The sequence below is a fragment of the Psychrobacter sp. Pi2-52 genome, assembly GCF_904846705.1.
Taxonomy (GTDB): domain Bacteria; phylum Pseudomonadota; class Gammaproteobacteria; order Pseudomonadales; family Moraxellaceae; genus Psychrobacter.
Window position 1 is genome coordinate 1 of record NZ_CAJHBS010000015.1, and the last position, 84018, is coordinate 84018.

General features: G+C 43.7%; 65 protein-coding genes. 37 read left to right on the forward strand and 28 right to left on the reverse strand.

The window, feature by feature from the left end; genetic code table 11:
* Positions 1-98: 98 nt before the first annotated feature.
* Complete coding sequence (locus tag JMY00_RS08960; protein WP_201579920.1) at positions 99-1028, reverse strand: branched-chain amino acid transaminase; 930 nt, start codon at positions 1026-1028, stop codon at positions 99-101.
* A gap of 376 nt (positions 1029-1404) precedes the next feature.
* Complete coding sequence (gene glnE, locus JMY00_RS08965; protein WP_201579921.1) at positions 1405-4269, reverse strand: bifunctional [glutamate--ammonia ligase]-adenylyl-L-tyrosine phosphorylase/[glutamate--ammonia-ligase] adenylyltransferase; 2865 nt, start codon at positions 4267-4269, stop codon at positions 1405-1407.
* Between the two features lie 408 nt (positions 4270-4677).
* On the opposite strand from glnE, the gene tusD reads away from it, so the two are divergent.
* From tusD to JMY00_RS08985, 4 genes are all read left to right on the forward strand, one after another.
* Positions 4678-5145, forward strand: coding sequence for a sulfurtransferase complex subunit TusD (tusD, locus tag JMY00_RS08970; protein WP_201579922.1), 468 nt, complete (start codon positions 4678-4680; stop codon positions 5143-5145).
* Positions 5146-5212: 67 nt separating this feature from the next.
* Positions 5213-5536, forward strand: coding sequence for a hypothetical protein (locus JMY00_RS08975; RefSeq protein WP_101204423.1), 324 nt, complete (start codon positions 5213-5215; stop codon positions 5534-5536).
* 54 nt (positions 5537-5590) lie between these two features.
* Positions 5591-5920 (forward strand): hypothetical protein, encoded by a 330-nt coding sequence (locus tag JMY00_RS08980; protein WP_201579923.1) that lies wholly within the window; start codon positions 5591-5593, stop codon positions 5918-5920.
* Positions 5921-5928: 8 nt separating this feature from the next.
* Positions 5929-6273 (forward strand): TusE/DsrC/DsvC family sulfur relay protein, encoded by a 345-nt coding sequence (locus tag JMY00_RS08985; RefSeq protein ID WP_238053025.1) that lies wholly within the window; start codon positions 5929-5931, stop codon positions 6271-6273.
* Positions 6274-6408: 135 nt separating this feature from the next.
* Here the strand turns inward: JMY00_RS08985 and JMY00_RS08990 are convergent, their stop codons facing one another.
* Positions 6409-6969, reverse strand: coding sequence for a tRNA (cytidine(34)-2'-O)-methyltransferase (locus JMY00_RS08990; RefSeq protein WP_201579924.1), 561 nt, complete (start codon positions 6967-6969; stop codon positions 6409-6411).
* A gap of 257 nt (positions 6970-7226) precedes the next feature.
* Between JMY00_RS08990 and JMY00_RS08995 the strand changes: the two genes are divergently transcribed.
* On the forward strand, positions 7227-7367 hold the full coding sequence (locus tag JMY00_RS08995) for an entericidin A/B family lipoprotein (protein ID WP_201579925.1): 141 nt from the start codon (positions 7227-7229) through the stop codon (positions 7365-7367).
* A gap of 101 nt (positions 7368-7468) precedes the next feature.
* On the opposite strand, the gene hemW is transcribed toward JMY00_RS08995, so the two are convergent.
* Positions 7469-8779, reverse strand: a complete 1311-nt coding sequence (gene hemW / locus JMY00_RS09000) for a radical SAM family heme chaperone HemW (RefSeq protein ID WP_201579961.1) — start codon at positions 8777-8779, stop codon at positions 7469-7471.
* Between the two features lie 316 nt (positions 8780-9095).
* Between hemW and JMY00_RS09005 the strand changes: the two genes are divergently transcribed.
* The 4 genes from JMY00_RS09005 (at position 9096) to accC (ending at position 13499) form a co-directional block, all read left to right on the forward strand.
* On the forward strand, positions 9096-9575 hold the full coding sequence (locus JMY00_RS09005; protein WP_201579926.1) for an EVE domain-containing protein: 480 nt from the start codon (positions 9096-9098) through the stop codon (positions 9573-9575).
* 397 nt (positions 9576-9972) lie between these two features.
* On the forward strand, positions 9973-11340 hold the full coding sequence (locus JMY00_RS09010) for an MATE family efflux transporter (protein ID WP_201579962.1): 1368 nt from the start codon (positions 9973-9975) through the stop codon (positions 11338-11340).
* Positions 11341-11580: 240 nt separating this feature from the next.
* The gene (gene accB, locus JMY00_RS09015) at positions 11581-12012 is read left to right on the forward strand and encodes an acetyl-CoA carboxylase biotin carboxyl carrier protein (RefSeq protein WP_102092842.1); all 432 of its coding nucleotides are present in this window, start codon (positions 11581-11583) and stop codon (positions 12010-12012) included.
* A gap of 125 nt (positions 12013-12137) precedes the next feature.
* Positions 12138-13499 (forward strand): acetyl-CoA carboxylase biotin carboxylase subunit, encoded by a 1362-nt coding sequence (gene accC, locus JMY00_RS09020; protein ID WP_201579927.1) that lies wholly within the window; start codon positions 12138-12140, stop codon positions 13497-13499.
* Positions 13500-13648: 149 nt separating this feature from the next.
* Here the strand turns inward: accC and JMY00_RS09025 are convergent, their stop codons facing one another.
* A complete protein-coding gene (locus JMY00_RS09025) occupies positions 13649-14284 on the reverse strand; it encodes a hypothetical protein (RefSeq protein WP_201579928.1) in 636 nt (211 codons plus the stop codon).
* Positions 14285-14501: 217 nt separating this feature from the next.
* The gene (gene leuA / locus JMY00_RS09030) at positions 14502-16286 is read right to left on the reverse strand and encodes a 2-isopropylmalate synthase (protein WP_201579929.1); all 1785 of its coding nucleotides are present in this window, start codon (positions 16284-16286) and stop codon (positions 14502-14504) included.
* Positions 16287-16507: 221 nt separating this feature from the next.
* Here leuA and JMY00_RS09035 point away from each other — a divergent pair, with 221 nt between their 5' ends.
* Positions 16508-16996, forward strand: coding sequence for an Lrp/AsnC family transcriptional regulator (locus tag JMY00_RS09035; protein WP_134292182.1), 489 nt, complete (start codon positions 16508-16510; stop codon positions 16994-16996).
* 5 nt (positions 16997-17001) lie between these two features.
* On the opposite strand, the gene JMY00_RS09040 is transcribed toward JMY00_RS09035, so the two are convergent.
* The 5 genes from JMY00_RS09040 to JMY00_RS09060 all read right to left on the reverse strand — a co-directional run bounded on the left by JMY00_RS09040 (position 17002) and on the right by JMY00_RS09060 (position 23591).
* Positions 17002-18258 (reverse strand): YbfB/YjiJ family MFS transporter, encoded by a 1257-nt coding sequence (locus tag JMY00_RS09040; RefSeq protein ID WP_201579930.1) that lies wholly within the window; start codon positions 18256-18258, stop codon positions 17002-17004.
* 128 nt (positions 18259-18386) lie between these two features.
* Positions 18387-19730, reverse strand: coding sequence for an AarF/ABC1/UbiB kinase family protein (locus JMY00_RS09045; protein WP_201579931.1), 1344 nt, complete (start codon positions 19728-19730; stop codon positions 18387-18389).
* A gap of 170 nt (positions 19731-19900) precedes the next feature.
* The gene (locus JMY00_RS09050; RefSeq protein WP_201579932.1) at positions 19901-20710 is read right to left on the reverse strand and encodes a HesA/MoeB/ThiF family protein; all 810 of its coding nucleotides are present in this window, start codon (positions 20708-20710) and stop codon (positions 19901-19903) included.
* A 41-nt stretch (positions 20711-20751) separates the two neighbouring features.
* Positions 20752-21624 (reverse strand): peptide chain release factor N(5)-glutamine methyltransferase, encoded by an 873-nt coding sequence (prmC, locus tag JMY00_RS09055; protein WP_201579933.1) that lies wholly within the window; start codon positions 21622-21624, stop codon positions 20752-20754.
* A gap of 50 nt (positions 21625-21674) precedes the next feature.
* Positions 21675-23591: an MFS transporter gene (locus JMY00_RS09060; RefSeq protein WP_201579934.1), complete on the reverse strand. Its 1917-nt coding sequence runs from the start codon at positions 23589-23591 to the stop codon at positions 21675-21677.
* 780 nt (positions 23592-24371) lie between these two features.
* On the opposite strand from JMY00_RS09060, the gene katG reads away from it, so the two are divergent.
* From katG to JMY00_RS09085, 5 genes are all read left to right on the forward strand, one after another.
* The gene (gene katG / locus JMY00_RS09065; RefSeq protein WP_201579963.1) at positions 24372-26555 is read left to right on the forward strand and encodes a catalase/peroxidase HPI; all 2184 of its coding nucleotides are present in this window, start codon (positions 24372-24374) and stop codon (positions 26553-26555) included.
* Between the two features lie 365 nt (positions 26556-26920).
* Positions 26921-27850 (forward strand): LysR substrate-binding domain-containing protein, encoded by a 930-nt coding sequence (locus JMY00_RS09070; RefSeq protein ID WP_057759664.1) that lies wholly within the window; start codon positions 26921-26923, stop codon positions 27848-27850.
* A gap of 204 nt (positions 27851-28054) precedes the next feature.
* Positions 28055-30538, forward strand: a complete 2484-nt coding sequence (locus JMY00_RS09075) for a membrane-bound PQQ-dependent dehydrogenase, glucose/quinate/shikimate family (RefSeq protein ID WP_201579935.1) — start codon at positions 28055-28057, stop codon at positions 30536-30538.
* Between the two features lie 339 nt (positions 30539-30877).
* Positions 30878-31879: an LLM class flavin-dependent oxidoreductase gene (locus JMY00_RS09080; RefSeq protein WP_102092171.1), complete on the forward strand. Its 1002-nt coding sequence runs from the start codon at positions 30878-30880 to the stop codon at positions 31877-31879.
* Between the two features lie 48 nt (positions 31880-31927).
* Positions 31928-32092 carry a hypothetical protein gene (locus tag JMY00_RS09085; protein ID WP_160021934.1) on the forward strand — a complete coding sequence of 55 codons (165 nt, stop codon included), beginning with the start codon at positions 31928-31930 and terminating at the stop codon, positions 32090-32092.
* A 109-nt stretch (positions 32093-32201) separates the two neighbouring features.
* Here JMY00_RS09085 and JMY00_RS09090 read toward each other — a convergent pair whose 3' ends face one another.
* From JMY00_RS09090 to ispF, 5 genes are all read right to left on the reverse strand, one after another.
* Complete coding sequence (locus JMY00_RS09090) at positions 32202-33161, reverse strand: AEC family transporter (protein ID WP_101204815.1); 960 nt, start codon at positions 33159-33161, stop codon at positions 32202-32204.
* Positions 33162-33399: 238 nt separating this feature from the next.
* Entirely contained in the window at positions 33400-35295 is a 1896-nt protein-coding gene (gene mnmG, locus JMY00_RS09095) for a tRNA uridine-5-carboxymethylaminomethyl(34) synthesis enzyme MnmG (protein ID WP_201579936.1), read from the reverse strand.
* Positions 35296-35597: 302 nt separating this feature from the next.
* Positions 35598-36137 carry a hypothetical protein gene (locus JMY00_RS09100; protein ID WP_201579937.1) on the reverse strand — a complete coding sequence of 180 codons (540 nt, stop codon included), beginning with the start codon at positions 36135-36137 and terminating at the stop codon, positions 35598-35600.
* Between the two features lie 265 nt (positions 36138-36402).
* On the reverse strand, positions 36403-36753 hold the full coding sequence (grxD, locus tag JMY00_RS09105) for a Grx4 family monothiol glutaredoxin (protein WP_193012410.1): 351 nt from the start codon (positions 36751-36753) through the stop codon (positions 36403-36405).
* 185 nt (positions 36754-36938) lie between these two features.
* On the reverse strand, positions 36939-37439 hold the full coding sequence (ispF, locus tag JMY00_RS09110; RefSeq protein WP_201579938.1) for a 2-C-methyl-D-erythritol 2,4-cyclodiphosphate synthase: 501 nt from the start codon (positions 37437-37439) through the stop codon (positions 36939-36941).
* Between the two features lie 259 nt (positions 37440-37698).
* On the opposite strand from ispF, the gene mnmA reads away from it, so the two are divergent.
* The gene (gene mnmA / locus JMY00_RS09115) at positions 37699-38925 is read left to right on the forward strand and encodes a tRNA 2-thiouridine(34) synthase MnmA (RefSeq protein WP_201579939.1); all 1227 of its coding nucleotides are present in this window, start codon (positions 37699-37701) and stop codon (positions 38923-38925) included.
* A 213-nt stretch (positions 38926-39138) separates the two neighbouring features.
* A complete protein-coding gene (purB, locus tag JMY00_RS09120) occupies positions 39139-40530 on the forward strand; it encodes an adenylosuccinate lyase (RefSeq protein WP_201579940.1) in 1392 nt (463 codons plus the stop codon).
* 228 nt (positions 40531-40758) lie between these two features.
* Here purB and JMY00_RS09125 read toward each other — a convergent pair whose 3' ends face one another.
* Positions 40759-40944: an NF038104 family lipoprotein gene (locus JMY00_RS09125; protein WP_179797309.1), complete on the reverse strand. Its 186-nt coding sequence runs from the start codon at positions 40942-40944 to the stop codon at positions 40759-40761.
* 190 nt (positions 40945-41134) lie between these two features.
* Here JMY00_RS09125 and JMY00_RS09130 point away from each other — a divergent pair, with 190 nt between their 5' ends.
* Positions 41135-42307, forward strand: coding sequence for a cupin domain-containing protein (locus JMY00_RS09130; RefSeq protein ID WP_201579941.1), 1173 nt, complete (start codon positions 41135-41137; stop codon positions 42305-42307).
* A gap of 191 nt (positions 42308-42498) precedes the next feature.
* On the opposite strand, the gene JMY00_RS09135 is transcribed toward JMY00_RS09130, so the two are convergent.
* The 3 genes from JMY00_RS09135 to JMY00_RS09145 all read right to left on the reverse strand — a co-directional run bounded on the left by JMY00_RS09135 (position 42499) and on the right by JMY00_RS09145 (position 48500).
* Positions 42499-43191 carry a 1-pyrroline-5-carboxylate dehydrogenase gene (locus tag JMY00_RS09135; RefSeq protein WP_201579942.1) on the reverse strand — a complete coding sequence of 231 codons (693 nt, stop codon included), beginning with the start codon at positions 43189-43191 and terminating at the stop codon, positions 42499-42501.
* 11 nt (positions 43192-43202) lie between these two features.
* Entirely contained in the window at positions 43203-46466 is a 3264-nt protein-coding gene (putA, locus tag JMY00_RS09140) for a bifunctional proline dehydrogenase/L-glutamate gamma-semialdehyde dehydrogenase PutA (protein WP_201579943.1), read from the reverse strand.
* A 738-nt stretch (positions 46467-47204) separates the two neighbouring features.
* Positions 47205-48500, reverse strand: a complete 1296-nt coding sequence (locus JMY00_RS09145) for an NCS2 family permease (protein WP_101204806.1) — start codon at positions 48498-48500, stop codon at positions 47205-47207.
* Positions 48501-49128: 628 nt separating this feature from the next.
* Between JMY00_RS09145 and tolQ the strand changes: the two genes are divergently transcribed.
* The 5 genes from tolQ to JMY00_RS09170 all read left to right on the forward strand — a co-directional run bounded on the left by tolQ (position 49129) and on the right by JMY00_RS09170 (position 54739).
* Positions 49129-49851 carry a protein TolQ gene (tolQ, locus tag JMY00_RS09150; RefSeq protein ID WP_057759620.1) on the forward strand — a complete coding sequence of 241 codons (723 nt, stop codon included), beginning with the start codon at positions 49129-49131 and terminating at the stop codon, positions 49849-49851.
* Positions 49848-50306 (forward strand): protein TolR, encoded by a 459-nt coding sequence (gene tolR / locus JMY00_RS09155; protein WP_179797319.1) that lies wholly within the window; start codon positions 49848-49850, stop codon positions 50304-50306. The genes tolQ and tolR overlap by 4 nt, the downstream gene beginning before the upstream one ends.
* A 73-nt stretch (positions 50307-50379) precedes the next feature.
* Entirely contained in the window at positions 50380-51402 is a 1023-nt protein-coding gene (locus tag JMY00_RS09160) for a cell envelope integrity protein TolA (RefSeq protein WP_240990713.1), read from the forward strand.
* A 136-nt stretch (positions 51403-51538) separates the two neighbouring features.
* On the forward strand, positions 51539-52831 hold the full coding sequence (locus JMY00_RS09165; protein ID WP_201579944.1) for a PD40 domain-containing protein: 1293 nt from the start codon (positions 51539-51541) through the stop codon (positions 52829-52831).
* Between the two features lie 501 nt (positions 52832-53332).
* Positions 53333-54739: a nucleobase:cation symporter-2 family protein gene (locus JMY00_RS09170; RefSeq protein WP_201579945.1), complete on the forward strand. Its 1407-nt coding sequence runs from the start codon at positions 53333-53335 to the stop codon at positions 54737-54739.
* Between the two features lie 142 nt (positions 54740-54881).
* On the opposite strand, the gene JMY00_RS09175 is transcribed toward JMY00_RS09170, so the two are convergent.
* Positions 54882-55547 (reverse strand): TetR family transcriptional regulator C-terminal domain-containing protein, encoded by a 666-nt coding sequence (locus tag JMY00_RS09175; RefSeq protein ID WP_201579946.1) that lies wholly within the window; start codon positions 55545-55547, stop codon positions 54882-54884.
* A 523-nt stretch (positions 55548-56070) separates the two neighbouring features.
* Between JMY00_RS09175 and uraD the strand changes: the two genes are divergently transcribed.
* The 6 genes from uraD to JMY00_RS09205 all read left to right on the forward strand — a co-directional run bounded on the left by uraD (position 56071) and on the right by JMY00_RS09205 (position 61336).
* Entirely contained in the window at positions 56071-56592 is a 522-nt protein-coding gene (uraD, locus tag JMY00_RS09180; protein WP_201579947.1) for a 2-oxo-4-hydroxy-4-carboxy-5-ureidoimidazoline decarboxylase, read from the forward strand.
* 77 nt (positions 56593-56669) lie between these two features.
* Positions 56670-57038 carry a hydroxyisourate hydrolase gene (uraH, locus tag JMY00_RS09185; RefSeq protein ID WP_201579948.1) on the forward strand — a complete coding sequence of 123 codons (369 nt, stop codon included), beginning with the start codon at positions 56670-56672 and terminating at the stop codon, positions 57036-57038.
* Between the two features lie 111 nt (positions 57039-57149).
* A complete protein-coding gene (locus JMY00_RS09190) occupies positions 57150-58493 on the forward strand; it encodes a urate hydroxylase PuuD (protein WP_201579949.1) in 1344 nt (447 codons plus the stop codon).
* A gap of 81 nt (positions 58494-58574) precedes the next feature.
* On the forward strand, positions 58575-59555 hold the full coding sequence (gene puuE, locus JMY00_RS09195) for an allantoinase PuuE (protein WP_201579950.1): 981 nt from the start codon (positions 58575-58577) through the stop codon (positions 59553-59555).
* Between the two features lie 153 nt (positions 59556-59708).
* Positions 59709-60806: an allantoicase gene (gene alc, locus JMY00_RS09200; protein ID WP_240990716.1), complete on the forward strand. Its 1098-nt coding sequence runs from the start codon at positions 59709-59711 to the stop codon at positions 60804-60806.
* Positions 60806-61336 carry an ureidoglycolate lyase gene (locus JMY00_RS09205; protein WP_201579952.1) on the forward strand — a complete coding sequence of 177 codons (531 nt, stop codon included), beginning with the start codon at positions 60806-60808 and terminating at the stop codon, positions 61334-61336. The genes alc and JMY00_RS09205 overlap by 1 nt, the downstream gene beginning before the upstream one ends.
* A gap of 92 nt (positions 61337-61428) precedes the next feature.
* Here the strand turns inward: JMY00_RS09205 and guaD are convergent, their stop codons facing one another.
* The 5 genes from guaD to JMY00_RS09230 all read right to left on the reverse strand — a co-directional run bounded on the left by guaD (position 61429) and on the right by JMY00_RS09230 (position 69778).
* On the reverse strand, positions 61429-62826 hold the full coding sequence (gene guaD / locus JMY00_RS09210) for a guanine deaminase (protein ID WP_201579953.1): 1398 nt from the start codon (positions 62824-62826) through the stop codon (positions 61429-61431).
* Between the two features lie 82 nt (positions 62827-62908).
* Positions 62909-63880, reverse strand: coding sequence for an XdhC family protein (locus JMY00_RS09215; protein WP_201579954.1), 972 nt, complete (start codon positions 63878-63880; stop codon positions 62909-62911).
* On the reverse strand, positions 63873-66446 hold the full coding sequence (gene xdhB, locus JMY00_RS09220; protein ID WP_201579955.1) for a xanthine dehydrogenase molybdopterin binding subunit: 2574 nt from the start codon (positions 66444-66446) through the stop codon (positions 63873-63875). The genes JMY00_RS09215 and xdhB overlap by 8 nt, the downstream gene beginning before the upstream one ends.
* 95 nt (positions 66447-66541) lie before the next feature.
* Positions 66542-68245: an FAD binding domain-containing protein gene (locus tag JMY00_RS09225; RefSeq protein ID WP_201579956.1), complete on the reverse strand. Its 1704-nt coding sequence runs from the start codon at positions 68243-68245 to the stop codon at positions 66542-66544.
* Positions 68246-69160: 915 nt separating this feature from the next.
* Positions 69161-69778, reverse strand: coding sequence for a flavodoxin family protein (locus JMY00_RS09230; RefSeq protein ID WP_102092149.1), 618 nt, complete (start codon positions 69776-69778; stop codon positions 69161-69163).
* Between the two features lie 731 nt (positions 69779-70509).
* On the opposite strand from JMY00_RS09230, the gene JMY00_RS09235 reads away from it, so the two are divergent.
* Positions 70510-71763 carry a YeeE/YedE family protein gene (locus tag JMY00_RS09235; RefSeq protein ID WP_101204789.1) on the forward strand — a complete coding sequence of 418 codons (1254 nt, stop codon included), beginning with the start codon at positions 70510-70512 and terminating at the stop codon, positions 71761-71763.
* A gap of 234 nt (positions 71764-71997) precedes the next feature.
* Here the strand turns inward: JMY00_RS09235 and JMY00_RS09240 are convergent, their stop codons facing one another.
* A complete protein-coding gene (locus JMY00_RS09240) occupies positions 71998-72876 on the reverse strand; it encodes a polyphenol oxidase family protein (protein WP_101204787.1) in 879 nt (292 codons plus the stop codon).
* A gap of 40 nt (positions 72877-72916) precedes the next feature.
* Entirely contained in the window at positions 72917-74152 is a 1236-nt protein-coding gene (locus tag JMY00_RS09245; RefSeq protein WP_240990714.1) for an RluA family pseudouridine synthase, read from the reverse strand.
* A 758-nt stretch (positions 74153-74910) separates the two neighbouring features.
* On the opposite strand from JMY00_RS09245, the gene JMY00_RS09250 reads away from it, so the two are divergent.
* The 7 genes from JMY00_RS09250 to JMY00_RS09280 all read left to right on the forward strand — a co-directional run bounded on the left by JMY00_RS09250 (position 74911) and on the right by JMY00_RS09280 (position 83931).
* Positions 74911-76092 carry an outer membrane protein assembly factor BamD gene (locus JMY00_RS09250; protein WP_201547341.1) on the forward strand — a complete coding sequence of 394 codons (1182 nt, stop codon included), beginning with the start codon at positions 74911-74913 and terminating at the stop codon, positions 76090-76092.
* A gap of 147 nt (positions 76093-76239) precedes the next feature.
* Positions 76240-78459, forward strand: a complete 2220-nt coding sequence (locus JMY00_RS09255) for a CHC2 zinc finger domain-containing protein (protein WP_201579957.1) — start codon at positions 76240-76242, stop codon at positions 78457-78459.
* Positions 78460-78976: 517 nt separating this feature from the next.
* Entirely contained in the window at positions 78977-80899 is a 1923-nt protein-coding gene (gene rpoD / locus JMY00_RS09260) for an RNA polymerase sigma factor RpoD (RefSeq protein WP_191115137.1), read from the forward strand.
* A 368-nt stretch (positions 80900-81267) separates the two neighbouring features.
* A complete protein-coding gene (locus JMY00_RS09265) occupies positions 81268-81711 on the forward strand; it encodes a winged helix DNA-binding protein (RefSeq protein ID WP_201579958.1) in 444 nt (147 codons plus the stop codon).
* Positions 81712-81727: 16 nt separating this feature from the next.
* Positions 81728-82522: a siderophore-interacting protein gene (locus JMY00_RS09270; RefSeq protein WP_102090439.1), complete on the forward strand. Its 795-nt coding sequence runs from the start codon at positions 81728-81730 to the stop codon at positions 82520-82522.
* A 30-nt stretch (positions 82523-82552) separates the two neighbouring features.
* A complete protein-coding gene (locus tag JMY00_RS09275) occupies positions 82553-83068 on the forward strand; it encodes a DUF2798 domain-containing protein (protein WP_201579959.1) in 516 nt (171 codons plus the stop codon).
* A 542-nt stretch (positions 83069-83610) separates the two neighbouring features.
* Complete coding sequence (locus tag JMY00_RS09280) at positions 83611-83931, forward strand: metalloregulator ArsR/SmtB family transcription factor (protein WP_201579960.1); 321 nt, start codon at positions 83611-83613, stop codon at positions 83929-83931.
* Positions 83932-84018: the final 87 nt, after the last annotated feature.

Sequence of the window (84018 nt, forward strand, 5' to 3'; positions counted from 1 at the left end):
TAAGTATTGGCTAATAACACCTTGTAACCTGCCCACTATAAAAAAGCTAAGACTATTGAAGTCTTAGCTTTTTTATTTCTACACAAAAATCTAAAAGATTAATCAATAAAGCTTAACCAATCCATATATTGCTCGTTACGACCATGAACCACATCAAAGTATAGGGTTTGGAGTTTCTCAGTCAATGGTCCTCGGCCGCCATTGCCGATAGTACGATCATCGTATTCGCGGATAGGTGTCACTTCAGCAGCGGTACCTGTCATAAATATCTCGTCTGCTAAGTAGAACTCATCACGAGTGATACGGCGTTCAACGACTTTGATGTCTAGATCAGCCGCGAACTGAAGGATAGTACGACGAGTGATACCATCAAGTGCACCGCCCGCTAAATCTGGCGTATGTAGCACGCCATCTTTTACCAAGAATAAGTTCTCGCCAGCACCTTGACACACATACCCTTGCGGATCCATCAAGATAGCTTCGTCATAACCATTACGAGTGACTTCTTGGTTGGCCATGATAGACACAGGATAGTTGCTTGAAGCTTTTGCCTTACACATAGTGACATTTGGCATATGATGCGTAAATGAAGAGGTTTTTACACGGATACCATTTTTGATACCTTCCTCACCAAGATATGCACCCCAGTGCCATGCAGCAACCATAGCATTGATGCTATTGTCACGTGAAGATAAGCCAAGCTTTTCTGCACCTACCCAAATGAGCGGACGAATATAAGCTTCTGCCAAGTTGTTTTGCTTGACCACATCCTTGTGTGCTTGCTCTAAAGTGGCAGCATCAAAAGGTACGTCCATTTGGAAGATTTTAGCTGAACCAAGGAGACGCTCAGTGTGTTCTTTTAAGCGGAAAATAGCGGTACGATTACCCGCTGTTTGGTAAGCGCGTACGCCTTCAAACACAGCCATACCGTAATGCAAGCTATGTGTAAGCACATGAACTTTAGCATCTGGCTGTTCGATCATCGTGCCGTTCATCCAAAGCTTACCATCTTGTGTTGCCATATTCATTTTATTGTCCTTATGCTAGCACTGACGTCTAACTTTTTTTAGGTAGGTTTTATTTAACAGTATTGATCAACATCGTATGATAACACCGCAGCGTCAATTTTTATTGCCTAAACAACAGCTTCATTATGACAAACGACTGACAGTATTATGATGATGTGTGACCGATTATATCACTGGCCGTCTTGGCAAATGAAATCTTTTGGTTTGGCACTATATGGTTTTTAATTATATCGTTCCTAGCTACCGATTCTATCCATAGTTTTCGTTTATAGCTTTTATTGAAAGTTTTTGTTCATAGCTTCTATTTATCGTAACGCATGACAGTTTAAGCGTCTCTTGGACTATCGGCAAGGCCTTAATCATACAAGTTTCGATATTACTCGTCGTCTGTCTCTACGCCCATGAGATGCTTCCACTGTGACTGTACTAACGCTCGCGTCTCCTGCCAGAGCGATTCATCGACCAATAATGACTGCTCTGATAGTGCTAACTGATGCGTGGCAGCACGTATTCTTAGATAGGCATCGGTCAAATCCTGACAGACTTGGTCATCCCAAATACCAAGCAAGGCAACTTCTGCAAAAATTCGCACATTATCGCTCCATTTGGTCAAACTCGGATATTCATGCGAGTAAGCCAATACGGCAAACTGTGCTAAGAACTCAATATCTACAATACCGCCTGCATCTTGCTTAAGATGAAATTTACCCGCTTCCTGCTGCCATTGGCTCGTGCCTAGATGCTTTTGCATTTTGATACGCATGCTAGTAACTTCACTACGTACTTGATCCAGTGTCCGTGGCAACGACAATACGTCGCGGCGAATATCACAAAAGCGTGCAGTGACTCGTCTGTCCCCGCAAATCGCACGAGCACGTACCAACGCTTGATGCTCCCATGACCATGCTTTATCCATTTGATAGGTTTCAAAGGCATGACAAGACACCACCATCATGCCAGCATTTCCCGAAGGCCGCAGACGCATATCAATCTCATAAGCACGGCCATCACGTGTTTGAGTATTGAGATAATTCATCAGTTTTTGTACAAGACGCGCGGCAAACTTCATACCACTGACTGATTTTTCACCAGTGGTCATGCCTTGTTCTTTTATCTTGTGTAAGAATACCAAGTCCAAATCTGAAGAATACGATAGCTCTAAGCCACCAAGCTTGCCATAACCGATAATTGCAAAGCCGCAGTCCGCTTCAGTGACTGGATCGCCATCTTGGCCAATAGGATACCCATAACGATTAACAATCTCTGCAAAAGCGCGCTCTAATGCTGCTTCTAGTACGACTTCAGCGATATAAGTCAATGAATCCGATACTTTCATTATCGGACGCTCAGCCAATACATCACTAGCAGCAACCGCCAATACTTGATTCTTCTTGAATAGACGTAGGACGCTCAATAGCTCTTCTTCATCGTTTGGCTCGACGCGTAGCAACTGTTGACGCAAGATATCACGCAGCTCACGCTTATCTGGCAGATGACGATAACGCTGCTGCAAAAAAGTATCCAATAGTACAGGGTACTGAGCCAACTCTTTTGCGATCCACGGGCTGGCAGACAACATTGGAATCAGCTCAATCGTTGCATTAGGGTTTTCAGCAATCATGACCAAGTAGATAGAACGGCGACAAATCGCTTCAAGCAGTGAGATCAATCTTGGTAAAGCAGTATTGGCAAGTTGCTGCTGTTCTTGATGGGCTAACAATGCATGGACAATGACAGGATACGCATCGTCTAAGCGCTCTCTGGCCTCATCACTTAAGTTAGCCACCATTTTTGATTGCCAAAAGCTCTGTAATAACTCGCGATTTTCTTCTGTTAGCACTTCATTTAAACGGGCAATTTGCTCATCTAAGTGCTCTGGTTCTAGATCAGTATCTTCGTTGTCAGGTACTTGACGCTCAGTGACCATACGCTCAAACGGCACATTGACACTCTCGCGATGACGATTAAGCTGGTCTAATAAGTCATGCCAGTTTTCAAAATTCAGCGTCACAGCTAGATTATGCTGCCATTGCTCATCGTGTGGTAAGCGCTGGGTCTGTTGGTCATTAATCGCTTGAATAGCATGCTCAAGCCGGCGTAAAAACCGATACGCGGCTTGTAGCTGCTCGTAAGTTGAATGCTCCAAGTAGCCAAGCTCACACAATACTTGCATCGCTTGCAAGCAAGGTTTTATTTGCAGCTGTGGATGCCGACCACCATAGATAAGCTGAAAGGCCTGTACAATAAACTCAATATCTCTAATGCCGCCCGCACCAAGCTTGATATTGTCCAAGTCTTCACGCTGTGCAACTTGATTTTGAATAAGAGACTTCATCTCTCTCAATGCCGAAAACGCACTGTAGTCCACATAATAACGAAAGACAAATGGCTTAATCAGCGCTTGTATCTCTTCATAAAATGGCTGGTCTATTTGTCCGACTACGCGCGCTTTTAACCAAGCAAAACGCTCCCATGCACGCCCATGCATTGTAAAGTACTTTTGCAATGCAGACAGATGAATGGCCAAATCACTTCCATCACCCCATGGACGTAAGCGCATATCTACTCGAAAGACAAAACCGTCAGCGGTCTTGTTATCAAGCAGTTTAATAATGCCTTGACCCAATCTGGTCATAAAGCGTTTGTTATCTATGCTACGTGTGCCTTTTGCCTTATTGCCATTGGTCTCGCCGCGTGCTTGATGCACAAATATTAGGTCAATATCACTTGATAAATTCAGCTCTTGCGCACCAAGTTTACCCATGGCCATGATTGCCATATCATCGATTTGTATATTGCCTTGTTCATTGATAAAGGTCGGCTCACCATACTTAGCAACCAAGTGCTGATAGGTATAATCCTTAGCAAAAGAGATACAGCCATCTGCAAACTCAGACAACTCATCGGTCAGCTGCTCCAGACTGATCGTCTGCAAGGCATCTTGCCAAATCCAGCGCATCATTAGTAGCGTGCGCAAGTGACGCAGACCACTCATGACCTTGATTTCATCAGCGAGTTGATAGTTCTCATCTAGCGTATAATCTTGTATCAGATCATCGATTTGCTGACGGGTCAGCGTACTATTCAATGGATAGCTACGCAAAAACGTCTGACACGAAACGGTCCGACTTTCCCAAATCTGATAAGCAAATTCGCTCGCTGTCTGCAGGACTTGCAGTTGTTCTACGGTAGGCTGATAATCTGTACCATTATTCACACGTGAGGGCATAGCAGGTAACATAGTGACAAAAACTCCTTACATAGAATGGTAAGACTACGTGAACCTAGCTCATAAGTTTATTGTTTTTTCTTACGAGGCAGTCACAGCACCAAATAATAATATTCAGTGTGCCTACACTTGAGATAAAACCACGTTAAATAACAGTGACTCTATTTGGTTTGCGGCGCTTTATGGTAGCATAAACATCTTTGATAGAGACGACGCACTTCTCTTTTATGACATAACGATATTTGACGTGACAGTATGATCCGCTGTATGTCTCATTATCAGTATAAATTCTGTTTTCTGTCACGCAAATTTGCACACAAGCACTATAATAATAACGACCAAATGACTTTATACAAAGCATTTATAGCAACTCGGCCATAATTTTTAAACTCTTATTTACAATATGTGATACTGCGCCTTATGACGACCACTCCCCCGTTACTACTGATTACTGCTGACCCTAGTCACCCATTGGCACACTTGGCGTTACGCTATGCACGCGCTTACCTGAAGAACGCAGCGAATAGTCATGATATTGATAACAATGACACTAATAGTACAGGTACAGGCAGCAGCGATAATGCTACCTCTGAACAACCCCTGCTCAATGTCTTCTTTTATGGCGACTCGGCTCACATAGCCAATCGCTTGCGTTGGCAGTCAGCCGATCAATTAGACTTGACCAAAGAATGGCAGTCTTTGGCTGAGCAGTATCAATTACCCCTGCCTGTTTGTGTCAGTACAGCCCTTAGCCGCGGTGTGAGTGATGTAGACAACAGCTCACGTCATCAGCTTGACGGTGCCAATCTTGCGACAGGGTTTACCTTAGTGGGACTCAGTGAGCTTGCCATGATGATGCAAGACGACTGTCGTTTGATACAATTTTGATAGTGTGTCGTTTGATAACTTGTCTATTGAGATCACTGGTAGCGGTAAATATTTTTAGGAATACATAATGAGATTATTAATTCAGCTGCACACGCCCACTGAAGCAGCAAGCTACGAAGGTTGTGCACTTGCACTAACTCTAGCAACATTTGGTCATGAGGTGCAATTGTTCTTAGATGCGCCGGTCTTCGGCTTATTGATGCAATCTGACTCGCGGCTGCATGGCATGATTCAGTCACTTGAGCTTTACGATATGCCCGCAGCTTGGCTACCTGATGATGTCTTTAGTGGCTGGGTCACTGGTATGTTGCCGACAGATCTGGCATCACAGCTCACACTCGTGCCTGAGGTCATCAACTCGCAAGACTTTGAGCAGATACTTACCTTTTAAGACGCTGTATAACTTAGATTTATAAAATAATAAAGCACGTAATCGGACACTTTTATGGCAACTTTATATCAATTGCATAGTACGATGGATACCCTTAGACGCAGTACTGAAGAGATGTCTCGCACTTGGCGCACGGGCGATAGTATTATTTTACTCGGCAGCACTCCTGCTTTTATCGACTGGCTCAATGCTTATTTAAATGATAGCGATATCGAGGATATTGCTGGTATTTACGCATTAGCAGACGACATCGAACAGCTAACAGCAAATACAACTGGCAAGCTTAATTTAGAGACTAAATTGACTGCTATTTTAACCGACGCAGAATGGGTCAATCTGACTCAAAGCAGTCAGTTTGACAAAGTGGTGACGATTGCCTTATGAGTAATGACATGACCACTCACAACGCTGCATTATCAGCGGCTGATATCGAATTAGATCAAGACGGCCATCTATGTGACCATACGATTTGGACGCCTGCTATCGCGCAGCAATTGGCAGACACGTTAGAGGTTAATCTGAGCGATGAGCATTTAGAAGTTTTGCAACAAGTGCGCGCGTTTTTTGACAAATTTAATCACGCGCCAGCAACCCGTCCATTAATTAAATGGCTACAAAAGACTTTGCCAGAACTTGATATTAGCAATCAAAAGCTACAGCAATTGTTTAATACAGGTTTGGTTGCGCGTCATGTCAATCGCTTAGCAGGACTACCAAAACCACCAAACTGTTTATAAGTTCTTTATAAGCGATCAGATACAATCAATGTCGCACTAGAAACTCATCATATGTACATGAGCAGTATCTAATATTTTACTGCTCATTAAGTACGCAAATACTTTTAAGTCTATAGTTATTGCTTTGTAGAATCACTATTTTGGGTCGTAGACTGTCAATGTCTCATAACCAACGCTACGACCTTCATCACCTGTAAACCCTTGCTGTCGCCATATCTCGTACAAACAAATGGCTACGCTATTTGATAAGTTTAAACTACGAGAGTCAGCTAGCATAGGCAGTCTTAGCCAGTTATCAGCACCGATATCTTCACGTATATCATCTGCCAGACCTGCCGTCTCAGAACCAAATACTAGCGCAATATTGGGCATAGCAGCCTTATCAGATGCTTCAGAGTCCGAGTGCTTACCAAAGTCATAATCGTAGAACGGTTTGCTCAGTTTAGTTGTCAATGCGGTAACGACATTGCAGTCAGCGGCTTGTAGCGCTTGTCTCGCAGCCGTCCAATCATCATGCACTTGCAAATGAGCATATTCATGATAATCAAGGCCTGCGCGGCGTAGCTTTTTATCATCAAGCCCAAACCCTAATGGTCTAACTAAATGTAGCTGTGCCCCGCTATTGGCACACAGTCGAATAATATTGCCAGTGTTACTCGGCATTTTTGGTGCTACTAGCACAATATGGATGGTCATTCTTACTCCAAAAATATTCAGCACTCTATTATTTAAGTTTATGGACGGTAGGTAATTGAAAGTTACAGTTTACTGCCAATAATTACATTTTGATACTGTGCAGCGTTTTTAACTTTCATTATGATGTCTGTAATGGATAACGCGATAGCATTTATGTATGACTGTCTCATCCAATACCTCTTCAGTGAATCTTGAGCACGATGCTTAGCATCACTGTTGTTACTTATAACCACTCATTTATTTTTGGGGATACTATTATGAAAAAAGTAATCATCGCATCTTTAACTGCTATGTTCGTTTTAACTGGTTGCAACACGTTTAAAGGCCTTGGCCAAGACGTATCAAGCGCTGGTGATGCTGTAACTGGCGGCGCACAAGACGTACAAGATAAAATCTAAGGTTTGATTTTTTTAGATTTTATAAAGGGCTTATCATTTATTTGATAAGCCTTTTTTATGTTAGTACCTCGCTGCTATTAAACAATCATCTAAGTGCCGTTTTATAAAAAAGCGCGTAATATTTGATTGAGATAACGCTGACCTAATACAGTCGGTTGCAACTGCGTATCACTATCTACCAACAACCCTTGTTTGACAAGACTGTTCACTTGTTCAGTAATACTATTAAGCGTTAATCCAGTTCTCTTTTCAAACAGTGACCAAGCGACACCGCCATGTAAGCGTAATGCATTTAGCATAAACTCGCTCACCAATTCTTCTTGATCAATCGCTTGCCAGCCAACCATTTTTGGTGTGATTTGGCGTATATCAGACACCTCTGTGGTATCTGGATTTATTACCACATAATCTTTTGGCAAACGTGATTTACTAAAGCGATAGATACCTGACGCTACTAACAAGTCATCTTCCATTTTATCTTTTACGTCTGATGAATTATCACCATTGCTATCGTTACAACCAATCGTCACTTTACCATGTGCTCCTGCGCCGATTGCTAAATAGTCGCCAAACTGCCAATAGTTGATATTATGACGACATGGTTTGTCTGACTCACCTGCCCACGCAGATACCTCATAGTTGTTATAGCCTAATTGCTGCAATAACGACTGACCTGCTTGTTCGATATCTGCCAAATTGTCTTCATCGGGTAAAATAGGCTGACTGCGGTAAAATACGGTATTTGGCTCAATAGTCAGTTGATACCAAGAGATATGCGTTGCACCAGCATCATGCGCCATTTGGATATCTTCTAGCGCTTCATTCATGGTTTGCTGCGGTAGACCGTGCATCAGGTCGACGTTGACCCGTGCAAATCCAGCCGCTTTGGCAGCTCGAATTGCTGATAACGCCTGTACAGGATCATGGATACGTCCTAGTACCTTCAGCTTGTCAGCAGCGAAGCTCTGTACGCCGATAGACAGACGATTGATACCAACTTCTAAATACTGAGCAAATGGTGCATGCTCAAGCGTGCCGGGATTGGCCTCCATCGTGACTTCGATGTCTTCTGCAAATTCAAAACATGTACGTAAACCAGTAAACAGTCGCTGATACTGAGCAATAGGTAACAAAGACGGCGTGCCGCCACCAATAAATATCGAACCAATTTTTCGGCCCTGAGCTAAAGGTTGCTGCATCGCGGCGTCTAACAGTAATGCATCGACGTATTCCTCATACATGGATAGCTCACTGTCTATCGGTAGCTCATGCGAATTAAAATCACAATAAGGACACTTCTTCACACACCACGGGATGTGAATGTAAAGAGACAATGGAATGTCTGTCACATTGACCTCGATAGTATCCGTCGTTGGTTCAGTAAGGCTTAACGTATTCAGGTCATTTGGCATGCTGTCTGTATTTACTTTGGGCATAAATAAACTTATTTTGTAGTGATCAATAATGATCGGTCTTGAAAGTAACGCTAGGATAGCGACTAGATGAGATAAAGAAAAGCCTATCTCTCATAAAACTATTAACAAAAACACGTAGAAGCGCCCTATTCACCATCGCAACTTATGGGCAGTATATAGAGGGTCCGTTAAAAAAAGCTTCTACTAAAAACAGAAACTGTTTAAAACATGTTTGAGGGTGAGTCAATAGAAACTAACCCTAATAATTTTAAGAACGAATTGAAGAATAAATAAAAAATAAAAGGACAGATATATGGCATATTGGTTAATGAAATCCAACCCTAAATTTTTTGGTATTGAAGATTTGCAGCGTTTGGACACCGACGGATGGGACGGCGTTCGCAACTATCGTGCACGTAATTTTATGCGTGATGATATGAAAGTTGGTGACAAAGTGTTCTTTTATCACTCTAGCGCCAAGCCGTCTGGAGTCGCTGGTATTATGACAGTTACTACAGCAGGGTATCCTGATCCTACTCAATTTCACCCTGAGCATCGTCATTATGATCCTATTGCGACTGAAGAGGCACCTCGCTGGTATATGGTCGATCTCACCTTTGAGCAAGCTTTTACAGAGGTGTTACCACTATCAGAGCTAAAGTTTTTGCCAGCTTTGGAAGACTCGTTATTATTGAGGAAAGGCTGTCAGCAATTAACAGTGATTCCATTAGAGCCCAAACATTGGCGAGCAATTATGGATATGGCGGAGACGCTTGAGTTGTTGCCGGAGTAAACTTATTAAATCATCTCTGAGCTATTGGCTATTGGCTATTGGCTATTGGCTATTGGCTATGAAATAGAGTACAAAAAACCTAAGATTAATGCCTGTATAGCGGCGCTAAAGCGTTGACATCATAGTGTGGCTTCTTTACCATCTTATTATGTATATGACCTGTCAATCCACTACTTGGATCGACGGGTTATTTTTATTTTAGTGTCTTTACTTTTATTTTCATACTCTGCCTATCTACTTATGCAACATTATAAGCTTGCTCATATTATTTATCGGAGTATTATCGTCGGCACTACTCTCCTTGCTGCGTCAATCTTAGTCGATTGATAGCAGTGTTTGTTTATTAATAATAACTACCTTAATAACAATTACCGTAAAGAATAAAAAGTTGCTTACCATGGTTTTTCCATTGTCTTTCAAAGATTTTAAAAGCTACAGCTTACGTCTAGGCGTACTCGCCCTCCCTATCTTGATCACTCAGTTTTGCCAAGCCGCACTTGGCGTGGTCGATGCCATCATGGCAGGTCAAGTTTCGGCGCTTGATTTGGCTGCGGTAGCAGTTGGCTCTGGTATTTGGCTACCATTGTTTTTATTGGCCACAGGTGTGCTTATCGCAACCACACCTCTGATTGGTGAAGCGATTGGTCAAGACCAGCACGGCCAAGTGCCGCATATCACGCAGCAGTCCTTATGGACCGCAGGTGTCATTGGCATTATCGGTTTTATCATTGTCAATTTAGCTCCCAATGTTCTTGGCATTATGGGTGTCCCAGAAAACATTCAGCCGATAGCGACGCAGTATTTACATGGTGTCTCATTTGGTTTCCCAGCGCTCGCTGTATATGCCGTCCTGCGCAGTTATTGTGAGGCATTGGGTCGTCCTGAGCCTGTAACTGTCATTAGTATCATTGGCCTGCTCGCAGATATCCCTTTGAACTATATTTTTATTCATGGGTTATTTGGCATGCCAGAAATGGGCGGTGCAGGTTGCGGGGTGGCAACAGCATTGGTGTTATGGATAAATGTCCTATTGCTTGCAGCCTATACTAGCTTCACGAAACGTCGCGAATTTGTGAGCACGCGATTCTTTTATGGCTTCTCTAGCCCTAATCGTACACAGATTAAAAAACTGTTAAAACTTGGTATTCCTATTGGTATCTCTATCTTCTTTGAAGCCAGTTTATTTAGCTTAGGCGCACTCGTTATCAGTCCATTGGGTGAGCTAGCAACAGCATCGCATCAAGTGGCGCTGTCAGTGACCTCACAGCTATTTATGATACCGATATCGGTCGCCATGGCGCTCACTATCATGGTCTCCAATCGATTTGGTCAAAAAAACCTATTGGCACTGCGCCAAGTGCAAGCTACTGGACTGGTATGGACCGTATTGATCGCTTTAACCTGTATGGTTGGGATATGGCTATTCAGACCAGAACTAGCAGCAGCATTCACGGATAACCCAGAGGTCAGAGCCCAGTCTATGCATTTGCTTATCTTTGCACTCGCCTATCAGTTATTTGATGGCTGGCAGGTTAACGTCGCTGGTATATTGCGCGGCATGCAAGATACCACCATACCGATGTGGGTAACGCTCTTCTGCTATTGGTTAGTTGCCCTACCACTTGGCGTCTATCTAGTGCGTTTTACTGACGTTGGTGCACAAGGGTTTTGGATGGCGTTGATTACAGGTTTGTTCTTATCATCTATTTTACTTACTTTGCGTCTACGCTATCAGCAAAAACGCTTAACTATGCTATGGGGTTAAGCCAATTGCTTATTGATTGAATTTTATAGTCATTGTTAGCGTCATTTGATCATACAGAATATGAAAAATCGTAGATATTTTCTTGCTAAAAAGATGGCTTACGTCAAAATATGTAAAAATTCTCAGTTAACAACTGTACATTGATTGCTCATTGCCCTGAATCTAGGTATCATTAGCAATTAATTAGACAATATTTAGTTACACTATTTCTCGAATTTAGTACAAGGCCAGATAAAAACTATGGATATTGAAAAAATACGCACCCTCATCGCCCTTATGGAAGAAAGTGAACTGGTTAATTTAGAAATCAGTTCTGACGACGAGCATATTAGCTTAACTCGTCACTATGATGCCCCTGCGCCAACTATGATGGCTGCCCCTGCTGCGAGCGCTGCTCCTGCTGCCGCTGTCGAAGGCAAACCTGCAGAAAAAGCGGGTAGCGTTGAATCTTCACCAATGGTTGGTGTTTTCTATTCAGCACCAAGCCCTAATGACCCACCATTTGTGAAAGTTGGTCAAAAGGTTCAGGCAGGTGATACTTTAGGTATCATCGAAGCTATGAAAATCATGAACCCGCTTGAAGCGACTCAAAGTGGTATCGTTGACGAAATCTTGGTAGATAACTCTGAAGTCGTACAGTTCGGTCAACCTGTCATACGCTATAAAGCGTAACGATATTTGCCATACTTTATTTCATTATGGCTGACTTTTGGTATATATACCGCGTCAATGCTAAATAACATGATGCTATGTATCGAAACTCAGTCAATGACTGACGCTTCGACAAGGATGAACCCATGATAAAAAAATTGCTCATTGCCAACAGAGGTGAAATTGCCCTGCGCATCGTCCGCGCCTGTAAAGCGCTAGGTATCGAAACGGTAGGTGTCTACTCTACTGCTGATGCCAACTTGATGCACTTGCGCTTTGTTGATGAGGCAATTTGTATTGGCAAGCCTAATGCTAACCAAAGCTACCTTGATATCAATACCATCTTAACTGCTGCTGAAATCACTGGTGCAGATGCTATCCATCCCGGTTACGGCTTTTTGTCTGAGAATGCTGAATTTGCTGAACAAGTAGAAGAAGCAGGATTGACCTTCGTTGGTCCTAATGCTGATCATATTCGCCTTATGGGCAACAAAGTTTCTGCCATCAACGCTATGAAAAAAGCTGGCGTACCAACCGTACCTGGTTCAGTTGGCGCTGTGACCCTGCATAATGCTGAAGAGCAAGCACGCAATATCGGCTTCCCACTATTGATTAAAGCGGCTTCTGGCGGCGGTGGACGCGGTATGCGTGTGGTTGAACGCTTTGACGAACTAATTGGTCAAGTACAAGCGGCCAAACAAGAAGCTGAGCTCTGGTTCGGTGACGACACTGTCTATATGGAGCGCTATCTACAAAACCCGCGCCACGTAGAAGTACAGGTACTAGGTGATGGTAATGGTAATGCTATCCATCTATATGACCGTGATTGCTCATTGCAGCGTCGCCATCAAAAAGTCCTAGAAGAAGCACCTGCACCTGACATCCCAGATGATGTACGTGAGCCAATCTTAAAAGCTTGCGTAAAAGCGTGTGAGCTTGTTAAGTATCGCGGTGCTGGTACGTTTGAATTCTTGTTTGAAAATAACGAGTTTTTCTTTATTGAAATGAACACTCGTGTACAGGTTGAGCATCCAGTGACTGAGATGATTACTGGTATTGATGTTGTCGTCGAGCAGCTCAAAATTGCTGCCGGTTATGGTTTGTCTTATCGTCAAAGTGAGATTGAGATCCAAGGTCATGCGATCGAATGTCGTATTAACGCCGAAGATGCAGCGACTTTCGTACCTTGCCCAGGTACTATCAGTCAATTGTTCACGCCAAGTGGTTCTGGTATCCGTTTTGACTCTCATCTATACCCTGGCTATGAGATACCGACCTATTACGATTCATTGATTGGTAAGCTTATATGTCACGGTCAAACTCGTCAGCAAGCTATTGCTAAGACAGTACATGCCCTTGATGAGCTGATTATCGAAGGTATCAAAACCAATATACCTTTGCATCGTGATGTGATTTTGGCGGATGAGAACTTTACTCGTGAAGCGCAAAATATTCACTATCTCGAAAGAGAGCTGCTGACTGCAAATAAAACTAAAAAAGACTCATAGGCTGAAATACTTGTAGAGTCTACTAAGCTTAATAAGTTCTCTGCAATTATCATTTTAAAAACATATAAAAAAACCGCTATTAATATAGCGGTTTTTTTATGTCATCAATAAGCTGTCAATTATACGTAAAGTACAATGGACAATCCTGATTACGGTAACACTCTATTGAAGTTCATAAAGCATTCGTTACCATCAGGATCAGCGCACCATTGCATCTGATTACCATCATGATTAATAAATGCAATTAACGCTTCATCAGTTTGATCGATCTGATTGCCTGAGCAGTCTACTTCATTATTATCATAAACAGTCTTGATCGCAATCACTGGCAGACCTTCTTCACGATGGGTGACTAGATAGCGGCCGTATGTCCACTCTTTGCCGCTGACAGACCACATCTCATTATCCGCACTAAAGTTATATAGCTCGCGGCACTGGTTAGACTTACTAACTGATGCAAGTAAGTTCTTACTAGTAGTTGGTTTAATGTTTAGAACCCGCTCTTCACTTTGAGTCAGTACGCCGCCGTCCATGCCCGTCATCACCTTAGGCTCTACACTGCTAGGCTTTTGCGCACTATCTGACGCCGACTGATTAGCTTCCGCTTCCTTAGTCATCATGGCGTGAGTAGAATGAGCGCTGCTATCTAAGTCTATTTCCCACTGTCCGGCAATGGCTGGACTAATGTGAGTGGTGATGGTCGGCTTGGTAATAGCCTCACCGTTCGCAGGCAATGAAGCCAAAATAGATGCTAGCGTGAATGAAGCAAATGAGATAGGTTCCATAATTAACCTTATATTTATAATATTTTAATATATACATTAGCGTAAGTCTTAGACACCAAAAACACAAGTAACATTATGCTATTGCTCATAAACCTATAGTCGGAACTTCATAGGTATTTATAGAAAAAAATAACGCCATCGCTTTACTTGCTAGAGACAAGAAGCGATGGCGTTATTAGCATACAGAATTCTTCGTGATATCAATGACTACTTAACACTAAGCAGCTTCTGTATTTAGCGCTTGAGCAAAAGCTGATAACGCCCCTTTTAGCATGGCTGACACCGTACTGCTGCAAGTACCGATGCCAGAGTATACCTCGCCATCAACATTTAACTGAATGTAAGCGGCAGCGTTGGCATTGGTTTTGTTATCACTATTGGTATCATCATCGATACCATTACCACTGTTATGATGCGGGTTAATCGCATGCTCTGCATAGTTAATAATATGCAAGGATTTGCCAGTATGCTGTGCAAGTCCATCAATAAACGATGATAATGGGCCGTTACCCGTGCCATCAATATCAATAGTATCGCTATTCATTTGTACTTGACCACTAAAGTAAACCGCACCGCCTTTATTGTTGACGCTATAGTCTAGCAGCTCAAACTTGCCTTGCTGCAAGTAAGTATCCTCAAAGGTCTGCAAGATTTCATCATTCTGCAGCTCACGTGCCGCTGCTTCAGCTTGCTTTTGTACCACACGGCTAAAGTCAATCTGCATCCAACGTGGTAAGTTGAAACCGTAGTTTCGCTGCAAGATATATGCGACGCCGCCTTTGCCCGACTGGCTATTGATACGTACCACATCTTGGTAGCTACGGCCAATATGCGCAGGATCAATGGGTAGATAAGCCACATCCCAGACATTGTCTGTTTCCCTCTGATTACTTTCATTGTAATCAAGAGATTTTTTGATAGCATCTTGATGTGAGCCACTAAATGCCGTGAAGACCAACTCGCCTACATAAGGATGGCGCGGGTGCAATGGTAAGTTATTGCATTCGCTCACAACCTGTACGATTTCACTCATGTTGCTAAAATCAAGCTCAGGATCGATACCTTGGCTAAATAAGTTCATGGCCATGACCATGATGTCCATGTTACCTGTACGCTCACCGTTACCAAGCAATGTGCCTTCGATACGATCCGCGCCCGCAAGCACGCCCAATTCGGCGGCAGCTACCGCACAGCCACGGTCATTATGAGTATGCAAGCTCACAATCACATGCTCGCGCTGGGCCAGATTGCGGCAGAAGTACTCTACTTGATCAGCAAAGACATTAGGCATAGAGGCCTCAACAGTCGCTGGTAAGTTAAAAATAACTTCCTGACCCTGCTGTGGTTGCCACACGTCACACACTGCATCGCAAACCTCTACAGCATATTCAGTCTCTGTCTGGCTAAAGCTCTCTGGCGAGTACTGAAACACCCAATCTGTCTCAGGGTACTTTGCTGCATATTCTTGCAATAGCTTAGCACCTGCAATAGCAATCTCTTTGATTTCAGCTTTATCTTTGCCATAGACTTTTTCACGTTGTACACGGCTGGTTGAGTTATAGACATGGACAACCGCACGTTTAGCACCTTTTAATGATTCAAAAGTACGGGCAATCAAATGCTCGCGCGCTTGTACCAATACTTGTAGCGTTACATCTTCAGGTACGTGGTTTTCTTCGATAAGCTTACGAGCAAAGTCAAATTCTACCTGCGCCGCTGATGGAAAACCAATCTCAATCTCTTTAAAACCAACATCTACTAAAGTCTTAAAGAAGCGCATTTTTTGTTCAATGGTCATCGGATCAATCAGTGCTTGGTTACCATCACGCAGATCCACACTTGCCCATATCGGTGACTTCTCAATCGTTTTACTTGGCCAAGTACGATCTGGCAGCGATGGCGCAAATGCAAATGGACGGTATTTACGGAAGTCAAAAGCAGCACTTTTTGGTGTGATCTTTGCAGTCCCTGTGGCTGCAGTGTGCGTGGCTTGGTCAGACATAATCAATCCTTAGATGACTTGGTTATTTATATATTTAGCTAGGCGATTAGCTGTTGATTAGATCAGTATTTATCATACGAGATAACTAGTGTTCATACCATAATAATATCAAAGTTTAACAGAGAGAAACCTGCTTTCTTTTACTTTATTTTCTGTTATTTTAGTGGAAAAACACAATTTAGACATTATAATCGAATAAATTCACTATTAAGGCTTGAGAAATGCCAGACAATTATATTGATAGTACAGGAACTGCAGATATAGACGAGATAGATAAACAGTTGCTACGCTTACTGCAAACGCAGGCGCGCATGAGTATTACTGAACTTGCTGAACGCGTCCACCTGTCTGCCACCCCTTGCGCACGTCGTATCAAACGCTTAGAGGATGCGAACATTATCACTGGCTACCACACCAAAACAGATGCACAAAAACTTGGCTATCCGCTAGCCGTGTTTATCGCTATTAGCATGGATCGACATACAGCAGAACGTTTTGAGCAGTTTGAACGCAAAGTTCAGAGCTTTGAGGAAGTCATTAGCTGTAGTATTGTTACAGGCCGCACCGAAGACTATCTGATTAAGGTCAGGGTACGTGATATGACACATTACGAAGAGTTTTTATTGCATCGCCTCAATCGTATCGAAGGCGTGGCCCAAGTTCATACCAGTTTTGAACTACGAGAAGTATTTAGCCGTAGCGTGGTTTAGACGATCTAAACGGTCGTTGATGACTGTCGACGAAACCATACTAATAGTACAAATCCGATCATTAATCCGATAGCAGCAACAAGCAACCCTGCATTGAAATTGCCATCTTTCCCTGCCAGTGCCACTGTCACCAAAGGTCCCAAAAACTGCCCCAATGCATAAGCCAACGTTGCCAAAGCAATCAGTAAATTAGAATAGGCAGGATTGATGTTTTTAAATAAAGTCAGTGTCATCGATACCATACCGACGAAGGTCAATCCCAAAATCGCAGCATTGCCATATAATCCAAATGCACCATCAAACCATATCGGCAAGCACATCCCAAATGCTTGCAATACCGTCAGCCCCATTAAGGTTTTTATCTCACCGATACGTTTGGCAAGCGCGCCCCATAGGGGGTTTGACAACATCGCAAAAATACCAACGACCAACCAAATCATGAGTCCAGCATACGTCTGTGTTGTTAGACGTTGTGCTGCCATAACGGGTAAAAAAGTTGCTGAGCTGATATAACCAAACCCTGCCAGTACGTAGCTGAAAAAAAGTAAAGTAAGCGCTTTATGATGTCCAGAAATTGCCTCATATAAGGAGCGTTTAAAGTTTACATAGGTCTGGTGCACTGACACGTGTTGTTTGGCATCAATCTGCTGTGAATCAACAGCTTGTACTTGTCTTGGCTTTATCGCATAAAGTAGCCACACAAGCGGTAAACTGGTGACGCCTGCGACTAGCCAAATTACATCGAAGTGATAGCCTAATTTTAATAGCCACCACGTTACGATGGCAGAGGCGCTGATGCCGACACCAATACCTGCATAGTGGACTGCTGACAATACAGAACGGCGCTCAGGGCTGAGGGTTTGAATCACAAACGACGAGCTTAGAATCATCGCCACGCCACTTGCAATGCCTGCAATTAAGCGAATGATATACCATAGCGTGAGCGACATATTTGGTATGACGAGTAACATCGTGGTGACAACACTGATAATCGCCCACAGCGTCATCGCCTGCCATGTCGAGCGCTGAGGCACAAACATAGCGATAAGAGCGCCAATAAAGTAACCGATATAATTGATTGATGCCAACCAGCCTGCAATCGTCGTTGATAACGACAATTGCACCATAATATCAGGTAAGGTGGCGGTAAAAAGAAAGCGGCCATAACCCATGACGACTGCCATGCAGTACATACCGATACAGGCAATGGCAGCTTCGTTGGTAATCATCGGGATCATACGGCTTTTAAAAGCAGTCATCATGACAGAGCCATTTTTGTGGCAATTAGCACACAATCCTTTGTGTTAGACAGTCAAAAGCAGTAATAAATAAACGCAGAAATAGAGAAGTTATTAGATATATTAGGCCAGCATAAAGTTATTAGCGAAAACTATGATACGTCTAACGCTGGTGTCTCTACTGTATCCTGCCCTAGCATTTGCACCCGCTGATCGCTAAACATATCCATATCTGGAGCTAGCGTACGCATAAACCGATCAAAATACAACATCTGTTTGGTTAATAGAGCAAAATCGCGTGGAAAGTGAATACCATGACGTTTGCCAACTTCAACAATCTCAAGCATCATTTTATTAAGCTCATCGGCTTGTTCTTTACTATTGAAAGGTACACCACTGGTAAAGGTTTTATCTTCTGCCATGATGGTTGTCATCATACGCTGTAAGTCATTCCCCAGTGTAGCCACATCGACTTTATTGCCACCATGCGTCATTTCCATATCAATCATATGCCGAGCCATGGCTTGATAGTCACTGTCTTGCATGGCTTGCATCATGCCCATACATGCACGCCAGCTCTCAGCTTTGAGCTTACCGACGATACCAAAATCTAAAAATCCAATACGGCCATCGGTCAATAGCATCAAATTACCAGCATGCAAATCAGCATGGAAACTATTGCACAGCATCAGACTAGCAAACCATGTGTTCAACGTATCTGCCATGACTTGTGCAGGATCAGCACAGTACTGACGCATGAGCGACTCATCGACCATAGAGACGCCATATAGTCGGCTCATCGTCAGTACACGCTTGGTGGTCAAATCCTCATATACAGTTGGTGCAACGACGCGAGTATTGCCTGATACCGCTAAGAACTGCTGAAAATCGCGGATGTTCTGGGCTTCAGCGATAAAGTCCGTCTCGGCAAGCATACGCAGGCGAATCTCATCAATAATCGGTGCAATACTCGCAAACTTCATCGATGGCATCAGGATCTCAATTAGCTTAGTTACGCCATGCAATACACCCAAATCAGTCTGCATGATGGTCTCGACGCCAGGCTTTTGTACCTTTAGCACCACTTCATCACCATTGTGCAATCGTGCTGCATGCACTTGAGCGATCGAAGCTGAGGCTAATGGCTCTGAGTCAATATGCGCAAACGTATCATCAAGGGTCATGCCATCAGTCGCTAGTTCTTCTTTTAGCACTTGCTCAATATAAGCATAAGACAATGGCGTGGTTTGATCCAAGCAGCTCTGGAATGCCTTTACATAATCACGTGGAAACAATGACGGTGTACTGGCGATAAATTGACCGATTTTGATATAAGTCGTACCTAACTGCTCAAAGGTTTCTTTGAGTAGCATCGCGTCAGGTTTCTCACCTTTTGCCACTCTTAGCGCAGACAGACCTGCCACACTCGCTGTTTGGCGAACACGGTTCATGACATTAAAAGTATGCTTTAATAAATGCGGACGATGAATTTTCATAAAAAACAACTATGGTAATAAGAAGGAGGTTTGAAGATAGGCAATACACTATAAAAATGCGTTAAAATCAGATTACTCAGTTATAGCCGGTTCAATATAATTTGGATACAAGGAAGGCGAGTGAAAGTACTACAACTCGTAGACTAAGCAAGCTTAACACCGTATCCAATTTATAGAGGATTGACTATAGGACTGCTACAGACAGGACACTGTGAGTCTTTTCGATAGCCCATCAGCCGCTGCTGCATCTGACTACCATCCCATATGAGCAGCTTGTTTGTCAGTAGATTTTTGGTTAATCCTAAATATTGCAGTGCAGTATTGGCTTGTAGATTACCCATGACGGCAGTGGTACTGGCCAGCACACCAGAGTTGGCACACGTACGTTCGTCAGCGGCTTCGTCAAGCACCACTGAGCCAAACACGCAATGATAGCAACCAGTATCGAGCTGAGGTTCGAACAGTGCTAACTGCCCTTGCATCGCAATCGCTGAGGCTGATAACAGCGGAATCTGGTAGCGTACACTAATGCGATTAATAATATCGCGCGTGGCAAAATTATCCGTACAGTCTAAGAGTAAGTCAGGCTTGCCTGCTGCTATATCGAGCAATTCATAAGCGTTCTCTTCATCTAACCTTGCCACTGTTCCGCGAGCTTTTATCAAAGGATTGATGCGCGCTAACATGGCTGCTGCGGTCAGTGCTTTAGACTGACCGATATCTTCTGGCAAAAACAGCGTTTGCCGTTGTAGATTGCTCGCCTCAATCTCGTCATCATCAATCAGATGGACATAACCTACCCCTGCACGTACCAATGTCTCAGACGCAGGGCAACCTAGCCCGCCTGCCCCTATTATGACCACACGTGCTGTCTTTAATCGCAGCTGAGCGTCCATATCCCAACCGTCTAATAATACTTGCCGAGCATAACGGAGCAGCTCATCATCCGATAGCTGTACCATCTCTTCTACCATATTCATCTACAACCTATAATCAAAGAAATCTACTATCGAAAAACCATCTACTGGACTTGCCCTAGCGTAACGCGATCATTATCACCGTAGTCTTTTACGGTATGTACTGATTCAAAACCACTATTCAAAAACAACTTGCGAACAGCATCCCCTTGATCATAGCCATGTTCAATGGCCAATAACCCACCTGTACAGAGATATGTCGTTGCTTGCTGGACGATATGCTCGATATCAGCCAAACCCTGATGGGATGCACTGAGCGCACTAATCGGTTCAGCTGTTAGACCTGCCAAATGCTCGTCTGTCTCGTCAATATACGGAGGGTTGGAGACGATGATATCAAACTGCGGCTCATCATTAGTAGGTAGCGCTTGATACCAACTGCTTTGGACAAACTCAACATTGGCAACATTATTGCTCATAGCATTGTGCTGAGCCACTTTAAGCGCTTCTAGTGATAAATCAACCGCCACGATTTGCCAGTTAGCTTGCTTAAGTTCATGAGCGAGACTGATAGCGATACAACCTGACCCTGTGCCCAAATCTAACAATCGCTTATTATTGAGTTGCACTGGCCGAGCGTTTATCCAGTTCAATACCTGTTCAACCAATACCTCGGTATCAGGCCTAGGAATCAAAGTATGCTCGTTTACCTTAAAGTTAAGCGACCAAAACTCTTGCTGTCCAGTCAAGTACGCAAGCGGTATGCCTTTCTGCATTTTTATCACACCGTCATTGAACCGTGCGACCTCACTATCAGTGAGCTGATAATCTTCATCAGTCATCAATGCTATCGCAGGCTTATCAATGACATACAACAACCAATCCGTTAGCCAAAACGACGGTAGCCGATTATTTGACTCACCATTCGTCAGTTGTTGAATCTGCTGCTTGATTTGACGAATGGTCGATATGGTCATAGATAGCTCTTAAAAAACAGTGGATGGATAAAGGTAAAATGCTGCTTAGCCTACTCTGTCGCGCGTGGCGGCTCTTTGGTATCGGTCAGGTTAGGATTGGTTTTGCTTAGTTTATCACCTATCCCATTGCCGCCGCTGCTATCATTATTGTCATCGCCGTAAATATCATCGTTATCGCCAATGACAATATGTCTATCGACAAAGTAAATCAGTGCCAGAATTGGAATACCGATAGCAAAGGTAAAGATAAAGAAAAATGGATAACCCATATTATCGACGATAGCACCAGAATAGCCACCCATCACTTTTGGTATCAGGGTCATCAATGAGGAAAAAATCGCATACTGTACAGCAGTAAAGCGAATCGAGGTCAGTGCTGATAAGAAAGCGATAAATACAGCGCTCGCAAGGCCCGCAGCCAAGTTATCAAATATCACTGCCATATACATGATTGGCAGGCTACCTGGGTTGTATGTCAATACCACAAACAACAGGTTAGTTGCACACGCTAAAATCGCGCCAATCATCATGGCATGCATGATACGGAAACGCTGAGCCAAAATACCGCCCAAGAAACCGCCTGCAATTGCCATAATCACGCCGACCAGTTTTACGGCATTGGCGATATCTGTTTTGCTAAAGCCCATGTCTTGATAAAAGACATTAGAGATCACGCCTGCGACGATATCTGAGATACGGTATAGACCAATCAAGGCCAATAGCAGCAGGGCTTTTTTGCCATAACGTCGGAAAAAATCTAAGACAGGCTCGATCCATGTTGCCATGGCCACTTCTTTTTTCACCAGTCCTACTTGTACTAGTGCATAACCTGCTGCCATTGCCGCGCCTAAACTTACTAATAAGTGCAAGGTTTCTACAAAGAAACTAGAAAAGGCGCCTTCAAACTCTGGCAGGACTTGCCCCATCAATATATAAGCAGCGATAAAGGCAATTACTGAAAACACAAACAACGCTACCAGTCTGACGTAGTCTTCACGAGTTTCAGCGACTAAAGGGGCTTTGTTAATGATTTTTGGTTGATTGATAATAAAGTACAGTAATAATAATGGCGCGAACGCGACCAATGCTAAAAAGTAAAATTTAATTGCTGGCATTACCATTAGTGGTATCAAGGCCACTGTGCTATCAAATACTGTATTGATCAAAATATTAATCAGGTAAATAACACCAAACAGTAGACCTGGGATAAGTAGTAACGCAGAATAAATTAGGAATACTTTTAAGTTACCCTTCTGCTTTTTACTTTGCAGGGTCTCAGCGGTTGGCTCATAACTGGCAAACGTCGTTAATACCCCTAAGGTCATGACTCCTGCCATGATGTAATAGGTGTTGCGCCACGCTTCATAACTATAAAACGTCTCATTTGAGCCGAAATAATCAGCCAAATATAACGCGCCTGCCCCAGCGACAATCATACCGATACGGTAGCCTGACACATAGATAGAAGACAGAATAGACTGCATAGACGGCGGTGCAAGCTCAATACGGTACGCATCAATCACGATATCTTGTGTCGCAGAAGAGAACCCAAGCAACACGGCCGCGCCTGCCATATAAACCAAGACATCTTCGCTAACAGGATTTACCCTTGCCATTAAAAAGATTGCCAACACAATAAGCAGCTGTGATACCACCATCCAACTACGACGACGCCCTAACCACTTGGTCAAAAACGGCACAGGGAGCGCATCAATCAATGGCGCCCAAATAAATTTGAACGAATACCCCAATGCTGCCCAGCTGAACATAGTGACGACACTACGATCAATGCCTGCTTCTCTCAGCCATAGCGATAGACTTGAGAAAATCAGCAGAATGGGTATACCCGCTGAAAACCCCAAAAACAGCATAATAATGACACGAGGATCGAGATAAGCTTTTGTGGCCTCGCCCCATGATTTTTTGGCAATTGGTTGATTGGGCGGTACAGATTTGACAGCAGACATAATAACTCACCAACAATTCAGACAAAGAACACAACCGCGCACAATTTTTATCAATCTTTAGAATCAGTTATCGACAAAAGGATCGATAAAAATTGCTCTACGTTGCACCAATATTATCATTACAACAAAATCCAGTTATGGTACTTGAGAACCTTTATCTTGACTAGATATTTTTGCATTAACTTAGCGATTGCAGGCCATGTGCAATCGCTTATATTTCTTAATAGTAACGCAAAAAACCGCAGTGTTTTACCAAGGTTATCTTAGCTCTCTTTTTTATTGCTCATTTCTGTTTTGAAAGATGTCTGACAATGACATTATTTATAGGTAATATAAAGGTAGTAGTAAAATTGACGCAGGCTTCATTGGTTGGGTGCACTCTATTGGTTTACTCTTAACTGGCAACGATAAGCATAGGCGTTAATGAAGATTTAGATAAACAAAACATCAAGACTTTTATGATTAGTAATTTAAAACTTATAATTCTTATATATTGGTTTTATAAATCTATTCAGCTTAGTTATGCTTTGTACATAAACAACGACTACCAAGATTCACGGTTTGTTATTTCTATTATCATAGCCTAGGAGTTATACCATGTCCGACTCAACCAATAACACCACTGACAAAAACACTGCTCCAGATGCTGCTCGTTGTCCTGTAGATCACGAAAGCAATAATAATGCGCCTACTAACACAACCTATGATCAGGGTGATGGTCAAGGCCCAACGATCCATAGCGAAAACGTTGATAACACGCATGAGCCTGAGCGTCCGAGCATGGGTGGCTGCCCTGTTATGCATCAGGCACATACTACCACTGCATCTGCTGCGACAGATTGGTGGCCAAACGCACTGAACTTAGACATATTGCATCAGCAAGACAAAAAAACTGATCCAATGGGTGAAGACTTTGATTATGCTGAAGCTTTTAAGCAGCTAGACTTAGAAGCAGTCAAAACTGACCTAAAAAACCTAATGACTGAGTCGCAAGAATGGTGGCCAGCTGATTGGGGTCATTATGGCGGTTTGATGATTCGTATGGCTTGGCATTCAGCTGGTACGTATCGCGGTGCTGATGGTCGCGGCGGCTCTAATACTGGTAACCAACGCTTTGCACCATTAAACAGCTGGCCTGACAACGTCAACCTTGATAAAGCCCGTCGTCTATTATGGCCAATCAAGAAAAAATACGGCAATAAATTGTCTTGGGCCGATTTGATGATTTTGGCAGGTAACATGGCTTATGAGTCTATGGGTTTCAAAACCCTAGGATTTGCTGGTGGCCGAGCTGATATTTGGCATCCAGAAAAAGACATCTATTGGGGTTCTGAGCGTGAATGGTTAGCTGAAACTAAAAACCGTTATGACAGCGATGAAGACCGCGCGTCACTAGAAAACCCACTAGCAGCAGTACAAATGGGCTTGATTTATGTTAACCCTGAAGGTGTGGATGGTAACCCTGACCCACTAAAGACCGCTCAAGATATGCGTACTACTTTTGCTCGTATGTCAATGAATGATGAAGAGACGGTCGCTCTAACCGCTGGTGGGCACACCGTTGGTAAATGTCACGGTAATGGTGATGCAACGATACTAGAAGACGAGCCAGAAGCCGCTGATATCAAAGAGCAAGGTCTAGGCTGGCGCAATCCTAAGGGTCGTGGTAATGCAGGCGATACTGTTTCAAGTGGTATCGAAGGCGCATGGACCACCAACCCTACACAGTGGGATCACGGTTATTTCGAGCTACTATTGAACCATGAATGGGCACTAACCAAGAGTCCAGCCGGTGCGTGGCAGTGGGAACCAACTGACATCAAAGAAGAAGATCGTCCACTAGATGCTCATGATCCAAGTGTCCGTCGTAACCCAATCATGACTGATGCAGATATGGCATTGAGCAAAGATCCTATCTATCGTGAGATTTCAGAGAAGTTCCATAACAACCCAGAGTACTTTGATAAAGTATTCGCTAGAGCGTGGTTCAAACTGACTCACCGCGATTTGGGACCGAAATCTCGTTACTTAGGTGCTGATGTACCGAGCGAAGACTTTGTATGGCAAGACCCTATTCCTACAGGTAATGCGGACTTAACTGCTGATGATATTGCAACGCTAAAATCGCAAATATTAGACAGTGACCTTAGTCGTCGTGAGTTAATCATTACAGCATGGGACAGTGCTCGCACGTTCCGCGCTTCGGACTATCGCGGCGGTGCAAATGGTGCACGCATCCGTTTAGCCCCACAAAAAGACTGGGCAGGCAATGAGCCAGAACAATTACAACGTGTTCTTGATACATTGACCAGCATTCAGTCTGGCTTTGATAAAGACGTTAGCTTAGCAGACCTTATTGTATTGGCTGGTAATGCTGCTATTGAGCAAGCAGCAAACGATGCAGGCGTAGATATTACTATACCGTTTAATCCAGGTCGCGGTGATGCTGACGCTGAAATGACTGACGCTGAATCTTTTGCTGATTTAGAGCCGCTACATGATGGTTATCGTAACTGGATTCAGGGCGACTATGCGGTATCACCAGAAGAGATGCTACTTGATCGCACGCAGCTAATGGGATTGACAGCGCCTGAGATGGTCGTATTGCTTGGTGGTATGCGAGTGCTTGATACCAACCATGGTCAGAGCCAATATGGCGTCTTTACTGAACGTGCTGGCGTGCTTACCAACGACTTCTTTGTCAATTTAACAGACATGAACTACACATGGCACCCTGTAAAAGCAGCAGACAACACTGCCAATAGCTACGAAGTACGTGAGCGTGGTACAGGAAACGTCAAATGGCAAGCAAGCCGTGTAGATTTGGTATTTGGCTCTAACTCTATATTACGTGCTTATGCTGAGCTATACGCGCAGGATGATAACTTAGAGAAATTCGTTCGTGACTTCGTCCGTGCTTGGAACAAGGTTATGAATGCAGATCGATTCGATATTGCCAAATAGGCTGAGTTTGAAATTGGTCAATACCGACTAATTAATAGTAATAAATAACTTTATAACTAACGAACAGCTATCTTTTAGAAGGTAGCTGTTTTTTTATGCTTAATAGTGACCGCTCTTTATAAATTGTTAGGTCAAGTTACCTCAATGGCTAAAAAGTACTTACTGACTATGCAGCATTTACTGAACAAATAATTTTTTAGCATTGCAAAATACAAATTCTATATTCATAATTATCATAAATTGATAGCTATTTATTATATACAAGAATAATAGCTTTGTTTTACACTACTTTATTACTGTATGTTCAGACATTTTTACTTTCATATACAGACGAGGTTTGTATATTTATACAATAGGATTAAGTTATGGCAATCGACGTAGTGGTCAACCAACGGCATTTACAGATTCAGCTCAAACAGCTAGAAACAGTATGGCATACGGTGATTAACGGTTATAACTTAAGCCAAGCGGCGACCGTGCTACATACCAGTCAATCAAGCTTATCAAAGCATATTGCTGCGTTAGAAAACCAGTTAAAGACGGAAGTATTCGTGCGCCAAGGCAAACGCCTGACGGGACTGACCACTATGGGCACAGCGCTCATGCCGCATATCGAGTCTATCTTTGCTGAAATTCGTACCATTGAAAACCTAAGTTTAGACTTTAATAATCCTAATATCGGTACGCTGACGATTGCCACCACTCACACTCAAGCGCGTTATGTATTGCCGCAAGTGGTTAAAGAGTTCAAAGATCGTTTCCCTAAGGTAAATTTGATTTTGCAACAGGCAGATCCTGAGACCATCGCTCAGATGGTCATCCGTGGTCAAGCCGATATCGGTATCGCTACTGAGTCCCTTCTGCATAACAACTATTTAAGATGCTATCGTTACTATGACTGGACGCATCGCGTTATCGTACCAAGTGATCACGAACTGGCTAGTCAAGAGTCTATTGATCTGCCCACACTTGCCAGCTACCCGATTGTGACTTATCACGGTGGTTTTACAGGACGCGGCGCGATTGACAAGACGTTTGATGAAGCAGGACTGGAGCCAGATATCGTACTAGCGGCGCTCGATGCCGATGTAATTAGCACCTATGTTGGTCTGGGCCTAGGTATTGGTATCATCGCAGAAATGGCCTTTGAGCCAAGCCATTATCAAAACCTGACTGCCATACCCGTCGATCATTTTGGGCGCTTTACCAGTTGGATGGCAGTACGCGATGACGCAGAAATCCGTCAATATGGTCGCGCTTTCATGGAGCTATGCCAAAAGCAATTTGCAAATTAATGAGCATTTGTTAAATAAAGTATCTCAGACTTGCTCACCCTTACTAGACTGAGCTGTGGATGATAAAATAGATTCTAGAACGTTATTCAATGTTTCTTTTATATATTATTCACACTTGTATTGATATTTGGTCGAATGAAATTGATTAGCGACTAAATATCAATACATATTAACTTGCTCTTTTGTAAACAGGTGATACCGCTCATGGAAAAATTCGTAGCGATCATTATGGCAATTTTTGCCGCCCCTCTACTCATTGGCGGCGCTTATTTATTGTCCTTAGGCGGTAGTCCTTACTACCTTATTGCTGGCGTTATCATACTAACGACAGCTTTTTTATTGTTCAAAAAACACTGGAGTGCTTACGGGTTATATGCGCTATTTATCGTAGCAACCATGGCTTGGGCGCTTTGGGAATCTGGGTTCTATTGGTGGGCACTAGCACCTCGAGTTGGCTTCCCGCTTATATTTGGTTTGCTCATGCTACTGCCATGGGTATCCAACAAAATGCGTGGGCCTAAAACTCAAGTAAACGCAAATGCTGCAGCTAATGCATCAACCACAAATACTGCTAAGAAAAGCCCTCTGTATTATTGGGGATTGCTCGTAAGCGTAATCGTAGGTGCACTACTCTCTTTTGGTAGTTTAGCTAACAATGCCACTGACAAACTCGGTGAGCTAGACTTGACTGCTGCAAATGATGACGAGCAAAACGTCAGCTCAGATGAGACCTCAGCCAACCTCGGTGATCCGTTATCAAACGGTCAACAAACGCCAGATGGTGAGTGGAGTGCGTATGGTCGTACTGATTATGGTCAGCGCTACTCGCCTCTAGATAAAATCAATACCGATAACGTCAAAGATTTAGAACTGGCATGGCAAATCCAAACAGGTGATGTCAAAGGTCCTAACGATGTCGGCGAGACCACTTATCAGGCAACGCCATTAAAAATCGGTAACGGCTTATACCTATGTACCCCGCATAACTGGGTACTAGCGCTAGATGCCGACTCTGGTGAGACGCTATGGAAGTTTGATCCTCAAGTAGAGGAAAACTTACAACGCCAGCACCAAACCTGTCGCGGCGTATCTTATTATGCTGGTCAAGCAACCAGTCCTGTGCAAGTACAGAAAATTGCTGGCAATACCTTTGAAAACGCGTCTAAGCAATGTGATGCCAAGATATTTATCCCAACCTCTGATGCGAAACTATATGCACTCGATCCAAATACTGGGCAACGCTGCCAAGACTTTGGGGATGATGGTGCATTAGATTTGATGCACAACATGCCGTTCAATCAAGCAGGTTACTATTACTCGACGTCACCACCAGTCATCGCGGGTGATACCATCATCGTAGCTGGTGCCGTCAATGATAACTATGACGTCAACTCGCCTTCTGGTGTGATCCGTGCGTATGATGTCAATACCGGTGAGCTTCTTTGGAACTGGGACTCAGGCGATCCTGATAATACAGCGCCTTTCGATGTCAATGATCCAACCCAAACTTATAAGACCAGCTCACCAAATTCATGGTCAGTCGCTACTGCCGATGAAGAGCTTGGATTGGCATACTTCCCTATGGGTAACCGTACGCCAGATCAGCTAGGTAGCTACCGAAATGCCGCTGAAGAAAAGTATGCAACATCTGTTGTCGCCCTAGATATCGAGACTGGTGAAGCACGCTGGGTTCAGCAGTTTGTGCATCATGACCTTTGGGATATGGACACGCCTGCTCAGCCAACCTTACTTGATCTAGATACGGCCGATGGTGTACAGCCTGCGCTGGTTGTACCAACCAAACAAGGCGATGTATATGTATTGAACCGCGCAACGGGTGAGCCTATTGTACCTATCAAGGAGCGTCCTGCACCGCAAGGCTATCTGATAGCGGGAGAGCACGCAGCGCCAACTCAGCCTTATTCTGGCTTGAGCTTTGAGCCTGAACCACTGACTGAAAAAGACATGTGGGGTGCCAGTCTCGTTGATCAAATGATGTGCCGTATTGAGTTCAATCAGCTCAACTATGATGGTCGCTATACCCCACCATCAACCAATGGTAGCTTGGTCTATCCTGGTAACTTTGGTACCTTTAACTGGGGCGGTATCGCAGTCGATCCTGAGAATGGCGTGATGTTCGGTATGCCAACATATTTGGCATTTACCTCAAAACTCATTCCTAGAGACACGTTAGGCGATGCAGAGACCAATAAAGGCGAGCAAGGCGTCAATGCCAATGAAGGGGCAGATTATGCAGTAGAATTAGGTCCCTTCTTGTCACCATTAGGCGTGCCATGTCAGCAGCCACCATGGGGCACAATCGCTGGTGCTGACCTAGCCACAGGTGATATTGCTTATCAACGCAAAAATGGTACGGTACAAGACTTGTCTCCTATTCCTATCAAACTGGAATTGGGCGTACCTGGTATCGGTGGACCTATCATCACCAAAGGCGGCGTCGCGTTCTTGTCAGCGGCGACAGAAAACAACTTCCGAGCTTATGACTTAAAAAATGGCGACGTGCTATGGAATGTCCGTATTCCAGCAGGTGGTCAAGCCACGCCAATGACTTACTTAAACTCTAAAGGTGAGCAAATGGTCGTATTGGTTGCAGGTGGTCATGGTTCAGTTGGAACAACCATCGGTGATTATGTCTTAGCTTACAAACTTAGCGACCAAGATAAATAATGTTGCATTTGGTTCTTAAGATAATGATTATTTAATTTATCATCATCTTATAATTAGAGAAGCAGGTAACTTAGGTTGCCTGCTTTTTTTAATGCCATCTTTTTTTAATGCCATAGTATAATGCTGCTAAATCCTTTTATTACCTTACTTATGGTTTATTTATCGCTTATTTTGACAAACGACAACCTTTATAAATACACCTTAATAATTGTTAAGCGAGCTTAAAAACAGAGTTAACTGACTTTGTTATGATTCATTAACAGTGACTAGCGGCACTTGAAACTACCACTGTCTATAAGCATATCAGTAGAAAATAATTTACACACTACTGGAACATTTATGAGTAATAAAATCCCTTTATCTTTTTTAGATCTTGCGCCTGTACCTCAAGGCAAAACCATCGCTGAAGGCATCGCCCAAACAGTGGAAACCGCGCAGCAAGCAGAAAAATCAGGCTTAAACCGCTACTGGATGGCAGAGCATCACAATATGCCGGGCATCGCCAGTGCAGCCACCTCAGTACTACTATCGCATATCGGTAGTAAAACCGACCGTATCCGTATTGGTGCTGGCGGCGTTATGCTACCGAACCATGCCCCTCTCGTGATTGCTGAGCAGTTTGGTACTTTGCAGGCATTATATGGTGACCGTGTGGACCTAGGCCTAGGCCGTGCACCTGGTACTGATGGTGCGACGTTTCAGGCACTTCGTCGACAAATGAAAGATGCCGAACGCTTTCCACAAGATGTGCAAGAGCTGATGTATTTCTTAGGTAATGATACAGATGGCAGCCCTGTACAGGCATTCCCTGGCGCAAAATCAGGCATACCGATTTGGATATTAGGCTCTTCTCTATTTGGTGCGACTTTGGCTGCACATTTAGGACTACCTTATGTGTTTGCCTCTCACTTCGCCCCGCAAATGCTTGGGCAAGCAATTGAGGCTTACCGTGAACAGTTTAAACCGTCTGTCTATCTAGATAAGCCTTATGTGATGCTAGCTGCAAACTTATTGCTGGCTGATGATGATGCGACCGCCGAGTATCATTTTACTTCAGCACAGCAGAGTTTTGTACGTCTGCGTCGTGGCGAAACAGGTCAAATGCCTAAGCCTACCCACGATATGGACAGTATCTGGAGTCAAGCAGAGAAAATGATGGTAGACAATGCATTGTCAGTATCATTCATTGGCTCTGTTGACACGGTCAAACCAAGACTCGCTGCATTTTTGGCAACCTATCAGCCAGATGAGCTAATTGTGACGGCCAATATCTATGACCAAGCCGCCCGTATCCGTTCACTTGAACTTACACCGGAGCTAAACTTATTTACTTTACAATGAAATGAGACACTTGCATAATTATTGATGAACCTTAACTGGATTTTTGACATGGAAGCAACTCCCATTATCGGTGCATCGCTCATGATTGGCTCATCAATATTTATGTATATCATCGCCTTTCTTGCAGTTATGGCTATCGGTGGTTATTTGACCTATCGTACTAGCCCAAAGCGTAAGCAGCGCCGTGAAGACAAGCGTAATAGTGAACGCTAGATTAATAAAAAAGCCCTCTTTCCTTATTTGAAAAGAGGGCTTTTTTAATGCTGTCAAAATTAGATAAGGCGAAAGTACTTGCTTATTTAAAGATAGTATAAAATCTGTATTACATTAATCCAAGGGCACGTAACGTCGCTGCCCCAATCGCCATACCAAACATACCGACGACGGTAGTAAATGCCAAAATATTAGCCGCTAATACGTCATTGCCACCCATTGCTTTTGCCATGACATAGCTGGCTGCAGCTGTGGGCGATGCGACCATCAAGAATAACACACCCATATGCACGCCTGATAGTCCAAATCCGAGCCCAACAGCGATCGCAATCAATGGTGCAATGACAATTCGCCCAATACTCGCCTGCATGGATAAGCCCGAAGGATGCAACATAGACTTTAGGTTAATACTAGCACCCGCACAGATCAGTGCTAACGGCAGAGCCACCGCTGCTAATAAGTCGCCAGTCGTATGAATCACCCCAGTAAGCGGTGGTAACGGCAATGCTTTGTAGACGAATGCGCCAACCAATGCCAAAATTAGAGGATTGGTCAGTAACTTTTTCACAATCATTGTACCGCGACTAATCCATGTGTCATCCACGCTTTTGGATACGCGGCTCAAGGTAATAACCGCTAAGATATTAAATAGTATCGTCACCACGCCCATATAGACAGCACCGATACTTAATCCTTGTGCGCCGTAAGCGTTGGCCACGGTTGCAAGGCCAATGATGGCCATGTTGCTACGGAATACGCCTTGTACAAACACACCTTGGTCCTCAGGACGCTTGACGAAGCGTTTGGCATAAAACTCTGCGCCAATAAATAATATAAACGTCACCAAGATACCAACCAGGATAAGCGTAATTTGCTTACCATAATCGACGTCGCTATCGACCACGCTAAAAAACAATAAACACGGCAAGCAATAATTAAAGACAAAACTTGATGCCTGATCGATAAAAGTTTGGCTTGCCTCACCGCGTCGTTGCATAAAAAAACCCAACCACATTAAGGCAAGGTTGGGTAAGACAATGGTAATAGCAAAAACAATAGCATCAATCATAAGTAGACTCAGTTCGGTGACAAGCCCATCAATATATGGACATCAGCGATACAAATTAACAAGTAGTAAGAAAATTTACTGACCTAGTATAGAGACAAAGTAGCAAGTAGGACAAGGTTACATGTGACTTTCTTTTAAAATCGAACGTTTTTTTGACAAACAAAAGCCCGTAACGAAATGTCATTACGGGCTTTTATACTATAAGTGCTTTATTATAAAAGGCTTTATTGCATAGCTGTTATGAGTCCAATGCCGCTTTTGCTTTTTTATGCTTTTTAACCGTCATCGCCAACAACTGAATAGCAGCAGGGGTTACACCGCTTACGCGTCCCGCTTGAGCTAGCGTCGCAGGACGAACTTGCGTAAGTTTCTGTACTATCTCATTCGATAGACCTGACACGATACTATAATCAAAGTCTAACGGTAGCGCTGTGTTTTCTAGTCGCTTCATTTGGTCGATATCTTCTTGTTGACGGTCGATATAGCCAGCATATTTGACAGAAATCTCTATCTGCTCACCCACTTGTGCATCAACGGTTGAGTCAGTGATAGCCGCGATATCAGCAAAATGTATTTGCGGACGCTTTAGCAAATCGAAGGCAGTAGACTCTTTAGACAGCACTTCACCTGTTTGCTCGGTCACTTGCTTACCTAATGCATTAGCAGGCGTGGCCCACATATCTTTTAGGCGTGAAGTTTCTGTGGCGATGGCTTCCATTTTTTCTTGATAGGCTTGCCAGCGTACATCGTCTACCAGACCTAGCTTACGACCAGTCTCAGTCAAACGCTGATCTGCATTGTCTTCACGCAGCAATAAACGATATTCTGCACGGCTTGTAAACATGCGATACGGCTCGGTAGTACCGTGGGTAATCAAGTCATCGACAAGCACCCCAAGATACGCTTCATCGCGGCGCGGTGTCCATATGTCAAACTCACTGTTATTGGTCGTCACCAATGCCGCATTGGTTCCTGCTAGCAAACCTTGTACGCCTGCTTCTTCATAGCCTGTCGTACCATTAATCTGACCTGCAAAGTACAGACGATCGATAGACTTAGTTTCTAGCGTTGGCTTGAGGTTTTGTGGATCAAAGTAATCATACTCAATCGCATAACCTGGACGAGTAATATGCGCGTTTTCTAAGCCTTTCATACTATGAATAAAGTCTAACTGCACATCAAATGGCAAACTGGTTGAGATACCATTTGGATACAACTCATGTGTGGTCAGACCTTCTGGCTCGATGAAAATCTGATGGCTGTCTTTATCCGCAAAGCGATGGATTTTATCTTCGATAGATGGGCAATAACGTGGACCCACACCTTCGATTTTGCCAGAGAACATCGGCGAACGATCTAAATTTTCACGGATGATGTCATGTGTACGCGCATTGGTATGCGTTATATAACAATTTACTTGCTCAGGATGCATAGAGACGTCACCCATGTAGCTCATAACTGGCAGCGGCGTATCACCAGGCTGTACGGTCATCACACTGAAGTCAACACTACGTGCATCAATACGCGCTGGCGTGCCTGTTTTTAGACGACCCACTGGTAATTTTAACTCACGCAGACGATCAGCAAGCTTGATAGAAGGCTGATCCCCTGCACGGCCGCCATTTGAGTTTTCTAGACCGATATGAATGACCCCACCTAGAAAAGTCCCTGAGGTCAATACAACGGTTTCAGTCTTGAAAACAATACCTGTAGAAGTAACAACAGCTGTCGCACGTCCATTCTCTACCAAGATATCATCAGCGGCTTGCTGGAATAAATCTAGGTTTGGCTGGTTTTCTAGCGTATGGCGAATAGCCGCTTTATACAGGATACGATCTGCTTGTGCACGAGTGGCACGAACGGCAGCCCCTTTACGGCTGTTCAATACGCGGAACTGGATACCAGCTTTGTCTGTCGCCAGCGCCATTGCACCGCCTAACGCATCAATCTCACGTACAAGATGTGATTTACCGATACCACCAATTGCTGGATTACAGCTCATCTGCCCGAGTGTCTCAATGTTATGCGTCAACAATAAGGTCTGTGCGCCCATACGTGCAGCAGCCAGCGCAGCTTCTGTGCCAGCATGACCACCGCCGATCACTATCACGTCGTAATGTTTTGGGTATTGCATGTTTGCCTCACTTGACTCATAACGCTGCCGGGTACCACATTTCATTGAATAATATGGTAGTCGGCAAATAAACGTCAGTCGTATTTATAAAAAAGATAACGACTCAGATAAGTCGTTCATAATTGGTTAGATAACCTGTCATTATAACAATTTTTTGACGCTTAAAAAACGCTAGAACAAAAACTATTATAATTAAGCGCAAAGATATTTATGCCAGTAATGACGATGTTGACAGTAACACCGTCATTACTAATGCAGCCACCATCACTTTAGTGGTTAGCTTTTTAGTTTATGATGATATCTTAGCCATTACCGTTACCACGGCTTAGCGGTACTATTTGATCCGATTGACCACTAGACAGCATATGGTGGCTACCATACCCTTCTGGGTTGATCTGCAAATAGGCATTCATTTGTCCAATGGCATCGCCGTCATCACTTGCTAAGATCTGCTCTTTGATGAGCTCGACTGGCGGTAATGGTAAATTCTTGAGCAATGCCAAGCGCTGGTCGTTATCACCCTTATTAACCACCAACTCGATCAGCTGACGCGCATCAATAGGTAGATCAGGGGTATTTTGAGCCAATAATGCCAAATGATAGGCACCTGCAGTATCTTGATCTGCAACGACGCGCTGCTCGATAGCGATATAAGTCGCTTCTGTCGCACCGCCTGCCACACTCAGCTGATGAATACACTTGAGTGCTGAATTTGACTCATTACTAGCAATCTCGATGATACGCGTAGATTCGTTTTTTAGACGCTCACGACGCTTTCCAATGGCCGCCTGCTCAGCCGCTTCTCTTTGCTCGTTTAACTGTTCGCTGGTTTGGTTATTCATAAAGCTCTCTTACTCATCTAGTAATTATTATTTATATCGCTGATATCTTGGTCACTATATGGGGGTAAATCCTATAAAAACAACGAAGCCTAATGATATAGGCACGTGGAAATACTATGGGAACAATAATAAATACGGTACTAACAATATTAATAGCGAAAATAAAAAAACCCAAATAGCCATTAATGACTATCTGGGTTTGCTATGCTCATGTCTTACAAAGGCTAATTGGACATCAAAGATATCCAACTAACACTCTCAAGTATTAAGCAGCAGGGCTGTTTGCTTCAACCAATGGCTTTAGCTCGCCTGACTGATACATTTGCAAAATAATGTCAGATCCACCCATCAACTCACCATCGATCCATAACTGTGGGAACGTTGGCCAGTTAGCAACTTTCGGCAATGTTGCACGGATTTCTGGGTTTTCTAAAATGTTTACGAACGCAAATGGACGACCAATCTGAGTCAACACTTCAATAGAGCGCGCAGAAAAACCACACTGCGGAAATTGCGGCGTGCCTTTCATGTAGATAATGACTTTATTGTCACGAATTTGATCACGGATCAATTGTTCAACATCGTTTGCAGCAGTGTTTGGGGTTTGCTCACTCATAAAAGCTCCTATTGATAAAGCGGTTTATTAAAATGATTATTTATATAAAAATAATTATGTGAAGATATGGCTGATACATGGGGTGACTGCTTATAGATTACAAGCGCCCTTTTATATTGTTTTAGCCAGTTGTTGTTTACTAAACCCAAAAGCTCTAGATTCAACAGCTCCTAGATTCGATAACGTTATGGACCAACCGCATTAGGCACCAATAATACCACGGCGTTGGCCATGATGCCTTCTTGTCGACCGGTAAATCCCAATTTTTCCGTCGTAGTGGCTTTCACACTGATATTGCTGATATCCGTTTGCAAGTCGCTCGCAATATTAGCGCGCATCGCTTGGTTGTGCGGTGCCAGCTTAGGACGCTCACACATTACCGTGATATCAGCATTGCCTAGGCTATAACCTGCCTCTTGCACTTTGCTATAAACGTAGCGTAGCAAAATACGTGAATCTAAGCCTGCATGGGCAGCATCTGTATCAGGGAAATGCTGACCAATATCACCAAGTGCTAAAGCACCAAGTAGCGCGTCTGCCAAGGCATGCAAGACCACATCGCCATCAGAATGTGCCAGCAAACTGTGCGAATGCTCAATGGGCACCCCTGCTAATACGACGTATTGTTGCTGCTGACCGTTGTTATGAAACGCGTGAACATCAATACCTTGACCGATTTTTATCATTGTTGTTCCAAGATGAGTTAGACGTGATTAAAATAATTCAAAATGACTATCTGAATTTTCAAAGCGGTTTTCCCAATAGCTAGATAGCATCGGTCGCCACCAGTTTCAATTAACTGGTATAATATGACGTTTATTTTATCATAATACCAGATCCAAAAGACAAGCTGACACTGGTATGCTCAGACTACCTATTGTGGTTAAGGCATATCTATTGGCGTAATGTCTCATTTGGATAGTGTACAAATAGTTGAGCCGTTCTATGTCAGCCATACAAAACACCTCAAGCGCAGTCATTTCTGAGTCTTTCAATGCTCATCGCCCGTTGACCCTTGCCGACGTCGAAAACCCTAGCACCAAACATGTGATTGTCGGTATGTCAGGTGGGGTTGATTCTTCTGTGTCAGCCGTATTACTTCAGCAAGCAGGCTTTAAGGTCGAAGGTCTGTTTATGAAAAACTGGGAAGAAGACGATGGCACTGAATACTGTACGGCAATGGACGACCTAGCAGACGCGCAAGCCGTATGTGACAAAATCGGTATGAAGCTACACACTGCCAACTTTGCTATGGAATATTGGGACCGTGTTTTTGAGCATTTTTTGGCAGAATACAAGGCTGGACGCACCCCTAACCCCGATATCTTGTGCAACAAGGAAATCAAGTTTAAGGCGTTTTTGGACTACGCGTTGACCCTTGGTGCAGATTATATCGCTACAGGTCACTATACGCGCCGCAGTGTGAATTACAAAAATGCCGAGGGTGACGAGGTTGCTCAGCTCTTACGCGGTCTTGATAATAATAAAGACCAAAGCTACTTCTTACATGCGGTTGGCGGTGACAAAATTGCTAAAACGCTATTCCCAGTTGGTGAGCTTGAAAAGCCAGTGGTACGTCAGATCGCTGAAGAGCATGACTTAGCGACGGCTAAAAAGAAAGACTCTACAGGTATTTGCTTTATTGGTGAACGCCGCTTTAAAGACTTCTTACAGCAATATCTGCCTGCTCAAAAAGGCGAGATACTTACTGATGATAATAAAGTCATCGGTACTCATGATGGCCTCATGTATTACACACTGGGTCAACGCGGCGGCATCGGCATTGGCGGTGTTAAAGACCGTGTAGAGGCACCGTGGTTTGTATTGGCAAAAGATTTAGAGAAAAACCGTTTAATCGTTGGTCAAGGGCACGAGCACCCGATGCTAATGAGCAACGAGCTAAAAGCCTATAAGCTCGATTGGATTGATGGTCTACCACCTGCGGATGTGTTTAGCGACGAAGGTCTAGCCTGTATGGAAAAGTCTCGCTATCGCCAGCCAGATCAAGCGTGTCGCGTATTTGCGACCAATGCTGATGGCAGCGAAGTGCGCGTGGTATTTGATGAGCCACAGCGCGCCGTCACCCCTGGTCAGTCAGCAGTATTTTATATCGATGAAGTATGTCTGGGCGGCGGCGTGATTGAATCTATTGATGCACCTTGCGGATTTTAATTACTTCTTAAGACTACAACCTAAAGCACAGATGTTGACGCAGTGAATAGATTTATTTTAACGATCGTCAACATCGCTTTATTTGCATAGACCGCTTTTTTAATATCATATTTCTGCTATATTACGCGCAACGATTTCGACGTCGTTTTTTATATGGTAATTTTTTATCTAGACTCTTGCAGTTTTTTATTTCATAACTACTGAGGCATAACCATGACCCCACTTACCGCTCTCTCTCCAATTGATGGTCGTTACGCATCAAAGGCTGACAGCTTACGTCCTTATTTATCTGAATTTGGTCTAATCAAAGCCCGCGTTACGGTAGAGATTCGCTGGTTGCAGTCTTTGGCTGACAACAGCGCAATTGGTGAATTAGCAGCATTTGATGACCAGACCAACGCTTTTTTGAATGCAATCGTTGATGATTTTAGCGAAGCAGATGCTCAAGCTATCAAAGACATCGAAGCGACGACCAATCATGATGTAAAAGCGGTTGAGTACTTTATCAAAGACAAGTTCCGTGGTCAGGATGCCTTGATTGACTCACTTGAGTTCATTCACTTTGCTTGTACAAGTGAAGATATCAATAACCTATCGTATGCATTGATGCTCAAAGACAGCCGCGAGCTAGTCGTTGCCAAAATGCAGCAAGTGACTGACAGTATCGTTGATTTATCTATTGCTCACGCTGATCAGCCAATGCTATCACGTACACATGGTCAGACAGCCAGTCCAACGACGCTTGGTAAGGAGATGGCAAACGTAGCCTATCGCCTAGCCCGTCAAATCAAGCAAATCAATCAAGTAGAGCTATTAGGTAAAATCAACGGCGCAGTCGGTAACTATAATGCGCATTTTTCAGCGTATCCTGATGTCGACTGGCAGAGCCATGCTGAAGCGTTTATCAATCAGCGTCTAGAGCTAACGTTTAACCCTTATACGACTCAAATTGAGCCACACGACTATATCGCTGAATTGTTTGATGCCGTTAAACGCTTCAATACAATATTGATCGATTTCAACCGTGATATCTGGCAATATATTAGCTTAGGCTATTTTAAACAACGCCTAAAAGACGGTGAAGTTGGTTCTTCTACTATGCCGCATAAAGTCAACCCAATTGACTTTGAAAACTCTGAAGGTAACTTAGGCGTTGCCAACGCTATGCTAGCCCATTTGGGTGAGAAGTTACCAATTTCACGTATGCAGCGTGACCTATCGGACTCAACGGTGTTGCGTAACATCGGTGTTGGCCTAGCACAGAGCATGATTGCGTTTGATGCTTGCCTAAAAGGTGTGGGTAAACTTGAGCTAAATGCACAGCGTTTAAATGATGACTTGAATCAAGCGCAAGAAGTGTTGGCAGAACCAATTCAAACAGTCATGCGTCGCTATCGTGTTGAAAATCCGTACGAGAAACTAAAAGCTTTGACTCGTGGTAATGCCATGACTCGTGAAGCCATGCTAACGTTTGTCGAAAGCGATGAGCTATCGGCAGTTAGTGATGCGGATAAAGAAAGCCTACGTGCATTGACGCCTGCTACTTATATCGGTAATGCCGCTGAGCAAGCACGCGCTATTAAAGAATGGATTGCCAAGCTTTAATAACTGATAAGAGCATACTGATAATAAGATCGGACTAGAAAGGTAGGAGCGCATAGTATTGTTTACTCGCTCCTATCTTTCTAGCACTTTTATCTTATTCAATTGTTATCTTAATAGTTGTTATCTTAATAGCTATTATCTGAATAAATAATAACCTTACTTTGAACGCTATGATTGGTTTTGATTCGATTGCTTTTGATTCAAAACTCATAGTCGATAAGTAAGGTTTTATTTTTTATCATCATCGTCATCACTGTCGCCTGGTATGATGGCTTTGCCTACAGCGACGGTTCCTTTGACCACGCCTTTGGTAGTTTTATAAGCGATTTTAGCGGGTACTGTGACGATTTTATGGACACAGGCTTGTAGCAAAAACACGCTAGCGATGATGACAACAAAATGCAGGTTTTTCATAACGTTCCTACGATTGAGTGGATGCTCTGATGACAGCTATTATTTTGATAATCGTTATTGCTTATATGTACTATATAAACGTTACCAAAATAATAGACATCAAATAGATGACAATCTTAAACTATTAAAACCTTCCTATAAAGCATCCCTTATTATTAATCTTGTACACCGCCAAAATATGGATTTATCAATGACTTCTATTCCTCTTTGTTTACCCGACTCTATCACGCCTGAGCAATTCCTAACTGAATACTGGCAAAAGAAGCCACTACTTATCAAGCAAGGGTTGCCGCAGCTGATTGACATGTTTGAACCAGATGACATGATTGGTCTTGCGCTTGAAGAAGATGCTAGCGCAAGATTGCTGACTCAAGCAGCCAGTAAAAAAGAAGGTCGGGCACAGTGGCAACTCAAAAAAAGCCCACTGAATGAAACGGATTTTGAAAACCTACCAGAGCAATGGACCGTATTGGTACAGAATCTTGAGCAATGGTCGCCAGAGCTTGGTCAGTTGTGGCAAGCGTTTGACTTTATTCCGCAATGGCAGCGCGATGACATCATGGTCTCTTATGCGCCAGCAGGTGGTTCGGTCGGTAAACATTATGACGACTACGATGTGTTTTTGGCACAAGGCTATGGCTCTAGACGTTGGCAACTAGGCAAATTCTGTGATGACCAGACAGAGTTTGTTGCTGATGAGCCGCTGCGTTTATTTGACGACATGGGCGAACTGATCTTTGATGAGATACTAGAAGCGGGTGATGTCCTTTATGTACCGCCTAAATTATCACATTTCGGTGTGGCACAAGATGACTGTCTGACTTTCTCGTTTGGTTGCCGCCGTCCAAACCTGATGCAAATCATCGATAGTGTGGCCGATATTGCGACTAACGACAGCAAGCTATTTATCCCGATGCTACTACCGCAAGCACTACAAGCGTCAGGTGAATTGCAAGCAGATAGCATTGCCGCTATCAAGGCGCAATTGCTAGAAATGCTACAATCTGATCGCGGTGATGATATGATTCGCCAAGCAGTCTCTGAGGTGGTGAGTAAGCGCCAATACGATGCGCTGATGCCAGAGGAAACACTGGACACCGATGAGCTTGTACAAGCCTTGTCTGAAGGTGCGCTATTGCAGGCGGACTATAGCAACCGCCTACTCTATAGCCAGACCACTGATGGCACCGTGCTGTATGCCAATGGTCAACGCATCGATGGGCTTGATGAATCGGCGATAGCAGTACTAGTACGCTTGGCCAATGGTGAAGCATTACAGCATAGCGACGTCACCGATGTTGATGCAGATGATTTGAGCGAATGGCTAGAAAACGGTTGGGTATGGGTTGATATTGCTAAATAACATCCTGTCATCAGGCTTCAGTTAAACAGCATAAATAAAAAAACCGCTATCTGATAATTACTCAGATAGCGGTTTTTTCTTATACATCTTATGCAATCACTGGTTTGGTAGTTATAGCGCTACCAAACACCGCTTAGCCTTTATAAAAGTTGATATAAAAACTAAGCGGATTCGTAATTACTGCATTGACTCTACTCTGTACCAAGCTCAAGCAAGCTCGCGTTACCACCGATTGCTGTGGTATTGATAGTCTTGACTCGCTCAGTGACAAAGCGATGCAGATAATCAGGCGTTAGCATTTCTGACAAGCCTTCCATATCAGTGACACTGATAACCTGTGTCAAAATACCGTCAGTATTGGCAAGCTCTTGACTGATGACTTGCACTTCGCTGCGGCTACCAGAGACAGCCACTTGTGCTAGACGATCGATGTATAAAAGCGTGACTGTTTGCGAATCGTTAGCCACACTCAATACATCTTCGCTGATACCTGTGTCGTGCAGTATCTTAGCAGCTTCATTACACATCTCATCTTGGCTTGGGCAATGCAATATAACTTCATTACCTGTTAGGAGTGCCGCGATGAGCTGACCTAATACTGCCATGGCTCTAGCAGTTTCGCCACCGATGACCATCGTCTTACCACGACCAGTCACATACAAGTCATTGGACTCGCCTGTTGCCCCTGTCATACGATGCATCTCATCCAAGCTAGGCGCAGCGCTCAACAAATGGTTGAATAAACGCTTTGCTTTATTGGCATCACCAGTGAGCAATGCCAGTTTTGGAACGGCTGCTTGTAGATACGTTGCGCGATTCACTGCGCCGAGTAATCGCCAAGATTCACAAACCTGGGCATGATTTTTTTTGAATTCAGTCGCCATGTTGCTACTCCTTATGCGAGTTCTGTTTGAGTGGTAGTTTGGGTTTCGGTCGCTGTCATATGAGCAGCTGACTGTTCAGCGTTAACTGATTCTGAGCTAAGTTGCATCAGACGCGCGACATAGTGCGGGCCACCAGCTTTAGGACCAGTACCTGATAGACCACAACCACCGAATGGTTGGACGTTTACGACCGCGCCGATTTGGTTACGGTTGATGTAAGTGTTACCAACAAAGGCACGGCGCTCAATGTGCTCAACAGTATTTTCGATACGGCTATGGATACCTAACGTCAAACCAAAGCCTGTGTTGTTAATGGCATCAATCAGCTTATTCAAATCACGTGCTTGATAACGAAGTACGTGTAGAATTGGGCCAAAGTGCTCACCACCGATCACATCGATGCTCTTCACTTCGATTGCGGTTGGCAATACAAAGGTAGACTTCTCTTGACTAACAACTGAGCTTGAGCTCATGGGCGTCTGTGCCAAGATAGTAGCAGTCGGCTCAGCACTCATACGTTCGATGTGCGCCTCTAAACCATGCTTAGCATCAGCATCAATCACTGGACCTACATCTGTCGCAGCATATAGAGGATTACCTACAGACAGCTCAGCCATATTACCTTGCAATAGCTCGATTAAATCATCTGCCATCTCTTCTTGCACACACAATATGCGACAAGCTGAACAACGCTGACCTGCTGAACCAAATGCTGATAGTACCGCATCTCTAACGACTTGCTCTGGCAGTGCTGTTGAGTCAACGATCATCGCATTTTGACCGCCAGTCTCAGCGATAAAGACAGGCAATTCGCCACTGGTTTGTGCATGGTCATTTAAGCTTTGGTTGATACGTTGGGCTGTTTGAGTAGAGCCTGTAAATATCACACCTGCAATGTTGTCAGCAGCCGTCAAAGCACCACCTACGTCGCCTGCGCCAATGACTAATTGCAATGCTTCTGCGGGTATACCCGCTTGATACATCAACTGTGCACCAAAGTGAGCTACCAAACTGGTTTGTTCAGCAGGTTTCGCTACTACCGTGTTACCTGCAGCAAGTGCAGCTACAATCTGTCCCGTATAGATAGCCAATGGGAAGTTCCATGGACTGATACAAACGAAAGTACCGCGTGCTTTATACACTTGACGAGACTGCTTGCCAGCCAAGTCTGTGAACTCATGTACGACGTCATCTAGACGCTCTGCTTCGTCAGCATAGAAACGACAGAAATCAACGGCTTCTTTGATTTCATCAATACCGTCTTGCATGGTTTTACCCGCTTCAACTTGGCATAGTGCCATTAGTTCAGCGTAGTTTTCTTCGTATAGCTCAGCAATCTTACGTAATATCTCAGCACGCTTAGCAGCTGGTACATTTTTCCATACATCTTGACCAGCAACAGCAACGTCAATCGCTTGGCGAGCCACTTCAGCGTTGGCATAAGTTACTTTACCAGCACTAACTTCGTGGTTCCAAGGCGCAAGTACAGTCTGCGTATCAAGCTGATTCGTTTGACCATCTACTTCGTAGGTATCAACAGCTTTACCATTGATGATAGAGGTTGCTGACCATGTCTTATGCAGATGGCTATCAATAGCTGATTTGAACGGCAGCCATTGTGACTCTACAAAGATATTAGGGCCAAAACTTGCACGGCGTTCACCGTAAATCTCTAACGGTAACGGGATGTCTGGATTGTGCAATGTTGCATTACCAAGTAGCTTGTCGTATGGATGCACCGTTAGCTTTTCAATTGGGTAAGATTTGTCTAGCAACTGATGAACAAACGAGCTGTTGGCACCGTTCTCAAGCAAGCGGCGTACCAAGTACGGTAGCAAGTCTTTATGCGCACCTACTGGCGCATAGATACGTACAGGAATCTCATAAGCTTGCAAAATATGATCATAAAGCGCATCGCCCATGCCGTGCAGACGTTGGAATTCAAAATCTCTATGTGCAGTCATGGTCATGATTGAAGACAGTGTATGCGCATTATGCGTGGCAAACTGTGGCCAGATTAGCCCGCGCAGATGGTCTGACAATAAGAAGCGCGCACAAGCAAGATATGCAGTATCCGTACCTTCTTTACGTGTCCAAACTGGATAGCCTGATAGACCTTTTTGCTGAGCAAGTTTGATCTCAGTATCCCAGTAAGCGCCTTTTACTAGACGTACTGGAATACGATCACCGACTTCAGTAGACAAACGAGCAAGCCATGCTAATACAGCGATTGCGCGTTTAGAGTACCCTTGTACAACGATACCTAAACCATCCCAGTCCGCCGTTAAATTATCACGGTACAAAGACTCAAACAGTTTTAGAGAAATCTCAAGACGATCTGCTTCTTCAGCATCAATACTGATATCGACATTGACTTCACGTGCCGCTTCAATCAATAGTAGGCAGCGCTGACGCAATAACCCCATTACTTGCGCTTCTTGCGTGGCTTCATAGCGAGGATGCAGTGCTGATAATTTGATAGACACTGACGGCTTTGGCATGCCTTCTTTGACTTTTACGTTGGCCGTAGCTCTGATCGCATGTAGATAGTCGTTGAAGTATTTTTCCGCATCTTTATGCGTGATGGCCGCTTCGCCTAACATATCAAATGAATAGGTATAGCCTCTGTTACGATATGGTTGGCTGTTTTTATTGGCGTCTTCGATGGTCTCGCCCAATACAAACTGATGGCCCATGATACGCATGGCTTTTTGCATCGCACTGCGAATGACAGGCTCACCCATCTTCTTAGTCATGCGATCCAAGAAACCTGATGCAGTGGTGCTGCTATCAATACTGACAACGCGACCAGTCATCATCATGCCCCAAGTAGAGGCATTGACCATAAAGCCATTGTCATTTTTAATGTGCTTTTTCCAGTCGGCCACACTCATTTTGTCATGAATCAACGCATCAGCTGTATAGTTGTCTGGCACACGAATCAAGGCTTCTGCCAAGCTCATTAGCAAGATACCTTCTTGAGTATCAAGGCTATACTCCAGCAATAATGAGTCAACCATCTTGACGGCTTTACCATCATTACGCACGTGCTCGACCAGTTTGCGCGTTTGCTCAGCAGCAGCATCGCGTTCTTCTATACTGGGTTTAGCAAGTGGCAATAACTCAGACAACCAACGTTCTTCATCGGCGCTATATAGCGGCGAAATACGCTTATTTAGCGCTTCTGCTGACTGGGCGAGATACTCAGGCGACAGCATATCAACAGGATTAAACAAGATCGGCTCTTGCGGGGTAAACTGGTCTACTGGGTTCATAATAACTCCATAACTATCGTTTAAAAACCATAATAAATGGTGCTTTAGGAAGTCTGATCGTCCTGTATAACTGCTCATAACCGCTATCAAAAAATAGGGGTTATTGACGGATATTCACAGCAATAATCAAAAGACCAAACGGCGCCATCACAAAACTAAAAATCCAGCATAGGCTGGAGACGGTTAAGTAGGTCGTTCGACTGTTAAACGGGCTACGTTAACAATACAAAGGCAACAACGAAAAGCTAAGCGGCATTAGTGCCTTCTTCTTGTTAGTAGTGAAAGGAGTGTGATGACCAAATATCGCCTTATTGAACCGAAAAATCGCTCTAATAATTACAAATCCGTCATCTTTGATGATGCTAATTCACTGTAAGAAAAACCTCTACGGCGTTGATTGAGGTGATGCGCTTAACTCGGCTATAATATCACGAAAGTTTTTTTCAAACTAACGAAATTTATTATTTTCATAAATTAATATATATCTAAATAACAATAACTTACAAGCATTTTATTGGCCATGACGCTTTGGTTACGTTTTTTTGTTTACTATTGCCCATAGTTTGGCATCACCCTACTTAATACTGGTATCAGAAATACTAAACATTAACCATAAGAATATCGGGATTAAATTAAGACGATAGTCTTATAATGCTGACAAAAAAAACCCTCCTTATCATCAGCTGATAAGGAGGGTTTCTTGTTTAAGACACTATTAATGTCTTACTACACTTTGCATTATAGGAAGATAATCTTGAACAACAATATAGCAGTCAAAATCCAGACAGCGATACTGATATCTGCAAACTTGCCTGCAATTGCTTTTACAGCTGTAAAGGTAATAAAACCAAGTGCGATACCGTCAGCGATAGAGTATGTAAGCGGTGTGAATAGCAATACCACGACCACTGGTGCCGCTTCTGTTAAGTCGCTCCAGTTAATGTCCTTTAGGGTACCCATCATAAGTACGGCTACATAAAAGATAGCGCCAGCCGTTGCATAAGCTGGAATCATACCTGCTAGTGGCGAGAAGAAGATACTGAACAGGAATAACACACCTACCGTAACAGCCATCAAGCCTGTACGGCCACCTGAGGCGATACCAGAGATACTCTCAATATAACTGGTCGTCGATGAAGTACCCAGTAAAGAACCTGCTACTGTCGCTGTTGAATCAGCAAGTAGTGCTTTGCCCATGTTCGGGATATTGCCATCTTTGTCCGTTAGTTTTGCTTGGCTAGTGGTGGCAATCAAAGTGCCAGCAGTATCAAATAAATCGACAAATAAGAAGGCAAAGATCACACTGATCATGCCCACATCAAATGCACCAGCAATATCTAACTGCATAAGCGTCGGTGCAATAGAAGGCGGTGAAGAGATGATACCTGTGAACTGTGTATAGCCCATTAATAAGCTAATCAGTGCAACCAATAAAATACCAATGGTTACCGCACCTGGGACTCTTTTATAAGACAGGCCAATGATAACAACAAAACCTAGTGAAGCCATGACAGGACCAAACGATGTCATGTCACCAAGGCCAACTAAGGTTGCATCATGATTGACGATGATGCCTGCGCTTTGCAATGCGATAAACGCCAAGAACGCACCAATACCAGCGACTACGCCATTTTTGAGAGACGTTGGAATGGCATTAATGATTGCTTCACGAATCTTAAATAGACTCAATAGTACGAAGATACAACCAGACAAGAACACCGCACCTAGCGCTGTCTGCCATGCGTAGCCCATACCAAGCACCACACCATAGGTAAAGAAGGCATTAAGACCCATACCTGGTGCAAGCGCAACTGGTAGTCGGGCGTAGATACCCATGATGAAACAACCTACTGCTGCTGCTATACAGGTCGCTACAAATACGGCCCCTTTATCCATACCCGCATCGGCTAAGACGTTAGGGTTGACAAAGATAATATAAGCCATCGTCAAGAACGTGGTTATACCAGCGATGATTTCTGTTTTGATCGTGGTATTTTCACCATTAATCCCAAAATAGCGTTCAATTGCATTCATAAGTGTCGCCCCCGACTGGATAATAAAAAGTCATCATTACCTAAAATTAAACATGACCTCAGCGAAAAAATAACGATGCCACAATAAGAATAATGTAGTAACAAAGCGTAACATATTAGACCAGTTATCTTACAAACTCAATCGTTGATAATATCTATCTCGTACAAAATAGGATTTTGAGAGACTTCAAGACTATTGGCCAAAAAAGCCACATGAAAAGTTATATATAGTCATGTTGCCCTACGCTATTCGAAAAACTACTTTCTATTCGTCATTAAGGTAATATTCGGTTTGAGTCATTAGTTTTAGGTAATAAGTATTTGCTCGGTCATTATTCATGTTATCCAACTAACTATTGAATGAATCAATAGCAGCCCAACCAAATAGTCGTTTAACACATTAATAATGACCTTTCTCTCATTTAGAAGTAAACTAGGGGGTTATTATACCGATACCTAAATCGCGATACTTACTGTTGCAGCATTTTTCTAAGCACAGTTACAAATTTTTAGTGAAGAAACGTGCTGCGTATTAAATAATAAAAAGTAAATAGTGTTTGTTTAGGGGTTGTCTGGTTCGGATACCACTATTCCAGCCAGCTGTTATCAATTATTCGTGAGTCCATTACATGCCTGAATCATTAAATATTGTCGATCTTATTACCCAAGCCAGTCTATTGGTGCAGATTGTGATGGCACTATTGTTATTAGCTTCTTTGCTCAGCTGGGTTATTATCTTTCGCATGAGTGCTCGACTTGGTACAGCCAAAAACTTTGATCAACAGTTTGAGACTTGGTTTTGGTCAGGCGAAGACTTAGCCAAGCTATACCAAGGCATTCAGGGTTCTCCTGATCGTCAAGGACTTGAGCAGATTTTTTATGTGGGATTTTCAGAATACCTAAGAATGCATAAAAAGCGTCAACCTAAAGACGACATTATCGATGGTGTTGAACGCAAGCTACGCGTCGGCTTAGGTCGTCAGCAACAATTGCTAGAGTCAGGACTGACGACGCTAGCCAGCATTGGCTCCGTTGCTCCGTACATCGGATTGTTCGGTACAGTGTGGGGCATCATGAATGCCTTTTTGGGACTGTCTCAAACTGAGCAAGCTACCCTCGCCTCGGTAGCGCCCGGTATCGCGGAAGCACTGATTGCCACAGCTATGGGTTTGTTTGCCGCTATCCCTGCGGTATTGGCATACAACCACTTCACAGCAAAATCGAGCCGACTATATGACTCGCGCGCCTTATTTTGTGATGAGATGACAGGCATGCTACAGCGTGAGACCAGCGTACAAGCACCTATTAGCAAAGAAACCCAAGTTAATGCAGGTCAGGTGACAGGGCTATGAAACCAAACCCCTACGGCCGTGAAAAAAAAGCCCTTAATGCAGAAATGAACGTCGTACCTTACATTGACGTCATGCTGGTGCTACTGGTGATATTTATGGTGACAGCACCGATGCTGATTACAGGTGTCGATGTTGATTTGCCAAAAGAGCAAACCAATACTATGAGTCAAAGCCAGTTACCTGTGATTGTCTCGTTGACTGATAAAGGTGATATTTTTATAAGTTATGAAAGTAATGTCGACGTGCCTGTAAGTGAGCCTGAGCTGATTAATACATTATCTAACCTGCAGTCTCAGAGCGATAATAGTAATGCTGATCCAGTACAGGTGATGATCAATGCCGACCAAAACAATCAGTACGGTGCCATCATGACGCTCATGGCAACTTTGCAACAAGCAGGTATCGAAAAGGTGGGTTTACTGACTGGCGCACCACTACCCACGCCTTCTTTATAGTGATAAGCGTCCCTTAGTAAATGTCTTATATCATAATAGCCAATCCTAGTAATCCATCTGACAAATCACGTTCATGAGTATCCTTACCATGCATAATGCTCCTGCCGTCTATGTACCTACCGAACCAGAAAGCAACGGGCTAACACTGCCGACGTTGCTAAGCTTACTGGCGCATGGCCTTATCATCGGCATACTGGTTTACAACTATCAAACCATTGAGGTCGAGACTGCTGGTAGTATTGAGACGGTCATGGTATCTCCTGAGCAACTTGCTGAAATGCAAGGACAAATACTGGCCAACCGTGCAGCAGCCAGCGCAATGCAGATGAATAGTAGCACTAGCGACTCGTCTAGTAGTGCCCAGCCAGAAATATCTGGTAGTAGCGTAAGTGCGCAAAATCAAAGTCAGTCAAGCTCTCAGCGCGTGCCTGTATTTACACGATCTGAGGAACCCGCTGGTCAACCCATACTGATGAGCGAAGACCATCAACAACGTTTGCTTGAGCAAAATCAAGAATATGAGCGAAAAATGGCTGAGTGGGCAGCACAATTAGACGAGTCAGCCATGGAAGAGCTTGACCAAGTCGATCAAAGCAAACGCGATCAGCTTATAGAAGAACAAAAAAGACTGGGAGAGTTTCGTCAGAAGCAAAACAATCCACCAAAGATAAAACGTCCCACTGCTAGCGATCGCAATATTGAGATTGATACTGCCGGCTCTGGCAATGCAGGAAAAACCTTTAGCCTGTCAGATGGGCAGTCTACTATGTCTGATGATACGTCAACCTCTAGTACGTCCAAGGGTAGTAGTCGTTCTGCATCCAGTGGCAGTCGCGGTGCTAGCAACAGCGAAATCATCAATTTAATCAAGCGCAACTATACGCCGCCTACCGCCGCGCGAGGTTCTACTCAACGCGCCACCTTGACCATCACTGTCAATGCAAATGGCGATGTGATCAATGTGACCGCCTCTGGACCTGATAGCACGGTCAACGAAGCGGCAAGACAAGCGGTACTCAATACTGGCAGTCTCCCAATTGATGCTGATGACCCTAAATACCCGACTTTCACCATACAGTTTAAAGGCAGCAATTAATCAGTTGCTAGGTCCTTATAATATTGGTAACGTGACGTTAAGCGGCTTGTATCGCATAGGTTGCTGCCTCATCTAGATGCTTGTCTCATTAAATAAAAAATGAATATCATACTAATTTTAGGAGCTCCATTTACTCATGCGTACCCACAAAAAACTACTAGTATCGTTACTCGCCAGTACCTCAGCATTGCTTATATCGCAAAGCGTGCTCGCTGCACCTGTTGTACTAGAATTGGACTATGAGATTCCGGTTCAGCAAAACCAAGTTGCGTTTGTATCGTTTGCGGGTGACTCGGTTTTGTCGCCGATTGTATTAAATGACTTGAGTAAAACCGAGCTAAAAGTAACCAATCAAGATCTACCACAGCAGCCGCACAGTAGTAAAGAGCTGACAGGTACATTACCTGTTTGGCAAAGCATGGGTATACCGTATCTGGTCGTCGGCAGTACACGTACCAATCGTGGCAAAATAATCACCGATTATGAAGTCATCGATGTCAAATCTGGTCGTGTGATAGAAGGCAAGCAAAGCCTAACTGCTGACAACAATAGAGAAAGTATGCGTTATGCCGGTCATGTCATCGCAGATAAAGTATACGAGCTGATTACTGGTATTCCAGGAGACTTCTCAGGACGCATTGCTTATATTGAAGAAACAGGAACTGGCAAGCAAAAGATCTCTCGTCTCAAGGTGATGGATGCTGATGGCGAAAATGCTAGAACCATTACTGAAGTGGCGGGCTCTATCTTCTCACCAGCATGGTCACCTGATGGCAACCGTATCGCCTACTCGGTACAACGTGAAAAATCGTATCCTGTTATCTACGTGCAAAACGTCAGTGGCGGCGGCGCAACTACTCTGACGCCTTTTTCAGGTAGCAACCTAAGCCCTTCGTTCTCTCCTGATGGCAGCAAGATATTATTCTCTAGCAGCTTTGAGGGTAGTGCTGATATCTATGAGATGAGCGCTAGCGGTGGTACACCTAGAAGGCTCACCAATTTACCAAGTAGTGAAGTGCAACCAAGCTATGCACCAGACGGCAAATCTTTTGTGTTTGTCAGTGATAAGACTGGCTTTAACAAGCCGCAAGTATATCGCTACGAGTTTGCCACAGGACAAACAACTAAAGTGTCAAACGGTGGTTATGCAACCAGCCCGCAGTTTAGCAGTGACGGTACACAAATTGCCTTTTTGAGTGGACGCTCAGCAGCTATTATGAATAGTAATGGCGCGATCACTACCAATCTTGGCAATACGGGTATCGACGAAGCACCCAGCTTCTCACCAAACGGTAAACGCGTGGTCTACGCATCGACCCAAGGCGGCAAAGGCGTACTGACCATCAAATCTCTTAATGGTGGCGAAGCGTTTGGTAAGTCAGGACAAGGCGTTATTCGCTCCCCCGTATGGTCATCAAGCCCAAAATAACTGGTCGTCCACCAAAGTAGCAATTTTGGTTATAGTGGAATAAATATCAAGCAAACAAAATTGAAATGCCCCAATCATAGTCGTTATGGTTGGGGCTTTTTTTGATTAAAAAATAGTAGTAGAAATGATGATAAATCTTAGTACTTATATATTCTAAATGGTCAGCACCCCTCGCCTTTGATCTACTTTCCAATGTTACCTAACCCTCCCTATTTCGTAACAAACCTGTAAACGCGCTAGTACCAAAAAAAACATTGCAATGACTTGTATTTTACCTATACCCTAAATAGACCTGACTAATTGGTCAGGTTGTTCAAATATTAGCCAACATATATTAGTTATTTTTATTAATTATCTTACAGACGGATGCGTATCCCTATTGTTTACATCGATAAAAAATATATCAAAGATTGAGGCAGAACTTTGATCTCATGATTTACCATATTGTCTGATATCTACAGTTCAGCGGGTGCTAAGCAGTTATTTTAGGAGGAAACCACCATGAGTGAAAACGTTCCAGCGAATACCGATTTACTGTATAGACTGCATGACCGTCCTACCCCCATTAAAGCATTTTTAGGTGCTATACAGCACGTACTTGCAGCGTTTGTAGGTATCATCACACCCTCTCTTATCATAGGTGGCACATTAGGTTTAGGAGAGCATATCCCCTACCTTCTCAGTATGTCATTGATAGTATCTGGCGTCGCAACCTTTATTCAGACTCGTAAAGTAGGCCCTATTGGGTCTGGCCTCATGGCATTACAAGGCACCAGCTTTGGATTTTTGGCAGCGGTACTGACGGCAGGATTTGTGGTAAAAAACCGCGGCGGTGGTCCAGAAGAGATTTTATCCGTTATTTTTGGTGTTTCATTTCTCGGTGCATTTGTTGAGATATTTTTGGGTCAATTTATTACCAAACTCAAATCTTTTATGAGCCCTATTGTTACAGGCTGCGTGATTGTCACGATTGGTTTGTCATTAACCAGAGTAGGTCTGACTGACCTAGCAGGTGGGTTTGGTGCTGAAGACTTTGGTAGTATTCCGAACTTACTCTTGGGCGGTGGTGTGCTGGCAAGTGTCGTACTGATTAGCATCATCAATAATAAAGTCATTCGCTCAAGCGCCATCTTTATCGGTTTGATGCTTGGCCTTGTCGCTGCTGTTTTTATGGGACGTATCGATTTTTCATTGGTTTCTGAAGCGGCCTTTTTTACGGTGCCGATCCCTTTTAAGTATGGCTTTGGTTTTGATTGGCAGGCTTTTATTCCTATTGCCTTTATGTACATCATTACCAGTATCGAGACCTCAGGCGATTTGACGGCTACCTCAATGATATCGGGTGAACCGATCAAAGGCCCTCTCTATGAGAAGCGCATCAAGGGCGGCGTATTAGGAGATGGTGTTAACTCTCTGATTGCGGCGGTATTCAATACCTTCCCTGTGACAACCTTTAGCCAAAACAACGGTGTGATCCAAATGACGGGTATTGCCAGTCGCTACGTGGGTTTCTATGTTGGCGGCCTCTTATGCCTGATGGGGCTATTCCCTGTCCTTGGTGCTATTTTTACGCAGTTACCAAAGCCTGTCGTTGGCGGCGTCACGCTACTGATGTTTGCGACGGTAGCGACTGCTGGTATTCGTATCTTATCTACCGTGCAATTTACGCACCGTAATGTCTTAATCATTGCCACCTCACTGGGTCTGGCAACGGGTATCGCCTTTGTCCCTGACGTACTGTCACAAACGCCGCAGTTCTTTCAGAATATCTTTGGCTCAGCGGTAACGATGGCAGGGATTGTGGCTATCACCCTTGATATGATTTTACCCAAAAACTATGGCATCGAGTTTGATACCAAAGCACAGCATGCTAAAGACGGTTTAGAACCAACGCAAGAAGTAGCGTAAGGCTAAGCGTAAGCTAGGGTTAAATATATCGAAGTGTTTCGCCGTAAACGAGGTGCACAGAAAAATAGAAACAATCTGTGCACTTCGCTGATTAAGCACCTGACTTATTAAATAGGAACCTTGTCAAATAGCTATCTTGTTATCATTCAAGGCCACAGCCTTTTAAAATAAAGGGCACCAGAAAGTCTGCCGCACGCGCTTCATCTGCTGCGTCATATGATGTCTTATCCATCAATCCAACGATTTCAATCTCAAATTCAGCATAACGTTGGGTAGTCGCCCAAATCAAAATCAGTAGTTGGAGAGGATCAGTAATCCCAATTTTGCCTTGCTTGTGCCACTCTTTCATTACCTGTGCTTTATCGTGTACCCACTCCTTCATCGTAGTGGACATAAATTCATGCAAATGCGGTGCGCCGCCGATAACTTCAATCGCAAACAATTTATGGCGACTTGGATTGACAAAGGCTTGATGTAGCTTGGTACGGACGAATTTTTCGATGACTGTTTTTGGGTCGCTATCTACTGTCATGGTTACCAAACCTTCGTTCCATTCTTGAATGATCGAGCGTAGCACTGCCATGTAGAGGTTTTTTTTGTTTTTAAAGTAGTAGTGAACATTGGCTTTAGGTAAGCCTGCTCTATCGGCAATGCCCTGCATCGTAGCGCCACGATAGCTTTGGAGCACAAACTCTTCTTCAGCTGCCGCTAAGATAAGCGCTTGGTTCTGTGCGCGAATGGCTTGTTGGCTACGGTGCGAGGGCGTATCAGTCACTGAGGTTTCTTCCTTTTGATTGTTTTGAGTCATAGCAGTGGTATCTCACTTTAAGAGACAGGTTCGACAAGATAGTCGCTATATTTCGCTGTGTATTCTTATATAAATACATAGATTTGAGCAGCATAACCTGTTAAATAAAAATATTTCGCATAAAACAGTTGACCAATTAGTCAGGTTTTAGCAAAATGGGAACTGTAAATCAGTTACGCCGTCATTAATTGTCTATTACCAGACGTTTTGGACGGCTAAAATATCAGTGTTTCCTTAGCAAATCTGTTTCATATTGTCAGTTCACTATAGCTTGAAGTTATGCAAAGCGTATATAAGCGCCAAAGCTCTGACTACGAACACATAGATTATCAGCTTTTGATGTTAAGCAAATTAGTAGCGACTAGCTTAATCAAAGCATCCATAAAGCTGAAGCAACCGCTACTTATCAAAATTACTGCTTGTACCTATAAGTTTATGCAAATAATCATAAGGTATAAACCTCTATCAAACATTTATCGCCCGATACAGATAACGGGCTACCCTATTAGAAAAGGATGTCATCGTGAGCTTAACCTTAGCGCAATTCAACGATCTATCACAAGAAGTTGCCATCGCTCAGCTATTGACTTGCTGCACCAGTAAAAGTTGGGCTTATAAACTTGCAGATGCCCGCCCTTTTGCAGACGTTGACACACTGCTAACAAGTAGCGACGCTATCTGGAACAAAGTACAAAATGATGAGGCTAACTTATTAGAAGCGTTTGATGGACATCCGCAAATCGGTAACGTGGCATCTCTAAAAGAAAAGTACCGCAACACACAAAGTAACGCCGCCCATGAACAATCAGGCGCTAACGATGCAGCCGATCAGGTGCTCGAAGCACTTGCCAGAGGCAATCGAGACTATCTGGATAAATTTGGTTTTATTTTTATTGTCTTTGCGACCGGTAAAAGCGCGCAGCAAATGCTGGATCTGCTATTAGCGCGCCTGCCTAATGATCGTGCTACTGAACTAGCTAACGCAGCCGCTGAACAAAACAAAATTACGCGTCTACGTTTAAACAAACTACTAGACAATGCTTAGACAGGCAAATAGTAGTCGCAGAGTTAGACTAGCATTTTCACCCGATTTATATTTCTCACAAATTTAAAGGAAGCATCATGTCTGCCACCCTATCCTCACATATCTTAGACACTCATCTTGGCAAACCTGCGGCTGATGTCGCTGTCACCTTACACCGCATACGAGACAACGGTGCCGCCACATTACTAGCGCATGGTACAACCAATAGTGATGGCCGTGTCACACCAGACGCTTGGCAGTTTGATACAGCCATCGATAGCACAGAGCGTCAGCTAAATATTGGACGCTATACCGTAACGTTCGATACTCAGTCTTATTTTGATGCTCAGCAGCTGACAGCATTTTACCCGCAAGTGGTTATCGACTTTGTAGTAAACGATGCCAGTCATTATCACGTGCCGCTTCTGCTTAGTGCGCACGGTTATAGCACTTATCGCGGATCGTAGCTTTGGTGCTGTTTAGCTCTCTGCTTTGTTATTAGTGTTCAAGAAATACTATCAAAAGAAATTACCAAGACATTTTATTAAGACACTGTCATATTAAAGGACATTTATTACATGGGCGCCTATCTTCTCGAATGGTTGAGTTTATTTTTCCGCTGGTTTCATGTTATCGCTGGGGTAGCATGGATTGGTGCATCGTTTTATTTTGTGTGGCTAGATCTAAGCCTACGCAAACCGCCACAGTGGAAAACAGACAAAGGCATTTCGGGTGATCTTTGGGCCGTCCATGGCGGCGGGTTTTATGAAATTGCCAAATACAAACTCGAACCAGAGGAGATGCCAAAGACGCTACATTGGTTTAAATGGGAAGCTTATACCACTTGGCTGACGGGTGCGGCGATGATGTCTATCGTCTATTATGCCAATGCAACTGCCTACCTAATTGACCCAAGCAAAGTGCCTTTTACCAGTATCGGTGCCATTGCCACCAGCTTGCTTTTCTTATTTGGTAGTTACTTCATTTATGAAGTGATCGTACGCAGTCATTTGGGTAAAAACGCGTTTATCTTTAGTACCTTGATTTTTATCTTGCTGGTCATCGCGAGCTGGGGTTCTTACCAGCTGTTCAGTGATCGCGCCTCATTTATTCATATCGGTGCTATCTTGGGCACGGTGATGGTAGGTAACGTATTCTTCGGTATTATGCCGGCTCAGCGTGCACTCGTTGACTGTGTGCGGCGCGGCGAAAAGCCTGGTAAAGAAGTGGCTGAATTGGCATTACAAGCCAAAAATCGCTCACTGATGAATAACTATTTTACCCTACCGCTGATTTTTACCATGATTAGCAACCATTACCCAATGATGTATGCTCATGAGAAAGGTTGGTTGGTATTGGTCTTCGTCGGTATCATTACCGCGACTGCGCGTCATTACTTTAACCAAAAGCATTTGGGTCATAAAAAACCTCGTTACTTGGTTATTCCAGCCGTATTAACCGTATTATTAATTATTTGGATGCGACCTGAGCCTATTGAGCCAGCACCTGCAATGCCTGCTACTGCCTCAGTAGCACCTACGACAACTGATAGCACCCCCATAGCTACAAACACGACTACTGACTCAAGCACTGATACCGTTGCTAATGCTACTAACAGTGCTAATAACCGTATTAGCACTGATGCAGCTACTGCTGAAGCCGTACCCGTGAGCGCATCAGCAGATGACGCCATGATGGATGTCGTACATACGCGCTGTAGCACCTGTCATGCGATGCAGCCAACACAACAAGGCTTTGCCGCGCCGCCAGCAGGAATCATTTTGCAAACACCAGAAGACTTAAAAATTCATAAAGCGAAAATCGTCACTGCGGTACAGACTGGCTATATGCCGCTTGGTAATATCACTCAGCTAACTGATACCGAGCGCCAACAGCTCGTGGCCTATGCATCATCACTTTAATTTGTGATAAAAAATAACTGTCCTTTACGAGCAGTATTCAAATAAATATTTAAGGCTCTAAGCGATATAGGAATATAGATAATGAGCAAAAAAATTACCAGTGACTTTGATATCAGTACGTATCCCCGCGACCTAAAAGGCTATGCTGGCAATCCACCGAAAGCGAACTGGCCAGGCAGCGCAAAAATCGCCGTACAGTTTGTATTAAATATCGAAGAAGGTGCAGAAAATAGCGTCATCCATGGCGATGGTCAATCAGAGCGTTTTTTGTCTGATATTTTGGGCACACCAGAATTTAACAACCGTCACCAGTCTATTGAATCTGCATTCGAATACGGTAGCCGTGTTGGCGTGTGGCGTGTATTAGATGTCTTTAAAGATTATGGTATTCCTATCACCACGTTTACCTGTGCCGCCGCTGCTGAAAAGACCCCGCATATTATCGAGCGTGTATTAGAAGACGGTCATGAGATTGCCAGTCATGGTCTACGCTGGATTACCTATCAAGACATGTACCGTGAGACGGAACGCGAACACATTCGCTGTGCCACCCAGATATTTAAACGTATGCTAGGCGGCCAACCTCTCGGCTGGTATACAGGACGTGATAGTCCAAATACTCGTGAACTGGTTGCCGAGCAAGGCGGCTATACCTATGACTCTGACTCGTACGGTGATGAGTTGCCATATTGGCTCAATGTAAAAGTCCAAGACGGCAATGTCATCACGCGTAAGCCGCATTTGGTCATACCTTATAGCCTCGAGACCAATGACATGCGTTTTTCTTCTAGCCCAGGATTCACCCATGCTGAACCATTTTATCAGTATCTCAAAGACAGCTTTGACACCTTATACGAAGAAGGTGCACATACCCCTAAAATGCTGACCATTGGCTTGCATTGCCGCATTATTGGACGTGCAGGACGCATCAAAGCGTTAAAGCAATTTTTGCAATATATCACCAGTAAGCCTGACGTATGGATATGCCGCCGTGATGACATCGCTAAACACTGGTACGAAAACCATCCTGCTACGTCAGACAACACTGCCAACTGGATGTAAGCTTAGGCTATCGTTCTAGTACTCGTTCTACTTGGCTAAGCGAGTGCGAATTATCATAGATTAATATATAAAATAAGCCATACGTTATTAACAAACACCATTATTAAAAAAGGAATCATTGTGAGTCAAAACACTTCAGAAGTTGGACAAATTATCTCTGCAAATAATCTACCTGATACCCTGCCAGCGTTTACCAAAAAATCAAACGTCGCTGACAGTCGCTTGGGTGCAAAATCACTATTCGCCACCGACGATTTCTTTGCGGATAAAAGCCGTATTCTAAGTCCTGATGCGCCTATATTTGTCGTGGGTAAGTTCGATGACAACGGTAAGTGGATGGATGGATGGGAAACTCGTCGTAAACGCCATTTGGGTTACGACTATTTAGTTATCCAGCTTGCTCGCCCAACCAAAATTTCTGGTTTAGATATTGATACCAGTCACTTTACGGGTAATTTTCCATCTTCCGCCAGTGTCGATGCCTTATACGCGCCCGAGCTGCTACAGCAAGATGAAGCTGAACTTACTAGTCTAAGCAAAGAAGACTGGGACAATAAAAACTGGCAGGCGCTAGTGGGTATGACCCCATTACAAGGTCACAATCATGAGCTTATCGAGATTGATCATGAGCAAACGGTGACCCATATTCGTTTGAATATTTATCCAGATGGCGGCGTTGCCCGACTACGTGTCTATGGTGATATTCAACTTGATGCGAGCCTAAATACACAAGATGAGACGCTTGACTTGGCGGGCGCATTAAATGGTGGTCGCGCCATTGCCAGTAACGATGCGCACTTTGGTGCTGCTAGTAATTTACTGCTACCAACTAAAGCGCCTAACATGGGTGATGGTTGGGAGACTCGTCGTCGCCGTGAGCCAGGCAATGACTGGTGCATCATCGCGCTAGGCCAAGCAGGTATCGTTGATTCTATCGAGATAGATACTGCTCATTTTAAAGGCAATTATCCTGATAAAGTCTCGATTCAAGCCGTCTACTCACCAAATACACCAGAGCAAACCTTAGTGACTCAAAGCATGTTTTGGGATACCTTGCTTGAACCACAAAAAACCAGTGCTGACGACGTTCATCACTTTGGCAAAGACAAGCTTCAAATTGATACACCCATTACTCATATTCGGGTCAACATCTTCCCAGATGGTGGCATTAGCCGTGTTCGCGTGTATGGCAAAATTGCTGAGGCTAATATTGATACTGGTACTGATGTTGATAGTAAAGAGGCAAAATAATGAGTGTCACTCTGACAGCCAAGCCTTTGACTAAGGCAAACTTTGCCCCCTATGGTTCAGTCATCGAGCGCTATGAAGCCTGTGAGCAAAATGCTGACAATACTTATGAAATCAATAATGGCTATGCGGTTCGCCATCATGCACTTGCCGAAAGTAAACTAGACGGTGGCTCAGTTGGTATGAGTATCTTTCGGGCCAAGAAACGTGAGAACCCGATTGCACTCTCAGTCATGGAATACCATCCGCTTGGAACACAGGCGTTTGTATCTATGGAAGGCCAAGATTATATTGTCGTCGTCGCCCAAGCTGGTAACCCTCCACAGTCGCCTGATGACTTAGTGGTGTTTTATGCAAAATCTCACCAAGGTGTACAGTACGACGTTAATGTCTGGCATCACCCTCTACTCGCGCTTGGTCGTGACAGTGATTTCTTAGTTATTGATCGTATCAATGGCGAGGGTAATAACTGTTATGAGATTGATATCACGGATTGGCATGTGTTTATTGAGTTAGAAGATGAATGCAACTAAGCTGTCATTAAGCACAAATCAATTTGATAAAAGCCCTGTTTATGTTAAACATAAATAGGGCTTTTTCTTTATTCATATTTTTCGCTAATTTATTAAGCAGTAGATTTACGATAGCGACTCACGCCGGCGATGACTGTCTGATCAATTACTCTATCATCGCCTAGCATCATTAGCACAAACAACTGCTCTTCCAGTGTTTTGGTCTGCGCCATACGTCGCTCAAGCAATTCCGTTGCACCCATATCGATGACCACAAAATCCGCTTCTTTGTTTGGCATAAAGTTACCGATTTTATTGTCCAATAATAGCGACTGGGCATTACCCAACGTAATTTGGTACAGCCCTTGATGAGCGGATAGTTGATTGCTTTGTAGTTGTTGGATTTTATACGCTTCTGACAGAGTCGTCAGCATCGACAGACTTGTGCCTGCTCCAACATCAGTGGCGATACTGACACCGGTATAACTTAACGTCTTGGGTAAATCGAATAGTCCACTACCCAAAAACAGGTTGGACGTCGGACAGTGTGATATCTGCGTACCAGTATCGCGTAAGCGTTCATACTCAGATATTTCAAGGTGAATACTATGTGCCAAAGTCGTACGTCGACCTAGCAATCCCATATCATCATAGACATCGAGATAGCCTTTATGATTGGGATACAGTTGTTTCACAAAGGCAATCTCATCATGATTTTCTGCTAGATGCGTCTGCAGATAAACACTCTCGTAACTGGCATACAGCTCACCTGCCATTTGTAGTTGCTTGGGTGTCGAAGTAATAGCAAATCGCGGGGTAATCGCCACATGCTGCCGACCACGCTCATGCCAGTTATCAATGATATTTTGGGTATCTCGAATGCCCTGCTCAGTAGGTACACACAAATTATCAGGCGCATTTTGATCCATCAATACATTGCCTGTGATCATGCGGGTGTTGAGCTTGTGACTTTCCGTAAAAAATGCGTTCACTGATTCAGGGTGACTGGTAGAAAATACCATGGCACTCGTTGTACCATTGGCTAGCAACTGATTTAAAAAGAACTGCGCCGTATCATGCGCTACTTTTGGATCGCCAAAATTGGCCTCAGTGACGAAAGTATAATTGTTAAGCCAGTCAAGTAATTGCTCACCATAAGCAGCAATCATATCTATTTGCGGATAATGTACATGAGTATCGATAAAACCTGGCATGATCAATTTATCGCGATAGTCATGCACCTTGACTGCTAGCCTACCCTCTTCATTTGCATACTTTGACAGTATAGTTTCACTACGACCATACTCTACAATGCACCCTATCATATCATCTACGACAAGCGCACCATCGGCGATATATTCAGGATAAACCTGTACACCTTCAATCACTGGTAGCAACGTAATGTCTCGTTCCACAGCTAATGTCTGTGAATGATCAGAGGTTGTACGCTCAGTACGATCGCTTTCGGTCAAGTAGTGCAGCAGTCGAGCTTGATAAATATGTAGGGTCATTCGTAGATCTCACAATGGCTTGGTAGTCCTGAGCGTTTTAATGATTTAATAACAAGTATAAAAGTTATATGAAGGGAACCGTTCAAGAAATAGCTTGATGATACTGTTGTAGGAGCTGTGCCACGATAGAAACCGCCACCGCCATCGGCTCTTTTCCGCCAATTTTCAATCCAATTGGCATAACCAACTGATTGACCAGTTGCTCACTGTAGCCACGCTGCATCAAACGATCTCTAAAACGCTTGGCTTTGGTTGCCGAGGCAATGCAACCTATGTAAGGTGTCAAAGTATCTGAGCATTTATCACGTGATGCACTCATGTCAGAAATAGTATCTAATGCCGCCCGTACTAACTCAAAATCAACACTATGATCATGAGTCATAACCAGAATAAAACGCTGACCACCCTGCTCGATAAATGGGCGTACAAAATCTACAGGCTCATCATCGATATGCGGACGGATATGCGCTGGTAAGTTATAAAGTGTGGATTGATTAGTAGTAGATTCATCAACTAAGTAACGCTTAAACATCTCTGGGCGACTGTCCACCCAATCTACCTGACAAGGTAGCTCAGCGAGAATGGTCATTAGCGCTGATGCCACATGCCCTGCACCAAACACTAGTACTGACATCGGCGGCGTTACGTTGAAGCATTCAAACATAACGGTGACGCTACCGCCGCAACACTGTGCCAACTTTGCACCTAGCGGGTAGTGCTTGGTGTAGACAGCATCACGGCGCACTGCTTTAGAAGGTATTAACGTGCTTTCACCGTCAGTTTCAGCGACTTTTGGTTTTACTTCTTTTGTTACCGTTGCCGCTATTTCACCATTCAATAGCTGCCGTGCCGTATTGACAACGTCGTGCTCTAGACCGCCGCCGCCTAGCGTATCCACGATACTATCTTGCGTGACAATCATTTTTGCCTGTAGCGCTCGAGGAGCAGATCCATTCACAGCCACGACCGTCGCCAACACGTGAGCAATGCCTTGCTGCTGATATCGCGCTAGACCTTCATACCAAACGACTGGCGGTGCTAACGACTCATTCACTGTGCGCAGGACCTCTTGCCCCTGCTACATTTGGATGCTCTATCGCGTTAGGCTGGTCATCGGTTTGTTTACCTTCGACTTCTTTTGGATCGATGTCTTTAGCATGACGTACGTCTTGCGGCATTGCTTTTTCGTTGTAAAGGTCATTGTTCTCTTCTGCGCCTTTTACTAAACTATCAATCGTGTCTGTATCTGCTTTAGTTGTTAAATCCCACGACGTGCCTTGCATGCGCATCACTGCTTTTAGTACAGCTTCTGGCGTCGCAGGCATGGTCAGCTCTGGATTCTTTCTGTAATCGCCAAGGCTCGCGACCGCATTATTAAGGGCACACCAAACACTGGCTGCCAACATAAACGGCGGCTCGCCAACGGCTTTAGAGTTATAAATCGTTTGTTCTTCGTTTTTGCGATCGTACAATTTGACATTCCACTGCTTAGGTAAGTCATGCGCGGTTGGAATTTTATAATTGGCAGGACTATCAGATGCGAGCTTACCTTTATCATTCCAGATCAGCTCTTCTGCCGTGAGCCAACCCATACCTTGCACAAAACCCCCTTCAATCTGACCAATGTCAATGGCAGGGTTGATCGATTGTCCTGCATCATGCAGCACATCACAGCGTAGTACTTTGTACTCGCCCGTCAAGATATCAATCTCAACCTCAGCACAAGCTGCACCCAAGGCAAAGTAGAAGAACGGACGTCCCCATGCTTTAGAGCGATCATAAAATATCTTAGGCGTTTTATAGTAGCCAGTAGACGACAAGCTGATACGGTTCTGGTACGACAGTTGAATCATTTCGGCAAAAGTCAGTGTTTCTTTATCGCCAATATAGACATGATTCTTTTCAAAACGTATGTCTTCTTGCGCTACGTCGAAATGCTCAGCGGCAAATTCAAGTATGCGAGCTTTAATGCTTAGACAAGCGTTCTGTGCTGCCTTACCATTAATATCGGTACCTGATGACGCAGCTGTTGGTGATGTATTAGGCACTTTATCCGTACGTGTCGCTGACACCTTAACCGTGTCCAGATCAACATCAAATTCATTTGCAACAATTTGGGCGATTTTAATATACAGCCCTTGCCCCATCTCCGTACCACCGTGATTGAGGTGGATACTGCCATCGGTATAAATATGTACCAATGCGCCTGCCTGATTAAGCGTTTGCACCGTAAATGAAATACCGAACTTTACTGGCGTTAAAGCAAGACCCAAACGTTTGTCACTGCCTTCAGCGGCAGCTTTTTGATTGGCTTCTAGGATTTGCTGACGGCGGTTGTCATAATCGCAATCGTCTGCCAACTTGGTCATGATGGTCGCTAAATCAAAATGCTCAATGGTCTGACCGTAATGGGTACTTTGACCATCTTGATATAAGTTTGCTAGACGTACTTGCAGCGGATCCTGCCCCAACGTATAGGCAATATGATCCATCATATATTCAGCAGTCATCAGACCTTGCGGACCACCAAATCCTCGATAGGCAGTATTGGATACCGTATGTGTCTTGCAGCGATGCCCTGCCACATGAGCAGTTGGATAGTAATAGGCATTATCACAATGGAACATCGCTCTATCGACGATGGCATCAGACAAATCTGGCGCATAGCCACACAAGCCAGCCAATTGCATATCGACGCCCAATATACGCCCAGACTCGTCTAAACCGACTTCGTAACGATTGGCAAACTCATGACGCTTACCCGTCACCACCATGTCATCTTGACGATCTAGACGCATACTGACTGGAACGTTATGACGTTTGGCAATGATACCGCACAGACATGCCCATGCAGCGGCTTGCGTTTCTTTACCGCCAAACCCGCCACCCATACGGCGCACGACTGTGTTTACCGCATGAAATGGCAAGTCCGTTACTTCGGCGACCAACTGCTGTACTTCGCTTGGATGCTGTGACGACGTATACACTTCTAGCCCGCCATCGTCACAAGGCACGACATAAGACACTTGGCCTTCGAGATAAAAGTGCTCTTGCCCGCGCATATGAATATGACCTTCAATGCGAATCGGTGCGTTCTCAAGTGCAGTCGCCGCGTCACCACGCTTCATAAAATGACTCGGACGCACAAACAACTCTTGCTCTAACGCTTTATCAATACTAAGTACTGTTGGCAATGGCTCATACTCTACCACTGCCTTGGTAGCCGCTTTTTTGGCAGCGCGATGACTGCTCGCTACTACTACAAATAACGTCTGACCCACATACTCTGTGATGTCATCCACCATCAGTGGCTCACCGTCGAACACCGCACCGATATCCGTCTGCGCAGGCAAATCTTTAAAACTTAAGACATCTACCACCCCATCCGCATCTCTAACAGTGCTCAAATCCATACTCAGTACACGTGCATGAGCGTGGCTGCTTTTACCTACTGCCAGATGTAGCGTGCCTTGCGGTTTTGCAATATCATCCACATAAGTCGCCGTCCCCATGACATGGCTAATCGCACTATCATGTTTAGCCGAGGTGCCAATTTTGTTTTTTGGCGGACGCACGCGGCGGATACTATAACTGTCAAATAAGGACGAATGGTGGCTCATGGCGGATCTCTTTTATTAGGACGCTTTGATTAATGCTCTTTTATTCTTGGCAAATATAACGATAAGGCGGTATTAGCAAACAACAACTCTGCTAATTAAGCAGTCTCAGTCTGTCTACCTGCTACCAATTGCTTACCGCACTTCACCAGTAGACGCTGTACCACATGTGAGCGATATTCACGGCTGGCTCTGACATCGGTCATAGGCGTAACGTCTGCAGACAAGACTTGTGCTGCTTGCTCAAAACTCGCAACTTCAGCCGCTTGCCCAACGAGCGCTTGCTGACAGGTTGTAGCTAATAACGGTATGGCAGCCATGCCACCAAGCCCAAGCTTTGCATTCTCGATAATTGCACCATCTGCTGACACATCAAGCCGCGCCGCAAGCAAGCACGCTGAGATATCATCTTCGTAGCGTTTGCTAATTTTATGAATAAATAAGTGCTGATGATCTTGCATCAAAGGAATATGAATAGCGACAATATAGCTGCCTGCTTGCAGTTTGGTCTTTTTATAATCTAAGAAAAATTCTGATAGAGGTATGATCTCATCCGTATAAGACGAGCTACTTGACCCTTCACGATTAGGCGTGCAATGACGCAGATGAATTGATGCATCTAATGCCAATAGAATCGGTGGTAAATCACCAATCGGCGAAGCGTTAGCGATATTGCCGCCGATGGTGCCCATATTACGAATTTGCGGAGAGGCAATACGCTCAAATACTTGCGCAAAGCTTGGAAAATACTGCTCAAGCACAGGCAACATCTGCTGATAGCTCATGCCAGCGCCCAGTACTAGTTTTTGGCTAGGAGCTTGCTCGTTATCTGACCCTTCATTGCTTGAGTCAGACTTTGTGTCAAGTAATGACCATGACTTTAACGCCTCGACAGCTGAAAGCTGGATAATGACCTCGTGATCAACCAAATGCTGGGTTACACTCAATCCCAAATCCGTACCGCCTGCCCAAATCGTAGCCTGCGGATAGGCCGCTAATACTTGATTAAGCTCATCTAGTGACTTGGGCATATATAACTGTCGCCCAGCATCACTGAGTGCAGCTGCAATATCATTCGACTCTGCATTTTTTAATTTGTCTTTAGCTGGCACATGTTCAGAGACTATCGACTCTTTTGTACTTGCCATAGCATCTGTTGCGAGACTGATCGTCAAGTCTTTCACCGCTGACTGCTCCGCCTCTCTCTGCTGACCGATATCGCTCATCAGTAGACCAGCTTCGATAATTGGCCTGTACCCTGTGCAGCGGCATAGGTTGCCAGATATTGATGCAACCACTTCATCATAGCTCAGCTGCTGCTTGGCATCGCTTTGACTTGCTATCTCTTGATTTGTCTGCATACGATTGTTTTCGTAAACGCAAGCAAGCGACATTACAAACCCAGGCGTACAAAAACCGCACTGTGATCCGTGACATTCAACCATCGCTTGCTGCGCCGGATGCAGTAGAGCACGTTGTGGGTGATGTTCTGGATTGTCAGCCAAATAAGAAGCCGTCATCAGATGATGACCATCCATGAGCGACACTAGCGTAATGCAGGAGTTGACTGTATAGAACGGTGGCGTCACATTTTTTTCGTCGCCATTTTCATCATTAAGCGCTGGCTGGCTAGCGTTAGGCAGGCGCTGAACCATTACGGTACAGGCACCGCAATCACCACTACCACAGCCTTCCTTCGTATCCGTTTGGCCTTCATGCAATCGTAGATACTCAAGCACCGTCGTATTAGGGTTAATCTGGGTTAGCTCGTGGCGTTTCCCATTTAAGTAAAAACTAATCATAGCAAGACTCGGCTAAAATAAAATAATGAAGATAAGCATAAGGCTTAAGGAGTTTGACGGCTTAAATGCTGAACGTAAGCATTTGGTTTACATCATGCTGCAACCGCTCAAGTACGGTTATTCTGTTTTATTCGCTGATACATTCTTAAGAGATAAAAAAATCAGGACATCGTGCTTTTTAATATCAGGTAAGCTGGTTGCAAATATCAGCATTCATCGAACAAATTTGTTAGAAAACTCGTACTATAGGATACTTGACTATTTGGTCAGCTTTCAACATATTATCACTATTCTTATTTATAACACAACCCGTTAAAATGCCTATAGATACTATCAAACAGTTGGCGAATAATTGGTGAATAATTTAAATCTAAGTAAATACCTATACGTTTTGTAGATTTTATCCGTTACTCAGCCACTCAAAATCAGACACTGTTTTTATAAATATTTCTAATTTTATACATGACAAATCAAATGAGGCGTTAGATAAGCCATACTATAAACAGCGAGATAGCCTGCGTAAAAACAGTACCGAATACATATATCGCCTTTAAACTGCTATCAGCAGCTGATTTTTATATATAATGTCTGCAAATAAGCCTGACTCTTCACTGTTGTGACTTCTAATGATAAGTAATCGTGACATATCGTTGGGCTAAAATCGTTTTTGAGATATTACTATGAAGTCATTTGCCTTTACCTATTTGCTAATAGCAACGATGCTGTTAGGAGGTTGTCAATCATTTCAATTCGTTGACAGTCCTATCCCCGTGAAGCCCGCCCCTACTAAGCTTGTTGCTCAATAAAAGCCTAGCGCTTGATCGCACTTATCGCTCAATAAAAATTGGCACAAAAAAAGCAGACATCAATAATGTCTGCTTTTTTATTCGATCGCTCTGTCGGTTCTAGCTGTTTTTATAGCTTAGCATCAGCTGGTTGATGCTTAATAATCGTTTTGGCAAGATGATCACCAAACCAAATAGCAGTATCAATATCTCCTGAACCTGGCGTCTCTTCAGGTGGACCATCAAGCGACTGAGTCATTAGACCCAAAAAGCTAGAAAGACGGTTTAAGTCGTGAGCCTCATGACCTGTCGGCATCAATGGCAGACCAATCCAGTTCATACCATGCTGCATCGCATATAGAGAAATCTGCTGCAATACAGCAAGTTTATCACCGCTCAGTCCACCCGAATTGGCAAACGCTGCTGCCCATTTACCTTCCCATTTACGATGATACCAACGCTTGGATGTCTCATCCATAAAGGTCTTAAACTCAGCCGTCACGCTACCCATATACACTGCGCTGCCAAAAACCAGCAAATCTGCCTGATCTAAATAATCCCAATCAACATCATAAACATCGACAGCTTTGGCTTGCGCTTCTGGCAATTGCTGATGCGCACCTTGTACTATCGCCTCAGCGACACGCTTGGTATGCCCATAATTACTATGGAAGATAACAGCGATTGAGACATTAGGCGCGTTATCAGTAGATGTAGAGGTGTTAGACGATTTAGCAGGTGTATTCATACGTACTCTAATAATAAATAATTGGTTGAATATAAACTTACAAAATATTGGATACTTAGCCACAATCGATAGTTAGTGGCCTCACTTTCACAATAAATGCTTATCGATAGCTCAAGCTCTTAAGCTTTCAGGCGATACAATAGAATCGAGCCGAGCAACGTTTCTTTGAGTCAATTTAACTGGTAAAAACATCAATAATGATAGAGCAATCGCATAGTCTTTAACTGCACTGTCTTTAATTACATAGTCTCTATACGTCAGCGTATACATACCAGTATATATGCGACGACCTTCATTGAATTCAAGCCCATTGTATCAGACGTATTTTTGTTTTTAAGTTATTTATTAAAGTCTGACTAATCAGAGCACATATACTTTTAATATATTTTATATAAAAGGGTAAGTCACATTGACTATCGATATAGTAAAAGCCACTCTGTGATAACTGATAAACCTATAATTATTAGCACTATAGATAACTATTAATATAAGGTCATATAAACAGCAGCCTATTTATTCCATATAGTCATATATTAATTCTATTTTTTCTAATCTCTCCGTATTTACATTAATGACAATAGGATTATGATGTACCGCTTCTTACTGCTTAACCAAATCAATCGAATTAACAGAAATACAGTTTCCAATTCTGCAAACCTGCGTAACTATACTCATATAAATTCTTATAAAAATGATATCTGATAACATCATCGGATAAGGAAGCTATTACCTTGACTACTCTCGTTCAACCTGTAAACGACACGAAAGATCCTATCGTCAGAGATGATCTGGCCTTAAATGCACCACAAAAACCCTTAATTATGGGAGGTGGCATCGTAGGATTGATGGTGCTTGCGTATCTATTAGCCACTCAACATATCTCTCAATCATTGCTACTTGGCATAGGTCTTTTGTTAGGCTATACCCTTTTTCATGCCCGCTTTGGCTTTACCTCTGCCTTTAGACGTATGATGGCAGTGGGCAACGGTCAGGCGATGCGCTCACACATGCTAATGTTGGCAGTTGCTGTTACGCTATTTGCGCCAATCCTTGCTTATGGCACGACGCTATTTGGCGGTCCTGTCGCAGGTTATGTCGCGCCATTAGGGGTCAGTCTAGTCGTAGGCGCATTTGTATTTGGTATCGGCATGCAACTTGGCGGCGGCTGTGCCTCTGGTACGCTCTATGCGGTAGGCGGTGGACGCTCTGTTATGTTCATCACCTTTATTTTCTTCATAGTGGGCGCCACGATTGGGGCTTATCACTTGCCATTCTGGACAGAAGAGATGCCTGCTTATGCACCTTTCTCTTTGGCAACCTCTACAGGTCTTGGTTATACAGGTGCATGGCTGGTGTCGCTGGCCATATTTGGCATTATCGCATGGGTGACGTTAGTCGTTGAGAAAAAAAGAAACGCACCAAAGATGGCACCCGTGCCTTCTGAGTCTGGTTGGAAACGAATTTTTCGTGGTTCTTGGCCGCTATTTGCTGCTGCAATCGTCTTAGCTTTACTTAATGGTCTGACATTACTCACACGTGGTCAACCGTGGGGCATTACGTCAGCATTCACATTGTGGGGCTCTAAAATTGCAAGCGGCTTTGGTATGGATGTGGCTAGTTGGGGCTATTGGCAAGGGGCTAATGCAGCGGCGCTTGAAGCTTCTATCTTTGCAGATTCGACCACTGTATTAAATATCGGCATTATCATTGGCGCGTTTATCGCTTCTGCTGCGGGTGGTTTGTTCAAATTCACTAAGATTACTACTGGTAACTTTGCAGCATCGGTCATTGGCGGATTGATGATGGGGTACGGTGCACGTCTCGCGTTCGGTTGTAATATTGGCGCTTACTTTGGTGGTATCGCTTCTTTTAGCTTACATGGCTATATCTGGGGCATACTGGCAATGGCAGGTACGTTTTTGGCACTGTATTTACGTCCTCTATTTGGCTTATCAGTACCAAAATCTAGCGACTCTGTTTGTTAATACAGATTTTGTACCAATACAGACCTTGTATTAATACAAATGTAGCATTCAAATAAAAAACAGCAGAATAATCTGCTGTTTTTTTATTGTTTATCACTTTGTTTCTACTATTCATTATTATATAGTCAAAGAAATCTAAAACAGCTACAAGGCAGCCGACCGTAGATTGTACATATAGTACATCTAGGGAGGGTAACACCGTAGCGGTTTAGTAGTTCGCTGACTATAAAGCTGCTAACGACGAACGATGACCAGTGCCATCCGACCCGTTGCAGGTTGCTGCATATGAGTCTGACGGCGATACGAGTAATAGTGAGTATCAGCGTAACTACAGTCAACAGGTAAGTCATTCATGACTGTAGCACCAGCAGCTTCTAACTGCATGGCAGCAAGCTTCGGTAAATCCAACTTTATCTTGTCATCATAAGACGATATAGAAAATAGCGACACAAAGTTATCGATATGTGCCTGTGATAACGTCTGGTTAGCTATACACCCAGATAATAGTTTATCGCGAACGTCTGTATTTACTTCATAGTTTTCCTGACTGATACAAACGCCTATCCAAGCTTGTATAGGGCCTGAATCGGTAAAGCGATTAACAGTTTCTTGTATCACACCGCAGGCCAATCCTTGCCAGCCTGCATGAATCGCTGCGATTTTGCCACTGGTAGGTTGATATAACACGATAGGCACACAATCTGCCGTCATGATTGCCAGACCGCGACCATTTTGTTGACTGACCATCGCATCAGCAGACAGTGGCGCCATATTCAGTGTAGTAGCATCGACATCATGAATATGTTTACCATGAACCTGACTGACCCAATGTAAGCGATTAATAGCCTCATGCTGCTCATTTTGTGCAGACTTATCTGTCAGTTGCTCATTGATAGCAGCCAATAGACTCATGCGGTTATCTAATACTTGTAGTGCATTATCATTGACATGCAGACCTAGATTTAGCTCGCCATAATTTGACTGACCCTCATACCCTGTACGCTGGTTTTTAGCAGCAGAATCATCAATATCATCATACACAAAAGCAGCCGTCTGAAAAACAGCCACATCATCAATTTGCGCAATCATTGTCATCGGGAACGTGTTCGTCATGGCTGCTCGCTCTCACCTCTCATCTAGTAAACGTTAGCGTTTACTCTTCATAATAACCGTCGCTTAGTACTGCCATGAGTTTTTGCATGTCTTCAGGTAGTGGCGTCGTTACTTCAATGTCCTCACCTGTCGTCGGATGCACAAACCCTAGCGTATAGGCATGCAATGCTTGGCGTGGGAAATTATTAATAGCTTGGCGCTGAGCTTCTGTCAATCCAGAGCGCAACTGACGACGGCCACCATAGACACGGTCACCGACTAGTGGATAAGTAATGTGACTTAGATGCACACGAATTTGATGCGTACGTCCAGTCTCAAGTCCAACATCTAGCAGACAGTAGTTTTCGTTCAATGGTGTGACATTTAGCAGATGCGTTACCGCTTCTCGACCAGCAGTCATCACCGTCATTTTAGTACGCTGGTTGCGATGTCGACCAATCGGCGCATCGATACGACGATGACGAGATAAACTTGCTTGGTCCCCTGCTACGACACACTTATAGTGACGATAAACAGACTTGTCTTTTAGCTGTTCCATCAGTGCCATCTGAGCAGGTTTGGTTTTGCCAATCAATAGCAATCCAGAGGTGTCTTTATCAATGCGGTGCACAAGACCTGCACGCGGTAAATGATGCTGCTGAGGATAGTGATATAGCAATGCATTGACCAAAGTGCCGTTTTGGTTACCAGCGCCTGGGTGAACCACCATACCGACAGGTTTATTGATTACCAATACGTCATCATCTTCATAGACAACATCGATATCTATGTTTTCTGGTTGGTCTTCGCCATGCTGCTGTAACGTCGTTGATAGATGCAATACGTCATCTGCTTTGACACGGACTTTCGGTTTTTGGACACTGCCGTTATAGAGCAGACTGCCGTCAGTAATCCAGTTCTGTAATTGCACCCGCGAAAAGTCCGAAAACGCTTGTGAGGCGACCTTATCAATACGCAGACCAGCTTGATCTTCTGTGACCACATGCGTCATGTCTACAATCACTGGTACAGCTTGACCCGCTACTGGGGCTTCATCGTCGTCACCGTCCATGTCGCTGTCATCAATATCATTATCATCGATGTCGCTATCATTCAGATCATTACCATCATCGATGAGCAACTCTTCATTATCAAGCGCATCATCATGCATTTGCTCGTTTGTAATTGGTTGATTATCAGGTAGCTCATTATTGTTCAAAACTTCATTTGGCATTGGTGACTCTTGTGCTGATGAATCAGTATATAGCGATTGATTCGGTGATAAATTGGTAGTCATGGCATCATTATTCATAGCGGATTGATACATTGATACGTGGCAAAGCCCCTGACAGTGTTTTGTGAGGTGACTTCGAAGATAGTATTATAAATAGCAGTATAAAAAGTTGTCGTTTTTTGATTATCGTTTTTTGCCTATAAATAGCAGATAACCATCTTCAAGGTACAAAAAAGCGAAGACAATACCGCTCTAGTGTACCATGTCGCACGCATAAGCCCTATAGAAGCTGCATGCTATCTGTTAATTTTTGAGCATACATTTGGGCTGTAAGATGCATCGCTTAACTCTCTAGAACATGACATTGCTGTAATTTACTGTATATTTACTCATGCTAGCGACATTCGATATCGCTCGTGACAGCTGCTCATGTTAAACTGCCTATACAATATAGATGGCGAAAAAATAGACGTAGCAAATGTTATTCTATAAAGTATAGCCATGTTTTGCTGTATGCTATGGCACTGTATGCGAATGCCGTATTTAGATACAGTATGAAAATAGCATTGGGTTTTGTTGACCGTGTTTGCCATTTAAACCGTTTAATTGTGGTTAAATGCATGTGGTCTATGACTGGCTTACTATACAAGCGCTATGTATCAAACCCAATCTATCAGTACAATACGTCATAAAAAAAACTGCATTCGATAAAAAATTTTTGCTGGTGGATCGCTGACTATTTAGCGTCGTTTTTTATCACTAACCTTTTATATAGCATGATAGCGCCGCTGCTATTATGCGTCTTGTGTCGGAGAAGAAGTATGCAAGCTGTTGGCAATACGTTTATCAAACTGTCCTCAATAACCCTACTGGCGCTTAGCGTCAACCTAGTGGGTTGCCAGACTTTCAAAAATCTAACTGGCGCCAAAGATGGTGAGGCAGTAGAAACAGCTGAAAAATCAGAGCAAGGATATTATAACGAGGCCGTCAATCAGATTGACAAAGGTCACTATATCCAAGGTATCGAAGAGCTGACCAATCTGCGCACATTCTACCCAACCGGACAGTACGCTGAACAAGCCTTGCTTGATATGATGTATGCACAATATGAAGGCGACAAGTATGAAATGGCGGCAGCAAGTGCTGAGCAGTTTATCCGTCTCTACCCGTCTAACCCACAAGTCAGCTACGCCTACTATGTGCGCGGCGTTGCCAATATGGAAGGTTCATCTGAGAGCCTAAAGCTCTTTAAACTGAACCAAGCTGAGCGTGATACCGCGTATTTGCGTATTGCCTTTGCCAATTTCCAAGAGCTTATCAATAAATATCCAAACAGCCCGTATGCACCAGATGCCGCTCAGCGTATGACGTTCATTTACAATCAGTTTGCTGAGAGCGAAATGAGCGCAGCCAACTGGTATATCGAGCGTGAAGCTTATGTAGCAGCGGTCAACCGTGCCAAATGGGTATTCCAGTATTACCCGCTAAGTGAATCAACCCCAGATGCTCTTGCGGTACTAGCCTATAGCCATGAAAAACTGGGTCTAACCGATTTGGCCAATGAATACAAAACGCTGTTGCAGATCAACTACCCAGAAATGCTAACCAGTAATGGTAGTGTGAAATTGAGTACCAAACGTGACCGTACTTGGCTCAACAAGATCACCTTTGGCAAGCTTGGTCGTTCGAACACAACTGACAAATCAGTCGCGTCTGGCGAGTATAACGGCGCCACCAAGACACAAATAATTCGTAATGCCGCCCAGTTGAGACTAGCAGGAACAAACACGACGCCTGCCAATACTCCAGTCGCCAATAATGCTGCTGCACGTAATGGTATTAGCGTAGGACTAGGTTTACCTGAAGCGTCAGCTGAGCGCGTAACCAGCCAATCAAGCACTGGCTCAACTGCAAGAGAAGCCAACGTCGATCCCCTAAATACCAATCCGACACGTCGCACTACGCTAAATGACGACAGTGTGAGTGATATGGATAATAATTGATTACGTTAAGTCTCTTCTTAGCTTAGCCTAGCTAACACAGTCTGTATTCATTGATAATAAGGTCAACATTATGTTGGCCTTATTTTTCTAGCAGTACCTTATTACCTCTGCCCCAATATAATCGACCTATGGTAAACTGTTTTTTGTATGAGCATTCCTAACCATATTCTTGAACAATTAAATAGCCAAGCTGACCTGATCAGTATCATTGGCAAACACACCACGCTTAAACGGGCTGGTAGTGAATATAAAGGCTGCTGCCCTTTTCACGGTGAAAAATCGCCTTCCTTTTATGTCAATCCACAAAAAAACATATATCACTGCTTCGGCTGTAGCGTCGGTGGCAATGCCATCAGTTTTTTGCGTGATTATGAAAATTTGACATTTATTGAAGCGGTCAATGAACTATCAAAACAAACAGGCATTGAAGTACCGAAAGAAGAACAGCAAAACGTTAGTTATCAACGTCGCGCACCCAAACCTATTGCACCGCCGCCAGTTCACAATGTGCCTAGCCCAACTGTAGAACATAACAAAGTAGATCAAGACGGTGCAAATCAAGACAACCATCAAAATAACTATCAAAACAACCGTCAAGACAGTCATCAAAACAATGTCACCCAAAGCGACCAAAATTACATTAATCAGCCCAGTTATGATGACAATCAAGGCTATGAGAATTTCCCACCGTTAGAGGCGTATGATTCAGCGTCCTATTCGATAGACTCGTATTCCTCAGAGCCGTATTCACCAAGCCACGCAGATGACAGTGGCTATCCGCCAGCATGGCTGACAGATACCGATACTAGCACTGGTATGCAGGACACTCATAGTATTGACCAAAACGATGATAAAGATGGCAATCTATATGAGCTGCTAGAGCAAATCCAGCAATTCTATCAGCACAACCTAACCACGCATCCCCATGCCAAGCATTACTTTTTATCGCGCGGACTCACCGAAGATATCTTTGAAACCTTTGGTCTTGGCTATGCACCATTTGGTTGGCAGCATCTTGAGCATCAATTTCCGCAGGATATTGAGGGTCTAAAAGCTTTAGGATTGGTACGTCAGTCAGAGTCTGGCCGCGACTACGATCTATTGCGCGACCGAGTCATCTTCCCAATTCGTGATAACCAAGGCCGCACTATTGGTTTTGGCGGTCGGGCGCTCGATGACGAAGTAAAGCCTAAATATATCAACTCCTCAGACTCGCCCGTCTTTCATAAGCAGCACGTACTATACGGCTATTATGAATCACGTCAGCAGCGCGCAGACAGCTGGCTGGTGGTCGAAGGCTATATGGATGTGATCGCCCTGTATCAAGCAGGTATCTATGGGGCAATCGCCTCGATGGGTACAGCGATTAATGAAAGCCAAATATCGCGTCTACTGACACTTAATCCAACGCTTACTTTAAGCTTTGATGGAGATAGCGCAGGCCAAAAAGCCGCTTGGCGTACACTTGAAGTTGCGCTGCCTGTACTGGCCGATGATAAAGAGTTGCGGTTTTTAACCCTGCCTAACAATCATGATCCTGATACTTTTATTAAGAGTCAGGGCAGCGATGCCATGCGTGAGCAAATCGCTAATGCCATGCCGCTATCACAGTATATTTTTGCGTATTTGAGTGAGCGTTATGACATGAGTCTGGCTGAAGGCAAAGCCAAGCTCATGTCCCAAGTACGCTCGTTGACGACCGCCTTACCCAAAGGCAGTAGCTTTCGCTATTTACTCAACAATGACGTTTATCAAAAGCTTGGCGGCAGGCGCAGTCAAAATGTCGAGGCCAAAGATGCGCTGCTAGATTTTGATGGCGACATGACCATCAGTCAGCAATTGCAGCTGTGCTTTTTGTTTCAGCCACGCGCACTACTTGAAGACCCCATTGAGTATATTTGGCGACAATCAGGGCTTACCAGCTTAAAACTGCCTGCTCATATCCAGAAAAAAGCCGCAAGCGATGCACTGCGAGCCGTTGCATGGGAAGATTTGCAAGATGTGGCACTATTGGACGTAGTGACTACTATTAAACGGTGCATAAAACATCTGCCAACAGATGCCAATGCAGCCGCACATTTTGTATTATCAAACCTTAATGCAACCAACCAAGCGACCTTAAGTAACAGTTGGGGCGGATTCTATAGAGCATTAACGACAAGAAATGTCTTAAGCCTTGATGATTTAATAGAAGAATTGGTCAGCTCTCTCCTCGAACGTAACATAAAAAAGAAGATGCAAGAATTGATAAAAAATCCTGACCATATCAAACAGGCAATCGTGCGTATGCAAGCGCAGCATTTAAGTAACTGGCTACGTGCGCAACATGCCGAACGCTCATCGCAAATGGTCACTGTGCAGTCTTAATGTTTAATTTCAAATGTTGACCCTTTAAAAGTCTAGCAGCTGCCCCCACTACTAATGATTATGCCCAGTAGCATGAGTCGCTCCCAAATCATTTGGCTGATGGCAAATAATCAGTAAAAAATGGTCGGTAGCTATCACTAGCTCGTGCTTGACGACTGTGGTCTGTGTTAAACTGTGTCGCTGTATATTGACAGCACTGCTTGGTGAATGATTGTGAGCATGCATCGTTAAGCACAAATTTTAGGTATTATTTTTACGTATCAGCTTTTAGATACTATTTTTTAAGTACTGTATTTTTTTAAGTACCATATTGAAGTCTTTTCAGCTTTTCTAATTTTTAGCTGTTTATCAGCATTGTTATTGTAGTGTTTTGAGCCTTTATTCATATCAACTCATTTTTGATATTATTGACAACCTCTACGCCATATTTTGATCAATCGATTGATAAGATCAACGCAAAGAGCGAGCGATAGCGAGTCACAATATAAAAATGTCCGATGCAAGTAAGCGAGTATTTATGAACGATAAGTCAGTTTCTAAGTCCACATCTCAACTGGCCACCTTAATCCAAATGGGCAAAGAGCAAGGGTATCTTACCTACGCTGAGGTGAATGACCAGCTGCCCGACTCTATTACCGAAAGCGATCAGATCGAAGACATTGTGCAAATGCTGACCGATGTCGGTATCAAAATCTTTGAATCAGCTCCTGATGCCGATGACATCTTGATGAACGATGATTCAAGTGATGATGATATGGCAGCAGATGAGGCAGCGGCAGTACTCGCCTCTGTTGAAACTGAGCCTGGTCGTACCACTGACCCTGTACGTATGTATATGCGTGAAATGGGTACGGTTGACCTACTGACTCGCGAAGGCGAGATTGCCATTGCTAAGCGTATCGAAGAAGGTATTCGTGATGTACAGCATGCCATGTCTTACTGGCCTGGTACCGTACAGTTTGTCCTTGATGAGTATCAAAAAGTACAAGACGGCGAAAAAAAGTTATCTGACGTCATCACTGGTTTCTTGGACCCTGAGACCGAAGAAGACAAAATCGCAGCCCAAGAAGCAAAAGAAGCAGCGAAAGAAGAGCGTGAGCGCATTAAAGAAGAAAAAGAAAACCCACCAGTTATCAAAGCCAAGGTCAATGCAAAAGCAGCCGCGCTTGATGATGACGACGAAGACGAAGACGACGTTGAAGACGAAGCTGAAGAAGAAACCAGCGGTCTTGATCCAGAAGAGGTTCGTTTACGTCTAGAAGAGATCGAGCATCTATTTATCAAAGCCAAGCAAGCCTTGCTAGATTATGGCCGTGGTAGCGTACAGGCTGATACCGCGTATGCTCTACTTGCTGAACGCTTTATGATGCTAAAGCTAAACAATCGCTTGTCAGACCAAGTCATGGCTATCATGCATGACGTCTATGACGACGTACGTAAGCAAGAGCGTCAAATCATGCGTTTGGTGATTCGCCGTGGTCGTATGCCGCGTGAAGAGTTCCGTAAGACCTTCCCTAGCAATGAAACCAATGTTGATTGGTTGATTGAACGTATCAAAGGTAAGCCTGCGTTTGCTGGTACGCTAGAAAAAGTCACTGATGACGTCATTTTACTTCAACGTCGTATTCGTGATTACGAGCAACAGCTCGACATGAAAATTCACGACATGAAAGATGTGGCACGTCGTATGGCAGTTGGTGAAGCGAAAGCTCGCCGTGCGAAAAAAGAAATGGTTGAAGCTAACCTACGTCTGGTTATCTCTATCGCCAAAAAATATACCAATCGTGGTCTACAGTTCTTGGATCTTATCCAAGAAGGTAACATCGGTCTGATGAAAGCCGTTGATAAGTTCGAATATCGTCGTGGTTATAAGTTCTCGACGTACGCTACATGGTGGATTCGTCAGGCGATTACCCGCTCTATCGCTGACCAAGCGCGTACCATTCGTATCCCTGTACATATGATTGAGACGATCAACAAGATTAACCGTGTTTCACGTCAGTTGCTACAGGAAATGGGGCGCGAGCCAACGCCTGAGGAATTAGGCGAACGCTTAGAGATGGACGAAGTTAAAGTCCGTAAAGTCCTGAAGATTGCTAAAGAACCTATCTCTATGGAAACCCCTATCGGTGATGATGAAGATTCGCACCTAGGTGATTTTATCGAAGATGGTACGATTTCAAGCCCTGTTGATGATGCGACTGCTGCTGGTCTGCAAGAAGCGACTCGTGATGTATTGGGTAACCTGACTGAGCGTGAAGCGCGTGTCCTAAAAATGCGTTTCGGTATCGATATGCCAACCGATCACACTTTGGAAGAAGTCGGTAAACAGTTCGATGTAACGCGTGAGCGTATTCGTCAGATTGAGGCAAAAGCATTGCGTAAATTGCGTCATCCTTCACGTTCTGAGCACTTGCGCTCTTTCCTTGAAAATGACTAAATTTTCAAGGAAATACTGAGCCTAGCTAATAGGTTTCAGATAGTTGCTAAAAATAAAAAAGCTGAGCATGTCTCAGCTTTTTTTGTGCCTGCTTTTTAGTTCTAGAAATTATTAATCACAGCGTTTGTTAATTACAATGTTTGTTAATTATAAATCCTCTTAATTGCAAAGCGTCCTATTCATAAATCTTTTTAACCCAAGCGCTCCTCGTCCAATATATACCTCTATTTTCTTTATCTTCTACTACCTTCTTTCATTAAAAATTATCTAATTATAGACACAGACTACTTTTTAAAAATCATTTTATAGTTGACACTATCAACCTTATTTTATATAGTTGCTTCTATCAACTATATCAAAGAGTTTTTATGTCTAATAATTCATTGAGCGAAACACTACATCAATTGATGCATACCTATACCAATCTATTACTAGAAGGCATTCGCCAGCAAGGTGTGGAGTTGTCCGTGACCAATATCAGAACCTTAAAAGGCGTTTGTTATAACCCAAATAGCACTGCGCTATCTATCTCTAAACACATGCAGCGAGACAAAGCTCAAATCACCCGCGCCTTAAATGACCTATTGGCGGCTGAGCTAATATTAAAGACAGACAACCCGCTTGATGGTCGCAGCCAATTACTACAGCTGACTCCTAAAGGCGAAGAAGTTATGACAAAACTTGATGCAGCAGAAGAATGGACAAGACAACAATTAACGAAAGATTTAAGCCTCGTAGAGCTTGCATTATTTTTCCGTGTCAGTCGCACCATGATAGACAACGTTAGCACCAGCAAGCCTACCGATAAATAAGTAAGGACAGATCCGTATGAATAACACAATAAATCAAAAACCTGTACGCGAAATCATGACCGTTGCTCACAAGCAAATGATTACTCCGCACTACATTCGTATATACCTAACAGGCCAAGCAGATACTATTGCCAATATCGCGACCATGACAGTTGGCGCAAATAACAAAGTACTTATCCCTGTCGATAAAGCTCAGCCAATTGACCTAAATGACAATACTACATTCGTTGTTCGCACTTATACTCATCGCGGCGCCGATGTAGCAAAACAACAGATCTGGATTGATTTTGTCGCTCATGGTGACGAGGCACCCGCTTCAGGCTGGGCCACTCATGCTGAGGTTGGCGACGAGATTGGTATCTTAATGAAGCCTAAAACCAAAGCGCTTTGTCCTGATGCAGATAATTTTCTACTGATTGGCGATGCCACAGCGATACCAGTGCTCGGCTCAATATTAGAAAGCTTGCCTGCCAGTGCGACTGGTCAATGCATCATCGAAGTGCACGGTGCAGAAGATGAGCAAGAATTGCCGACAGCAGCCAATATCACCATGACATGGTTACATAACCCAGATCCAACGCAAGGCAGTCAATTAATCGACACAGTAAAATCTCTCGATTTACCAACTGCAGAGCAGAGCCGTTTTGCTTATATCGCTAGCGAATTCTCATCTGTCAAAGCCCTACGTCATTATCTAAAAGTCGAGCAACAGTGGTCTAAGGATGAGCTATATGCCTTTTCTTACTGGAAAGCAGGTGTTGCAGAAGATCAATCTGTAAGCGATCGACAAGCAGAAAAAAACACCGACTAATTGAACGCTCTTTATGATAGGAAAATGACTATGGCTCCAAATACCGAGACCTTGCTCATGGATGGCAATAAAAATAGTGGCGTTAAGAATGATGGCACTAAAAAAACACCGTTGCTCTACAAAGTGTTATTAATACTTGCCTTAATGACTGTCATAGGTGGTCTCTTAACAGGTGTGATGACCTATATGAATGTCGGATATTCCGATACATTTTTTATAGACTGGTCTAGAGCGCTACTGGCGGCGTATGCGATCATGCCGATTGGCTTCTTACTGATGGGTCTAGTCACAAAATTTATTAATCACAAGCTACCTAATACCAAAGCGTACAAACGTAATCTCATCACAGGTGTGTTGATGGCTTGTATAATGGAGTCTATGCTGGCCTTTAGTACTGCCTCAAAGACGATTGGTTTTGCCAATCAAACGGCATTTTTGAACGGTTGGTTAGAAGGGTTTCTAGTTGCATTACCAGTAGGATTGACGTTAATGGTCATCGTTTCTATGACCATTAAACCAAAAATTGAGGCATTTCTAAAAAGTTAAAATATCACGACAATGCTTATTGGGTTTTTCAGCACTCTACCGCGATGCTAAGTAAATTAATAAAAAAGCTTAATAAAATTGAAGAACATAAAGCATCAAGGGCGTGTCGAATATTCAACACGCCCTTGTCATGTCAGAAGCTTTCTAATACTATTTTACTGCTGGTTATGTCAAAACTCACGTGTATTTAATAAGTCAGGCGTAACAACGGTTAGTGTTAGATTCGATTTGATACAATCTTTTTTTGTCCATCATATATTATTACTATTCGACAATATTCCGATGACTAGACAGTACAACTGTCATAATTAATTTAGTTTTGGCTGTATACTCTACTGTTATAGAAACGTATAGTCAGAATATAAACGCTAGTTATAAGCAGTATCTTACTAGTAGCCGTTTATTTGTATATGGTTGACACATTGGTGGTAGATAGATTCTACACCGCTTTGGTGTCTAGACCCATAATGAGTAAACTAAAAATCTAATGTTCCACTCTGACAGTTGTTGATTATTAATTAGGTATCGATATCACACATTTTATGAATACAGAAAACATAATATCTGCACTTAACAACCCCATGCGTCGCCAAATCATAAAGTGGTTGAAGGACAGATCAAACTTCCCAGCGTCATTACCAGAGCATGCTAATTTGGATGGGGTATGCGTTAGCTACATCCAAGAAAAAGCTGGATTGTCGCAATCAACCATTTCAAATTATATGGGTGTGTTAAAAAAAGCAGGATTGGTTACGTCCGAACGCCATGGACAATGGACGTTTTATCAGCGTCATGAAGCTAACATCGAAGCATTTCTCAATGAGAGACCATCCCAGATTCTGTGTAACTGCCCTTTAGATTAAATGCTTACTAATACGGTCATCAAACATAATCATAAAACGATTCAGAGCAGACGTCCAGTTACGGATTGGCATCGACCACTTTTTAGA

Coding starts and splice junctions, on each gene's coding strand:
- ispF (WP_201579938.1), bottom strand. CDS start 37,439: ATGATAAAAATCGGTCAAGGTATTGATGTTCACGCGTTTCATAACAAC.
- JMY00_RS09280 (WP_201579960.1), top strand. CDS start 83,611: ATGAATACAGAAAACATAATATCTGCACTTAACAACCCCATGCGTCGC.
- JMY00_RS09135 (WP_201579942.1), bottom strand. CDS start 43,191: ATGGCGACTGAATTCAAAAAAAATCATGCCCAGGTTTGTGAATCTTGG.
- grxD (WP_193012410.1), bottom strand. CDS start 36,753: ATGAGTGAGCAAACCCCAAACACTGCTGCAAACGATGTTGAACAATTG.
- mnmG (WP_201579936.1), bottom strand. CDS start 35,295: ATGCAATACCCAAAACATTACGACGTGATAGTGATCGGCGGTGGTCAT.
- JMY00_RS09230 (WP_102092149.1), bottom strand. CDS start 69,778: ATGAATACACCTGCTAAATCGTCTAACACCTCTACATCTACTGATAAC.
- JMY00_RS09175 (WP_201579946.1), bottom strand. CDS start 55,547: ATGACTCAAAACAATCAAAAGGAAGAAACCTCAGTGACTGATACGCCC.
- JMY00_RS08990 (WP_201579924.1), bottom strand. CDS start 6,969: ATGACCATCCATATTGTGCTAGTAGCACCAAAAATGCCGAGTAACACT.
- JMY00_RS09040 (WP_201579930.1), bottom strand. CDS start 18,258: ATGATGACTGCTTTTAAAAGCCGTATGATCCCGATGATTACCAACGAA.
- rpoD (WP_191115137.1), top strand. CDS start 78,977: ATGAACGATAAGTCAGTTTCTAAGTCCACATCTCAACTGGCCACCTTA.
- JMY00_RS09240 (WP_101204787.1), bottom strand. CDS start 72,876: ATGACGAACACGTTCCCGATGACAATGATTGCGCAAATTGATGATGTG.
- JMY00_RS09060 (WP_201579934.1), bottom strand. CDS start 23,591: ATGTCTGCTGTCAAATCTGTACCGCCCAATCAACCAATTGCCAAAAAA.
- tolR (WP_179797319.1), top strand. CDS start 49,848: ATGAAACCAAACCCCTACGGCCGTGAAAAAAAAGCCCTTAATGCAGAA.
- glnE (WP_201579921.1), bottom strand. CDS start 4,269: ATGTTACCTGCTATGCCCTCACGTGTGAATAATGGTACAGATTATCAG.
- JMY00_RS09075 (WP_201579935.1), top strand. CDS start 28,055: ATGGAAAAATTCGTAGCGATCATTATGGCAATTTTTGCCGCCCCTCTA.
- JMY00_RS09270 (WP_102090439.1), top strand. CDS start 81,728: ATGAATAACACAATAAATCAAAAACCTGTACGCGAAATCATGACCGTT.
- xdhB (WP_201579955.1), bottom strand. CDS start 66,446: ATGAGCCACCATTCGTCCTTATTTGACAGTTATAGTATCCGCCGCGTG.
- JMY00_RS09005 (WP_201579926.1), top strand. CDS start 9,096: ATGGCATATTGGTTAATGAAATCCAACCCTAAATTTTTTGGTATTGAA.
- putA (WP_201579943.1), bottom strand. CDS start 46,466: ATGAACCCAGTAGACCAGTTTACCCCGCAAGAGCCGATCTTGTTTAAT.
- JMY00_RS09250 (WP_201547341.1), top strand. CDS start 74,911: ATGCAAGCTGTTGGCAATACGTTTATCAAACTGTCCTCAATAACCCTA.
- leuA (WP_201579929.1), bottom strand. CDS start 16,286: ATGTCTGACCAAGCCACGCACACTGCAGCCACAGGGACTGCAAAGATC.
- JMY00_RS09190 (WP_201579949.1), top strand. CDS start 57,150: ATGGGCGCCTATCTTCTCGAATGGTTGAGTTTATTTTTCCGCTGGTTT.
- JMY00_RS09125 (WP_179797309.1), bottom strand. CDS start 40,944: ATGAAAAACCTGCATTTTGTTGTCATCATCGCTAGCGTGTTTTTGCTA.
- JMY00_RS09035 (WP_134292182.1), top strand. CDS start 16,508: ATGCCAGACAATTATATTGATAGTACAGGAACTGCAGATATAGACGAG.
- JMY00_RS09070 (WP_057759664.1), top strand. CDS start 26,921: ATGGCAATCGACGTAGTGGTCAACCAACGGCATTTACAGATTCAGCTC.
- JMY00_RS09010 (WP_201579962.1), top strand. CDS start 9,973: ATGGTTTTTCCATTGTCTTTCAAAGATTTTAAAAGCTACAGCTTACGT.
- JMY00_RS08975 (WP_101204423.1), top strand. CDS start 5,213: ATGAGATTATTAATTCAGCTGCACACGCCCACTGAAGCAGCAAGCTAC.
- guaD (WP_201579953.1), bottom strand. CDS start 62,826: ATGACCCTACATATTTATCAAGCTCGACTGCTGCACTACTTGACCGAA.
- accB (WP_102092842.1), top strand. CDS start 11,581: ATGGATATTGAAAAAATACGCACCCTCATCGCCCTTATGGAAGAAAGT.
- JMY00_RS09275 (WP_201579959.1), top strand. CDS start 82,553: ATGGCTCCAAATACCGAGACCTTGCTCATGGATGGCAATAAAAATAGT.
- JMY00_RS09145 (WP_101204806.1), bottom strand. CDS start 48,500: ATGAATGCAATTGAACGCTATTTTGGGATTAATGGTGAAAATACCACG.
- JMY00_RS09255 (WP_201579957.1), top strand. CDS start 76,240: ATGAGCATTCCTAACCATATTCTTGAACAATTAAATAGCCAAGCTGAC.
- tusD (WP_201579922.1), top strand. CDS start 4,678: ATGACGACCACTCCCCCGTTACTACTGATTACTGCTGACCCTAGTCAC.
- accC (WP_201579927.1), top strand. CDS start 12,138: ATGATAAAAAAATTGCTCATTGCCAACAGAGGTGAAATTGCCCTGCGC.
- JMY00_RS09165 (WP_201579944.1), top strand. CDS start 51,539: ATGCGTACCCACAAAAAACTACTAGTATCGTTACTCGCCAGTACCTCA.
- JMY00_RS08980 (WP_201579923.1), top strand. CDS start 5,591: ATGGCAACTTTATATCAATTGCATAGTACGATGGATACCCTTAGACGC.
- tolQ (WP_057759620.1), top strand. CDS start 49,129: ATGCCTGAATCATTAAATATTGTCGATCTTATTACCCAAGCCAGTCTA.
- mnmA (WP_201579939.1), top strand. CDS start 37,699: ATGTCAGCCATACAAAACACCTCAAGCGCAGTCATTTCTGAGTCTTTC.
- JMY00_RS09080 (WP_102092171.1), top strand. CDS start 30,878: ATGAGTAATAAAATCCCTTTATCTTTTTTAGATCTTGCGCCTGTACCT.
- purB (WP_201579940.1), top strand. CDS start 39,139: ATGACCCCACTTACCGCTCTCTCTCCAATTGATGGTCGTTACGCATCA.
- JMY00_RS09050 (WP_201579932.1), bottom strand. CDS start 20,710: ATGAATATGGTAGAAGAGATGGTACAGCTATCGGATGATGAGCTGCTC.
- JMY00_RS09170 (WP_201579945.1), top strand. CDS start 53,333: ATGAGTGAAAACGTTCCAGCGAATACCGATTTACTGTATAGACTGCAT.
- JMY00_RS09205 (WP_201579952.1), top strand. CDS start 60,806: ATGAGTGTCACTCTGACAGCCAAGCCTTTGACTAAGGCAAACTTTGCC.
- JMY00_RS08995 (WP_201579925.1), top strand. CDS start 7,227: ATGAAAAAAGTAATCATCGCATCTTTAACTGCTATGTTCGTTTTAACT.
- puuE (WP_201579950.1), top strand. CDS start 58,575: ATGAGCAAAAAAATTACCAGTGACTTTGATATCAGTACGTATCCCCGC.
- JMY00_RS09265 (WP_201579958.1), top strand. CDS start 81,268: ATGTCTAATAATTCATTGAGCGAAACACTACATCAATTGATGCATACC.
- JMY00_RS09100 (WP_201579937.1), bottom strand. CDS start 36,137: ATGAATAACCAAACCAGCGAACAGTTAAACGAGCAAAGAGAAGCGGCT.
- JMY00_RS08985 (WP_238053025.1), top strand. CDS start 5,929: ATGACCACTCACAACGCTGCATTATCAGCGGCTGATATCGAATTAGAT.
- hemW (WP_201579961.1), bottom strand. CDS start 8,779: ATGCCAAATGACCTGAATACGTTAAGCCTTACTGAACCAACGACGGAT.
- prmC (WP_201579933.1), bottom strand. CDS start 21,624: ATGACCATATCGACCATTCGTCAAATCAAGCAGCAGATTCAACAACTG.
- JMY00_RS09160 (WP_240990713.1), top strand. CDS start 50,380: ATGAGTATCCTTACCATGCATAATGCTCCTGCCGTCTATGTACCTACC.
- JMY00_RS09090 (WP_101204815.1), bottom strand. CDS start 33,161: ATGATTGATGCTATTGTTTTTGCTATTACCATTGTCTTACCCAACCTT.
- katG (WP_201579963.1), top strand. CDS start 24,372: ATGGGTGGCTGCCCTGTTATGCATCAGGCACATACTACCACTGCATCT.
- JMY00_RS09025 (WP_201579928.1), bottom strand. CDS start 14,284: ATGGAACCTATCTCATTTGCTTCATTCACGCTAGCATCTATTTTGGCT.
- JMY00_RS09085 (WP_160021934.1), top strand. CDS start 31,928: ATGGAAGCAACTCCCATTATCGGTGCATCGCTCATGATTGGCTCATCA.
- JMY00_RS09130 (WP_201579941.1), top strand. CDS start 41,135: ATGACTTCTATTCCTCTTTGTTTACCCGACTCTATCACGCCTGAGCAA.
- uraH (WP_201579948.1), top strand. CDS start 56,670: ATGTCTGCCACCCTATCCTCACATATCTTAGACACTCATCTTGGCAAA.
- JMY00_RS09045 (WP_201579931.1), bottom strand. CDS start 19,730: ATGAAAATTCATCGTCCGCATTTATTAAAGCATACTTTTAATGTCATG.
- JMY00_RS09225 (WP_201579956.1), bottom strand. CDS start 68,245: ATGATTAGTTTTTACTTAAATGGGAAACGCCACGAGCTAACCCAGATT.
- JMY00_RS08960 (WP_201579920.1), bottom strand. CDS start 1,028: ATGAATATGGCAACACAAGATGGTAAGCTTTGGATGAACGGCACGATG.
- JMY00_RS09245 (WP_240990714.1), bottom strand. CDS start 74,152: ATGACTACCAATTTATCACCGAATCAATCGCTATATACTGATTCATCA.